Consider the following 115,343-nt stretch of genomic DNA (forward strand, 5'->3'; position numbering starts at 1 on the left):
TGGGACGTCCTGTTCGCGGCCCTGGACTGCATCCCGATGTTCAAGGGCCTCACCACCGCCGGCGGCCTGTTGAAGATGGCCCGCGAACTCCCCGCCCTCCTCAAATCCGGCAAGGCCCTGGAGAACATCGCCAACAGCGTCCGCAAGGGCGCGGGAGCGATACGGGACGCCGGCCGCACTATCAAGGGCCTGTTCACCTCGGGCGACCCCATCGACATGGCCACCGGTGAGATGGTCATGTCCGCCACCGACGTACATCTGCCCGGCATCCTCCCGCTGTTGCTGGAGCGCGCCCATCGCACCGGGTTCCGCGGCGGCCGGTGGTTCGGGCCGACCTGGGCGTCCACGCTGGACCAGCGGCTGGTCCTGGACGACCAGGGCGTGCGGTTCACCACCGCCGACGGCATGGTCCTGCACTACCCGGTACCTGAGCCCGGCCACCCACTGCTCCCCGTCGAGGGCCCGCGCTGGCCCCTGACCTGGGACGGCACCCCCGGCAGCACCATGACCGTCGCCCAGCCCGACACCGGTCGCACCCTGCGCTTCCGGGCGCAGCCGCGCGGGGGGCTGGCCCTGGCGGAGATCACCGACCGCAACGCCAACAGGATCGTGATCACGTACGACGACCTCGGCGCCCCCGTCGACGTCACCCACAGCGGCGGCTACCGCGTCGCCGTCAGCACCGCGGACGGCCGGATCACCGCCCTCCACCTGGCTTCCGCCGATGACCGGCCCGCCCTGTGCGCGTTCGGCTACACCGACGGCCACCTCACCGCCGTCACCGACTCCTCCGGCGTGCCCCTGACCTTCGGCTACGACGACCGGGGCCGCATCACCCGCTGGCAGGACCGCAACGACACCTGGTACACGTACGCCTACGACGACCAGGGCCGCTGCGTCCGCACCGGGGGAACTGACGGCGTCCTCGCCTACAGCTATGTCTACGACAGCGCGCCGGGGACGACGGTGGCCACCGATTCGGTCGGCGCCACGACGACCTACGAGTTCAACGTCGCTCGCCAACTGATCCGGCAGACCGATCACTTCGGGCACAGTACGACATCGGCGTGGGACCGCTACGACCGGCTGCTGAGCCGTACGGATCCGCTGGGACGCACGACGCGCTACACGTACGACGGCCTGGGCCACTGCACCGGCATCACTTATCCGGACGGCGCCGTCGCGCGGATCGAGTACGACGACCTCGGATTTCCCGTACGGGCCGTCGATCCGGACGGGGCGCGGGTCGGCCAGCGGTTCGACGCGCACGGGAATCTGCTGGACACCACGGACGCGGCCGGTGCGACGACCGCGTACACGTACGACGACCGCGGCGCGCTGACGTCGGTCACCGACGCTCTCGGTGCGACCCGGCGCATACGGACCGACGCGGCCGGGCTGCCCGTGGCGGTCGTGGACCCCGACGGCGGGGAATCCGCGTACGTCCGTGACGCCTTCGGCCGTGTCGCGGAGGTCACCGATCACACGGGACAGTCCGTCAGGACCGGGTGGTCGTCCGAGGGCCGGCCGCTGTGGCGGAGGCGGCCGGACGGTTCGGCGGAGGAGTGGGAGTACGACGCCGAGGGCGACCTTGTCGCCTACCGCGATCCGGCGGGCGGTGTGCACCGCTTCACGATGACGCACTTCGGTCTCCCGGCCGAGCGGACCGCACCCGACGGATCACGTCTGCGCTACACCTACGACACCGAGCTGCGACTGACCGAGGTGCGCGACGACGACGGTCTGACCTGGTCGTACACCTACGACGCCGTGGGCAACCTGGTCAGTGAGACCGACTTCAACGGGCGTACGCGCACGCACCGTTACGACGCCGCGCGCCAGCTCATCGGCAGTGTCGACGCCCACGGGGGGACGACCGGCTACGAGCGGGACTCGGGCGGACGAGTGACCAGGATGGTCACGCCCGACGGCGACGCGGTCTTCGCCTACTCGGCCACCGGTCGCATGCTGCGCGCCGAAAACGCCTCCGCCGTCGTGGAGTTCACCTACGACGAGGGCGGTCGGCTCGTCGCCGAGAGCTGCGACGGGCTGGTCATGACCAGCCGCTACGACGCGATGGGACGCCGGATCGGCCGCCGGACTCCCTCGGGCGTCGAGAGTGCGTGGACCTACGACGAGGGCAACCGACCGGTGGGCCTGCGGATGGGCGACCAGTCGCTCCAGTTCACCTACGACCGCGACGGCCGGGAGACCGAGCGGCGGTTGGGGCAGACGGCCCGGCTGCGGCAGAGCTGGGACCCGGTCGGCCGCCTGACGGTCCAGTCCCTCGTGGACGAGGCGAGCGGGCGCCCGGTCCAGGAGCGCAGGTACCGCTACCGGCCCGACGGATATCCGACGGAGATAGCCGAACTCGTCGGCGGCACCCACCGGTTCACGCTCGATGCCGCCGGGCGGATCACTGACGTCGACACCGGTGATCCCCGCGGTGCCGGGCCGGACGACCGGCGTCCGCCGCTTCCTGAGGTGTCGGGATCGCGGGTGCTGCGTTCCGGCCGCGTCCGCTACACGTACGACGAGCGGGGCCGCGTTGCCGTCAAGACCCGGATGCTGCTGTCCGGCGGTCGGCTGCGCTGGACCTTCGGGTGGGACGCGGAGGACCGGCTCCGGTCGGTCACCAACCCGGACGGCAGTGTCGCCGCGTACGCCTACGACGCGCTGGGACGCCGTACGTCCAAGAAGCTGGTGACGGCGGACGGCAGTGCGGCCGGGGAAGTCCGGTTCGCCTGGGACGGAGAGGTCCTCGCGGAGCAGGTGCGCGTCCCGGCCGCGGCGGCGGACACCGTGGTCACCGCGGCCCAGGAAGCGGTCACCACCTGGGAGTGCCTGCTGGGAGAGGGCCCGCGCGCGGTCGCGCAGGTGCAGAGCAGGCGTACGGCCGAGGCGGTGGCGGACCTGCCGCAGGAAGAGATCGACCGCCGGTTCCTCGCCGTCATCACGGACCTGGCCGGTGCTCCCACCGAACTCGTCGGTCCTGAAGGCGCCGTCGCCTGGCGGCGACGCGGTCATCCGTGGCTGCCGGAGACCACGCGGACGGCGGAAGAGGAAACCGCGGCTGCCGCGTCGGAGACGGCCGCCGGGGACCCGGTCGACTGCCCGCTGCGCAGTCCGGGCCGCTACCACGACCCCGAGACCGGCCTCGACTACAACTACCACCGCTACTTCGACCCCGAGACCGGACGCTACCTGAGCCCCGATCCGCTCGGTCTGGCTACGGGGCCCGACGACTACGCCGATGTCATCAACCCCACGGTGCTGGCCGATCCGCTCGGCCTCTCACCCTGTTCCTCATTGATCAACGTGTTCCGGGGCCCGTCGCAGGGCCTTCCCGGCGGCCAGCTCGGTGCGCCCATCAGCATCCGGCAGTTGCGCATGGCGCTGGGCAAGGCGGACATGTCCGTGAGCCACTACGACATCGTGCACGTTCCCGAGATCCACACGCCGACCGGACTCGGTTTCGGCAACAGCCCGCACCTGGTGTCCGGCACGCCCCAACTCGGGCCCCGGGGGCTGCCGTTGATCCAGATCTCCGACCTGGGTCTGCGCAGCATGGACGAGGGCGTCGCCACCGTCTTCCACGAGATCTACCACCATCAGCAGTTCCGGCTGTCGCTCAATTCGAAGCCGCTGTGGGGCGAGACCGTCGCGCCCAGTCATATCTGGGGCGGCACGGAGGACGCGGCGGAGGAATACGGCCAACGTATGCTGTCGCTGTTCAAGTCCAGGACAGGCTGACGAGGGGCGAGCGGTGCGGGAATTCGATGCGGAGCAGGTCCAGCAGCTACTGGCCGGCCCGAGATTCGTCGATGAACCCGGTGAGCGCGCCTGCCCGGCATGCGGAGCCGTCGCGGTGCGGACGTACGTCTACCGGCGGGTGGGACCCCACCGCACCGTACGCATCACCTACATGTGGTGCGCGTCCTGTCGGCGCCACAAAGGATGGACGGGCCCCGACGCCGGGCCGAGCTTCGATGACCCGCTCCTCCAACTCCCCGAAGCGGCGCGCGACATCCTCCTGAAGGACTTGGAATCGCTCTTCGCCAAGCTCGACGCGCTCTGGGATGCCGGAGACCTGCCCCAGCACTTCGGCGACTGACCGCTCGCGGAACACGGGGCCGGGCGTTGGAGAGGCCGATCCACGGGGGCGACCGGCGTCGGCCGGTGCCGGGCGGCGGCCCGGTCCCGCCGCGTTGGTCCGCGCTGACCGAGCGTGTCGCGCGGTCGGCCGGGTGGTATCCGGGACGCGCGGTGCCGGTCGGGCGGATGGCGGAGGCGCTGCGCCCGCCTGTCCCGTCCGGCGGACCGCGTGACCGCCGGGAAACGGCTCGGCAAACCTCCCGAATCGGTCGGCCGGGCACAGACCGGGGGCTTGCGGCAGTACGCACCGGCTTGTGCGGCGTGCGGGACCTCGTGTGCATCAAGCGGGGCGGCGCGCGCCGATGTGCGCAGGGGCGGGGGGCGGGGAGGGTGACCGCAGACGCGCAACGCGTCGGCACGGCGGGCCTGTTGACGAGCGATCGGACGGCGCACCGGCGTGCCCGTACGAAGGAGATTGTCGATGAGAGGCTTCGGCCTGGCAGATACCGGTATCGACGGAAGACGGCGCGGCGAAGGGAGCGGCGGGGCCAGTGGCCGGGCGGACCGGCGGTGGCGCAGGCGGGTGGCCACGGCGCTGTTAGGGGTGACCGTGCTGGCCACGGGATCGCTGGTCGCGGGCGGCCCGGCGCAGGCGAACACGCCCGGTCAGCCCGGTACGCCGAGCGCGCCGACGAGCGTGTTCACGGAGGACTTCGAGAACGGTCAGGGCCCGGCGGTGACGACGCTGCCGGACTACACGGGCGCGGCGCCGCTGGCGGAGACGTACACCGCCGATCCGGCGTGGCTGACCTCCTGCAACGGTCTGCTCGTCTCGCAGCAGGGCCCCGCGAGTCCCCCGCCGGGCGTCAACTGCGGCGGCTTCTGGAACGCGAACAAGCAGATGGCCGTCGCGCTGGGCACGTGGGCGGGCGGCAACGCGTCCACCAACCACTCGCTCACCGCCTACACCTCGGGCGATCCGGGCGCCGGGCGCACCGAGTTGGAGACCGTACGGCCGATCCCGCTGAGCGCGAACCACCGGTTCCTGACCTTCTCGGTGGACGCGGCGGCCCAGAACTGCTTCGCCAGCCACCCCCTGCTCGCCTTCTACCTGCTCGACGGCGGCACCGCGCGCGCCGCGTTCACCTCCCCCATCGACCCGTGCCAGAACCCCGGTTCGGTGATCGGCGGCACCTCGGTGGGTACGTACGCCAGCAACGGCTCGGTGCTGTTCAGCGGCGACTCGGCCGGTATCCGGCTGGTCAACGAGCAGGCCAGCGGCAACGGCAACGACGGCGCGATCGACAACGTCCGTCTGCTGGACGCCACTCCGCAGCTCGACCAGGGCTTCGCACCGGCGCACCTGCCCGTGGGCGCGCCCACCACCCTGACCTTCACCGTCACCAACACCAGTGAGCTGGCCGCCAAGAACGGCTGGTCCTTCGGCGCCCAACTCCCGGACGGGCTGCGGCTGGACGGCAGCAGCGCGACCACCGACTGCGGTACGGGAACGGCCACCGCGAACGCGGCGGACGGCACGGTGACCGTGAGCGGTGACCTCGCCGCCGGTCAGCAGTCCTGCACCGCGACCGTCAAGCTCACCTCCAACGACGGTGGCACGTACCAGATCTGCGGCTCGTCGATCACCGACCCGGTCGGCGTCGACCTGCCGGGCTGCGCCTCGGTGACCTTCACCGCGCCCGTCTTCGACGCCCGCGCGCACGGCGTACGGCTCACCTCGCCGCTGCTCGACATCGGCCCGCTGGCGCCGTCCGCCCACTCCTGCACGCCGCTGCCCGGCAGCGACAGCCACTCCGTGGTGAGCGCCGGGCTCGGCACCGTCGGCAACCTCGGTGTCCTGACCACCGACGCCTCGGGGACCGTCGACAGCGACGGGACCCGTACGGCCGCGGCCCACGCCCAGACCACCGGCGTCAATCTCCTCGGCGGCCTGATCACCGCCGACCTCGTCGGCACCTCGGCCCGGGCACGGCAGTCCCTCACCGACACCGGGCCAGGACCGGTCTCCTCGACCGGCTCGACCGTCCTGACCAACCTCCGCGTCGCCGGTGTCACCGTCGCCGCCAACGCCGCGCCCAACACCACCATCGCCCTGCCGCTCGTCGGCTCCCTCGTCATCAATCAGCAGACGACCGTCGCCGGAGGCAAGGGCATCACCGTCACCGCCCTCTCCCTGACCCTCCTCACCGGCGTCCACGTCACGATCGCCCAGAGCACCGCCGCCCTCCTCACCTCCACCGACCCCTGCCCCGCCACCTGACCCGACCCAACCCGACCCACCCGCCCTGCCCGGGGCCGCGCGGACACCCCCGGGCAGGGCGGCTCCGCGCCGAGAGAAGGCCCCGGACCGGACCCGGTCAGCCGACAGCGGCCCGACGCCGGGCGATGAGTTCGGGGGGTGGTGGGGGTCTACCTCTTGGACGGGGAAAAGACATCGATCGGGAGTACGTCATGGGTCTCATTCACATCGAGCTGTTCACGACGCTGGACCTGGTGGGGCAGGCGCCCGGGGGGCCGGAGGAGGATCCGGAGGGGTTCTCGTACGGGGGGTGGCAGGTGCCGATGCTGGACGAGGTCGCCGGGGCGCAGGTGGACGCGGCGTACGAGGGGACGGACGCGCTGCTGCTCGGGCGGCGGACGTACGACATCTTCGCCGGGTACTGGCCGCATCAGAAGGACGGGGACAACGGGGGGTTCGCCACGCTCTTCAACAGCGTGCCGAAGTACGTGGCCTCGCGGGGTACGCCCGATCTGTCGTGGGCGGGGTCGACGCACCTGGGGCCGGACCTGGTCGCGGCGGTGCGCGAGGTGCGGGAGCGGCACGAGCACATCAAGGTGGTCGGGAGCCTGAACCTGGTGCAGACGCTGCTGCGCGAGAAGCTGTTCGACCGGCTGGACCTCTGGGTGCACCCGATCATGCTGGGCGTCGGGAAGAAGGTGTTCGACGGCGGCGCGGTCCCCACGAACGTCACCCTGCTCGCACCGCCCGTGGCCAGCCCGAAGGGCACCGTGCACCTGCGGTACGCGCGCGCCGACGGCGTCCCCGGCACCGGCGACATGAGCGCGGTCGACCGCGACGCCGGGCAGGGCGCCTGAAGCACCGTTCGGCGGCTTTGCCAGCTCTTTACAATCCGTTCCGCCCGCGTCTCGTCTTTTCAGTCGATCCGCACCTCAGCCCGCGCGTGACCGCGCGGGCGGGCCGACGAAAGAGAGCGATTCATGCGCCGAACTGTTCTGAGCGCCGTGGCACTCGCGTGCACTGCCGTGCTGGCGAGCGGTGTGCCCGCGTTCGCCGACGGGGCGTCCCCGACCCCCACCCCGACCAGTGTGAAGACGCAGTCGGCCGCGCCGTCGACCGGGCCTTCGGACGCCACCTCGTCCGCGCGGCCCTCCGCGTCCCCCGCGCCGACCAAGGCGACGTCGGGCCAGGTCCCCGCGGTGCCGAAGGGAGCGCCGAACACCGGTGAGGCGCCGGTGGCCTCGCACGGCGGAAACGACGGCGGCCTGATCGGCGGAGGCGCGGCCGCGGTGCTCGCGCTCGGCGGCGGGGCGGTCCTCCTCGTACGCCGCCGGCGGGCGACCGGGGCGTGACCTCCGGCCGCGCGGGCGACCGGAGCGCGGGCGACCGGACCGCGGGCTTCCGACTCACCGGCCCCCGGCGCGCCTTCGTCACCGCGGTGACGGCCGCCCTCCTGCTCACCGGCTGCGGCGGCCATCACGCCGCGGGCCACGCAGCGGGCGACGCCTCGGGTGACACCTCGCGCCGCACCGCCGTGACCGAACGTCCCACCGGCGCACCGCCCTCTTCGCGGCCCGCCGCGAAGTCGGTACGCGCGCTGGCGCGTTCGGTCCCGGTGCGGCTGGAGGTCCCGGCCATCGGGGTCAACACCCCGGTCATGGAACTGGGGTTGGCCCCGGACGGCACCGTCGAGGTCCCGCCGATCACGGCGCACGACCGCGCGGGCTGGTACCGGGGCTCACCGACACCGGGTCAGACCGGCCCCTCGGTGATCCTCGCCCACGTCACGGTCGGCGCCTACGGGGACGGGGTCTTCCGTCACCTCGCGCGGCTGCGCCCGGGCGACCGGACCGTGGCACGCCTGAAGAACGGCGAGGCGGCGCGATTCGCCGTCACCGACGTCCGTACGGTCGCCAAGTCGGACTTCCCGACGGACGCGGTCTACGGCGACGTGAACCGTCCCGAGCTCCGGCTCATCACGTGCGGCGGCCCGCGCGAAGGCACCGGCTACCGCGACAACGTCATCGTCTTCGCCTCGCTGATCCCGTAGCGGGCGCGTCACGACGAACCATGGCCAAGGCGGTCTCCTGACGCCTTCCCCGAGTCCCGGGCCGCCGCCGATCCCCGTACGTCGGCGGCCCGGGACCCTCCCCGAGCGACCGCACAGGACCGCGAGGAACCGTAAGAAAACATAAGGAACCGTAAGAAACCAAAAAGAGCGCGAGAGTCGGCGACGACCCGCACGACCCGCACGAAGTCCGCGACAGCACCACCCTGCCCCCGACATGGAGAGCGTTGAAACGGTCCCGCGAGAAGGCAGCGTCCGAGCTGTTCGCCGCCTTCTATCCGCGCCTCGCCGGCTGGTGCCGCCGCCTGGTCGACGACGACGAGACGGCCCACGAGATCGCCTCGGAGGCGTTCACCCGGCTCTGGGCGCGCTGGACGGCGGTGGCCGAGCCGCGCGGCTTCCTGTACGTCACCGCGACCAATCTCGTACGGGATCATTGGCGCAAGCTGGAGCGCGAGCGCAGGGCCGTACGCCGGGCCACCGTGGAAGCCGCGGTACGGCAGCCGGCCGAGCAGACCGACCCGTCGCTGCGCATGCTGGTGCAGTCGCTGCCGGAACGCCTGCGCGTGCCGATCCTGCTGCACTACTACGCCGACCTCCCGATCCGGGAGATATCCCTGCTCACCGGCCGCAAGGAGGGGACGGTCATGTCCGACCTCCACACCGCCAGGGAACTGCTGCGCGCCCACTTGAGGAGAAGCCTTGATCACACAGTCTGACGACGGTCAGGACTTTGACCCCGAGGACCCGCTGACGGTCATCCTGCGGCCCGCCCCCGACCATCTCGGGCTGCCGCCCGGCCGGTACGAGAAGATCCGCCGGGGCGCGGCCCGCCGCCGCCTGCTCCGTATCGCCGTCGGGGTCGGCCTGTCCGGCGCCGTCGCCGTCCTCGTCGCGCTGCCGCTGCGCATGGCGGGACCGCAGTCGCCCGCCGCGCCCGCGATCCCGCTCGGCACGCCGCCCGCGAGCGGCCCCGCGGCCAGGCCCGCCGCCACCACCCCGACGCCGCGCCCCGCGCCGACCGACGCCCCCGCCACGGCGAAGACCCGGCCCACGGCCCAGGCCCCGTCACCGAGCGCCGCCACGCGGACCGGACCGCCCTCCAAATCCGCCTCCGCCTCGCCCACTCCGACCCCCACCACGGCCCGCCCGACGGACCGTTCCTCGGACGGTCCCGCCACCTCGAACCGGTAGGCCGCGCAGGGGTGTTGCGCCCGCGAGCCGCGCAACACACCGCGGGGCCCGGCCAGGATGCGGTCGGGCCCCGCGGGGCTACGCGGATCGGGGCGCGGTCAGTGCCCGTTGCCCCGCGCGGACCGGTGGAAGGCGACGGTGTAGGTACGGGTCACCGAGCCGTTGGGTGAGGTCAGGGTGACGGTGCGGGTGGTGGAGCGCGGCGCGGTCGAGGAGACGACCGCGCTTCCGTCGGTGACCTTGACCCGGGTGCCGGGCTGGGCCGGGACGGCGGTGACCGCCAGGACCTTGCCGTTGGCGGGGAGGTCGACGACATACGTGGAGACCTCGGGGTCGAAGCCGTCGACGGCGACTCCCCCGACCTTGAGGGCACTCGCGTCGGCGACGCTCGCCTTCGTGGCGTCGGCGTGGTTGGTGACGGTGACCGAGCCGTCGTGGTTGACCACGACGCGCGCGGCCATCGCGGCGGCCAGATTGATCCGCTCCCAGCTCGGTGCGCCGTCCGCCGTGAGGTCGAGCGGGTAGCCCGAGTCGGTGGCGGTCTGCTGGAGGATCTGGGTGCGCTGCCCGGCGGTGAGGTCGGGGAACGCGGTGATCAGCAGGGCCGCCGCGTCGGCCGGCGCCGTGAGGGGCTGACCGGCCTTGCCCGTACGGGAGAAGCCGTAGGTCAGGCGCTGCGTGTAGACGTCGATGTCCTGCGCCGTGGTGAGGCCGCCGTAGGAGTCGCCCGCGCAGGCGGCGAGCGTGTCGCCGTATCCCCGCTTCTCGCACTGCGCGAGCAGCACGTTCTCGATCTCGGTGTGGGCCTGTGTGAGCAGGTGCGCGAAGTCGGGGTCGGCCCATCGGTGGGCCACGGTGGCCTGTCCGGTGATGCGCCCGCCCATGACGTCGAGCGGGTAGTGGAAGCCGAGGATGACCCGGTTGTCGCCGTACTCCGAGGTGCGGGCGAGGATCGACGGCGCCAACTCCGGCAGGAGCGTGGCCAGTACGGTCCCGGCCTCGTATCCGCCGTACGTGTGACCGCTCGGGTACGAGCCGCTGGTGGCGAGGCCGCTGTAAGAGCCGTCCTGCGACTCGTAGACGTCCCCGCCGTCGCCGACGAAGCCGAGCCGGACGTACGGGCGCAGGTAGCCGTAGTGGTCCTTGGCCGCGTCGTGGGTGTCGAGACCCTGGGTGACCCGGCCGAACAGGGCGTTGGTCTTGGGCAGTTGGCCGCCGCTCAGCGCGTCGCTGTAGATCGCGCCGAGCCGGGACCCGAGGCCGTCCGCCAGGGTGACGGTGGCACTGTGCGTCGCGTCGACCTCGGCCCTGTCGACCTCCTTCTGGGTGGCCGCGTTGTTGACGCGCACCGCGATCTCGTCGTTCTCCGCGGTGAGCGGCGCGCCCTTAGCGACCTTGGAGTTGGCGCCGAGGACGCTGGAGGGGAGGTGGTCGAAACCGCTGAGGAGATCGGTGAAGTAGTCGGAACCGTCGCCGGTCGCGGGCCACTTGTCCGACGCGTAGCTCGCCTTCAGCGTCTCGTCGGGGAACGGGGACGGGGTGTACGCCGGGGCCGCCGCGTCCTGAGCGGCGGCCGGGTCGTCCGAGGTCCCGGCCAGCGTCACCGCGGTGACGGTCGCCGAGTGGGCCTTGGCCTTGGCCTTGGCCGCCGCCTTGCCCTCGGACTTGCCCGCCGAATTGCCCTCCGCCTTGCCCTCCGTGTTGCCCTCCGCCTTGCCCGAGACCGTGAGCAGCGCCGTGCCGATCGTGGCGGGAAGGTGCGCGGTGGAACCGTCGTCGAGGGTCACGGTGTAGCCGATGACCGGGAATCCGCCGTCTCCGGCCGCCCGCCAGGTCACCCGGACGTGGCTGCCGTCCGTGGTCACCCCCGTCACGTGGGGCTTCTGCGGCTTGCCGCCGCCGGTCACCACGGGCGCGGTGGCGGCGCTCTGCCGCGAGGCGCCGACGGCGTTCAGCGCCTGGACGCGCGCGTTGTACGAGCGGCCCGCGGGCAGCGAGGTGAACACCGTGCCGCGGCTGTTCGGGTCGCGGATCTCGACCTGGTGGCCGTCGCCGAGGCTGATCCGGTAGCCGGTGACGGGCGAGCCGCCGGTGTCCTGCGGCGCGGCCCAGGCGACGGTCACACTCACGCCGGACGAGGTCGCCGACACCGCGCCGGGCGCGGCCGGAACGGTCATGGGCTTCGTCCTGAGCGCGGACATCGCACGGTCGAGGGCCTGGTAGCGCGCGGTGAGCGTCGTGTCCGTCGCCTTGTCGTCCGCGACGGCCGCCTTGGCCGCGGCGAACGCGGTGGTGAACGCCTTCCACGACGCGTCCGTGTAGCGCGCGTTGTCGAGGGCCGACGCCGTGCCGACCAGGTTCTCAAGTCGCAGCCGGGGCAGCGGAATCAGCTGGTCGGCGGCGAGGGTGAGGCTGCGGGTCTGCGTGTCGACTTCGAGCTGGGCCGCGTCGGCGGCGGCCAACAGAGCTTGCGCGGAGCCGAGTTCACGCCGGAACACGCCGAAGTCGATCGTGTCGTAGCGCGCCGCGTCACCGGACAGTCCCGCGTACCGGTCGATCGCCTCGCGCAGCGCGGTCTTGTCCGTCGCGGTGGGCGTGTCGACATGGCTGAAGGTGATCCGGCCCAGATTCGCGACGTACGGGTGCGAGGAATCCGGAGTCGTCAGCAGCCGCAGGTGGACGGTGTGGGTGCCGGTGACCGGCGTGGGCAGCGTCAGGCTCGTCGTGCCTCCCGACGACCACGCGCTTCCGGTGACCGGCAGCGGGACGGTCGCGTACGGCGTCCCCGGATCGGCCGCGTCGAAGGAGTCCAGGTAGAGCTGGACGGCGGAACCGGTGCCGCAGCGCGCGGAGTTGTTGACGTAGGTGAAGGTGACGGTGTTCTTCGGGGCGGACCCGAAGTCGACGGCGCCGTAGCCGGCCCAGGCGCCGTTGTACGTACCGCCGAGGTCGGTGGTGGAGCCGGAGCCGGTCCAGCCGACCGGCTCGCTCTTGAGGCCGCCGCCGCTGTTGGAGTCGAACGCGGTGGCGTCGAAGCCCACCGGGGCGTCGGCGGTGCGCGTCAGGGTCAGCGAGTAGACGTTGGCCACGTACGGCTGCGAGGACGACTGGGTGCTGGAGACGAAGTCGGCGTACACGTCCTGGACGCCGGTGAAGACCGCCGGGTCGAGCTGGACGGTCGCGGTGGCGAGGGTTCCCCAGCCGGAGCCGGTGTAGTCGAGCGGGATGTCGACGGCCTTCTCGCCGTCCTTCGAGCCGAGGTGCAGTTCGAGGTGCGAGTCGGACGCGGCGCGCGACTGCGGCTTGTCGTAGCTGACGGTGACGGTGTCGGCGCCGTCCTTGAGGTCGGTGGCCTTCCACTGGGCCCACGCGCCGTTCGTGGTGTTCTCGAAGATGCCGTTGCCGAGACTGAGCGGCAGCGAACCGCCGCCGGTCGTGGTGCTGTTGGCCGCCGTCAGCGTGGCGAGCGTGGTCGAGGGTGACGAGGAGACCGCCTCGGGCGAGAACTGGTACCAGTCGAAGTTCGACACCCACTGCTGGCCGGACGGCGCGTGGAAGACGAACGTCGCACCGGACGCGGCCAGCAGCGCGTCCGGGTCGGTGACGGCCGCCCGCACGGTGGTGTAGGTCTGCCAACTGCCCGTGCCGGGCAGGGAGACGGTGGCGACGACGGGACCGTCCGCGGCGCCCGCGTGCACGTCCACGCTGCTCGGCTTCGCGCTCGTGGCCTGCGAGTTGGCGTAGCGGACCGCGACGCTGCGCGGGGCGACCCCGCCGAAGTCCAGCTTGTTGTACCGCTCCCAGGCGCCCTCGGTGACCCCGCCGAGGTCGCCGTCGGAGTAGTACGCCTCCTTCACGAGGCTGGGGCCCTCCATCTGGTCGGGGGCCTCGGCCTGGAGTACGGCGTAGCCGCCCTCGTCGATGGTGAGCGCGTCGGCGGCCGAACGCAGCGCGTCCTGCGCCGCCATGAGCGTGCCCGTCCTGGCGGCGGTGTCCGCGAGGACGGTCCGCGCGCGCTCCAGCGCCGAACGGAACAGCGTCCAGGAGCCGTCGGAGTAGTTGCCGCCGCGCACCAGGGACGCCTGGTCGACGAGCGCGCCGAGCGAGGCGCGGTACACCGCGGCGGCGGAGACGGTCAGCGGGTCGGTCGCCGAGATGCCCGTGCCGCTCACCGTGGAGGCGCGCACGCCGTGCGCGAAGGCCGCGTCGCGGAAGGTGATGCCGTAGCGCGCGTCGACCTTCGCGGTGCCGGTGAGCGACAGCGTCGCCGTACGCGAGCCGGTCACGCGGAGGTCGGCCGTCACGCCGCCGGGCAGGCCGGTCACGCTCGCCGCGCCGGACTTGGTGAGGCTGGTACCGCTGCGGGCGGCGAAGGACGCCGGTCCCGACAGGGTGAGCTTCACGCTGCCGTGGACGGAGCCGTCTGCGGCGGTGGCGACGGTGTCCGGGCGGGCGGACATGACGGTGCCGGTGCTGCCCGCTCCGGTGCCGCCGTGGCCGGTGTCGGTGTCCAGCGAATACGCCGGCTTGGTGTCGACGCCCCACCGGGAGGGCTTGGCGCCCATGGTGAAGTCGAGGGTCCCGCCGGCGATGATCTGCGAGTAATCCAGCCAAGTGTCGCCGAAACGCTTGCCGTTGAGGGTCGCGCTCTGCACGTAGTAGGTGGTCGGCGAGACCCCGCCGGCCTTCACCGTGAAGCGCGAGCCGTTGGCGTACGTGATCGTCGTGGAGTCGAAGAACGGGCTGCCGATCTGGAACTGGCTGGAGCCCGCGGTCACCGGGAACAGGCCGAGGGCCGCCGCGACGAACATGGTCGACATGGTGCCCGCGTCGTTGTCCATGGTCGGCAGGAAGCCGTTCGGGGCGAGCTTGTAGACCTGCGTCTTGACCGGCGGGGTGAACTCGCCGCCGCCGCTGGGGGCTTCGTTGGTGGAGCCCGTCGCGATGTACCGGTTCCAGGTCGAGCCGGTGTAGATGGCGCGCACCCACTTCTGCGTCAGGCCGGGCTCGCCGACGTAGTTGAAGAGGTACGGGGCCTGGAGGTCGATCTCGTTCGCGTTGGAGTGCAGCATGGTCGAGCCGTTGTCGAGGGCGGAGTCCTCGCCGAACATGTGGTAAACGGCGGCCTTTCCGGCCTTGGCGCCGCCCATGGCCTTGATGAGGCCGCCCATGTCGTAGGCGTCGTACCAGTGGTACTGCCAGAGCGTGCCCTGGTAGAGACCGGCCGCCTCGAACTTCTCGTAGTCGGCGCTCTGCCAGTCGCCGCCGGACGCGCGCGGCGTCAGCAGGCCGACCTTGGTGCCGTCACCGGCCGTCCAGGCACCGGACTTCACCAGGTTGTCGATCGCCATCGTCGACTGCGTGCGCAGCTTGGCGGCGTCCGCGTCCTTGCCGAGCGCGCCCGCGATGACGGACAACGCCCACTGGTCGTAACCGCGTTGGACCGTCGTACCGGGATCACCGGTGACGTATCCCTGGCGCAACTGCGCGCCCGTGTAGAACCCGGAGTACGACAGCAGCGCCGGATACGCCTCGTCCAGCCGGTCGAAGTTCTTGTAGCCCTTCGACAGCGCGTCGGCGATCACCACCGCCGAGCGCTCCCACCGCACGGTCGGCACCGAGTGGGTGAGGCTGCCGAGGCTCTTGCCCGAGGCGTGCGCGTCGGCGAAGAGCACGATGAGCGACTGCACCAGGTCCCGGTACGTGGCCGGGTCGATGTACGCCTCGACCGAGTACTTCCTGAAGTCGTCCCAGGTGGACCAGCCGTCGTAGTACGTGAAGCCGTTCGCGGTGTGCACCGCGCCGTCCGCGCCGCGGTAGGTCCCGCTGGTGCTGGTGGCGTTCACCGGCAGCCCGTACATCCGGTACAGGTGCGTGTAGAACTCCTTGGTGAGCGTCGACCCGGGGTCGGACGTCGCGGAGGCGCTGACGGCGACGGCGCCGAGCGTGCTGTTCCACTCCGCCTTCGTCCGTGCGCGCGCCTGGTCGAAGGTGAGGCCGCCGACCTCGTTGCGCTGGTCGGTCACGGCCTGTTCCGCGCTGATCGGCGAGAGCGTGACGCGCAGTTCGACGTCGCGCCCGTCCGCCGTGTCGAATCCGAGGACCGCTCCGGCGTCGGAGCCGTCCCGCGTGGTCGCGTCGCCCAGCGTGCCGTCGTTGCCCCAGCTCTTCAGCGAGGTCACCGGGACATTGGTCGTGGCGGCGTAATAGAGCTGGTACGAGGCGCCGTTGAACGAACCCGCGATGAGGCCGGTGATCGAGGTCGTCCCGTTCGGGAGCGTCGTCGCCTTCATCGTCGTGCGGGTGCGGCTGGTGAAGTTGTTCGCGAGGTCGAGGACGAGTTGGGGCTCGGCGCCGTCGGGGAAGCTGTAGCGCTCCAGGGCCGTACGCGTCGTCGCCGTCATCTCGGCCTTGACGGTCCCGGCGTCCCGCGTCACCGCCGAGGCGGTCCCGGAGACAGACCCGAGCCCCACCTGGTAGTAACCGGGCGTCGCCGTCTCGTCGTTGTGGCTGTACGGGTGCGCGTACGTGCTGGGCGCCGGGCGCTTGTCGTAGCGCACGGACGTCGGGACGACCAGCAGGTCACCGCCGCCGCCCGAGCCGCCGACGCCGTCGAGATTCGTCGCGGTGAACCCGGCGATGCGGCTCTCGTTGTAGTCGTACCCGGTGTGGTTGCGGCCCGGTGTGGTCAGCGGATTGACCTTGGCGAGGCTGTGCGGCGCCTCGGCGCCCGGCAGGTCGTTGCCGTCGTCACCCGCGGTGGAGACGAAGGGGTCGACGAGCTTGGTGTAGTCGGTGCCGCTCGACGCGCCGGACGTGCCGGACGTGTGGGACGTGTTGGACGCTTTGGCCGAGGGTGCCGCCGTGGCCGTACCGGCGCCCGCCAGCGCGGCGAAGGCGAGCGACCCGGTGAGCAGCGCCGCGACCGTGGCGCGCAGGCGGCCGTGGCGCCCGCGGGCGGCTCCCGGTGGCGTCACGCGCGGCGTCGGGGCGTGGGATCTGATGGGCATGTGGCCTCTCCGGAGTCGCGGAACGCACGCACGACCCCGGGACGACAACGTTGTCAACCCAACACTGGAGCGTGCAGAGTGAGATGGCGGTGGACACGCCGGAGTATTCCCGCAAGCGCCCACGGACGTCCACCATCAGACACGGGAAAGGCGTACGGGGGACAAACGGAATCCGCACAGAAGGTGCGCTCCGGGCGCACGGGCCGGGGCGTGGCCTCGCCTCATGCGGCCGGTGGCCCGTCGGCCGGAGCGGACCGGGCGCCACATCTCCGGTGGATAACGACTCGGTGAGAACCGGCCGGGCACCACATCCATCCGGCCGGGTGGCGCGTCTCACCTTCGAGCCGCACACTCTCGTGTGACCGCGCCGCAGGGGCATTTGGAGCAATCAACGTGATAACCGGCAGCAAGGCCATTCGTCGTACGTCCGTGGTGGCCGTCACCGCGGGCGCCGTACTGACCGTCGGAGCGCTCGGCTCCACGGCCCAGGCGGCGACGCCCGCGCCGCCCCCGATCGTGGCCAAGGGCGGCTACGTGATGAACAACTCGACGGGCACGACCTACTACACCAAGACCGCCGACACCAAGCGGTCCACCGGCTCCACCACGAAGATCATGACCTTCGAGGTGGTGCTGCGGCAGAAGAAGCTCAACCTGAACGCCAAGGTCACCGTCCAGAAGGCGTACAGCGACTACATCGTCAGCAAGAACGCCTCCTCGGCGCGCCTGATCGTCGGCGACAAGGTCACCGTGCGGCAGCTCCTGTACGGGATGATGCTGCCGTCCGGCTGCGACGCGGCGTACGCGCTGGCCGACAAGTACGGCGTGGGCTCCACGCGCGCCGCGCGGGTCAAGCAGTTCGTCGGCCAGATGAACTCCACCGCCAAGGCGCTGGGCCTGAAGAACACCCACTTCGACTCCTTCGACGGAATCGGCAACGGGAACAACTACTCGACGCCGCGCGACCTGACGAAGCTCGCGAGCACCGCCATGAAGAGCGCCGACTTCCGCTCGGTGGTGAAGACCCGCTCCATCAAGACCAAGGCCACCACCAAGAGCAACGGCTACCGCTACTACACCTGGACCAACACCAATACGCTGCTGGGCAGTTACAGCGGCGCGATCGGCCTCAAGACGGGCTCGGGCCCGCAGGCCGGCTACTGCCTCGTCTTCGCCGCCACCCGCGGCAACCGCACCGTGATCGGGACCGTCCTGTCGTCCAGCTCGGTGAACCAGCGGGCGACGGACGCCAAGAAGCTGATGGACTACGCCTTCAAGCGCTGACGCGCCAGTTCGGCGAGAGCCCTTGACGAGAGGGCCCGCTGATCAAGAGGCCCCCTGACGAAGGGGCGCTGACGAAAAGGCCCCGCTCGCCGTCTCCGGTGAGCGGGGCCTTCGTCCGTACGGCGCGGGCGGGCGCCGTCAGTTGGTGTAGTACAGGTACTTCCACCCCGTGGACGTCGTGGTGTTCAGGCGGTCGCCCGAGGAGCCCTTGACGTACACCGCGCGGACGCGGGCCCGGATGCCGGACTCGCCCGGTCCCGCGAGCCCCACCCGCGAGGTGCCGGTGATCGCCAGCCGGAAGTACTCGCTGCCCGATGAGTACCAGCGGCCCTTGTAGTAGACCTGGAGGTCCAGGCGCTGCGAGCGGCCGTTGGCGTACGTCATGTGCGTGGTGAACAGCGCGGACTTCTTCTTGTGGAACCAGTAGTACGAGGTCGAACCGACCTTGCCCTTGCGGTAGTTGCCGGACACGGCCAGCGAGACACTGACCTGCGTGCCGACCGAGCGGGCCACCGACTTCGGCGCGGAGACGGCGTCACCGGCGAACGAGGCCCAGAAGGTGGTGTTGCGGCTGAGCCGGTAGGTCACCTTCAGGTCGCCCGCCGCGTTGACCTTCGCGGACTTGACCAACTTCTTCTGCCCGCCCGCCGGTTGGGCCCAGATCGAGAGCACGCGGCTCTTGCCGGTCTTGCCCAGGTGCCCGGTGACGGTGGCGGTGGACCCGTAGGCGTACGTGGCGCGGTTGGTCTTCACGCTCGCCGCGGTGGCCAGGCGCGAGACCTGGACGACGCGCTTGCCGGAGCCGGCGGTGTGCGTGGCGTCGCCCGCGTACGTGGCGGTGTACGTGACGCCGCCGCCGGTGGTCGGGGTGTCGGTGAAGCTGAACGTGCCGTTGGCCGCGACCGACTTGGCGCCGAGGGACGTGCCCTTGGGGGAGGTGAGGTCGGTACGCGTCACCGTGACCTTGGCGCCCGCGGGGAACGCCGTGGTGGCGGTCAGCTTGCCGCTGACCGTGATCTTCGTGGCGCGCTTGGCGGTCGACGGGGCGCTGACCGTGACGGCGGTGACCGACTTGGTGGGGTCGGTCAGCACGCGCAGGGTCGGGTGCTGGCCGTAGACGTCGGCCGTGACCGCGAACAGGCGGCTGCTGTCGGGCGCCCACGCGAGGCCGCCCGCCACCAGGGCGGAGGCGGTGCCGGGGTTTCCGACGACGCCGAAGTCGTAGGTGCGGACGCGGTGGTCGGAGCGCGGGCGGAAGATGTAGACGTCCGGCTCGTAGGCGCCGTCGATTCCCGCCGCGATCGTCCCGTCGGGGGCGACCGCCACCGCGTTCGGGTACGCGTCGGTGGTGTAGCGGCCGTCGTCGGCCAAGTCGGACGTCCGGTACGCCTGTTGGAAGTACGGGGCGCCGCTGGCGACCAGCACCTGCTTGCCGTCCGCGGACAGTGCGATGTCCTGCATGTTCCCCGCGTTGTTGGCGTTCCACCGGTACGCCTGGGGCTCGGCGTGCCCCGACGACACGTCGTAGACCTGGAGCTCCATCGGGCTCTGGACGGGCGTCCCGGCCGCCACCACGTCCGGGTTACCGGGCGAGGAGGCGAGCATCGGGGCGGTGCTCCAGGTGTGGGGGCCGCCCTGGCCGAGGGTGACGACGGCGCCGTTGGTGGTCCGGGTGGGGGTGTCGGCGGCGAAGGGGGCGGGGGGTGCCGGGGTGGTGGCGTCCAGGGTCGGGGAGGTGGTGACCGGCGGGTCCGAGGGTGAGTCCGTTGGCGTGTCGGTCGGGGTGTCGGTCGGCGTGTCCGACGGGCTGGGGCTCGGGGCCGTGGTGTCCGTCTGGGTGGGGGTCGGCGTCGACTCGGGGTCCGTCGGGGTCGGAGTCGGGGCGTCCGTCGGAGGAGTCGTGGGCGGGGTCGTCGGCGGGGTCGTCGGGTCGGTCTCCGGGTCGAGGTCCAGGGAGCCGAGGTCGGCGGACCCGTCCGCCGCGTATCCGAACCAGATCGTGTGCCTGGTCATCGCCAGGTGGCGCGGGGCGACACCGAGCGGGTAGCGGGCCGTCTCGCGCAGGGTGGCCGTGTCGATCGCCGAGATCGCGTCGGCCTTCGGGAGCGCCACGTACACCGTCGAGGAGTCCGCGGACAGCACGAGCCCGGCGGCGCCCGGCTCGGAGGTGATCTGAGCGACCGTCTTGCCGTTGTAGTCGGCGACGACGACCTTGTTGTCGGTCGTGCTGATGAAGACGCGCCGGTGCGCGCCGTCGACCACCATGTCGGAGTACGAGGTGATCGGCAGGGTGGCCGCGCTGTCGGCGGCGGCCGGTTCGGCCGCGACCCCGAGCAGGGACGCGGTCGCGAGCAGGACGGACAGAGCCGTCCCGCCCGCCACATGACGGGTGAGCAAAGTGGGTTCCCCCCAGGAACACGTGCGGGGCCGGACGTCCTCCGGCACGATGCGGGCGCGCCGCCGAGCGCGGGTTCCGATGCGGACCCGGCCTGCTCGCGGCGCTGACCATGAGCACGATAGGGCACGGCTGTGACAGCGGGCCATCGTATTGGGGCGGGCCGCCGATCCGTCACGGCGCCTTGTCCCCGCGGTGGCCGTACCGTGCCCGATTCGGTCCCTGGGCTCCTACAACCTTCCGGCCGCGCGTGCCTTGGGGCCGGACGTGCCTTCCGGCCGCACGCGCCTTCCGACCCGACATGCCTCCCGGCCGGACATGCCGGACGCGCGGTACGGAGCCCGTGCCCGTACCGCGCGTCCGGTGGCGGGTCAGCGCCGAACTCCGGTAGCGCTGAGCGTCGGTCAGCGCTGAGCGGTGGACGCCGAGGGGGACCAGATGTCGATCACGATCTGCTGCCGCTCGGGGCGGACCGCCGCCGCGCGGCCCGCATAGTTGCGGTCGACCTGGGCCGCCTCCGCCGCGTTGGGCTTGGCGTTGAGGCACGCCGTGCCGGGGCCGTGACCCGACATCAACTCCGAGCACGGGCCGCTGTAGTGGTCGAGGAGCCCGAGGATGTGCCCCGTCTCGTGCGCGGCGATGCGGGTCACGTCGTACCCCTCGTTGACCGCCTCCTGCCCCAACTGCACCTGTCCCCTGCTGCCTCCCGGCACGATCGGCCCCAACGTCGTCTGCGGCCACCCGCTGGTCGCCTTGTACACGAAGTTCGCCGAGCCCGCCGAACTGGCCGCTTGCAGCCGCACGTTGTGCACCGCGCTGTTCCAGTTCTGCACCCCCTGCGTTATCGCCGCCGCCCACTGCCCCGCCTGGCTGGCGTCATAGGTCAAGGTGACGACCGCCGTCGCCGCCTTCGGTTCGGCCTGCGCCGAAGCGACCCCGGACGCGGTGCCCACCATGGCCGGAATCAGCGCCGCCACAGCGACTATTCGCGTGATCATGAGACTCACCCACCTCCTCAGAACCAGTTGCCCCGCAGTCCCCCAGGGCACCACGCCCCCATCCCCCACCACAAGTACCCGTTTCCCGCCCTTTCTCCGCCATCCCACCCCAAGCCCCGGACGTGCCCGCGTGGCTCCGCCCTCGGCCGCGGTGCGCGCCCGGGCTTCGGGGCGGGCTCATCCCCACCAATTACGACAAGGTCACAATGCCGGGACTTTTCCGGTCACTCCCGCCGAGGTGCGGGACGCCCTTCAACGCTACGCGGGACAGCACCTGGTGGAGTTCACCGAGGAGCCCGAGGCGCTGGAATGGCGGGCCAGCTCCTCCCGGTGACCACGGCCGGGGGCGGACGGGTGCCGCGGGTGCCGCGGGTGCCGCGGGGCGGGGGCGGCGTGGCAGCATCTGGGGGTATGGAATTCTCCGAGGTCGTCCGCCGTCGACGCATGATCCGGCACTACTCCGACAAGCCGTTGGCCCCCGAGGTGACCGAGCGGATTCTCGCGTCGGCGCTACGGGCGCCTTCGGCCGGTTTCTCGCAGGGGTGGGCGTTCCTCGCGCTGACCGACGCGGCCGACCGTGCGCGGTTCTGGCCCTTCGTGCCCACGCGGGTCGAGAACACGCCGACCATGCAGGACGCGCCCCTGGTCGTGGTGCCCCTCGCTCACAAGGCGACGTACCTCGAACGGTACGCGGAGCCGGACAAGGGCTGGGAGGACCGGGCCGAGGCGCGCTGGCCCGCGCCGTACTGGTACATCGACACGGGGATGGCCTCGCTGCTCATGCTGCTGAGCGCCGTGGACGAGGGCCTGGGCGCCTGCTTCTTCGGCATCATGCCCGAGCATCTCCAGCCGTTCCGGGACGAGTTCGGCGTCCCCGACGCGTACGCGCCGCTCGGCGGCATCACCATCGGCTACCGCGCCGACGACCTTCCCCCGCAGAGCCCCCGCACCCGCGACCGCCGCCGCGACCCCCGAGAGGTCGTCCACCGCGGCCAGTGGGGCCGCCACGCCTGAGGTCGCTCGCGGAAGCGGCCCGCCACCTGTGAAAGAGCCCTCGCGGGCGACCCGGGGTGCGGGCCGCCCGCGAGGGCTCGGGGAGGGAGCGGGGTCAGCCGGTGGTGCCTGCCGCGGCGCCGACGGCGATGAGCCTGCGGTTGATGTCGCGGACCGGGCCCGGTTGGACCTTGAGGACTTCGCGGTCGTACGTGATGAGGCCGTTCAACTCGCCCTCGACGTCGCTGATCTGGGTGTACACCGAGCCGGAGAGGTCGGTGGAGGCGTCGGGGACGAGAAGAGCGGTGTTGGCGACGTACGCCTTGGTGAGCTCCTCGATGGTGGGGACGTCGCCGTAGTTCTGGCCGCCGGAGACACCGAGGATGTGGCCGGGCACGGTGAGGGAGTAGCCGCCGTGCTCGCCGTCGACGGCGGCGCGGGTGGCGTCGGGGGCCGGGGAGGCGGGACCGTGGTAGAGGTGGTAGTCGATCAGGTCACCTCGGCCCGAATCACCCTTGGAGGCGCAGCAGTTGACGCCGGAGGCGGGGTCGACCAGGCGGCTCGGGTCCTGTTGCTTGACCGAGTCGGCGAGGGCGCCGGTGGCTTCCTTGGTCTTCTCGCCCCAACCCTCGTTCGTCATGGTCCAGATGACGATGGACGGGCTGCTGATGTGCTGGTCGACGATCTCGTGGACCTGGCTGGTGAAGGCCGCGTCGCTGGCCGGGGTGGAGTCCGGGCCGGTGTTGCGGCTCGGCATGTCCTGCCAGACCATCAGGCCGAGCTTGTCCGCCCAGTAGTACCAGCGGGCGGGTTCGACCTTGATGTGCTTGCGCACCGCGTTGAAGCCGAGCTGCTTGTGCAGTTCGAGGTCGGACTTGAGGGCCGCGTCGGTCGGCGCGGTGTAGATGCCGTCGGGCCAGAACCCCTGGTCGAGGGTGGCCAGGACGAACGTCGGCTTCCCGTTGAGCTCGATCTTGTTCACGCCGCCGACCTTGCCGACCGAGATCGACCGCATGCCGAAGTAGGAGCCGACGGTGTCGATCGAGCGGCCGTTGGTGAGCGTGACCTGGAGGTTGTACAGGTACGGGTGGTCGGGGCTCCACAGCTCCGGGTGCGGTATGCGCAGCCGCAGTTCGGCGCCCGCGCGGCCGACGGCCGCGCCGACGGGCTTGTGGCCCGCGTACGCGACGGCGGCCACCAGCGAGGAGGACGACGTACCGGCCGCGGGACGCACCGTGACGGACAGCGTGCCGTCCTTCACATTCGGCGTCAGGACCAGGGAGTCGATGCTCGCGGCGGCCACCGGCTCCAGCCACACCGTCTGCCAGATTCCGGAGGTCGGGGTGTACCAGATGCCGCTGGGGCTGCGCGACTGCTTGCCGACGGGCGTGCCGTCGTCGGTGGTGTCCTTCACCTTCAGCAGGACGGTCTGCGGCCCGCCGCGGGTGAGCGCGTCGGTGACGTCGGCGGTGAACGCCTCGTATCCGCCCACGTGGTGGGCGACCTGGCGGCCGTTGACGTACACCCACGTCTCGTAGTCGACCGCGCCGAAGTTCAGGTGCAGGCGCTGGCCCGAGCCGATCCGCCAGTTGGCGGGTACGGAGAAGGTGCGCTGGTACAGCGACCAGTCGTGGTGCTCGGCGACGCCGGACAGCGGCGCCTCCATCGGGTACGGCACCAGGATCTTGCCGCTCAGCTTCGACGTGGGCAGCGGCGCGCTTTCCGAGGTGCCCTGGAACTGCCACGTCCCGTTGAGGTTCTGCCACTTGTCCCGCGTCAACTGCGGCCGGGGGTAGTCCGGGAGCACGTGGGACGGGTCGACGTCCTTGGCGTACTTGCTGGCGAAGTACCAGGTGGAGTTGTTGGTCGCCAGACCCGAGAAGAGCGGTACGGGACCGGCGGACGTCGTCAGGCCGCCGAGGCCGTCGTAGCTGATCCGCACATCGGAGTGCAGGGAGACCGGCGTGTCCGACTCCCCCGCCGTGAGCAGGAGTTGGGAGCTGTTCGCCGGGTTCACGGAGACGCCCGGCGTCCACCGGCCCGCGCCCGCGATCACCGCGAGGTGCTTGGTGATGTCGGACGGCACCGCGGTGACCGGGCCCGCCAACTGCACGGTGGCGGTCTTCCCCGAGGGGGCGACCACGGCGTTCACGTCGGACGGCGTGTAGCCGACCGGCAGATGCAGCGCCGCGTCCGGGATCGCCTGGCGGGCGATGCCGGGACCCGACCACTCCGTCTTGATGTACGCGCCGCCGTTGCCCTGGTTGTAGTCGAACGCCAACTGATGGGCGCCGGCGGTCAAGGTGACCGGCTCGGACGTCGTCTGCACGTCCCAGTCGGTCGTCCAGTGGTCGATCACGCTCGACCCGTCGAGCGACATCCGGAAGCCGTTGTCACCCTTGATGTAGAAGGTGTACGTGCCGTCGGCCGGGACGTCGAGCTGGCCCGTCCAGTGCACGGCGACGTTCTCCGTCGAGCCCGCGTAGCCGCGCAGCGTGGGGATCAGGTCGGGCACGTTCAAGGACGGCTCGACCGCGGTGCTGCTGTACTGCGCGAAGTCGAGCGAGGTGGCGTCGGTACTCAGGTAGTAGTCGCCGCGCAGACCTTGAGCGGTGTCGGCCGGAGCGGCGGACGCCCCGGCGGTGGACGAGGCCGGTGCGGCGGCCGGGGCCGCGCCCGCCGCGGCCGGGGTCAGCAGCGCCGCGCCCAGTATCAGCGGCACCAGTGCGGTCAGCCGGGCCGTCCGGGACAGCCGGGACGACCCGGTCGTGCCCGCCGCTCGGCGGCTGTTCGTTGTGCGGGATATGCCTGATCTCACTGCGGATACACCTCTCCGTAAGAGAACTCGGCGTCCAGGAAGCGGGTGAGGACGTGCGGCTCCACGACAGCGCCTTGGGGGCCCTGCCGACTTTCCAACGTTAGAAACCTGGACCGGGAGCATGAAACCAGCAGGCTTCAGCGCCGTCCACCCTCCGCGCAAAGTTTGTGAAAAATCGAGCGGCCCGATCACACCAGGCATGGCTTACCACATGGGGCACAGGGGAGGCACGGGCGGTGCGGACTGCGAAGGCGCGCGGGCACACGAGGGCCGCACCGGAGTCCTCCGGCCCGGCACCTTCCCCGCCGGAGGCCGTCCCCGCGCACCTCGCGGCTCTTTGCATCGTTAGAAAAAATGAGAAAAAGGCGCCGTTAAAGGGGGAAGCGGAACGCCGCCCTCAGGTCAGGGGCGGGCCGCGCTCGGCAGGGCCGCGCTCAGACCCGGTGCGCGAGGGCGCGGCGGAGGTCGTCCAGGCCGTCGGCGAGCTGGCGGCGCATGGACGGGACCAGATCGGTACGGGCGAGACATTCCTCGGCCGCGCGTACGGTGTCGGCGTCGGCCGCACCGACCGGGAACAGCGCCCGGCTCAGCGCCTGGACCACCGCGCCGCCGCGCTCACCGGCCGCCGGAAGCCGCTCGAAATACTTCTGTACGTAGGCCCGTTGGACCTCCGGCGCGCCTGAGCGCCAGAAGCCCTCGGCGGTCGCGACGAGCTGATGAATGGTCAGCTCGCGCGGGGCGAAGAGCAGGTGCCAGGCGCGTTCCTTGGCGGCGTCGTCCGGGAGCGCGGCGCGGGCCCGGGCCGCGCCCACCTCGCTGACGTTGCCCGGGTCGGCCGCCAGCTCGGCCGCGATCCGCTCCTCGTCGGCCGCCCCGGCCGCCGCCAGCCGGGCCAGCGCCGACCAGCGCAGATCGGCGTCGAAGGCGATGCCGTCCGGCACGTCGTCACCCGCCAACCAGCCGTCAAGCTCGGCGAGTTGCGTGCCACCGGACGCGGTGGCGACGGCGGTGCGCAGGGCGGCCAGCCGCAGGCCCCTGCCCGTGGGCGCGGCCGGGCGGGCCAGGACGGCACGGGCGGAGTCGCCGAGCCGGGCGAGCGCGGCGGGCCGGTCGGCGGGGGCGAGATAGCGGCCGATGACGTGGTCGGCGGCGAAGGCCAGCACCGCCTCGACGACGCAGTCCGAGGTCTCGCCCGGCAGGTGCGCGGCGACCAGGTCCAGATACGCGGCGGCCGATGTCTCGGCGCCGCGCGTCAGGTCGCGGAGGTGTTCCCACAGGACCGCGCGGGCCAGTTCGTCCGTGACGGCCGACAGCGAGGCGGCGACGGTGGCCGCGGAGTGCGCGTCCAGGCGCAGCCGCGCCCAGGTGAAGTCGCCGTCGTTGGGCAGCAGCAGGGCGGGGCGCGGGGCGCCTGCCAGTTCGGACAGCGGCGTACGGCCGCCCGGCGCGACCTCGACGTCCAACTGTCGGCGCGGGACGACCGCCGCGCCGTCCCGGTCGTACACGCCGACGCGTACGCGGTGCGGCCGGGTGCCGTCGTTGACGAGGACGGCGGAGGTCAGGACGCCGGGCGCCGCGCCGGGCACCGTATCCACGTCGGCCTCGGCCTCAGGCTCGACGTCGACCTCGGCTTTGACATCGGCCTCGGCCTCGACCTCGGCCTCGACCTCGACCTCGACCTCGATGCGCAGCGTGTCCACGCCGGTCGTCCGCAGCCAGTCGTCGGCCCAGCCGGACACGTCCGGTCCCTGTGCGCCCGCCGGGCCGGCGGGGAGGGCGAGCGCGGCGAGGAAGTCCCGGAGGTTCGCGTTGCCCCAACGGTGCGCGGCGAAGTACCTGTTGAGCCCGGCGAAGAACGCCTCATCGCCCATCCAGTGCACGAGTTGGTGCAGTGCGGAGGCGCCCTTGGCGTACGAGATGCCGTCGAAGGCGGACAGCGCCTCGGCCGCGGACTCCGCTCCGGTGGCGGCGACCGGGTGGGTGGTGGGGCGCTCGTCGGCGTCGTAACCCCAGCTCTTGCGGCGGGAGAAGAGCGTCCAGGCGCTGTCGTAGCGGGTGGACTCCGCGGCGATGCGGTAGCCGAGCACCTCGGCGAAGGACTCATTGAGCCATACGTCCTCCCACCAGGCCAGGGTGACGAGGTTGCCGAACCACATGTGGGACATCTCGTGGCACACCACGACGGCCCGCAGCGCGCGCTGCGTGTCGGTCGGCGCGGACCGGAACAGCATCTCGTCCTGGAAGAGGACACAGGCCGGATTCTCCATCGCGGCCCAGTTGAGCTCGGGCATGAACACCTGGTCGTAGCCGCCGAAGGGGTAGCGCTCCTCGAAGAGCCCGTGCAGCCGGTCGAAGCTCGCTCGGGTCACCGCGAACAAGTCCGGTGCCTCGCGGTCGAGTTCGGCGGCGAGCGAGCGGCGCGCGTACAAGCCGAGCGGGATGCCGTCGTGTTCGGCGCGGACCGCGTACAGCGGCCCGGCGGCCACGGCGACCAGGTAGCAGGAGATCGGGCCGACCGGCGTGATCTCCCAGCGGCCGTCGTCGAGTGGGGACGACGCGCCGTTGCCGACCACCGTCCAGCCCTCGGGCGCGGTCACGGTGAAGGTGAACGGCGCCTTCAGGTCCGGCTGGTCGAAGCAGGCGAAGAGCTTCGAGGCCAGGTCGGGCGCGCACGCCGAGTACACGTAGACGGCACCGTCCGCCGGGTCGGTGAAGCGGTGCAGCCCTTCCGCCGTACGCGAGTACGCCATGTCGGCCTCGACCAGCAGCTCGTTGTCCGCCGCCAGGTCCGCCAACTCCAGCCTGTTGTCGACGTGTCGCGCGAGGTCGAGCGGCCTGCCGTTCAACTCGGCGCGCAGCAGCGTCTCCGGCTGGATCTCCACGAAGGTCGACGCGCCCGGCTCCGCGCAGCCGAACCGGATCGTGGTCGTACTGCGGAAGAGACGGTCGCCGCGCGTGACGTCCAGGGCCACGGCGTACGACCGTACGTCGAGCAGGGCGGCGCGGGCTGCGGCTTCGGTGCGGAGGAGGGATCCCATCTACGGCATGCTGTCCCAGGTCCGCACGGCGGACAACAGATGTGGGGGCGGTGCGGTTGCGCCGAGCGCGAAGCCGGGGCGGCCGGCCCCGAGGCAGACCCCCACGGCCCGAACCCCCGTACCGCGCGCGGCCCCGTACTCCCGTTGTCCGCGTACTGCCGTTGTCCCCGTTGTCCCCGTACTCCCGTTGTCCCCGTACCGCGTACGCCGCTCAGCTCATGGTCTTGGCGCCGTCCAACGACTCGCGGATGATGTCCGCGTGACCGGCGTGCTGGGCGGTCTCGGCGATGAGGTGCAGCAGCACCCGCCGCGCCGACCAGAGAGCGCCCGGCTCGAACCAGGGTGCCTTCGGGAGCGGTTGGGAGGCGTCCAAGTCGGGCAGTGCCGCGACCAGTTCGTCGGTCATGCGGGCCTGCTCCTCGTACTCCTCCAGCACCCCGGCCAGTGTCTCGCCGGGCAGCAGACGGAATTCGTCGGTCCGCCGCTGCCAGTCGGCCTCGGTCATGGCCGTCGCGTCCCCGATCGCCGACGGGCCCGCCACGATGAAGTCCGTCCAGGCCCGTTCGCCTCCGGTCAGGTGCTTGATCAGGCCGCCCAGACACAGCTCGCTGACGGTCGTCCGCTGCCGCGCCTGCTCGTCCGTGAGGCCCCGCGTGGTGACGCGCAGGAAGTACCGGTGCTGGGCGAGCATCGCCAGCAGGTCCGCCCGCTCATCGGTGACGGCCCCGGCGGCCTCCTCCGCAGCCTTCGCCGCCGTGCTCTCAGCCGCGTTCACCGTCATGGTCTCGCTCATGATCCACGCCCTTCGCAGTGCTGCCCGGTCCCCCGTTGATCACCACCCTAGGAGCCGTTGCGGTCAGCTTCTGTCCGCGATGACGCGTCTCCGTCCGTTCGGTGTTCGCGCTGGTCAGAGCCCGTTCAGCGCTAGATCATGCCGGGGCGGGGCCGGGCGCCGAGGGTGTGGGCGAGGCGGAGGAGGTCGCGGTGGCGGGGGTCGGCGGCGGTCGCGCGGGCGAGGACGTCGAGCTGCGGGGTGTCGAGGGCGGCGAGGGGGCGCTGGAGGAGCGCGCCGGGGTGCTGGAGGTCGTGGACCCTGCTGATCCAGTCGAAGGAGCGGCGGCGCGCCGGGGCCGTGACGTCGAGCTGGCCGTAGTAGACGACGTGGCGCCCGCCGGGTGAGGTGATCACGGCCTTGAGGTGGCCGGGGTCGCCGACGAAGGCGGCCGGGGCGGCGACCGGTGCGAGACCGTCGGCCGGGTCGAAGAAGTGCACGCGGTCCTCGGAGCCCGCCTGGCCGCCGGCCACGCCCCACTGCGGCACGGCGAAGAGTCCGGACAGCCGTACGGTGTCGCGGTGGGCGACCGGCGTCAGCTCGGTGCCGTCCAACTGCCAGAGCATCAGGCCGCCTTGGTGGCCCGCCGTCATGAGCAGGTCGTCGTCGGCGAAGACCAGCTCCGACACCGGCGCGTGGTACCGGGGTACGGCGCCCACGGCCAACACCCTGCTGAGCGTGGCGTCGGTGGCGATGATCCGGCCGCCGTCGGACAGGACGAGGCGGTCGCCGCGGGGCGTCACCGCCATCCGGTTGTCGTAACCGAGGCCCCAGGCCTCCAGGTTGACCTGTTCAAGCCGTCCGTTGGGGCCGAGCGTGAGCGCCGCGGGATGGAGCGCGAGGGTGGCCACGCAGCCGCGGGCGGTGGAAGCCAGCCGCGTTCCCAGGAGTTGGGTGCCCTGCGCGAGGACCGTCGTGCCGTCCGGGCCGTGGCGGACGAGCTCCGTGCCCGCGTCGCGTCCGGCCCGCCGCCGGACCGCGATCACCTCGGTGGCGCTCAGGCAGGCCAGGGTGCTGTGGCAGGCGGGGCCTTCGTACAGGACGGTCCGCCGGGCGGGGTCGAGTCCCGCCTCCGGGCCGGGCTTCGGCCCTGAGGCGAGGTGCTTCCGTCCTGAGCCGAGGTGCTTCCGTCCCGAGCCGAGGTGCTTCCGTCCCGAGCCGAGGTGCTTCGGGCCCGAGCCGAGGTGCTTCGGGCCCGAGCCGAGGTCGAGGGTCTCGATCCGCTCGGTCGCCTCCGCGTCCCCCCGCTCCGGCACGTAGTCGATCGGGACCAGGGCCAGCACGTCGCCGCCGTGGGAGAAGGCGGAGAACGAGGGCGAGAAGAAGGTCAGGTCGTCGGGCAGCGGGCGGGTGGCGGCCTTCGCGGCCTCGGCGATCAGCGCCTCGGCCTTGCGGGGCGAGGTCTCGCGCAGCCAGGCCAGCAGTTCCTGGTCCGAGCGGGACGCGGGCAGCCAGCCGCGCCGGGGAACGCGGCGCGCGAGCCGTACCGCCTCGGCCAGGGGCGCGGCGCAGATCCGTTCCCAGTACGCGGGCCAGTCCCGCGCGTCCGCGAGCCGCGCCGCCTCCGCGCCGAGCGCGGCGGCTGGCGGGGACGGCCGGGGCAGGAACTCCGGCTGCCAGCCGTGCACGGTGACGGTAACGCCCGGGACCGTGTACGTATCCCTCAGCTCGACGCGCCGGGAGCGGGCGTCGGCCTCCGGGTCCTGCGCCAGGCCCGCCGACCGCCGCGCGTCGTTCTGCGCGTGCAACGCGCCCACCAGCTCCATCTCGTACGTGGCGGGCGCCTTTTCGACGAGCCGCCGCAGGATCGCGATCGCCTCCTCGCCCACCTCCATGGCCTCGCGGGGGCGGCGCGCGTCGAGGAGGGCGGAGTGCAGCAGCCTCAGCGCGGTGACACAAGCCTCCTCGTAGTGCCGGGAGTTGGCCCGGGCGAGGCGGCGGTTGATCGCGGCCACCTCCTCCGCCACCTCGACGGCCTCGTCGTGCCGTCCCTCGGCGGTCAGTTGCCGTCCCAGCAGGGACAGCGACCTGCCGAGCGGCGTGTCCTCGACCTGCTCGCCCTCGGCCACCAACTCCCGGCTCAGGGCGACCCCTTCGCGCAGCGCGTCGGCGCCTGCCGGGGGACGGAAGGTCAGCGTCGCGCCGTTGACCAGGGCGATGGCCAGCCCCCTGCGGTACGACGGATCGCGCGCGGCGACGGTCCGATACGTGCGCGTGGCCCGCTCGTTGGCGCGGTACGCGTCCTCCCAGCGACCGGCCGCCTCGAGCCGCGTACTGAGATTGGCCAGCGCGGTGGCCAGGTGGGGGGTGTACGCGGACACGTAGTCCGTCACGGGGGCGGACACGTCATCGGGCCGGTCCTCGGCGACCAGCCGCTCGAAGAGGTCCACGACCCGCTGCTGGGTGCTCAGCGACTCCTCCAACCGGCCTAGCGAGACCAGGTGGTTGGCGACATTGGTCAGGGCGCGGCCGACGTGCTCCTCGTACCGCCGGGGGTCGGTCGCGGCCAGCTCGGCGAAGAGGTCCGCGCCGCGCCGCGTGGCCCGCAGCGCCTCCTCCGTACGGCCCAGGTCGTCCAGGTTGTTGCCGTGGTTGACGTGCAGCCCGGCTCGCGCGTCCACGTCGTCGGCCGCCGCCAGCCGGTGCTCGAACAGCCGTACCAGCAGCGCCGCCCGACCCACCGTCAGGTCCGCGGGCACCGGTTCCGGCAGCTCGGCGGCGACGTCTTCGAGGAGGTCGGGCCCGATGTCCGGCAGACCTGCCAGGGCGGTGAGCGCGGCGCCCCCGGCCGCGACGCCCAGCGCGGGCTCGGCGGCCAACAGCGGGTAGAGGCACGTGCGTCCGACGTGCGGCCAGCGGCCCGCGGCCGTGGCGAGCGCCGTGACCGGCCGGGCGGGACCGCCGCAGCGGCGCAGTACGGTCGCCGCCGTTTCCGGGGCCCAGGGCTGCGCGGGGTAGTCGGCCGGGTGGCCCGGCAGCGTGAGGGCGACGAAGTCCTCTGCCAGGCGGTCGGGATAGAGCGGTTCGAGTACGGTGTCGGCCGCTTCCTCGGGCGGCGGGTAGCACACCGCGTGATCGGCGAGGACGGTCGGCGGCGGGTGGCCGAGGCGTAACTCGTCCACCAGGAGCGTGCCGCGGGCGGTGGGCTGCGCGCCGCCCAGCGAGGCGGCGAAGACCACCTGGTTCATCACCGCGGGCGGGACGGTGACGCGGCCCGGTGTCCCGTGCAGCAGCGCCCAGCCCAACTGCTCCCGGTCGAGGAGGTAGACGGTCAGTCCGGCCAGGTCCTCCGGGGCGCGGCGGCCGGTGGCCTCGGCGTCCACCGCCACGAGCGCGGCCATGTGGACGGCGAGGGTGAGGCCGAAGTCGGCCGGCCGTAAGTCGGGTTGGCGGTCCGGCGGGGGGATGCCGTAGCGGGCGGCGAAGCCGTCGCGCGCCGCGCGGAACATCGGGCCGCGGTCGTCGCGGCGCGGGTCACCGGCCCGTCGCCGGAAGCCCTCCTCCATGTCCAGCGGGCCCAACGCCTGCGTGGAGACGTCGACTTGCTCATTGCTCAGGGCGGCGCGCAGTGCGGGCCAGGGGTCGGTGCTCCGCGCCAGGAGCAGGACGCGGGTCGGCACGTCCGGCCGGTGCAGCAGCGCGTTGCTGAACAGCCACGTCAGGCTGGTCAGCGCCCAGCGGTCGGCGTAGTCGACCAGGAGCAGCAGTCCCGCCGCGTCGTCCAGCCGCAGATCCTGGCTGCCCTGCGGCGGCAGTACGGTGCCCGGTCCCTCGACCGCGGTGACCACTTTCCAGCCCTGCTCGGCGAGTTGCCCCGCGAGCTGCTGGGCGAGGCGGGTCTTGCCCTGGCCGCCGGGCGCGTGCAGCCAGCGGGCCGCGCGCCGCGGGCCGTCCGCGCACCAGGCGTGCAGGGAGGCCAGTTCGGCGTCGCGGCCGGTGAAAGGGGCCACGGCGTAACGGGCGTTGAGCATCCGGCTGGGCTGCTGGGCCAGCCACTCCGCCGCGGGCTCCGGGGCCGGGGACCACTGCCTGAGGAGGTAGAGGGGGGTGCCGTCGCCGAAGACGTGGATGTCCGCGCCGATGGCGCCGTAGGCGAAGCCGCCGACCGCGGTGACATTCTGGCTGGTCACGTCATGGGTCCGCCGTCGCGGCGGCCACCGGGTGCCTGGCCGTCGGGCGATGGGGCGTCGGGCGCGTCGGCGTGGGGCGTCGGGGTGACGGGGTCGGTGTTCGGGGTGACGGGGCTCGGGGTTACGGGGCTCGGAGTCACGGGGCTGGCGCTCGGGGTGACGAAGCCGGTGCTCGGGGTGACAGGGCCCGCCGCCGGGGCCTCGTGGATGATCACGTTGCCGTTCTGGACGCCGAAGGCGCGGGCGTTGTCGTGTGCCTCGACGTTCTGGTGGTACCGCACCCACTGCTGCTCGGAACCCGGCAGCTCGGCCTCCAGCCGTACCGTCAACTCCCGGATGGCCTCGGCCGCCTCGGGGTTGTCCCGCAGGAACTGCTCCAGGCGCAGCCGCCAGCCCGGCTGCAAGCTCTCCCTGGCCGCCCCCGCGTCGTCCGCCGCCACCACCAGCGCGGCCTCGCTGTCCAACTGCGCTGCCAGCGCGGCCGGTTCGTGCTCGCTGCCGCGACGCAGCACCCGCAGGATTCCCGTACGCGCCGTCTGCCAGGCGTCCGTGGCCATCGCGGCGACCAGCGTCGTGGACGCGGCTGCGGCCAGCGTCGCCAGGGATTCGATCATCGGCTTCCTTCCGCGGCGTGGCCAGGTGCTTCCATCGTGCCACCGAACCGCCCGGCGGTTAGGCTTGTTGGTCACGCCCGCGCGGCGAGGGAGGGGGCAGCCATGGGGAACGGCTCGACCCGCAGGCGGCTGCACCGGCAGGTCCGTACGGCCCGCGCCCTGTTCGACGAGGGCGCCCTCGAAGAGGCCGAAGCCCTGCTCCGCAGCCTCATGCCCGACTGCGACGACGCCTTCGGCGGCGACCACCGCGAGTCGATCGGCCTCCGCAATCTGCTCGGCTCCGTCCTCTACCAGCAGGGCAAGCTCGGCGCCTCCGCCGCCCTGCACGGCGAGGCCATGGCCCGCGCCGCCCGCGTCCTCGGGTCCGACGACCCCGCCACGCTCGGTTACGCCCACAACTACGGTGCGGCCCTGGCCGTCCAGGGCCGCACCTCCGACGCCGTATCCGTCCTCGACGACACCCTCCAGCGCCGCGTCCGCCGCCTCGGCGACGCCCACGAGGACACCCTGACCACCGCCAACACCCTCGGCGCCACGCTCTTCACCGCCGGTGCCCGCTCCGACGGCCTCACCCTCCTCCGCCGAGCCCACGCCTCCGCCCAACGCCTCCCACCGAGCCATCCGCTCCGCGAGGACATCGCCCGCAATCTGGCGATCGCCCAACGCAACGCGGGCAGTTGGTAGCAGCCTCCCCGCGCGAACCGAGAGCAGCCGGGCGGGGGGCGGTGTGCCGTCCGTGGAGGCCGCGCGGGACGGCGGCGCCGGGGTCAGGGGTGGAGGGTGCGGGTGACGAGGGCGGCGAGGAGGCGGGTGCGGGGGATGAGTTCGGAGGTGAGGACGTGTTCGGTGGGGGCGTGGGCGCCGGTGCCGACGGCGCCCAGACCGTCGAGCGTGGGGCAGCCGACGGCGGCCGTGTAGTTGCCGTCTGAGGCGCCGCCGACGGGGAGGCCGCGCAATGGGGGGCGGCCCGAGGCGGCGGTGAGGGCGGCGGCGAGCGCGAAGAGGTCGGCGGAGGAGGCGGGTTCCATCGGGGGGCGGCGGGGGCCGCCGCGAAGGGAGAGCCGGGCGCCGGGGGTGCGGGCGGTGAGGCCGCGCATGAGGACGTCGATACGGTCCTGCGCGGCACGCGTCGGCGCGCGGACGTCGACGGAGACGACGGCCTGGGCCGGAACGGTGTTGCGGGTGCTGCCCGCCGACAGCAGGGTGGGGGTGATGGTCGATGTGCCCAACTCCGATTCCCGCGACGCCAATTCGGCCAGCTCCAGCACCTGGTGAGCGGCCTCGACCGCCGCGTTGACCCCCTTCTCCGGCTCCAGTCCCGCGTGCGCGGCGCGGCCGTGCACCACCACCTCGTAGCGTGACGTCCCTTTGCGCGCCGTCTTGAGCGCGCCGGTCCCGTCCGCCGACGCCTCGAGGACGAAGGCCGCCGCGCACCCCCGCGCGGTCTCCTCGATCAGCGCGCGGGAGGTCGGGGAGCCGACCTCCTCGTCACCGTTGACCAGCACGCAGACGCCGTCGAGGGACGGCAGCGAGGCGAGCGCGTGGAACATCTGCACCAGCCCGGCCTTCATGTCCAGGACGCCGGGGCCGCGCGCGATCCCGTCCGTCACCGACCAGGGGTGGGTGGCGAGCGTGCCGGCCGGCCAGACGGTGTCGTGGTGCCCGACGAGCAGGACGCGCGGAGTGCCGAAGGCCCACCGCAGGTGCGGTACGCCGTCGCTCACGATCGTCTCCGGCGCGGTGCCGAGCAGGCGGGCGCCCAACGCGCCGACCACGTCGGCGCTGCGCGCGAGTGCGACGTGGTCGGCGGAGAAGGACTCGCAGACGACCAGCTCCTCAAGGTCGGACAGCATCTCCCGCAAGGAGAAAGGGGGTTCGGAATTCGGCTGCGCCATGGCGACTCCCGCGTCAGAGGGAACGGGCTCAGGTCCGGTCGGACCAGGCCCCGTTCGGTCCCTTCGACGGTAGGAACCCCCGCCCCATTCCACCAGCGACTACATTTCATGTGACCCATGCAGAGAGGGAATGGCGTGCGCGACACCTTCGGTACGGACGCGCTGCGGCTGCTGCTCGCCGTCGCGGACACCGGCTCCTTCACCGCCGCCGCGCAGCGGCTCGCCTACACGCAGTCCGCCGTCTCCCGCCGCGTCGCCGCGCTCGAACGGCAGGCGGGCGGACCGCTGTTCGTCCGCCTGCCGCGAGGCGTACGGCTGACGCCCGCAGGAGCGGCCCTGCACCGGCACGCCACCGAGGTGCTGGACCGACTGGCCCGCGCGGAAGCCGAGTTGGCCGCCATCCACGCGGGCCGGGGCGGCACCCTGCGCGTCGGCGCCTTCGCCACCGCGAACATCGCCCTCGTACCGGCCGCGCTGCGTGCCTTCACCCGCGCGCGTCCCGACGTCGAGGTCGTCGCGGTCGAGGGCCGCAGCGACGCGCTGGTCCAGCGCCTCGCGGACGGCGCGCTCGACATCGCCGTGGTCAGCGACTACCCGTCGGGCCTGCCGTCGGCCGAGGGCGTCACGACGGACGCGCTGCTGGCGGACGAGCTGTACGTGGGTCTGCCGCGCGACCACCGGCTGGCCGCAAGCGCGAATGCGGTCCACCTCGGCGACCTGCGCGACGAGTCCTGGATTCAGGACGCGCCCGCAGGAGGGCACCCGGCCCTCCTGCTCGACGCCTGCGCGCAGGCGGGCTTCGCGCCGCGCAAGCTGATCCGCGTCGCCGAGTGGAGCGGGAAATTCGGCTACGTCGCCGCCGGGCTCGGCGTCGCCCTCGTGCCCTCCCTCGCGCTGTGGGCCGTCCCGCCCGACCTCGCCCTCCGCCCCCTGGCGCCCCCGTTCCCCCGCCGCACCGTCCACACCGCGCTTCCCCCGTCCCCCCTCCCCTCGGCCCGGCTCCTTGCGGACCTCCTCCGGGCGGCGGCCCGCCCCGCGACCCGGACGGGCGGACCGGGCCGAGTACGAACGCCCGCTCCCCGCAGCCCTGCTGACGGCGGCGTTGAGCGCGCCGAAGTCCAGGCCGTGCGCCATCCCGAAGTACGTTCCCTCGCTGAGCAGTTCAGCGGCGGCTCGCCGGGCGGCACCGTAGGCGGCCTGGGCCAGGGCGGTGCCGACGCTGATCCGACGGACGCCGACGGCGGAGAAGTCGGCCACTGACGGCGAGCCGGGACCGGCCATGACGTAGACGGGCAGCGGGCTGTCGCGGACGAGGGCCACCACGGCGGGCAGGTCGACGAGGCCGGGGACGAAGATGCTGTCGGTGCCGGGCTTCGGCGTACGCCGCCCGGCGCGAGGGAGTCCTCCAGGTGGACGCCGACGGCTCCGGCCACATCCGGACACGCTGCCACGCGCCCCGGAACGGGCCGCGTCCGGGCGGAACGGCTGACGTCCAGCCGGAACGGGCGGCGTCCAGCCGGAACGGGCGGCGTCCAGCCGGAGCGGGCGGCGGAAGCGGATCGGAAGCGGTCCGGTTCTGGCCGGGGAAGCGGCGGCACTGGTCGCATCTGAGGTGTCAACAGCGCTTCCGCGCAGGCGCGTACGCCAGCGTGCCGAGCGGGATCGGGCGCACACCGCACCGACCGTTGGAGTGGTCCATGAGCGACCCCGGCCTCCCGTCCCCCGACCCGAATCCGTACCCGTATCCCAGATCCGCCGACCTGCCGGTGCCGCCATCGGCGCCGCCGTCCACACCGCCGTCCACACCGCCGTCGGTACCCGTACCCGTACGGGCCTCCGAACCGGCCTCCGTACCGGCGCAGTTCCCCCCGTACGTGTCCGCGCCCGGTCCGACGCCGTACCGGCACGTGGGCCTGATACCGAGCGCCGGGCCCGCGCGCGGGTGGGGGCTGGTCGTCGCCGCCGCGCCCCTGCTGCTGATCGCGCTGATCGCCCTCGTCGCCGGCTCGGCGCTGCACCCGACGAGCGGCCTCACCTCCGGTGCGCGCACCGGCGTCAGCTCCGCCCACGGCGCGCCCGCGCACCGCCCCGCCGCCGACGACCTGTTGAGAGCGGAGCGCTGAGCCGCCATGACCGTCACCCGGACCGTGCTCCCGCACACCGCCGAGCCCCCGCAGGCGCCGCCGGTGTCCCGCGCGTACGCCCGTACGAAGGCGACCCGTCTGCTGTCGGCGGGCACGTACCTCGACCCCGTCTACCGCGGCACCGTCATCAGGGAGTTGTTGCGCAACCGCTTCCGCGTGGTCGCGCCGTCCTACGGCTACGACAACGTGTCCGTCCTCGCGCACGCCCTCGCCGCCCGCCGACTGCGGCGTCTGCAACGGTGGTTGGGCGCCGGATCGGTCGTCGCCGCGCTGATCCTGACCGCGAGCGGCGCGGTCAATCCCGTCATCGCCGTCCTGCTGGTGTTCTGGGCGCTGTGGGCGCTGGCGTACCTGCGACGGATCGTGACCCTGAACATCCTGATGACGCGTCTGAAGGAGACCGGCACCGACGGCGGTTTCGACGGGGCGTACCCGGCGAACGCGCGCCTGACCGAGACCCTGATCCGCAAGATCGACCGGGAGCAGTCCGCCAGCGACAGCCTGGTCTTCTACGGCGGCTTCCGGCCGTTCGTCGGCGCGGGCGAACCGCTGCGCGACTGGGCGAACGCCCAACTCCTCATCGGTGCGCGGAAGCTGCGCCTGAAGTCGAGGGACCACGAGGGGAAGCGGGACGTCGAGGGGACGACGCCGGGGCTCGACACCGACGAGCGCAAGCCGCTCCTGCCGTTCACCGTGGACAAGATCACCGCATACGTCGGCGAGCGGATGGCCGCCGAACTGCGCGACGGCGCCAAGCCGGGCGAGCGCATCGAGGGCCTGGCCGTCGAGCGGCGCCGCTTCACCACGGCGATCCGGACCAACGACCGCACCAGCGGCGAGGGTTGGTCCCGGCTGCCCGGCATCGGCGATCTGCCGGACCTGCACTGGCGCGAGGACTACGACTCGGCGCGCGAGTACCTGTGCTTGCGGATCGGCTCGTGGAACGAGGAGTTGGTGACCTCGATCTTCGTCGGCTTCGACCTCAAGGGGAACACCCTCCACACCGAGTTCTACCCGTACGTCCTCGGGCCGCTCGTGGAGGACTTCCACCTGGTCGACCGGCTGCCGGACGCCTTCGACGGGCGGCTGGCGGCGCGGGTGGCCTGGGACATGGTCAAGGCGACGCCGCGCTGGGGGTTCAGCCTGCTGCTCTCGCCGCTGCGGCTGCTGCCCGAGCGCTTCCTGCCGTCGCCGCTGCGCTCCCTGGTCCGGCCCGGCCGCCGCGGCCCCAGTTCCATCCGGATCGGCACGAGCGTGACCTCGGTCGACAGCAGCGAATTCCGCCTGGGGCGTTACGTGACCAAGTCGGTCAACTGCGGCGCGCTGACCAGCGTGCGCGAGTTGGCGACGAACGACTACTACCACGCCTTCTTCCAGAAGTCCGACGCCGTGAAGTACACGCAGATCGTCGAGCGCCGTCTGCTGGAAATCATCCGGACGTTCCTGAACGACCACAATGTGGATCTCACCGACCACGACAGGGCGCAGAACAACATCCTCAACTACGAGGACAAGAGCATGCACGTCTCCGGCGACAACAACAGGAATTTCGGCTACGAGTACGCGCCGGGCAACGGCGGAACCGCGAACGGCCAAGGGGATTGAGCGGCATGGGCGACGAAATGGATCACCAGGACAAGCGCATGACCGTTTCCGGTTCCGGAAATGAGCACTTCGGGTACGAATACCGTCCTGTTCTGGCCGCCGCGCAGGAGCCGGCCGCCACCGGGACCGCGCGGCCGGACTCCCCGGCGCCGACGCCGTACGACGGCCTCCGCAGCCGCAACGTCTTCGTCGTGCACGGCCGGGACGAACAGGCGCGGCTCGCGATGTTCGGGCTGCTGCGGCGGCTCGACCTGCGCCCGTTGGAGTGGGAGGAGTTGGTGCGGGCGACCGGCAAGACCTCGCCCTACATCGGTGAGGTGATCGCGAACGCGCCGTCGCTCGCGCAGGCCGCGCTCGTGCTGCTCACCCCGGACGACACCGCCAAGCTGCACCCCGAACTCCTCGGTGACTACGAGCGGGTGGACGAGGTGCAGTACACCGGGCAGCCCCGGCAGAACGTGCTGATCGAGTTGGGCATGGTGCTGATGGCGTACCGCGCGCGCACGGTCATCGTCGAGGTGGGCCGGCTGCGGCACGCCACCGACATCGAGGGCCTCAACGTGATCCGCTTCGACGGCTCGCAGTCGTCGCTGGAGAAGGTCGTCGCCCGGCTGAAGGTGGCCGAGTGCCCGGTGGACGACAGCCGCTCCGACTGGCGCGACACGTCGTACTTCGAGAATCTGTCGGCCTATCGGCGGCTCGCCTGACACGCGGGCCGCCGGACACGCACCGCATCACCTCGCAGGACGGAGCAGGGGGCGGCCGGAGACCGGCCGCCCCTTCTCGTACGGTCCGCACGCGCCATCCGGCATCCGCCTTACGCGCGGTCGACGCCCGACGCCAACGTCCGCAGAAAGGCCGCCACTTCCGGCATGTTGACGCGCTCCAGGTCCGCGGACCGGACCACCACCCGCAGCTCACGGCAGACCGCGCCCTCGCGGGACCTGGCGATGAACGACATCAGGATCAGCCGCAACAGGCTGTCCTGGTCGAGGTAGTCGAGACGGGACAGCCCCGAACCGACCAGCGGCATCGCCACCGCCTCCGGGCGCGCGTACCGACTCACGGTGTCCCAGAGCCGGTTGAGGCTGAACCAGAGGTCCTCCACGCTGGACGCGGCCACGTAGTCGTTGCCGATACGGCTGTACGCCGCCGCGAACGTCAGCCGCGGGCGGGTGCCGAGGACCGCCACCGTGCCGATCGGGTAGCGGTCCAGCTTGCCCAGCGGCTTGCGGGCCCGGTCCTCGCGCGCGGCGGGGGTCACCGCGCCGAGGGCCGCGTCCAACTCGGCGTCCAGGCGCGGGAGGTCGTTGTCGTAGCGGCGGGCGAGCAACTGCCCCTGGACGCTGGCCTCGTTGATGACGAGGCCGCCCTCGGGGGCGGTGTCGAAGGTGTCGGTGAAGCCGATCACGAGGTGCGCGGCCTGCTCGAACAGGTCGCCCTCCTCGACCACCACCGTCATGTCGGGGCGCCGGAACTCCTGCCGCACGCGCGTGACCGGCCGGGCCCTGCCGATGCCCCACAGCACACAGGCCGCCACCGATGCCGCGGTCACCGGGGCCGGATCGGGAAAGCTCTGGGGAAAGAGCTGCCCCACGAACTGGAGGACCGCGGATATTCCGCCGAATGCCGCAATGGCATTGCGCACGAAGATCTGCCGGGCGCGCCGCGCCACACGCAACCGTAAGCGAGCGCGGAGCCGAGTCCGTAACACGGAACGCGACGGAGAACGCGACGGAGAACGCGGCGGGGGAAGCGACGGGGAACGCGGCCCGGTAGGCGATCCGCGCCGTAACCGCACGCGTAACCGCGCGCGCACGCGCATCCTGCGCCGCACCCCTGTCGGCGGGAGGGCCGGAACCGGGCCTGTGGGATCAGCGGAACTCATGGTTTTTCCTAGGCGGCTTGATAATCTGGCATTCGCCTCCGGGGGTTTGCGTCGAGGGAGGCGGAAACGGGTGGGGAAAGCAATGACGCACGTTCGGATAAATGTGCTGGGGCCCGTACTGCTCGAAGTCGACGGTCTTCCGGTACGGCTGACACCGCTCACGACCCGGCTGCTGGTCCGGCTGGTGGCCGCCGAGGGCGAGGCCGTTCCCGTACGTCAACTGCGCCGCGACGTCTGGGGGCTGGCCGACGAGCCGCGGCATCAGGCCCAGCGCAATCGCAACGAGGTGCAAAAGCGTGTCCTGGAGTTGCGGCGCGCCCTCGACCCGGGTCAGGACGGCACGGCCGCCCGGCTGCTGCGGACCGAGCAGCAGGTCACCGTGGGCGGGGCGGAGACCGCGTACCGACTGGTGCCGCGCGCGGAGGAGTTGGACAGCGCGCGGTTCACGGCGGTCGTCGGCGAGGCGCTGCTCGCGCCGCCCGCGACCGCGGCACACCGGCTGGCCGAGGCGCTGGGCATGGTGCGCGGACGGCCGCTTGCCGAGGTCAACGGGGAGGCGTTCGCCGTCGACTTCGTCCGGCGGCTCACCGCGCTCCAGGACTCCGCCCGGCGCGGTCTGGTCCGCTCCCGCACCGAACTCGGCCGCCCCGATCTCGCCCTGCCGGTGGCCGAGTTGTTTGCCCGCGAGCATCCCGGCGACCCGGACGCTGCCCGCACGCTCGAAGCCCTGCGGTCCGCCCTGCGCGCGCGGCACGGCGCCGAACTGCTGCGCCACGCGGTGCCGTTGCCCGGCCGACAGGTGGATGTCGTGCTCGTGCAGGGCGACCTGTTCGACCAGACGGACGCCAATCTGGTGGTCGGCTTCACCGACACCTTCGACACCGCGACCGACGAGGACGTCGTCATCAGCCGCGGTAGCGTCCAGGGCCAGCTCGTGGACCGGCTGTTCGCCGGCCAGCGCCGCCTGCTGGACGAGAAGCTGCGGGCCGGGCTGCGCGCGGTGCCCGCCGTCGGGACGGAGAGCAGCCGCGCCAAACCGCGCGGCCGGCGCGTGCGCTACCCGGTGGGCACGACCGTCGCCGTACCGGTGGACGGACGGCGGGTCTTCGCGACGGCGTATTCGCGGATCGGCAACGACCTCGTCGCGCACTCCGGCCACGACGACCTGCGGGCCAGCCTGGACAGCCTCTGGGCGTCGGTGGCCGTGCACGGCCTGTTCAAGCCGCTGGCCGTCCCGCTCATCGGCTCCGGACTCGCGCGCGTCACCGACCTCGACCGCGGGCAGCTCGCGGCCCTGATCGTCGACTCGTTCATCGGCGCGTGCCGTCGATACGCGGCGTTGACACCGGAGTTGCGGATCGTCATCAGGCCCGAGGACCTGGGCAGGACTGATCTGTCGCCGGTGGAGCGGCGGTTCGAGGAGCGGTACGGGGAGGCGGTGGCGGAGCCGGGTGGGCGGCCGGTGGTGGAGAGGGTCGCGGAGGGGGCCGTCGCGGGGCGCGCGGAGAAGATCGCGGAGCCCTTCGCGGGGGCGGACCTGGCCGAGTGACGGCGGGTGCGTGGTCGTCGCCGCGACCGTAGCCGTAGCCGTAGCCGTAGCCGCGACCGTACGCGTCCCCGAGCCCGTACCGTACGACCGGCTGTACCCGCCCATCTGCCCGTCCCCGTCCCGCCCGAGGCGTCGGCCCGGCCGGCCGCGCACGCCTCAGTCGACCGCGGCGGGCGCTTCCGCGGGTACCCGCCGGGCGCTTCCGCCCCGCTTCCGATGCGGGGCGATGTCGGGGCCGCGTCCGTGTCGGTGTCGGGGCCGGTGTCCGGACCGTGTCGGGCGGTGTCGGGCCGGGATGTCGGCCGGGCCGAAGGCGTCAGGCGGCGCTGAGGAGGGAGACGAGGTGGTCGACCGTCGCCGGGGACTCGCGGTGGAGGCCCGGCAGGTCGAGTCCCTCGTCGGCGAGGATCACCAACAGGGCGTGCTCGCCTACGGACAGGACGACGATGTAGCCGCCGTTGCAGCGGACGACGACGTCGCGCAGCCCGCCGAGACCGACTTCCGCCGCCGTGCGGCGGCCGACGCCGAGGCTCGCGGCGGCGAGCGCCGCCACCGACTCGGGCTGCACGGTCGCGGTGTCGGCGGCCACGAGCAGCCCGTCCGAGGTGGAGATCACCGTTTCGTTGACGCCCATCACGCGTTCACGCAGGGACTTGAGCGAAGCGACGAGCGCTTCGTAAGGGGCGGCACTGGTCATGGTGCACTCTCCTCGGGCAGGCCGGTCGCTGTCCCGCTCACGGCAACAGGTTGTTCTGTGACGGGTGGTTCGGTGACGAGTGATGGGGGTGACCGGGCGGCTTGCGCTCCGACGGCGGTCGTGTGGACGGCAGTTGGCCGCCGGGCTGGCGGCGCGGAAGTGGCCTGTCGTCGGCGCCCGGCGGCGGCGGTGACTGCCGGTCGGCGGCCCGCGCGGTCAGCAGCGGCCGCGGCGCGAGCGGGTCGTCGTCGCGCGCGGCGGCCCTGCGGGTCGCGATCCTGGCCAGGTCGAGCATCACCGGGTACACCCCGCGCCCCAGCGCGAACGCGAGATCGCGCGGTGTGCGGCGGCCGTTGGCGGCGAGCAGCAGCGTACGGCCGCGCTCGCCGATACGGTCCGCGTCGGACCTGGCCTCCGCGCGGACCGCACCGCGCGCGAACTCCCCTACGGACGGCACCATTTCGCGCAGCGTCCGCAGTCGCAGCGCGGTCTCCTCGGTCAGGCGCGCGGGCTCCTGGCCGGGCCAGGCGGCCAGTTCGGGGCCGCGTCCGGGACCGTGTCCCGGGCCGCGTTCCGGGTCGGTGCGCCAGCCGGTCACCGGTTGCAGGGCCATCGCGAAGGCGCCGTCGAAGAGCGCGGCGGTGCAGACGACGAACAGCTCCGCCGCCGTCACCGATCCGCGCGCGGTCAACACCGCGCCCAGTTCGCCGTTTTCGGGGAGCGCGGCCAGCGCGGCCTCCCACTCCCGCTCGTCGATCCGCCCGGACTTCAACAGCAGCGAGCGGGCGGAGGGGGCGGCGGGTGTCTCGACGGCGCCGACCAGTCCTTCGCGGAGGAAGAGGGTGCCACCGGGGCCGCCTTCGACGGTGACGGCTCCGGTGAAGCGCTCCTGGCGGAGCTGGGCGAGGAGGGCGGGGACGTTCCGGGGCACGCGCAGCTCGGGGTCGGAGTCGGAGTCGGAGTCGGGCAAGGGATCGGGCGAGGGCTCGGGCTCGGCGTCGGGGTGGTCGAGGACCGGGGCGTCGGAGCGCGCGGGGGCGGGGGCGGGGGACGGAATCTCCCGCTCGGACCCTGCCCAGGGCTCGGACTTGGGCTCGGACACGTCGTCGGGCTCGGTCCCGCTGTCAGCCGTCATGCGAACAGGCCCTCGGCGGCCGTGGCGATGTGCCGGGCGGCCAGCGCCAGATTGGTGTCGGCGCGGTCGAGCACCGTGGAGATCAGCACCGGGTCGCCCTGCCGGGCCACGACCCGCACGACGTGGTACGTCCGCCGCCCGGTCACCACCACGCTCTCCAACTCGCCCTCCGCTCCCGCCTCGTGCAGCCCGTCCTCGATGAGGCTCAGCAGACGGCAGACCTCAGGTCCGTTTCCGGCCACCGCGCAGTCCCCGCTCTCGGCGTATGTGAGACCGGTCACCGCGTCGACCAGGGCCGCACCGGACGTCCCGGACGCACCCGAGGTCCCAGCAGTCCCTGACGTCCCGGCAGCGGAAAGGACTTCGCCGAGTACCGACTCCAGCGCGTCCACAGGCACCCCTTCACTTTCGAACACCTGGCAGAGTACTTTAACGCCGAACTCTTTCACCTGTGATCGCGCATAGCTGTTTTCCGCTCACGCCGATCCTCGCCCGTACGGTCCGCGACACCCATGGACCTGCACAACCAAGGGAATTCCCGTGAACATTGAGTCGGCACTCAAAGAAGCGATGTCCGTCGAAGGCGCCATCGGGGTCGCGCTCGTCGACTACGAGAGCGGCATGGCGCTCGGCACGCTCGGCGGCGGCCGGGGCCTGGACCTGGAGGTGGCGGCGGCGGGCAACACCGAGGTCGTACGCGCCAAGGTCCGCACGCTGTCGATGCTCGCCATCGACGACACGATCGAGGACATCCTCATCACGCTGGGCACCCAGTACCACCTGATCCGCCTGCTCGGCAGCAGCACCGGCTCGCTCTTCCTCTACCTCGCGCTCGACCGGAGCCGGGCCAACCTCGCCCTGGCGCGGCACGTGCTCAAGCAGGTCGAGAACGGCCTGGAGGTCTGAGCCCCACCGGCTCCACCCGCCCCATCCGTTCCACCTGCTCCATCTGCTCCATCTGCTCCATCCGCCGCGTCGGGTCCACCGGCTCCCCGGGGTCCACCGGCACCCCCGGCACCCCCGGCCCTGCCGGACGGAATATGCGGACGGAATTTGCCCGTCGGTGAATTTCCGCCCGCCGAATTCCCTTTTCCCTCAGCCCGGCCCCAACGGGCCCCAACCGGCCTCAGCCAAAACATCCACCCCGCCCGTCACACGGTCGACAGATTCCGCGGGACGGTGTTTTGGCATGCGCCATGCCGCATACACATGTAGGGCGGCGCCCCGCCACGCACGGGAAATCCATTTCTCCCGCCCCCGGCCCTGGCCCCACTTTCCCCACGGGAACCACCTCGCGCGGCCCCCTCACCGGCCCCTGCCGCCGTGGCCGGATATCGCCGCCTCGGCGGCAAGCCGGTGCCGCCGGGCCGCTCCGCCGTCGCGCCGCCCCGCCGTCGCGCCGCCCCGCAGTCGCGCCGCCCCGCAGTCGCGCCGCCCCGCCGCTCCGCCGTCAGCCGGCGACGCGGAAGACGTAGTCCCCGGGTCCGACCTCGTAGGCGGCGTAGCCGTCCTTCAGGCCGGTGAATCGGGCGTCGGAGGGGGCGTGGACCGCGGCGCGGGTGCGGGCCGGGACCAGGATCTGGGCCGTGGCGCCCACGGGGACGGTGGCGCGGAGCGTGAAGCGGCCGTGGTCGAGGGTCCAGGAGGAGGCCACGCGGCCGAGCGGGGACTCGACGTGGGCGGAGGCTTCGGTGAGGTCGCCGACCGGGTGGGGCCGGATCGTGATCCGGGTGTAGCCGGGCGCGGCGGGCTCGATGCCCGCGACGCGCTGGTAGAGCCAGTCGTCGACCGTGCCGAGGAAGGCGTGGTCGTGGGAGCGTGACGTGTCCTGCCACTCCTCCCACATGGTCGTGGCGCCGAGGCCCTGGAACCAGTAACCCCAGCCGGGGTAGGTGGGGTTGGTGGCGACGTCGTAGGCGAGGTCGCCGTTGCCGGTGTCGGTGAGGACGGGGAGGATCAACTTGGTTCCGAGCGCACCGGTGTTGAGGTGGCGGCCACGGGTCCTGATGTCGTTCGTGAGGTTGGCGACGACGGCCGCGCGCTCGGACGCGGGGACGATGCCGAGGCTGAGTGGCAGCAGGTTGGACGTCTGCCGGTAGCCCGCGTCCTTGTTGTCGTAGTACGCCTTCGCCTTGGCGTCGTAGAAGTTCGCGTTGATGGCGTTCGCCGTCGTCGTCGCGAAGGCGTCGAAGTGCGCGGCGTCGGCGCCGTGTCCGAGGGCGCGTGCGATCCTGGCCATCATGGTGGCCGTCTGGTGGATGTACGCGGTGCCCGAGAGCCGGGTGCCCTCCGGCGGGAACGCGGCGCCGGGCGCAACCCAGTCGCCGTAGCTGAAGCCGGTGTAGACGTTGCCCGTCTTCGCGATGGTCTGCTCGTAGTGGTCGAGCCACAGCTTCATCGCGGCGTAGTTGTCCGCCAGCGGCCGGATGTCGCCGTAGTACCAGTACAGATCCCAGTTGATCAGCACGAAACTCGCCGACCAGACCGGGTCGTTCACGCCCTTGGCGCCGACGGTGCCGGGCACGGTGTGGCCGAGCGTGCCGTCCGCGTTCTGGTCGTCGCGGTGGGCGCGCATCCAGTTCTCGTAGAAGTTCTCCATGTCGAAGTTGGCGATGGCGGAGTCGGCGGTGAGGTGCGCGTCCGCGTCGTACGGCCGCTTCTCGTACATCGGGGTGTCGGTCGGGATCGAGTGCAGGTTGTTCAGCGTCGTGTTCGCCTGGGCGTCCTGGAAGCGGTTGAGCAGGTCGTTCGAACTGCTGAAGTCGCCGGTGGCGGTGACCGCCGTGTGCACCCGCTCGCCCTTGACGGAGGTGACGGTGACGCCCGCGGGCGCGGCGACCTGTACGTAGCGGAATCCGTCGTAGCTGTAGCTGGGGCGGTAACTCTCGCCGCTCGCCGCGCCCTTGAGCGTGTACGTGTACGTCTCGAGCCCGGCGTTGTCGACCGTGCCGTCGGCGAGCAGCTTCTCGCCGTACGTGATCGTGACGACGGAGCCGGCGGGGCCGCGGAGCGCGGTATCCGCCCAACCCGCCGTGGGCGAGGCGAAGTCGTACACCTTGACGGTGCTCGTCGCGTCGCTCCTGGGCGTGGTGACCTGCTTGACCGGGAGGGTGCCGGTCACCTTGATCGGCGGGAACGCCTGCGCGCGGAGGGTGCCGCCCGGGGCGGTGACGGGGAGCGCGGGCTTCCAGGCGGTGGCGTCGAACCCCGGTTTGTTCCAGCCGGGTTGTTCGAGCCGCGCGTCGTACGTCTCGCCGTACAGGACGGATTCGGTGCGCGTCGGGCCGTCGGCGGCCTGCCAACTGCCGTCGCTGGTCACCTGTTGGGTGCTGCCGTCGGTGTAGGTGATGTCGAGTTCGAGCTTCAGCTTCGGCTCGCTGTGCCAGGGCGAGGCGTTCCACTCGTCGGGGTTCGTCATCGCGTAGTACCCGCGGCCGAGGCTCACGCCGAGCGTGTTGCCGCCGCTGCGGAGGGACTTGGTGACGTCGTACGTCGCGTACAGCACCGTCTTGTCGTAGACGGTGAAGGCCGGGTCGAGTTCGTGGTCGCCGACGCGCTGTCCGTTGAGGTAGAGCTTGTAGTAGCCGAGCCCGGCGACGTAGGCGCGGGCGGACGCGACCTTCTTGGGGCGCTGGGCCTTGCCCTTCGCGCCGCCGGTGGTGAAGTCCTTGCGCAGCAGCGGCTCGGGCGGGCTCGGGACGCTGACCGAGCTGTACCAGGGCGCGTCGCCGTAATGCGCGGCCTCCAGGGCCGCGGGCCAGGCCGCGTCGTCGAAGTCCGGCTGCTGCCAGCCGGTCGGCGCGGTGTCGCTCGCCTTCCAGGCGGCGTCGGTGACGAGGTCGGGCGGGACGCCCGCCGAGCCGTCGATGTGCAGCGTGCCGATCACCCCGGCCGGGCCGGGGAAGGTGTTGACGGCCTGGACCGCGATGACGTTACGGCCGGGCCGCAGGTCGGCCGCGATGTCCGTGACGGTGGCCGTGCTCCAGGAGTTGCTGACCTGCGGCGAGCGCGCGATCTCCTTGCCGTTGACGTAGAGGACGAAGCTGTCGTCGGCCGTCAGCTCGAACGGGGCCGCCGTGACGGCGGCGTTGGCGGGGAGGTCGACGGTGCGGCGGAAGTACCGCGTGGCCGCGGGCGCCGAGTCGGCCGGTTTGCCCTCCGGGTACCAGATCCAGTCCGCGCCGGTGAGCGTCGTGGTCGCCGGTTTCGTCGGCGAGCCGATCCAACCGCCCTTGAACTGGCCCGGATTGAGGAACGCCGTCTCGAACGAGGCCGGTTGGCTCCACCGCGACACCTTGTGCGCGCCGTCCCAGACCCGCACGCGCCAGAAGTACCGCGTCTGCGACCGCAGTTGCCGTCCCGCGTACTCGACATCGAAGGACTGCGCCGAGCGCACGTCGCCGCTGTCCCACACATCCGCGCGGCCGTCGCGCGTGCTCGACACCGCGATCTCGTACGCCGTCTGCCTGGCGCCGTGCGCGTCGCCGCTCGCGCTCAGCGTCCACCCGAGCCGCGGCTTGGCCTCGTCCACCCCGAGCGGCTCGGTCTGATGCTCCACCGTCAACTTCCCGGCCCGCACCCCGCCGCCCGCGCCGCCGTGCCCGGCCCCACCGGCCTGCGCGGGCGCCACCCCCACGACCACCAAGCTCAGCACCGCCGTCACCACACGCACGATCACCGGGGTCTCCTCTGCATCTCTGCTTCGGCACGATCTCCCCATGCGTCGACCCCACGCGTCGCCCACGAAAAAATCGTTTCAAGTCCGTGGCCGCGAACCTAAGCGGCCACCCACCGAAGGTCAAGAGCCCCACCACAAAGCATCAACCCCACTCAATTGAAACGTATTTGAAACCCTGACACCCCCACCCATCCCCCCACTCCGCCCCGGGTCCACCGCATCGACCCCGGCTGACCGGGGGGCGGTCAGGCCGACGGCTCGTGGGCGTCCATGAGGTGTTGGATCGCGTTGATGATCGCCTCTGTCGAGGCGGGGTCGGCGGCGAGGGCAGTGAGGGGGACGGTCGGCCAGCCGGTGTAGCCCTTGGTGCGCAACGCACGCAGCTTCTCGGTGAGCGCGGGGACGGCCGAGAGCGAGTCGGCGAAGGCGGCGGACGCTTCCAGGCCCAGGTGATGGGTGACCGAGGTGAAGTTGAAGGCGAGTTCGGCCTTGCCGGTGTCGTCGAAGAGCGACACAGTCCAGATCGGTACCTGCTTACCGCCGATCGGGTAGTAGCCGGACATGCTGAGGTACCTGGCCGTGCCGCTCACCAATCGGCCGAGAGTGGCAGCGTGGTCGAGCACGGCGGTCGCGATGAGACCCGGCTCCGGGGACAGGCGGGTCCGTATCGCCGCGTCCATGTCGGCGCGGGTGGTGCGCTGCGCGGTACGGCGACCGGAGGGGGATTTGGCCGCGGTGGCGACCTCGCCGTGGATGCGCGGCACGAGGACGCGGACGTCGCCGCTGCCCCGGTACTGGGTCAACTCGACCGCGTACACGTCGGTCTGCCGCATCTGACGGTTGAGGAATTCCACGATCGCCCTCAACTCCAGGGGGATCCGGTCCGCGACGAACAGCAGACGCATCTGCCCGGCGGCCAGCCGTTCCTCGACCGTCGCCCAGAAGTCCTCCGGCGCGCGGGCACCGAGCAGTTCCCCGTACGCCTCCTCCAGCGACCGGCCGTCGGCGGCGCAGGTCTCCTCGAAGGAACGCTGAAGCAGTGCCGCGGGCCAGTAACGCGCGCCGTTGGCGGCGTAGTCCAGCATCTGGCCCACCACCTCACGCCGGATGCGCGTATCGCTCGCGCGCTTGACCTCCACCAGCGTCGGCACACCGTCCGCGTCGACGAAGAGGTGGTCCAGCCAGTACGCCGAACCACCGTCCGGGCTCGTCGGCACGGCCATCTCCCGGGCGACCAGCACCAGCCGCAGCGGCTGACCGTCCGCCAGCGAACCGAAGTCGAGCACCCTGGGATGCCGCGCGAGAAGCTCCTGGAACTCGGCTTCGCTCTCGAACCCGGCCGGTTCAAGAGCCTGGAGATCCGCACCCAGCACGAACACCGACTGATCGGTCATCCGCTCCCCCGCCCCTCTGAGGTCGACCGGCCACGAATACCACAGTCCATGAGCCCCGGGGCCGGAACGGGGTCAGGCGTCGGCGAGGAGGGGGTCGTAGGGGGTGGAGCGGTGGCGGGCGGACATGAAGGTGAGGAAGTCGGTGATGAAGGCGGAACGGGTGTAGGTGGAGGCGGTGGCCGGGACGGTGCGGGTGAAGGCGGTGCGGAAGAGGGCGCGGTATTCGGTGGCGTCGATGGTCTGGTTGCCGTCCTTGTCGGTGACGTCGAAGAGGACTTCGGCGACGCGGATGAGGGCGGGGCCCGCGAGGGTGGGGGCGGCGGCGGTGTATTCGGCTCTGCTGACGCGGCCGTCGCCGTCGGTGTCGAGGGCGGACTGGAGTTCGCGCCACCAGTCGGCGTAGGCGTTGTAGAGCTTGGTCTCCTGGGGCTCGTCGAGGTCGAGGCGGGAGGACAACTCACGCGCCATGGCGGCGAGATCGGGCCAGTCGAGGAAGCCGTCGCCGGTCTGGTCGAGGACTTCGGTGAAGAACTCGTCGGCGCTGCGCAGCGATCCGCCCGGTGTGGAGGTGCCGGGGGAGGTGGGGCCTTCGTCGGCGGACTCGCGCTGGGCGGGGAAGGGCGTGACGAGGCGGATGAAGGCGCCCGCCTGCTTCATGCGGTCGCGCACGGCGGTGACCGTGGCGTAGGCGGGGTCGTCGCTGTCGGAGGTGAGGGCCATCAGGTTGGTGAGGGTCTCGGTCCTGATCCAGCCCTCGGGGAGGAAACGGGCCAGGCCGGCGGCCATGTAGGCGCCCTGCATCAGCGTCTGGGCGCCGGGGATCTCGGGCAGACCGGCGCGGCGGCGGAAGGGCTCGGGGAGGGACGCGACGGTGATCTGCCCGATGACGGGCCCGGCGAGCGCGCGGCCCGCCGCCCAGACGGTGGGCAGGCCGTCCAGCAGGGGGGGCGCGGGGAGGTGGTCGAAGAGCTTGTAGAGGATGATGCGCAGCGCCTCGGTGTTCTCCAGCTCCTCCTCGACCATGCGGTCGAAGTACTGCCAGAACTCCGGCAGTGTGGGGGGCAGTTGACCTGCCGGGTCCCCCAAGGCGCCGAGGAACGCCTGGAATTCGGCGTAGAGCTGCTCCATCGTCGTCTGGTCGAGCGGCTGCCCGCTCAACCGGCACATCGTGACCGAACTCTCGAAGAGCGTCGCGACCACCCACGCGCGGACCTCGGGGTCCATCGCGTCGTACGGACGGTGCCGGGCGTCGGCGCCGTTGAGCCGCGCGTGCAGGCGGTTGAGGCGCGCCGCCTCCCGCTGCCGTACCGCGTCGTCCGCGCCGAACATCCGCTGGAGGCTCACGAGGGTGTTGCGCAGCCGCCGCCACGGGTGCGCGACGAAGGTGGAGTTGTCGGCCAGGGCCGCGCCGATCTGCGGGTGCGCCGCCTCCAGGACCGTCGCCCTGATCACCGCCAGGCCCCAGCGGGGGTCGTTGAAGAAGCGGTGGAACTGGGAGTCGGGGCCGAAGAGGGATTCGATCCGCGGGGCGGGCGCCGCCGGAGGTGGCCCTGCGGGCGGCTTGGCCGGGTCCGGTGCTACGGGGTCCGGTGCTACGGCGGCGGGCGCTACGGGGTCGGGTCCTACGGCGTCCGGTGCTACGGCGTCCGGCTTCGACGCTCTCGGCTTCGCCTGCTTCACCGGTTGCACCGGCTTCGGCTTCACGGCCCGCGGTTTGACGGCCCGCGGTTTGACGGCCAGCGGTTCGACGACGTCCGGCTTCACGGCCCGCGGCTTCACCGCCTTCCGCTTCGCCGCGTCCGGCTTCACGGTGCCGACCGCCTCGGCCGCCCCGGTCGCCCCGGTCCCCCCGGCCGCCCGCGAACGCACGCGCTTGGAAGGCCGGTTGATGCTGCTGCTACTGCCTGTCTCCGTCACGTGCGGGACTCTCCGTTCGCGTGCGGCGGCACGCCGCCGAAGCGGCGCTTGCGTTGCTGGTACGTGTGCAGGCACTCCAGGAAGTGCGGCGCGCGGAAGTCGGGCCAGAGCACCGAGGGGAAGGTCCATTCCGCGTAAGCGACTTGCCAGAGCATGAAGTTGGAGATGCGCTGTTCACCGGAGGTCCGGATCACGAGGTCGACGTCGGGTGTGTCGGGGAAGGGCAGGTGTGCGGCGAAGTGGCTCTCGTCCACGGCGTCGGCGGACACCCCGCTGCGGATCAGGGAGCGGGCTGCCTCGACGATGTCGCCGCGTCCGCCGTGGTCGAACGCGACGGTCAGGGTCATGCCGCGGTTCGTGCGGGTGAGTGTCATCAGGTCGGCGAAGTCGCGGGCCAGCGGGGCCGGGATTCTCGGGTCGGCGACGCCGAGGAAGCGGCAGCGGATGCCGCGCGCGTGCAGGAGTGCCGCGTGTTTGCGTACGACGCGGCGCACCAGGCGCATCAGGTAGTCGACCTCGTTGCTCGGGCGGCTCCAGTTCTCGGTGGAGAACGCGTACAGGCTCAGCCACTCCACCCCGGCTCCGCGCGCCGCCTCGATGACGTCGATCACCGTCGTCTCCGCCGCGCGGTGGCCCGCCGTCCGCGGCAGCGAACGGCTCTCCGCCCAGCGGCCGTTCCCGTCCATCACACACGCGACGTGCCGCGGGGCCGGGGTCAGTGACGTGGCCCGTCGCGGCTGTCTGCCCACGCGGACTCCGGTGTCCCATACGACCGAAGTGCCGCTGTCTCGCTCCACCGTCACAGGTGCCCCCGGCCGTCACCGTCACCGCAATTGGATCAACACCTCACAGCGTCCTGGCACTTGGCCTCCGGCACATCCCGATCCGCGCATATTCACCCATGGCACGCCAGTCCGATTCCCTGCCTCCGCGACACGCGGGCGGAGGCACACCGGGGCGCGCGGAGACAGCGCCGCCTGGCTCCCTGACCCCCTGGTCCCTGCTCCCTGCTCCCTGCTCCCTGCTCCCTGACCAGGACATACGTGGCACGTAAGGCGAGGCCGCGCCAAGAAGCCGCGCCAAGAGGCCGCAAAAGGACGGCCCCGCGTCCAGACCGGGACGCGCGTCAAGATGGCGACCCGCCAGGGGGCTACGCGCTGCCCACCGCGTCCGGCTCTCCGGCAGGAGATTTGGCGGCGCGCATCGGAACGCCGCGGAAGGCCTGGACGAGGACGAAGAGGGCGCCGGCCGTGACGCACTGGTCGGCGAGGTTGAAGATGCCGCCGTTGCCGACCTGGATGAAGTCGAGGACGGCGCCGCGGCCGAAGGCGGGGGTGCGGAAGAGGCGGTCGGCGAGGTTGCCGCCGGCGCCTGCGAAGAGGAAGCCGAGGCCGAGGGCCCAGCCGGTGGAGCGGACGGCGGGGGCGACGCGGGCGATGAAGACGAGGACGCAGAGGGCGAGGAAGGTGAAGACGAGGGTGGCGCGGGGTGCGAAGGAACCGGCCGCGCCGGAGTTGCGGATGGCGGTGAAGGTCACAGCGCCGCCGAACGCGTGGCTGGCCTCGTGCCCCTCGACCACGACCGCCGCGACGGCCTTCGTGGTCTGGTCCACCACGAGCCCGACGGCCGCGGTCGCCCACAGCAGGTACGTACGCCGCACCGCACACCTCCCGATCCCAGCCCCGTCCCCCATCGAGCGTACGTGGCCGCCCGCCGAAACCCCGGCCCGCACCCACGCCGACCTGCCGCCCGTACGCCCCCGGGACCGGCCCGGCCCTGCCCGCGCCGACCTGCCGCCCGTACGCCCCCGCAACCGGCCCGGCCCCGCGCCCACGCCGACCTGCCGCCCGCACGCCCCCGAGACCGGTCCGGCCCCGCGCCGACCTGCCGCCCGTACGCCCCCGGGACCGGCCCGGCCCCGCCCGTGCCACCCTGGCCCGGCGGACAAGCGACGGCGAAACCCCTACGCCTCCGCCTGCTCCGGCATCTCCCCCACCGTCCGCGCGGTGTCGATGACCGAGAAGTTCGCGCCCTGCGGATCGGTGACGGCGGCGAACCGGCCGTAGGGGCTGTCCATCGGGCCGAAGCGGAGGGTGGCGCCGAGGTCGACGGCCTTCTGTACGGCGGCGTCGCAGTCGCCGACCGCGAAGTAGACGTTCACGTACGCCGGTACCTCCGGCGGGAATTCGTCACCCATGGTCATGCGGCCGAGCACCGGATTCGGGCTGCCGCCGACCTTGAAGACCTTGAAGTCCACCCCGGCGTCGGTCATTTGCTGCGCGGAGTACGTGAACGCCTTCGTCAGGAAGGCGTCCGTGACGTCGGGCTCGCGCGTGAAGAACTCGGCCCAGCAGAAGGCGCCCGGCTCGCCCACCTTCGCGAAGCCCTTGTGCTGATCCGGCTGCCAGAGCCCGAAGGCCGCGCCGGTCGGCTCCTTGGCCAGCGCCATCGTGCCGAGCCGGCCCACCTGCATGGGCTCCATGAGCAGTTCGCCGCCCGCCGCCTTCACCTTCTCCGCGGTCGCCGCCGCGTCCGGGGTGGCGAAGTACAGGTTCCAGGCCGACTTCCCCTCTTCTCCCGGCATCGGCGGGACCACGCCCGCGACGGCCTCCCCGTCCGAGAACGCCTGCGCGTAATCGCCGAATTCGCTCGCGCTCTCCCCGAACGTCCAGCCCAGCACGTCGGCGTAGAAACGCTTGGCCCCTTCCAGGTCCACGAACATGGCGTCCACCCAGCACGGTGCGCCTTCCGGGAAATCAGTCATGACCCGCGACTCCGTCCCCACGAATGTGACGTACGTCACTTACGTACGTCTCCACGCTAGTCAGTCCTCGCGCTCCCCGCACGGCGAGGCAACGGTGACGGGCGACGGAAAGCGGAAACGCACGAAGTGGCCATGGTCACCACCGTTCCGGGAATGCGCGCCCGGCGGCCGGAGGCTGAGGGAGTACGGAGGCCGCACCTCCCGTGAGACCCCTTCGGACAAGGAAGTTGACCCCATGTACAAGAAGATCCTCGCCGCTGTCGACGGTTCGGCCCACGGCAGTGCCGTCCTCGACGCGGTGTCGGCGCTCGCCAAGCTGACCGGCGGGACGGTGCAGGTCATCCACATCCGGCCGTCGCAGGTGATCTCCGGAGGGATCACCAGCACAGTGGTGCCGGTGGAGGAGAGCGCCGAGAGCCGCAAGGTCGTGGACGACGCGCTCGCACGGCTGCGCGCGGACGGCATCACCGCCGACGGCGAGGTGGACGAGGGCCTGACCGAGGACCTGGCCGCGATACTCGTCGAACGCGCCGAAGCCCTCGGCAGCGACCTCATCGCCGTCGGCCCCGGCCACTACAGCGGCATCTCCGCGCTTCTGCACCCGAGCGTCAGCCGCGCCGTCGCGAAGTCGTCTCCCGTGTCGGTCCTGCTGGTCCACAGCGAGGCCGGAGCCACCGCCTGACCTGCCCCTTCCCCTTTCCGGATCGCCCCACTGCCCGCCACCCCCGGTTCCGCACCCGGCCGGGGACGGCGGGCAGCGTCGTACCGGGAGCCTTACGCGGAGCCGCGCCCGAAGCCGTACGCGGACGGGGGCGGAGCCACCGGAGGACAAGCGGCACCACCGGAGGGCAGGCGGCAGCACCGGAGGACAGGCGGCGCCACCGGAGGACAACAAGCGGCGGCACCGGAAGACAAGCGAAGGCACCGGCAGAAACGGTCAAGCGGGGCAATTCACCGACCGCCGGACACGGAGAGTACGGCCGCGTAACCTGACCGTCAGCCGGGCGCCTGGACGCTGGTGCCCTCTCCGTACATCGCATTCGGCGGTGTACGGAGAGAGGAGCAGTGCAGTGGCGCGTCACCGCAGGCCGAAGAGGCTGCGGACTACCGATCGATTACGCATGGGCTGGTGGCTCGTCCAGATTGCCGTCTGGATCCATCAGCACGTCAACGACCGGTAATCCGGCTGGGCGGGGGCCGTCTTCGTGGGATGCGGCGGCGGCCTCCGCGTACTCATCTCATGATGTGCCGCCCCGGCCCCGCGGGCCGCGAGTCGCACGACTTTGGCATATGCCAATCCACGCGTCGAGCGTTCCTTCGCGTCCGCCCCCCGGCCTCATTCGGCCGCGACGTGCGCGCCCCGGCCTCATCCGGCCGCGGCGTGCGCCCCCCGGCCTCATTCGGCCGCGCCCTCAGGAGCGGCGGTACGGACCGCGCCCGCGTGGCGCTTGCGCTCCAGGACGACGAGCGGGCAGTTCAGCGCATCGGCGATCTTGATGAGATTGGCGGGGGTGGCACTGCGCCAGCCCGACTCGATCTCACCCATGAGCTGCTCCGAGATGCCGACCTGGTCGGCGAGCGCCCGCTTGGTCAGCCCGGACTTCTCCCGCGCCCAGGTGACGGCCTCGGGCTCCTGATGGAGCCTGCTCGGCCGGGTGCGGTGCGACATGGGCAAAAACTAGCGCGTAGTAGCGCGTAGCACAAGTATTTATCGGGAACTACGCACACCTGCGCACGTTGCCGCCGCGCATATGCGCAGGCCAGACCGGCCGATACCCGCCCCTCTTCGCCGTATCGCTGGACGCATAATGCGTAGTTGTGCGAAGCTCGCCGCATGACTGAGCGCCCGGACGCGCCGCCCGAGGGGGAGCTGATCAAGGTCGCGCTCGCGGCGTCCGGCCTTTCCCAGCGGGAGGCCTCGCGGCGAGCCGGCATGAGCGACACGCGGTGGCGGCAGATCGTCAGCGGTTACCAGTCGGTCGACGGGACACCGGTCCCCGTCCGCGGCCGTGACGAGACGCTGGCCCGGATGGCGCATGTCGTCGGCGTACGCCCGGAGCAGTTCGAGGACGTCGGCCGCCCCGACGCCGCCGAGGAGCTGCGCGACCTCACGGCCCGCAAGCGGGACATCGACGCCGCCTCGGCCATCCCCTCCGGCGCGTACGACCGCCTGGAGGAGCGCTGGCACCTGGTGGAAGCCGTGCTCCGCACCGCGCGCGAGGGGCTGAGCCCGTCCGAGGACAGCAGCCTCGTCGGCCGGGTGCACGGGCTGCTGGCGCAGGACCCGGACGGTTTCACGCCCAAGGCCCCTGGCTAGCAGCCGACTTCACCCGTCGGCGCTCAGGCCGCGCCGGAGGACGGCGCGCTCGCCCGTACCAACTCCCGTGCCAGAGCGACGCTTTCCGCGAGCGTGTCGAGCGGCAGCGGCTGGGTGGCGAGCGCGCCCTCGTGCAGCAGGAGGAGCCGGGTGGCCAGGGCGGCGGGGGACGCGCAGGCCGCCGCGGTGGCGAGGCGCTCGAAGAGCCCGAGCAGCCAGAGCTTCTGGTCCGCGGCGACGCGGTGTGCGGGGTGCGCGGGGTCGGGGAGTTCGGCCAGGGCGTTGATGAACGCGCATCCGCGGGTGTTGGTCGCGCTCCAGGTCCGCAGCGCCTCGAAGGGCGCGGTGACGGCCTCGACGGGGTCGTCGCAGGCGTCGACGGCGGCGCGGACGAGGGCCCGCCAGCGCCGGTCGCGCTCGCCGAGGTAGACCGCCACGAGCTGGTCCTTCGAGCCGAACTGGTTGTACAGCGTCCGCTTGGTCACGCCCGAGTGCTCGGCGATCAGGTCCACGCCCACCGCCGTGATCCCGCGCCCGTAGAACAGCTCCTCGGCAGCCGCCGCGATACGGCGGCCCGCGGCGGTCATGGGCCGTACGTCGCCCGCTTCCGTCTCCTGGACCTCCGGCATCGGACCCCCCTTCACTGATCGGTGTACCGTGGGTCAATGTTCACAGATCAGTGTACTCAGGAGGACGGTGGAGCGATGAGCGTGCCCGGGACCATGCGTGCGGTACGGATCGCCGGTCACGGCGGGCCGGAGGTGCTGGAGGCGGTGGAGGTGGCCGTGCCCGCCCCGGGGGCGGGCGAGGTGCTGGTCGAGGTCTCCGCCGTCGCGCTCAACAACACCGACCTGTGGACGCGCGAGGGCGCGTACGGAAGCCCGCAGGACGCGACGGCGCTGTCGGGCTGGCGCGGGCCGATCGACTTTCCGCGGATCCAGGGGGCCGACGTGGCCGGGCGGGTCGTGGCGGTCGGGCCACGGGAGGACGTCTCCGCCGACGGGGGCGCTGGCTTCGAAGGGGGCACTGGCCTCGACGGGGGCGCTGTGGTTGACCGGGATACGGCGCGGGCGGTCGCCGGGGACACGGCGCGGGCGGTCGCCGGGAACGCCGCCGAGGCGGCGGCCCGGGGCACGGCCGCGGAGCCGAACCCGTACGCGGGCCTCCTCGGCCGCCGCGTCGTCATCGACCCGGCCGTCTACGACTCCGACCGCCAGGACGCGAATCCCATCGGCCTCATGGGCAGCGAACGCGACGGCGGCTACGCCGAATACGTGACCGCGCCGGTCGGCCGCGTGCACGACATGACCGAATCCCCGCTCACGGACGACCAGTTGGCGTCGCTGCCGACCGCGTACGGCACGGCGCTCGGCATGATCGAGCGCGGCGGGCTGCGGGACGGCGAAACCGCCCTGGTCTCCGGCGCGTCCGGCGGCGTCGGCCTCGCCCTGACCCAACTCGCCCGCGCGCGCGGCGCGAAGGTGCTCGCCGTCAGCAGCGGTTCCAAGGCCGACGCGGTCCGCGCGGCGGGCGCGCACGTCGTCATCGACCGCGCGCGGGACGTCGCCGGGCAGATCCGCGCCGCCGCCCCCGACGGCATCGACATCGGACTCGACGTCGTCGCAGGGGAGTTGGTGAGCGCGTGCCTGCCGCTGCTGCGCGAGGGCGGCCGGTGGGTGGTCGCGGGGGCGCTCGGCGGGTACGGCGTCACCTTGGACGTACGCCGTCTGTATCTGCACAACGCGCGGGTGATCGGCTCCTCGATGCACACGCCCGCGCACTTCGGGCTCCTCATGGACCTGGCGCGCGAGGGCGCTGTCCGGCCGGTCGTCGCGGCGACGTTCCCGCTCGCGCGGGCCGCGCGGGCGCAGGAGGAACTGGCCCGCAGGGGGCACGTGGGGAAGATCGTGCTGCACCCGTAGGGCCGCCCGCGGTGCCGGGCGGCGGCCTCCCCCGCACGCGCGCCCCGCCGTGGTGGAATTGGGTGCGTTCGAGCGAGGCGGGCGCGCGGGCACGCGGACGGAGCCGGGATGGGGAGAGTCGTGGGGCGGCGGGCAGTGCTGGGGAGCGGGGATGTGCGGCGCGTGGCGCTCGGGCTGCCCGGGACCGTCGAGAAGGAGTTGTGGGGACATCCCACGTTCCATGTCGGCCGCCGGATGTATGTGACGGTGCCCGACGACGGGACGTCGTTCGCGGTGCGCTGTCCGCGGCACGAGCGCGCGGAGCTGATCGCCTCGGAGCCGGAGAAGTTCTGGGTGCCCGCGCACGAGGCCCACTCGTCGTGGGTACGGGCGCGGCTGGCGGCGCTCGAGGACGAGGGCGAGCTGTACGACATCCTGCTCGACTCGTGGCAGCAGGCCGCGCCGCAAGAGCTGGTCGAGACGTTCCCGGCGAACGGCCGCCGCCCCGAACGGAATTGATTCACCCGGCGGGCGGGGGCTGCCCATCAATGCGCGCTGCCGTGGAATCAATCTCGCGGGCGTCGCATACGGGGTCCGCGGGAATCGTCGCGGAAGGGCAGCACCGCCGATGGACGAAGCACGTCCGTACGCATGGGAGTTGGGGCAGGTCTGGCTGACGGTGGTGCGCCCGCCGGGACCGCTGACCGTACGGCCGGGGGCGGGGCCGGGGCGGGGATCGGGGCCGGGGCTTGGGCTTGGGCTTGGGCAGGGGCCTGGACGTGGACCGGGGCATGGGCCTGGGCCGGGGGTCGACCACTGGCGGCTGGCGCTGGTGTCGGAGGGGCCGCTGACGCTGCGCAGGGCGGACGGGGTGGACCGGGGGGACCTGAGCGTTGCCGGGAACGGTGCCGCGAACGTCGGCCGGACCGGTGGCGGAGACCTCGGCGGGGACGCGGAACGCGACCGGGCCGGTACGCGGCTGGAGGCCGGCGAGCTGGGGCTGTGGGAGCCCTCACGGCCGCTGCTCGTCAGGGCGGTTGAGTCCGCCGCGCCGCGAGGGCGGGCGATCGTGCTGCACCTGCCGCGCGAGGCGGTGCCGGTGCCCGCCAGGTCGCTGAGGCACCTGGTCGCGCGCCCGCTCCCCTCCGACACCGGACCCGCCGCGCTGCTGGCGCACTACGTCGAAGGGCTCGCCGACCAGGCGGCCGGTTCGGTGCTCGCCCCGCAAGGCGCGCGCCTCGGCTCGGCGGCGCTGAGCCTGGCCACGGCCTTCCTGGCCCAGCTCGCCGAACCGGCGGCCGTACCCGCGTCCCGCACCCTCGAACTCCGCTGCGCCATAGGCGAGTACATCGACCGCCACCTCGCCGCGCCCTGGCTGTCGCCCGCCGCCATCGCCTCCGCGCACCACATCTCGGTGCGCTACCTGCACCACCTCTTCCGCCAGGACGGCGGCCGTACGGTCGGCGGACACGTCCGCGCCGAACGGCTCGACCGCTGCCGGGCCGATCTGGCCGACCCTCGGATGGCGCACCGCAGCGTCAACCGGATCTGCGCGCGGTGGGGCTTCCCGGACGCGGCGGTCTTCGGCCGTGCCTTCAAGAAGGAGTACGGCGTCGCGCCCGGCGCCTACCGCAGGCGGCTGTTGAGCGCGTGAGCGTCCACACCGCCCCCGCACACGCCCGCCGAGCGGGCGACCGTACGCCCGAACTCCCCGCCCCCACCTGACCGGTCGGCCGAGGCGCGACCCCTGCCCCCATCGCGGCTCACTGCGGTCGTCCTCCCCGATCGTCGTCGCCACTGACGACCCGCACCGCGCGCCGCGCTCTCGGCCCACCGGCCCCGGGCACCCTCCCCCGTGCGCCGGGCCACCGAGTCTGCCGGGGACCGAGCCGCCCGTCATCGGCCCTGTGCGCACGGGAGTTGACCGAGAGCGCAATGCCGGGCCCGCGCGGCGCGGCCCTCAGCGGGCGGTGGTGCGGCAGACCGGGCGGGCCTCAGCGGGCGGTGGTGCGGCAGACCGGGCGGGCCTCAGCGGGCCGTGGTGGTGCCGCAGACCGGGCGGGCCGGTTCGTCGGGGAGATACGTGCCGCGCTCCTGCCGGGTGAGGTCGCGGCCGACCGCGCGGCAGACGGCGGTGACGGCAGCCGCGGGGTCCGGCAGGTCAACGGCCCACAGCCGCACGGTCTGTTGCGGGTCGAGAACGAGGAGCGTGTGCGCGTCGGGGCCGAAGGCGAGGTCGGTTGCGGAGCGGGGCGCCGCCGTGAGGGTGGCCCGCACGTGTCCGGTGGCCACGTCCAGGAGGTGCACGGGCCCGTCCCAGTCGCCCGCCGCGACGGTCCGGCGGTCGGGGGTGAAGGCCACCGACGTCACGGGCGCGGTACGGCCGGTGGCCAGCGCGCGGGTGCGGCCGGTCGTCAGGTCGGCGAGCAGGACGTGGCCGTCCCAGGTGCCGACGGCGGCCGTGCGCCCGTCCGAGCTGAGAGCGACGCCCGAGTCCACCATGGGCATGCTGCCCGAACTGCCGTGCACAGGAGCGCCGTTCAGGATGGACCGGGTCTCCCCCGTGCCCAGGTCGACGAGCGCGACCGCGCCGTCCACGGTCTGCGCGGCCACGATCCGGCCGTCCGGGCCGAAGACGGGTCCCGTGCCGGGTGCGATCCACACCCGGAAGGTCGTACGGAAGCGGTGCGCGCGCACATCCCACGGCCGCAACCGGCCGTCGTAGTCGGCGATGACGAGCGTACGGCCGTCGGGGCTGAACGCCAGGCCGCCCGCGTTCCCGGCCGCCGCAAGGGTGGCGGTGACCTGCCCCGACACGGTGTCCCACAGCCGCACCGAGCCGTCGCCGTCCCAACTGGCCACCGCGCGACCGTCCTTGGTGACGGCGACCGCGACCGGCGGCGGTCCCGGGGACGGACCGGCCAGGACGCGCACATGTCCGGTGGCCGTGTCGCGCAGCCGGAGTCCGCCGTCCGTTCCGGCCAGTACGACGCCACCGCCGCCGAAGGCCGCCGCCGCGACGCCGGGCAGGACGGCGGGGCCGTTCGTCACGTCCCACAGCCGTACGGTGCGGTCCGCGCCCGCCGTCGCGAGGGTGCGGCCGTCGGGGCTGAAGGTGAGCGCGCGGACGGTGCCCGTGTGACCGGACAGCACCGCACGGGCCCTGCCCGTGGCCACGTCCCAGATCCGTACCGTCCGGTCGTCGCCGCCGGTCGCGAGGGTGCGGCCGTCCGGGCTGAACGCCAGCGCGCCGACCTGGCCCGCGTGCCCGGACAGCACCGCGCGTACGCGGCCGGTCGCCGCGTCCCGGATCCGCACCTTGCCGTCGGCGAAGTCCCCCGTGGCCACGCTGCGGCCGTCCGGGCCGCACGCGAGGTCAAGGAAGTCCCCTCCGTCGTCCGGGACTTCGTGGGCCTGCGACCTGGCGGCGAAGTCGGCCAGCGGGCGGCCGGTCCGGGTGTCCCACTCGCGGATCCGCCCGGCGTCGGACATCGCCACGACGCGCCCGCCCGCGCAGAACGCCACCGGTCCCGGGATCTTCTCGCGGCTGGTGACGATCCGCCGGTCGCGGCCGGTCGCCACGTCCCACAGCCTGATCGCGCCGCCGCGGTCCGCGGTGACGGCGGTGCGGGCGTCGGGGCCGAGTTCCCAGTCCAGCGGCGGCTCAGTGCCGAGGGCCACGGTCCTGGCCCCCCGGCCGCCCTCGGCGGACACCGGGCGCAGGTCCAACTCCCCCTTCCAGCCGGTGATCGCGAGGGTGCGGCCGTCCGCGCCGTACGCCAGCGCGGTCGCGCCCGCGCTCGGGTGGCCTACCGTCGAGCGGACCCGGCCGCCCGCCGCGTCCCACTGGATCACCGTGCCCGCGCTGTCGCCGGTCGCGAGGGTGCGGCCGTCCGGGCTGAACGCCAGTGACTCCACGTCGTGTTCGCGGTCCGGCGGGCGCAGGACGGCTTTGAGGGGCAGCGCGGCGGCGGCTTCGAGGCTGACCACCGCCTCGGTGGTGGGGCTCTCGCGATACGCCTGGACGGCCAGCAGCGAGGCGAGTTCGGGGTCGGAGCCGACGAGCGCGTCCGACGTGGTGGCGAGCTGCCGCGACAGCGCGACCTGCCGGGCGGCGTCGGCGGCCCTGCGCTGCCGCTCGTTGCTGCGGCTCTGCGTCCACGCCGTCGCCCCGGCCGCCACGGCCAGCACGAGGAGTACGGACAGGGTCGCCGTCAACGCCCGCAGTCTGCGGGTGGTTCGGGCGGCGGCCTGCTCCTCGCGGCGGCGGGCAGCGGTGCTGGCGTCGAGGAACGCCCTTTCGGTGGGCGTCAGTTCGTCGGGTCCGCCGTCCGCCTGCGCCGCCGGGAACGCCTCCCCGGCCGGGAACGCCTCCTCGGCCGCCGCGAGCCGCGAGCCCCGGTACAACGCGCCGGGCTCGCGGTCGAGTTCGTGCCACATCACCGCCGCGTCGGTGAGCCGACGGTGCACGCGCAGCCGGGTCCGCTCGGCGTCGATCCAGGACCGCAGCCGTGGCCACGCCTGGATGAGGGCTTCATGGGCGAGGTCGACGGTCCCGTCGTCCACGGTGATCAGCCGGGCCCTGGCCAGCTCGTCCAGGACGACGGCGGTGTCGTCCGCGCCCAGGGCGAGTTCGGCGCGGGCCACCGGTCTGCGGGTGTCGGGGGTGCCGTCGCCCGGCATGACGAGGCGGAGCAGCACGCGGCGCGCGAGGGCCGCCTGCTCGGCGGTGAGCCGGTGGTAAAGGTCCTCCGCCGTACGGGAGATGGCGCCGTGCAGACCACCGGCCTCGTCATACGCCCGCTCGGTCAGCGCCCGGCCGGCGCGCCGCCGCCACGTCTCCAGCAGCGCGTGCGACATCAACGGCAGCCCGCCCGGCTCCCCCACGACCTCCGCGACCACCCGTGCGGACAGCGCCCGCTCCACGATCAGCCCCGCGGCCTGCGCCGGCCGCACCACCGCCTCCCGCAACTCGTCCCGGTCCATCGGCCCCGCCAGCAGCGTCGCGTCCTGCAACGCCCCGATCAGCCGCGGATGCTCCGCACACCGCCCCAGAAAGTCCGCCCGCACCGCGATCACCACCCGCGTCCGCCCCGCCGGATGCGCCGCGGCCAACAGCCGCTCGATAAACCCCTCCCGCTCCGCCGCGTCGGCACACAGCGTGAACAGCTCCTCGAACTGATCCACAATCAGCCACGTATCCCCCCCGCCACCCTCCGCACCGGACCCCGCACCAACCCCCCGACCGCCCACCGGCCCAAGTCCCGGACCAGCCCCCCGACCGCCGGTCGCGCCGATCGCCGTACCAGCCGTGAAGCCAGCCGCGCCAGCGCCCTCCGGGCCGGACTCGGAGCCGGTCACATGCCCAGCCGCCGTACCGCCGGACGAGCCGGACCCCGCGTCAGCCGCGTACCCAGCCGCCGAACCAGCGGTGCCCGTCGCACGACCGCCCGCCGGGCCGGGGGCCGGACCGGCCCCGTAGCCAGCCGCAGGACCGCCCACCGGGCCGGACCCCGAACCAGGCGCAAGCCCAGCCACGCGACCATCGGACGAATCCGGCGCCGCGGTCGCGGCCGAGGCGGTCACCGGACCAGAAGCATGCCCGTCCGCCAGACCGGCCTCCGGGCCTCGCTCCGGATCGGCCGTCGTACCCGTCGCACGACCGCCCTCCAAGCCGGACGCCGGACCGGATGCGTGCCCGGCAGGGCGACCGCCCTCCGGGCTGGGCTCGGAGCCGATCACGTGCCCAGTCGCCGGGCCGCCCACCGGGCCAGGCCCCGATCCAGCCGCAAGCCCAGCCGCCCGACCGCCGGGCGAATCCGTCGCCGCACTCGCGGCCGAGGCGGTCGCGGGACCACCCTCCGGATCGGCCGTCGTACCCGTCGCACGACCGCCCGCCGGGCCGGGGGCCGGACCGCCCGCGGTGCTGGCCGCAGGGTCGTACGTGGAGCTCGCCGCAGGCGTCAGGTGGGGGGCGTGGTCGCGGAGCGGATGGGCGCCGGGGGTGAGGATGCGGAGGGCGGCGGGGCGGGTGGCGGGGTCGGCGACTTGCTGGAGGCGGGGGATGAGGCCGGCGCGCAGGAGGGAGGACTTGCCGCTGCCGGAGGGGCCGAAGACGGCGGTGAAGCGGCGGCGGGCGGTGAGTTCCAGCAGGCGGTCGGTGAGGCGGTCGCGGCCGAAGAAGATGTCGGCGTCGCCCGCTTCGAACCGGGCCAGGCCCCGGTAGGGCGCCGGATCGTCGCCGTCCTCGGCGTCCCGCGGCCCCGCGGCCCGCGTGGCCGCCGCACGCCAGCGCCGCTCCCAGTCGGCCGGATCGCCGCCGCACGCGCGGACGTACGCCAGGACCACCGGCAGCGTCGCCAGCGTCTCGCCGGAGGCGGCCCGCGACAGCGTGCTCGCGCCGAAACCCGCGCCCCTGGCCATCGTCCGGTACGTCGGCTTGCCCGCCGCCTCCCGCAAGTCGCGCAGCTCGCGCGCCAGTTGGCGTACCGGGTCGTCGCCCGGCGCCATCTCCTTCTCCGGACGTCCCGACACCGCGCACTCCCCTCGACGGACAGAGCTGCCACGCTACGCAGAGCCGCGCCCCGCGGGGACGGCCACGGCCCGGAATTGCACTGGGTGCACACCGCTGCCGCATACCTCCCTGGCCGGGCACCGTCCTCCTCCCGTACGGCGCGCGGACGGCTCCGTAAACGTTGCCGGAAGCCTTGACAGGGGCTGGGGCAAGGCCGACTCTCGCGTGGAGAGAGCGCTCTCACGCAACCCCCCACACAAGGAGCAGGCATGTCGATGAGAGACAAGCGCTTGCGGAAACGGCTGGGCGTCGGATTAGTCGCCGTCAGCGCGATGGCCGCGGTGGCGCTGGCCGGTTCGCCGCAGGCGTCGGCGTCCGCCGTAGGAAAGGGCACCGTCTCCCCACAGACGGCGACCCGGACCACGGCGGCACAACAGGCCACGCGACAGGCCGCACAACCGGCCGCCGTACAGCCGAACGCCGTCCCCGCCGCCCCGAGCGGCTTCACCACCACCTGGAGCGACGACTTCAACGGCGCCGCCAACACCGGCTTGGACACCGGGACATGGCGCTACGACGCCGGTGAGGGCTGGACCTTCGGGACCGGCGAGATCGAGACGATGACGAACAGCACGGCCAACGTCTACCAGGACGGCAACGGCCATCTGGTGCTCAAGGCACTGCACTCGGGCACGGACCCGAACACCGGCTGGACGTCGGGACGGGTCGAGACCCAGGCGGACGGCTTCGGCGCGCAGCCGGGCGGCGTGGTCCGGATGCAGGCGTCGATCCAGCAGCCGAACGTGACCACGGCCAACGGCGCGGGCTACTGGCCCGCGTTCTGGATGCTGGGGTCGCCGCTGCGCGTGGGCGTGCCGTGGCCGGGTTCCGGCGAGGTCGACATCCTGGAGGACATCAACGGCCGCAGCTCGGTGTTCGGCACCCTGCACTGCGGGACGAATCCGGGCGGCGCGTGCAACGAGTCCAGCGGCGTCGGCAGCGGTGAACGGGCCTGCTCCGGCTGCCAGACGGGCTATCACACGTACGCGGTGGAGATCGACCGCTCGACGTCACCCGAGCAGATCCGCTGGTACCTGGACGGCGCGAACTACTTCACGCTCAGCTCCAACCAGGTGGACGCCACGGCGTGGGCCAACGCCGTCGACCACAGCTTCTACATCATCTTCGACCTGGCGATCGGCGGCGGCTTCCCCGCCGCCTTCGGTGGCGGCCCCAACGCGGCCACGGTCAGCGGCGGTTCGCTGAACGTCGACTACGTGGCGGTCTACAACAAGGCCGCGCCCGGCAGCACCGGCACCAACATCGCCAAGGGCAAGCCGACCACGGCCTCCTCGACCGAGAGCGCGCAGTTCCCCGCGTCGAACGCGACCGACGGCGATGTCACCACCCGCTGGTCGAGCGGTTTCAGCGACCCGCAGTGGGTCCAGGTCGACCTCGGCCAGTCCTACAACCTCACGCACGCGAGTCTGGTCTGGGAGGCGGCGGCCGCATCCGCCTACCAGCTACAGACGTCGGCCAACGGCACGACCTGGACGACGGTCTACTCCAACAACAACAGTCCGGCCGACATCCAGGACACCGCGCTGTCGGCCACGGCCCGCTACGTGCGGGTCTACGCGACCGCCAGAACATCCCAATACGGCGATTCGCTGTACGAGTTGGCGCTGTACGGCACACCGACGTCCGGCGGCGGCGACCCCGGCGGACCCGGCACACCCACCCTGCTGTCGCAGGGGAAGACGGCCACGGCCTCGTCCAGTGAGAACGGCAGCTTCACGGCGGCGAGCGCGGTGGACGGCGACCCCGGCACCCGCTGGTCCAGCACCTTCAGCGACCCGCAGTGGCTCCAGGTCGACCTCGGCGCCAGCCACACCGTCAGCCAGGTCAAGCTCAACTGGGAGGCCGCGTACGCGACGGCGTACCGGATCCAGACCTCCGCGAACGGCACCACCTGGACGGACGTCTACTCCACGACCACCGGCACCGGCGGCAATCAGACGCTGAACGTCACCGGCACCGGGCGGTACGTGCGGATGTACGGGACGGCGCGCGCCACGCAGTACGGCTACTCGCTCTGGGAGTTCCAGGTGCTCGGCACCTGACCCTCAGGACCGCGTGCGCACGTGAGCACGTAAGCACGTAAACGTCCAAGGCCGCCCCCGGTGCACGCGCCGGGGGCGGCCCGCGTACCAACAGCCCTACGCGTTACGGCACTTGCGCCAGCCGCAACGTCCTCGCTCCCGCCGTGAAGGACTCCTGCGCCGCAGTGCTGGACATGAACGTCCAGTCGGAGCCGCCGCCTTCGGCGTGGGTGTACTGGAACCAGATGAAGCCGATGACGTCATGGCGGCTCGCCAGCCACGGGAAGAGGCTGGCGATCCAGGGGGCCTTGCGCCCGCCCGGCTGGGCGCCGGTCTCGGTGATGAGCAGCGGCTTCGCGGTGAACGCGCGCAGGGCGTTCACCGACGGGTTGAGGAGTTCGCCCGCCGAGCTCTCGGCGACCCCGTAGGCGTCGAGGCCGATCCAGTCGACGTAACCGTCGCCCGGATAAAGGGACTTCAGGCTGATGTCGTCCGCGCCGCGCAGCGTGTTCGGGGCCCAGACCCAGATCACATTGGTGGCACCGGCCTGCTGGAAGATGTCGTGGACGTGCTTCCACGCGGCGACGTACTCACCGGGTCTGTTGCCGCCGTTGGGCTCGGCCCACGGGTACCAGTGGCCGTTCATCTCGTGGGCGAAGCGCAGCGCGATCGGGAAGCGGTTGGCTTTGACGGCCTCGGCGAAGGACCTGATGTACGGGTCGTGCGCACCGTCGATGATGGTGCGCAGCGCGTACGAGGGCTGCTCGGTGCCCTTCGCGGAGCCCGCCCACGGTTCCCAGGAGACGACGGGCACGGCGTGCTGGGCGTAGGCGGCGCGGACCGGGTCCGGGTCGAAGCCGCGGGTCCAATTGACGTAGTACTCCACCATGTTGGGCGTGACGCCGCCCGCGTCGCGGCCGACTCCGGCCAGGACGGCCGAATTCCAGGGCGCGTCGGGCTTGGCGACGCCGAAGTACGTGGTCCCGGCGGGCGGTCGGCGGATGGCGTCCTTGTCGGGCACGGCGGTCCGCGGCGGCCCCGGCGCGATGGTCGACACCCCGTCGTCGTCGCCCACGCCGCTGTCGGCCGCCCGGTCGGCTCCCGCGCTGCGGTCGCCGCCCCCGTCCCCGCCGTCACCCCAGGCGAGCGCGGCGACCCCGATCAGCAGCGCGAGGACCGCGGCGGGCACGACGTACTTCGCCCGGCTCCAGACCTGGCCGTAGAAGGGGCTGGACAGCCGCCCCGGCCAGTTGACGAGCGGACCTCCGCGCGTCCACCGGTCGCGTCTTCCCCCGAGCATGCTCCCCCGCCTCCGTCACCCGTACCCCCGACGATTCCCTGAACGCCCCGCGCGCCCCGCCCCCGGCGCCCCGCCCCCTTCGGGCCCGGCCACGTCCGCGACCGGCCACGCCCGCGACCGGCCACGTCGGCGACCGGTCCGGTCGGCGCGCCCAACGCGCCCGCTACCGCGCCGACTTCCGCGGCAGCCGGTCGAACAGCGTAATCCGCAGGCCGCCCGCGAAGTCCTTCGCGGTGCCCGCCTTGTACTCGGTCTGGAGGAATCTCCCCTCGTCGGCCGTCATCCCCGCGTACGGCGTGCGCGGCGCGGTGGCCACCAGCCAGATCCGCTGGACGTCCTTGGTGCACACCACGGGCGCGGAGCACGGCTGTCCGGTGTACGTACCGTCCCGCTGCGGCGACACCGTCACGTACACCGCGTCCGGCGGGTCGGCCACGGCGCGCAGTTGGTACGCGGTGCCCCGCATCGCCTTGTCCAGCTCACCGCTGTAGACGACCCCGTCGCCGCCGCGCGTCTGCGTCCGCAGCCAGGCCGACGCCGCCTGGTAGTCGGGGAGTCCGGGCCGCGGGTCGGTGCGCAGGCCGTTGAAGGCCGGCAGCGAGACCGCGGCCACGGCGACGGCGGCGACCGCGCCGAGCACGATCTGCCGGGTCGCCGCCCCGCGCTCCCTGCCCGGCAGCAGCTTGGCCAGACCGCACACCCCGGCGCCCGCGAGCAGCGCGACGGCGGGCACGGTGAAGACGAAGTACGACGGCGTGAACAGGTTGCCGTACGAGCGCAGTCCGAACAGCGCGACCGGCGGCAGCACCGCCCACACCAGCAGCGGTACGCCGTTCCTGCGGCCGAGCAGCACCCCGAGCAGCGCGAGGCCGCCCACCGCGAGGGCGGCGTGCTGCGAGCCGATCAGCTCCTGCGGCAGCCGCAGCAGCGCGTGCACGTCGGTGCCGCCCTGCGGGTCCTGGTGGTTCTGGCCGCGCGCCAGCATCAGCACCGCGAAGAGCGGCGCGACCGGCACCAGCGTCACCGCCAACCACGCCCCGGTGCGCTGGCGTTCGGTGGCCAGCGTGATCAGCAGATACGCCACCACGACCGTGGCCGCCACCGGGTGGAACAGCCCCGTGCACAGCATCCCGAACGCGTATCCGCCCCACCGGTCCGCGCCCACGTGGTCCAGCGCCCGGTACAGCAGCAGCGCCCCCGCCACCACCGACAGCGCCGCCAGCGCGAACGGCCGTGCCTCCTGCGCGAATCGCGTCGTCACCGGCAGCACCGCGAACACCAGCCCCGCGACCAGCCCGGTCGGCGCGTCGAACATCCGGCGGCCGAGCAGCGCCAGCAGTCCCGCCGTCACCGCCATCGCCACCACCGACGGCACCCGCAGCATCGCGGGCGAACTCCCGGCGGCCGAGACCCAGATGTGCATCAGCACGTAGTACGGCGCCAGCACCACATCGGTGTTGTCCAGCAGCCGCCCCAGGTCCGACCACGACAGATGCGCCGCCCACCACGTCGCCGCCTCGTCCTCCCTGACCTGCGCCGCACCCACCCGGTACCCGCTCGCGCCGAGCGTCACCAGCATCGGCGGCAGCATGATCGCGGCGCGGCCCATCCCGCGCCGCTTCTCCTCCTGGCGCTTCTCCTCCCGCCGGCGCGCCGCCCGCCCGCCCGGGGCCGGGCGGTCCCCGGTGCTGTCGTCCTGGATCTCCCACTCGCCCTGGCCGTGATGGGAGTTCCGCGGCTGCGGAATGATCGAGATGGGAATGGTGTCGGGGTGATCGGGGTGGGGATTCAGCACTTCCCGCTCGTTCATGGGGTGCTCCCGGAAGACGGGGAGGTGCCGGGTGAACCGCTCGGCGGCGCGCCCGGTGAAGGACCGGACGACGTCTTCGTCTGCCCGGTCGCCAGCCGCAGTGTTGCCAGACCGGCCTGGAACGCCTGCTGTTCGGCCTTGCTTGAGGTGAAGCGCCAGTTGGCGCGGGCGCCGGTGTCCCGGTCCTTCTGCATCCAGATGAAGCCGACGATGTCCGGATGGGCCTGGAGCCAGGGGAAGAAGGCCCGGACCCAGTTCAGTTGCTGCTTGTCGATCTGCGCGCCGGTCTCCATGATGATCAGCGGCTTGTCGGCGAAGGTCCGCACCTGCTTGACCGTCGCACCGAAGGTGATCGCGGGGGTCTTCTCGCGCACGCCGTAGCCGGTCATGCCGATCCAGTCGACGTAGTCGTCGCCCGGGTAGTACGGCTGGAGTTTCACCTTCGGCTTCGGACGGATGATGTTCGGCGACCAGGTCCAGATCACATTGGTGGCCCCGGCCTTGTCGAACAGGTCGTGCACGTGCCGCCACGCCTGCACGTACTCGCCGGGCTTGTTGCCGTTCACCGCCTCCGACCAGGGGTACCAGCCGCCGTTCATCTCGTGCGCGAGGCGCAGCACCAGGGGCCACTTGGCGTCGGCGATGGCCGTGGCCGTACGGGTGATGTAGGCGTCGAACTTGCCGCTGATGATGTTGCCGAGCCGGAACTTGGGCTGATCGGTGTTCGTGTCGAGGATGACGCCGCCCGCCGGATTCTGCACCCCGCCCGCCCAGGGCTCCCAGGTCAGCACGGGGAGCGTGCCGTGCTCGTAGGCCGCCGTCATCGAGTACGGGTTGAACTCGTGCTCCCAGTCGAGGAAGAACGAGGCCATGGTCGGCCGGATGCCGCCGTCGTCGGTGGTGAACTCGTCCAGTTCCTTGGCGTCGTAGGGGGCCTTGACGGTGGCCGCGCCGAAGTAGATGCCGTCCGGCTTCATGAACTGCTGCTTGGTCGGCACGTTCGGGTCGCTCTTGCCCTTGAGCCGGTCCAGCAGTCCCGGGTTGCTCTTGCTGCCACCGCCGAGTCCGGAGTAGCCGGTGCCCTCCGCGTTGGAGACGACTGCCATGTAGACGCCGTAGGACAGCGCGGAGAGCAGGACCGCGTTGACGGCCATCCAGATCCGCAGCCGGATGCCCGTGCCGCGGCTCCACCAGTGCGACGGCTTCTTGCGCCGTCGCTTGGCCTCCGCCCGGCTCCCGGACCGGTTGGCGGCCGGCCCGTTGTGGCTAGACACTCATCATCACCGACCCCCCGAGCATGAGGCCGCCGATCAGGTACGGCACCAGGACCAGGGCGCTGTGCGACTTCTCGCCCGCGAAGCTGTCGGCGCGGGTGCCCCAACTCGCGTTGTGCGCGCAGCGGAAGAAGCCGAGCAGGCGCACGGGGAGCAGCAGCAGGGTGTTGATCACCATGAAGGTGGGCAGGAAGAGCAGGTCCTGCGGCCGGTAGGCGAAGTGCCGCCCGAAGCGGAACATCAGCGAGAACAGCGACATCACGGCGGCCAGCGCGAGGAGCAGCACCAGGGCCTTGGTGGGGTCGCCGGGCAGCGGCAGGTCCTGGTAGATGGTGGGCCGGCCCCGGTGGAAGGCGGCGATCAGCCAGGAGGCGAAGGTGCCGAGCAGCACGAAGGGGACCGCGACGTCGGCGAAGTAGAACAGCGCGAGCATCTTCGCGTTGCGCAGCATCCACGGCATCATCCGCAGCGTGTTGTACTGCGAGCCGCGTGCCCAGCGGTACTGCTGCTTGGCCAGCTTCTTCAACTGGAGCGGGGCGTCGGTGTAGACGAGCGACGTGGACTGGTAGACGGTCTTGTACCCGGCCTTGAGCGTGTAGTTGGTGAGCGTGCGGTCGTCGCTCACCTCCAGGAAGACGCCGAGGAACTTCTCGCCGAGGAAGGCGTCCATGCAGTCGAAGAGGATGTGGCTGCGGAAGGCGATGGTGCGGCCGGGCAGGCAGCCGACGGTGCCGAGCACGCTCATCGCGGGCATCGCGTACTGGCAGCGCACGCTCTCCAGCCAGTCCGCCCAGCGGGTGAGCACGGTGCGGCTCGGCTGGAGGATGCGCTGACGGGTCGTCACCCCGCCGACCTGGGGGTCGCGGAAGGGCTTGACCAGTTCGCTGAGGGTGTTGGCGGTCCAGATGGTGTCGGAGTCGACGAGTACGGCGATCTCGCCGCTGGACTCGGCCAGGCCGACCTTGAGCGCGTTGCGCTTGCCGGGGACGGGGGTCCACCGCCAGAACACGCCGAGGTCGTCGCAGATGTGCTCAAGTGCCTCGTTGCGGCGGCCGTTGATGACCACGATGATCTCGGTCGGCCGCTGGTCGATGATCCGGCCGACGACCTCGCGGAAGAGGTCCTCGGGCTCGTCCACCACCGGAATGATCACGGAGGTGGTGGTCTGGAACGGGCGCTTCCACGGCTTGTAGCGACGCGCGAGGACGACCTTGATCAGCCACAGCAACCAGATCAGCGCCATGAAGGCGGCGAAGGGGTACACCACCCCCTGGAGCCGCAACTCACGGATCTCCAGCAAGAACGCCAGCATGTCTTCCTTATCGCGCCGATTCCCCCGAGCCACATACAAGGCGGCGTGCCGCAGAGAGCGTAAGTGGTGACACGATTTTTATCATATGAACCTTAGCGTCCCTCACAGGATCACCTTGAGTAACGCCTCTGCCACGTACACAACGGCCCTGTCGCGTGAGCTGTGTTACACCCCGATGACAAGTCCGTTCCGCCCGGCGGCGAATTACCTGGACAAACGACCGGAGCGGTGAAATCCCGGTCACAGTCGTGTAGGTCCTGTGTCCATCGGACTGCTGTCACTGCCGTCCCGCCCGTGACTCACCCCGTCCCAACGCCGTTTCGCGCCTCCCCGTTTCGCGCCTCCCCGTTTCGCGCCTCCCCGCCTCCGCGCCCGTGCGGTCGTGCGGTCGTGCAGCCGTCGCACCGGTTCGGTGCGCGAAGGCCCGGCCGACCCGGAGGCCCGGCTCGTGGAACCGGCCACGGCCGCACCGCCCGGACCGCCCGGACCGCCCGGACACCTAGAGACGACCATAGGTTCGTCTGATGAGATGCTTCCCGTGACGGTTCGCCGAGCAGAATGGCCGGGAATGAATGTGCTCACACGAGGGACGCGGCGGCGGCCCTTCCTGGTGAACGCCCTGGCAGGCGCGCTCGTGGGCGCCCTGCTGCTGCCGCTGGCCGCGTGCTCCTCCGGAGGCCAGGAGCGCATCGACGACTCCGGCAATCCCTCACAGTCCACGCCTTCCGGAACATCCGCCGCAGACGCCGTGACGCGCACCAAAACCCTGAGCAAGGCGGAGTATCTGCATCCGAAAGGCGTCTATTTCGGCGTCGCGACATTCCACGCACCGGCATGGGCGACCACCGCGGCCGTGACCGTGGCGTCGGGGCGTCACCCGCGAATGCTGGAGTACTACCAGGGCTGGAACGAGGATTTCTCCGCCGCCGACGCCGAACTCAGTTACAAACAGGGCGCGGTGCCCTTGCTCACCTGGGAGCCGTTCGCCAAGTCACGGGCCGCCGACCAGCCGGAGTACTCACTGAAGAAGATCGCGTCGGGGTCGTTCGACCCCTATGTGATCCGATTCGCACGCCAGGTCAAAGCGGCGGGACAGCCGATCGCCCTGCGCTTCGCGCACGAGATGAACGGCGACTGGTACCCCTGGTCCGAGAAGAACAGCGGCAACTCGCGGGGCGACTACGTGAAGGCGTGGCGGCACATCCACGACCTCTTCCAGGCCGTGGGCGCGACCGAGGTGATCTGGGTCTGGAGCCCGAACGCGCTCCGCGGCGCCCGCGGCGTCCCGCTCAAGCCGCTCTACCCCGGCGACAGTTACGTCGACTGGATCGGTGTCGACGGCTACGGCTTCGGCGAGAAGACGGCCACCGAGGTGATCCAGCCCACGGTGGACGAGATCACGAAGTTCTCGCACAAGCCGATCCTGCTGAGCGAGACCGGCAGTTCACCGGGACCGCAGCAACCCGGCTGGACCGCCGACCTCTTCCGCTGGATCAAGCGGACGCCCAATGTGATCGGCTTCGTGTGGTTCCAGCACAGCGTGGACGAAGGCGGCCAGTACGACTACCGCTTCGACGTCAATCCGCAGACCAAGGCCGCATTCCGGAAGGGACTTGATTCCCTCACCCTGAGCCCGTGGCCGGTCACTCCCGATGCGCCCCAATAAGGGGAGAAGACACCCCGCGTACATGTCTGACGCTATGATTCACCGAAATGAGTGACGGGAAAGGCGAACTCCTCCGGCCATGAGTACTCCCACGGGGCCCCCGGAAGATCCTCGCATACCGCACCAGAACGGTGCCGTACCGCAGGTCGACCAGCAGCAGACGCCACCTGCGCGGCAGACACCGCCCGTACAACCGGCGCAGCGGACGCAACCGGCGCGACCGGCACAACCGGCACAACCGGGCTACGGCTTCCCCCCGACCCAGTTCTCGCAGCCGGTCCATCAGGGCTCTCCGTACGAGATCAGGCCCGGGGTTCCGCAGATCCCGCATCCGCAGCCGTATGTGCCCAACCCCAACGAGCCCGACTGGTCGGCGCTCGCGGACCAGCACGTCGCCGAGCAGCGGGCGCGCAAGAAGCGGATGCTGATCATCGCTGTCTCCGCCGTCGTGGTCCTCGCGCTGGCGGGCGGCGCCGCGCTGTTCCTGATGGGCGGGTCCAAGAAGGACGGCGACACCGTCGCCAAGGACGACAAGGACAAGCAGACGACCGCGCCGGCCGTCCAGCCGAGCGATGTCGCCAGCGATTCGCCGAGCACGGAACCGACCGGATCGCCGAGTGGATCACCGAGCGGATCACCGAGCGCCACCTCGACGCCCACGATGCAGGGCAAGGACCTCTTCTCCGACACGTCCACGCGGGTCAACGGCCAGACCTTCACGCGCAAGACCACCAGCCACGAAGCGCCGTGCTGGAAGGCCACCCGCAGCGGTCTCGGGCCGACGCTCGGGCCGAACAAGTGCGCCCAGGTCGTGCTCGCCACCTACACCTCGGCGAAGTCGTCGGTGACCGTCGGCGTGATGGTCTTCCCCAGCGCCAAGGAGGCGAACGCGGTGAACAGCGCCTTCAAGGGCGAACTGATCCCGCTCACCAACAAGTCGGGTATCCCGAACTTCTGCGAGAAGGTCGCGTGCGCGGTGACCCACGCCGTCCACGACCGCTACCTCTACACGACGATCGCCGGTCCCAACAACGGCACCGCGGGCGTCAAGGACGACGACGCGATCGCCGCCGGCCAGGGCATCGCCGGCTACACCCTGACCCGGCTGACCGAACTGGACTGACCGAACTGGACTGACCCGCAGGGGTCGTTGACGCCACGCGACCGCGCCTTGTGAGCCCGTGACCCGTAACAGGGTCACGGGCTCACGTCGGTTCTTCGCCGATGCGGCGCAACAGGGCGAGGAGGGTGGCGCGTTCGGTGTCGTCGAGGGCGGAGAAGGCGGAGGAGAGGACGTCGTCGGCGATGCGGTGGCCGGCGGAGAGGAGGGCTTCGCCGGCGGGGGTGAGGTGGTGTTCGATGCGGCGACCACGGCCGGGGCGGCGGTCGATGAGGTGGCGGTCGGCGAGGCGGGTGGCGAGAGTGCCGAAGGACTGCTCGGTCTGGAAGGTCGCGGCGGCGAGGTCGCGGGCCGAGGCGCCGGGCGTGCGGGCGACGGCGCGCAGGGCGTCCCACTGGGCGAGGGTGGTGCCGACGGTGGCCAGGCGACTGTCGAGGGCGCGGTGCTGGCGGTACTGCGCCTGCTTGACGGCTCGTCCGAGGAGCTGGAGTTCAACGGGCATGGGCACAGCCTAACACTCCGACTAAGCTTGCTTATATAAATATCCTTAGTTACAGTCGACGGTATGACGACCCCATCGCAGCTCACCGTTGCCGAGACCGGCCCCGCCGACGCGGAGACCGATGCCGCCACCGCCCGCCCCGTACTGCTGCTGCACGGCGGCGGAGGCCCCTTCACCGTCGCGGGCCTCGGCGCCCACCTCGCCCGTACCGCGCGTGTCCTCACCCCGACCCTCCCCGGCTGGGACGGCACGCCCCGGCCCGAGGCGTACGACGGTGTGGACGACCTCGCCGTGGCGTACCTGGAGCTGCTTCGGGAGCGCGGGCTGCGTGACGTCCTGGTGATCGGCTCCTCGCTCGGCGGCTGGATCGCGGCCGAGATGGCGGTACGGGACGGCGCGGGCCTGATCACCGGGCTCGTCCTGATCGACGCGGCCGGAGTGCTGGTCGAGGGCGAGCCGATGACGGACTTCTTCGCGCTCGACGCGCGGGGCGTGGCCGAGCGCTCCTTCCACGACCCCGACCGCTTCTTCGTGGACCCCGCCACCCTCCCGGCCGGTCAACTGGCCGCGCGCCAGGCGAACATGGCCACCATGCGGATCATCGCGGGCGACCCGTACATGCACACGCCCGGCCTGCGCGAACGGCTCGCCGACGTCCGCGTCCCGACCCTCGTCCTCTGGGGCGAGAGCGACCGCGTCTTCACACCGGGGTACGGGGCCGCGTACGCCGCCGCCTTCGCCGACGCGCGCTTCGAGGTCGTCCCGAAGGCGGGCCACCTCCCGCAGATCGAGCAGCCGGAGGCGACCTTCGCGGCGATCGACGCCTACCGCGCCCGCTAGGACCCGGCACCCGGCAGAAGAACCGCCCGGGGCCGCGCCCCAAAACCATCGGCGAACCCCCACGGCAGAGGAACCGTCCTCGCGGCGCGGGGGAGGGTCACTCGTCCACGACGACGACCCGCAGGAGCGAGAGGCGGGCCTCGTCCGCGAGGACGTGAATTTCGGCGACGCGCCCGGATGGGCTGACGGTGAGGGCGAAGACGGCGCGGGCCCGGCCGTCGTGGATCCAGGCGAGCTGGGGGACCCCGTCGACGAGGACGCGGCGAGCCCCCTTGGCCCGGGTGAGGAAGGTGGTGGCGACGGCGGCGGCGCCGCGGACGGAGGTGGCGCCGGAGAGGGCGGCGGCGGGATCGGCCCGGAGCACGACATCGGGGTCGAGGAGTTCGAGGAGCGCCTCGAAGTCCCCGCCGCGGGAGGCCGCGAGGAAGGCGTCGACCACGGCGCGGCGCCGTACCGCGGAGCGCTCCTCGTCGACGACGGCGACCCCCTGCACCCGGCGCCGGGCGCGACTGGCGAGCTGACGGGTGGCCGCGGGCGAGCGCTCCACGATCGGCGCGATCTCGTCGAAGGGAACGGCGAACATGTCGTGCAGGACGAAGGCGAGCCGTTCCGCGGGACCGAGCGTGTCGAGGACGACGAGCAGGGCGAGCCCGACCGAATCGGCGAGCAGCGCCTGCTGCTCCGGGTCGGTGTCCTCGGCCGCGGCGGCGCGCGTGACCGGGCCTCCCGAGGGCGTCTCCAGCGGCTCCTCGCGGCGGCTGCCGCGCGAGCGCAGCATGCTCAGCGACACCCGGGCCACCACCGTGGTCAGCCACCCGGCGAGATTGTCGACCTCGTCGGCGTCGATCCTGCTCAGCCGCAGCCAGGTCTCCTGCACCGCGTCGTCCGCCTCGCCGGTGGAGCCGAGCACCCGGTACGCCACCGCGCGCAACCGGCCGCGCTGCTCCTCGAAACGCGCCGCCAGGAACTCGTGCTCGTCCATCGGGCCACCCACCTCCGTCACCTCGTCGTCGTGGCAGTGACCCGCCGGACGGGCCCGATGTGACACCTGGCGGTACCGCCACGCACCGTACAGACGCTTTTACTGGGCGGAACGGCCCCCTGCCGTCACCCGGAAGAGTGGTCTCGGTGCCCGTACGGAGGACGGGACCAATCCGGATGAGCCGCCGCCACGAACCTGTCGCAGGAGTGCCCTCACAAGAGCGGGCACCGTGAGAGATGGGGCGTGATGGGCGTAGAGCGCATCGACACCCGGCTGCTCGAAGAACTGACGGAGCAGTCACAAGACCTGAACAGTGACGCCTTGCGGATCACCGCGAGCGCGCTGGACGACTTCCGCGCGGCGGCACAGCCCGCGCCGGCGTCCTCGCGCCGCTGGTGGCACCGCGGCGGAGCGGTCGCCGGAGTGGCGGGCGCCGCCGCTCTGCTGCACACCTCGCGGGTCGCCGCGGCCTCCTCCAGCGACGACATCATGGCGCTGCAGACGGCGGCGTCGATCGAGAACCTGGCGATCAGCGTCTACCAGACGGCCGCGGGACTGCCGTTCATCAAGGACGGCAACAAGACGATCGCGGCGTTCATCGCCAAGACGACCACGCAGCACCAGGCGCACGCGAAGGCGTTCAACTCCGCCGCCACCCAGGCGGGCGGCAAGGCGCAGGACCAGCCGGACCCGAAGTACGCGGCCGTGGTCAAGCAGGCGCTGCCGTCGATCAAGACCCCCGCGGACGTCGTGAAGCTGGCGATCACGCTGGAGGACGTCGCGGCCCAGACGTACACGAAGAACGTCAGCCAGGTCAGCAACGGCGACCTGCGCAAGCTCTTCGCCTCCGTCGCGCCCGTCGAGGCCCAGCACCGCGCGACGCTGCTGGCCGTACAGGCGCTGCTCGCCGGGAACATGGGCGACCTGATCGCCATCCCGACGGACGTCGCCAAGCTGCCCGCCGCGGCAGGCAGCGTCGGCTTCCCCAACGCCTTCTACCCGACCAAGAACGCTTCACCGATCTCTGAGGGGGCCGTGAAGTGACCACCGCACGCGACGGCTGGGAGCTGCAGATCAGCGAGCGCGAGCTCGCCCGTCTCACCCAGGACATGGAAGAGGCCCACCGCGACACGCTGCCCGCGATGCGTGCGGCGGCCGCGGACCTCGCAGCGGAACAGCGCGACAAGGCACAAAGCGACCGGCGCGGCGGGGTGGCCGACGCCTCCCGGCGGCGTTTCCTGCTCGGCGCCGGCGGGGTGGCGGCGGCGTTCGCGCTCGCGGCGTGCTCCAGCAGCGACAAGAAGACCTCCGCGGACTCCGCGACCGGTGCGCCCGGCGGCTCGCCGACCGCCTCGGCGTCGGCGTCCGGGAGCAGCCAGTACACCGGTGACCTGAAGGTCGTCGCGCTGGCGACGGCGCTGGAGAACCAGGCCGTCGGCGCCTACAAGGCGACGCTGGAGGCGGCCAAGGCGGGCAAGCTCGGTACGGTGCCGCCGGCCGTCGCCACCTTCGTGACGACCGCGATGGCTCAGCACGCGGACCACGCGAAGGCGTGGAACGCGGTACTCACGGGTGCGGGCAAGCCCGCCATCACCAATGTGCCGCTGTCCAACCAGGCCGCCACCCTCAAGGCGCTCGGCGAGGCGAAGACCTACGGCGCCGTCGCCAAGCTGGCCCTGCAACTGGAGGACCAGGCCGCGCAGACGTATCTCTTCGCGACCTACAACGTCACCAGCCCCGCCGGGATCGCGACCGCCGCCACCATCGCGCCGGTCGAGGCGCAGCACGCCGCGATCCTCAACTTCGTCCTGGGCCAGTACCCGGTCCCCGACGACTTCCTGCCCGTGGACAAGGCGGCCAGCCCGACCCTGCTCACCGTCTGACCCCACCTGTACGGGACGGCCCGCACCCCCACACGGGCCGTCCCGTGCCTCGCCCGAATTCCGAAGGGAAAAGCCCGAGTTGATCGCCACCCGGCTCCACGCACGCACCGCTCCCGTCCCCGTACGCGTGCCTTCGCGCGTCCCCGTACGCGTACGCCGTGCGCCGTTGCTGGCCGCCGCCTGCGCCGCGCTGGCCCTGACCGGTTGCTCCAGCTCGGGTTCGAGCGGCGGTAGCGGTACGAGTACGTCGGCGGCTGCCACGTCGGCGTCCTCGTCCGCGTCGAGTTCCGCGTCGAGTTCCGCGTCGGCCTCCAGCGGCGGTGGCGCGGACACCATCGTCATCCAGAACTTCGCCTTCACGCCCGCGTCGCTGACGGTCGCGGCCGGCGCCACCGTGACGGTCACCAACAAGGACTCGACGGCGCACACGGTCACCTCGGTCAAGAGCGGCCAGTTCAACACCAACGACATCGCGCCGGGCAAGACGGTGACCTTCAAGGCCCCCTCGGCCAAGGGCACGTACGACTACATCTGCACGATCCACCAGTTCATGAAGGGCACGCTCACCGTGAACTGACGCGCCGTCGGATCACCGCGCGTTCCGCTCCCCCCACCGTGGCCGTACGACCGGTACGCGCCGTACGAGGAAACGAGGATCCGTCATGCCGTCAGCCGGGGTCAGCTCCACCGGCCGAGCGCTCGACCTGGCGGCACGCCTCGTCGCCGCCGCCGGGCTCGCCGTGGACGCCTATGTGCACGCCAAGCTCGCCGACCAGTACGACGCGGTGTCCGCCGACATCAGCCAGGGCACGCTCTTCCGGATCGAGGCGGGCATGGCGTCGTTCGCGGCCCTGCTCATCCTGGTCTGGCGCCGCCCGCTCAGCGCCGCCCTGGCCTGGCTGGTCGCCGCGGGCGGCCTCTTCGCCCTGATGCTCTACCGCTATGTGGACGTCGGCGCGCACGGCCCGTTCCCCAACATGTACGAGCCGGTCTGGTTCTACGACAAGAAGCTCGCCGTGTGGTCCCAGATCGTCACGATCGTCATGGCGACCGGCCTGCTCATCCACTGGTACGTCACCCGCGTCACCCGCCGCCGCGACGCGTCCACGCTGCGCTAGGAACACCTCCCAACGACGAACTGCCCGATCCGGCCGGTGCGGCCGGGTCGGGCAGTTCGCTGTGCGGTGCGGTGGAGCAGATCAGCCGTGGGGGGCGGATCAGCCGTTGTGCACGCCGTTGCCGGACAGGACCGGGATCTGGTCCAGGATGTGCGAGGCGGGCTCGTCACCCTTGATCTGGCTGCTGTTCTCGGCGCACTGCTGGTTCTGCGGGGAGGCCAGGACGTTGATGTCCTGGACCGTGACCGGCACGAGGCCCACGAGGGAGCCGACGTTGGCCTTGACCGGGACGCCGAGGCAGGGCTTGTTCAGGGTGCCCTGGACGAGGCCGATCTGCGGGCTCTGGGTGCCGCCGGTGTGGGTGTTGCCGTAGCTCTGCTCGGCGCCGTTGCCGTTCACCGTGGTCGTGCCCTGGTCGTCGCCGAGGGCCATGGCCTGCGGGGCGGCGGTGACGCCGACAGCAACAACCGAGGCGGCGAGCGCAGCGCCGGCCAGCATCTTCTTGATCATCTGAAATCCCTTTTTGGTGCTCGATTGCACGGTTCTGGAGCGATCTGATCAACCGCTCACGTGGGGTTTGGTTCCGGCGATTCACTCCGATGGCGGAGTGCTGCCGCGAGGATGGCCGAAGCCGACGCGCGGCAGGTGGGGGAGGCGGGGCCGGGTCAGCGGCCGAGCGGGAGTCCGCCCAGCAGCGAGGCACCGGGCACCGCACCGGTCACGGTGGAGGTGGCGGCATCCTTGGTGGCGGAGGTGGCCTGGCCGAGGAGCGCGTCGGTCGAGGTCTCACCGCGCAGGCGGTCGGCGGCGGCGCTGACCGTCCGGAGCGCGGAGTCGACCTTGAGGCCGTCACTGAGCTGCTGCAGCGGCTGCTCGTTCAGGGCCTGCTCGACACCGCCGTTGATGCTGGTGGGCATCGTGGCCGCGGTGGGCATCTCGGGCGCCGTCATACCGTCGGCGAAGGCAGGCGCGGCGACGCCGACCGCCATCATCGATCCGGCCACGACTGCTGCGACCTTCGAGTACTTCATTGCCACCCTTTCAGTGCCGGTGTCTGTCGGCATGGTCAACGACCGCGGATAGCAACGGAAACGAGGAGTAAACCGGCCTCTCGACAATCACCCGAACGTGAGAGCCGCCTCGCCCAATTCTCGTATTAATTCCGTTGCCCAGGGTTACGAATACGTGCGGCGAATACGGGCCATGGAGGCCGCGTGGGCGCCCGACGCGGCGTGCGCGCCGTGGGCGGCGGCGTGCGCGACCCGCGGTCCGCGCCCGCGGCGGTAGAGCATGGCGCCGCCGAGCAGCAGCGCGGCGCTGGTCGCCCCGGCCGCCCCGAACTCGCCGCCGGCGACGCCGGTCTCGGCGAGCGACTGCTGGTCAACCCCGTCCAGGACGGCGGGGACCGCGTGGTTCGGCTCGGGAGCCGGCGGAAGCCTCCGGACGTCGACCGTCGGATCGGTGTGCACCGAACTGGTGTCGGTGCCGGTGACCGCGTGCGCGCCCGTGCCGTCGTTGTCGCAGGAATTCCCGGACACCGCATTCAGCAGCGCCAGGGGGTCCACGGTGTTTCCGCACACATTGAGCGGAACGTCGACCGGAATTTGCACCGAGTTCCCTGAGGCCACGCCCGCGGAGCCCTGGGTGCCCGACGAATGGGCGGAGGAGGGGGCGCCGGGAGCGGTGTGGTGGTGGGAATGCGATTCGTTGGAGCAGTGGTTGCCCAGCGCGGCGTTGTCGGCTCCCACGACGTTCACGCTGTTCCCGCACGCGTTCAGCGGGACGTCGACCGGTGCCTCGACGCTGTTGCCCGACAGCAGGCCGGGTGAGTTGGACGCACCGCCCTGCGCGTCGGAATCCGCGTTCGCGTACCCCCCGGTGGCCGCGAGGATGCTGCTGGCGGCGGCGACGGTGAGCAGGCTCCGGCTCAAGATGTGTCGCATCGACTTCTTTTCTCCGCTCGGTTCTTCGGCTGCGCCGAATACGTCCCGCGGCCGTCCCGTGCCCATCCCGTAAGACGGACCGCCCCGGAGCGCGACGCACACGCTCCGGGGCGGTCCGGGATCAGAACCTGACGGCCTGACAGGACGACGTCACTTCACTTCGTCACTTGTTGACGCAGGTGTTGCCGAACGCGGGGTTCAGCAGACCGATGACGTTGACGGTGTTGCCGCACACGTTCACGGGGATGTGAATCGGCACCTGGATGCTGTTGCCGGACAGGACGCCCGGGGAGTGCGAGGTGATGCCACTGGCGTCGGAGTCGGCGAACGCGGGGGCCGCGACACCCACAGCCATGAGCGTTCCGGCAGCGACCGCCGCGACCTTCGAGTACTTCACGTTGAGCTCCCTTTCCGGAGCGGTGTCTGGCACCAGCACGTCCTTCGTACGGGCCGGACACAGGAAATCCGCGTCCGTGAACACCACTACCGACCGGGCTAACGACGGGTGCCGACCGTAAGCAACTCCCCAGCGTGCGGCGCCTTCCATCATCCACTCGAATGGCTCGGCTTTTTCCGCCCGGAGCGGAAACCCCGAGGCGGAAGGCGCGGGACGGAAGGCGCGGGACGGAAACCCGGAGCAGAATCCCGGCGCGGAAAACGCGTACGGCCCCGGCCGTCGACGGAAAGTCGACGGCCGGGGCCGTACGGAGCCAGGGGAATGGCTCAGTGGTTGGCGGCACCGTTGCCGGACAGCACCGGGATGTTGTCCAGGATGTGCGACAGCGGCTCGTCGCCCTTGGCCTGGGTGGAGTTCTCGGTGCACTGCTGGTTCTGCGGCGACGACAGGACGTTGATGTCCTGGACGGTGACCGGCACGACGCCGACCAGCGAGCCGACGTTGCCCTTGAGCGGCAGCGCGAGGCAGGGCTTGTTGAGCGAGCCCTGGACCAGCGCGAACGACGGGCTCATGTAACCGCTGGTGTACGTGTTGCCGTAGCTCTGCTCGGAACCGTTGCCGTTGGCGGTGGTGGTTCCGTGGTCGTCACCGATGGCCATCGCGGAGGGGGCCACCGACGCCGAGACGCCCGCGATGGAGACGGCGACGGCGGCCGTGGCGAGGAACTTCTTGATCACGGTTGGTCCTTCTTGGGTGAGATTGCCCTGTACATGGGTCTACATGGGTCGCACTGACCAACCGGCTCCCAGGCGATTAGTAATGATGTTTCACCCGAATGGATAGAACCCCCGGAGGCCGGGCGCCAGGGCGTATCGGAAGGGTGACGGCGGTGACGTGGGTTGACGTCTCGTCAATACCGGTCATGTGATCGTCATAAGACATTCGTCCTGCTCGGCGGGCCGCGCGCCTTACGTGAATCGTGCGCCGAGGTCTGCGACCGTGCATTCCTGTTTCACGAGGATTACCTGACAGGCACGGGATTCGTTGACTCCACGCAGCCCGCTCGAACGCGCGGGCGCGCACATGACACGCAGCAAACCCATCGGCTTCTCCTCGGCCCCGGTCGGTCCACCGGAGACGGTCACGGAGATGGTCACGGACAGAGAGACGGCGCGCGATGCCGCAACACCAGTACGAACTCGCCGGGCTGACGGTGCTCCATGTGACCCAGCCCGTCGAGGGCGGAGTCGCCCGCGTCGTCACGGACCTGGTCCGGGCCCAGCTCGACGGCGGTACGCGCGCGGTGGTGGCCTGTCCGCCGCACGGCGCGCTCCCCGAAGCCGTCACGGCGGCCGGCGGCCACGTCGTACGGTGGCCGGCCGGCCGCTCGCCGGGGCCCGGCCTGCCGCGCGAGATCCGTACCGTCGCCCGGCTGATCCGCGCCGTCCGCCCCGACCTGCTGCACGTCCACAGCGCCAAGGCCGGGCTCGCGGTACGACTGGCCGTACGCGGCGGCCTGCCGACCGTCTTCCAGCCGCACGCCTGGTCGTTCGACGCCGTCACGGGACCGACCGCGCGGGCCGCGCTGCGCTGGGAGCGGTACGCCGCCCGCTGGGCCGACCGGGTGCTGTGCGTCAGCGACGCGGAGCGGCGCGCGGGACAGGACGCGGGGGTACGGGGTACGTGGGCGGTCGTGCCGAACGGCGTGGATCTCACGCACTTCACGCCCACGGCGGACGTCGGTTCGGCGCGGGCCGCGCTGCCCGCGCTGTCGGACCTCGGGCCCGACACCCCGCTGGTCGTGTGCGTCGGCAGGCTCTGCACGCAGAAGGGCCAGGACGTGCTGCTCAGGGCGTGGCCCCGGGTCAGCGAGCGGCTGCCGGACGCCCGTCTCGTGCTCGTCGGCGAAGGCCCCGCGCTGCGGCCGCTGCTGCGGGACGCGCCGCCCGGTGTGCTGTTCGCCGGGAGCACTGTGGACACCGCGCCCTGGTACCGCGCGGCCGACGTCGTCGTCCTGCCGTCCCGCTGGGAGGGGATGGCGCTCGCGCCCCTGGAGGCGATGGCCTGCGGACGGCCGGTCGTCCAGACCGACGTCAGCGGCGCCCGCGAGAGCGTGCCGCCCGCCGACGCCGCCGGTTCCGTCGTCCCGGTCGAGGACGAACGCGCCCTCGCCGACGCCTTGCTGAGGCTCCTCACCGATCCGGTACGGCGCGGCGACGCCGGTCGCCGCGCGCTCGCGCACGTCCGCGAACGGCACGACGTACGAAGAACCGCTGCCGCCGTCGCCGACCTCTACCGCGACGTCCTCGCGCTGCCCCAGCCGGGCCGCCCCACCGAGAGGGTCACCCGATGACGTGGGAGAGCGCGCGCGTGCCGCCGCCCACCCCCACCGGCCGCCCCCTCCCCTCAGGAGGCCGCCCCGCCGACCGCGCACCCGCGCCGGGGGGCCGTACGCCCGACCGCGGAGGCAGTACGCCCGACCGCGCGCCCACGTCCGGAGGCCGTGCAGCCACACCGGGGGCCCGTACGGCCGACCGCGAACCCACGTCCGGAGGCCGTACGCCCGACCGCGAACCCACGTCCGGAGGCGGTACGCCCGACCGCGCGCCCGCGTCGGGAAGCCGCCCCGCCGACCGCGCACCCGCACCCGGGGCCCGTACGGCCGACCGTGCAGCCGCACCCGGGGCCCGTACGGCCGACCGCGCGCCCGCGAGCGGGGGCCGTGGCGAGCGCGTGCTAGGCGTCGTCGGCCAGGCTGCGGAGAACACCACGGCGACGCCCGGCCAGGGCGGTGACCGCGCCCAAGGGGGCGGGCCCGAACCGGCGCCCGCGCGCGCCGCCGGCCGCAGGCTCAGCTTCGCGCTCGCCCCGGCCTCCGACACCGCGTCCAGCACGCCCCCGAGGTGGGGCGGCGACCGCAGCCTCCGCTTCACCCTCGGCCCACGCCCCGAGTCCACGACCCCCGCGACTGCCACCCGCGCCCCGGAACGCCCCCGCGCCGTCACGCGCGGCCAGGAGCCGGAAGCCGCTGCGGGCCCGGCGCCCGGGCGGGCCGTCGACCGGGGGGTCGGTGTCGCGCTGGATACGGGGCCCGGGACCGGCTCAGCCGGGCGGGGCAACGGGCAGGCGGCTGAGGCGTCCTCGGCCGGGCGGGTGCTCGGGGTGGTCGTGGGGCAGGGCGGTGACGGCGGAGGGCGGGCTCCCGTGTTGGCGTCGCGGCAGACGCCCGCGTCGGCACCGCGGCAGACGCCCGCGACGGTGTCCCGACCGCGACATCGGGCGTTTCGGCAGCGGGTGGCGGGGCCGCTGGTGGCGGCGGACTGCGCGGCGGCGCTGATGGGCGCGTTCGCGGTGCGGGCGGATGTGGGGCCGCTGCTGCTGGCGCCGCTGCTCGGGTGCCTGGTCCCGGCGCTGCGCAGGGCGCGGCTGTACCGGCCGGGGTTCGCGCCGACGGCGTCGGACGAGGTCCCGGCGCTGGCGCTGTGCGCGACGCTGGCGTGGGGCCTGGTGGCCGTGACGGCCGCGGCGACCGCGCCCGAAAGCGCCCTCGGATGGGGCGAGTTGCTGACGGCGCTCGTGCTGACCGTGCTCGGCCAGTGGGTGCTGCGCGGGGTCGTGCACGGCGCGCGGCGCCGGTACGCGCGGCTGCACCCCGGATCGACGCTGATCGTGGGCGGCGACGGGTCCGTACGCGAGGTCGCCGCCGTGCTGCACGCGCATCCCGAGTACGGGATGCACCCGGTGGGCATCGCGGCCACCGGCCAGGTGCCGGGGCAAGAGCAGGGCCCGGGGCCCGGACACGGCACCGCGCCCGACGACTTCCCGCTGCCGGTGCTGACCGGCCACGGCGACATCACGCGCGCGGTGATCCAGAACTCGGTGCGGTACGCGGTCGTCGCGGGACCGCAGCCGCTCGACGCGCGTACGACCGCGACGGTACGGCTGCTGGCCGCGCAGGGCGCCTGCGTGTGGCAGGTCACCGCGGGTCCCGGCCCCGGCGGCGGCCAGGCGGCCCCCGGCCACCTGTGGGGCTTCGCGTGCCGCCGCCTCGACCCGTATCCGCCCGCGCCGCCCGGCCGTTGGGGCAAGCGCGCCCTCGACATCGTGCTCGCCTCGGCCGCCCTGCTGGCGCTCGCGCCGGTCCTCGCGGGCTGCGGCCTCGCGGTACGGCTGACCGACGGCCCCGGTGTGCTGTTCCGGCAGGAGCGCATCGGCCTGGGCGGACGCCCGTTCACGCTCCTGAAGTTCCGTACGCTGCGGCCGGCCGACCCCGGCGAGTCCGCGACGCGCTGGAGCATCGCGCACGACCGCAGGGTGAGCCCGGTCGGCCGACTGCTGCGGCGCACCTCGCTCGACGAGCTGCCGCAGTTCTGGAACGTGCTGCGCGGCGACATGAGCCTGGTCGGTCCGCGCCCCGAACGCCCGTATTTCGTCGAGCAGTTCAGCCAGACCCACCCCGGCTACCAGGACCGGCACCGGATGCCGGTCGGCATCACCGGGCTCGCCCAGGTGCACGGGCTGCGCGGCGACACCTCGATCGCCGACCGCGCGCGGTTCGACAACCACTACATCGACAGCTGGTCGCTCTGGCAGGACGTCAGAATCCTCGCCCGCACGGCGACTTCGCTCTTCCGGTTCGGTGGGAGCTGAATCATGGCCACGATCGCCACGCCCGCGCCCGCGCGAAACACGGCGCCCGCGCACCGAGCCGAACCCGCCCCTCGTATCCCCCCGGGCCTCGCCCGATACCGCTGGCTGGCACCGCTGTTGCCCGCCCTGGCGACCGTGCTGCTGCTCGCGGCGCCGGTCAGCACGGGCGACGTCAGCACCTCGGGCAAGGTCACCCCGGCCGACGCCGCCTCCGCCGTACTCATCCTGACCGTCGCCGTACGGCTGCTGCGCGACCGGGCACGGCCGCTGACCGCGACCGCCGCGGTGGTGCTGGGCGCGCCCGTCGTCGGCTTCGCGCTGTCCGCGATGACCTCGGTCGACCCGGCGGCCGGACTCGCCGGATTCCTGCGCTACGCCCAGGTGTTCGTCCTGGTGCCCGCCTCGCTGGTGCTGCTGCTGCGCGACCGGCGGGACTTCGCGGTGGTGGCGGGAGCCGTCGTCGCGGTCGCCCTCGTCCAGGGCGCGATCGGCGTGTGGCAGTACGCGACCGCGACCGGCGCCTCCTACATGGGCGAGGACATCAGGGCGGTCGGCACCTTCGGCCCCTCGGACATCATGGGGATGGCGACGGTCGTCGCGTACGGCCTGGTCATCGCCACCGGCTGCGCGCTCGTACCGGCCGCGGCGGGAGCGCCCCGCTGGCTGCGCCCCGCCGCGCTGGCCTGCGCGGCGGCGCTGCTCGTACCGCTGGCGGTGTCCTTCAGCCGCGGTACGTGGATCGCCACGGCCGTCACGTGCGCGGCGATGATCGTGCTGTCGGGGCGGCGTCAGGCGCTGCGCGTCTTCGGCGTACTGACCGCCTCCGCCGTGCTGTTGGTCGGCGGGCTCGGCGTGGGCTCGCAGATGATCGGGCAGCGGGTCAGCAGCATCACGCAGGTCACCGCGGACCCGGACCCCTCGGTCACCGACCGGTACACGCTGTGGGCCGCCGCCGTCAGCATGTGGCGCCAGCACCCGGCGACCGGCGTCGGCCTCAAGCGCTTCCCCGACGAGCGCGACGGGCACGCCTCGCTCGCGCTGTCGTCGGGCAGCGACACGGCGGGGGCCGGGCAGCGCTTCACCCGTGAACCGCTGCTGTCGCCGCACAACATGTATCTGCTCGCGCTCAGCGAGCAGGGTCTGATCGGCTTCGCTCTCCTCGTCGGCGGCTGGGCCGCCTTCCTCACCCGCGGCACCGACCGTCTGCTGCGCGCCCGCCGCGCGGGCAACCGCGCACCGGGCGCCGCCGCGAGCGGACTGGCCGCCGTCGGGCTGCTGATCTGGCAGTGCGTCGACTTCCTCTACGCGGACATCGGCGGGCCCTCCACCGTGCTGACCGCGGTGCTGCTCGGCCTGACGGCCTGGTGGGCGCTGTCGCCCGCGGCGGACGCCGCTGCCGACGCGGACCTCGGCGCCGATGCCACGGACGGCCGCCGCCGATGACCGCGAGTGCGGCGACCGCCGCCCACGAGGACGACGCGCCGACCGGCCGTACGCTCCGGGTCCCGGACCCGGCTCCTGGCGACGGCAACGGCAACGGAAGCGGCACCGGCACCGGAAGCGGCGCCAGAAGCGGTGTCGACACCAGCGTCGAATCCGGCCCGAGCTCCGGTTCCGGTCCCGGCTCCGGCTCCGGTTCCGGCTCCGGTTCCGGTTCCGGTTCCGGGGGCGACCGGGGGTCGAAGGGGCTCGCGCGGGCCGCCCTGGTCACCGCCGTGCTGTCGGTGGCCGGTTCCGTGCTGGGGCTGGTGCGCGACCAGGCCATCGCCCACCTCTTCGGAGCCGGGGCGGCCAGCGACGCGTTCCTCGTGTCGTGGACGGTCCCGGAGCTGGCGGCGACCGTCCTGATCGAGGACGCGATGGCGCTGCTGCTCGTACCGGCCTTCGCCGCCGCCCTCAGCAGGCGGGCGGACGGAAGGGCGGCCGACGGCCGGGCGGCGCGGACGGGCGATCCCGTACGGGCCCTGCTGGCCGCCACTTTGCCGCGGCTGACGCTGCTGCTGGCCGCCGTCGGAGCCGCCATCGCGGTGGCCGCGCCGCTCGTGGTCGACGTGCTCGCGCCCGGACTGACCGACCACCGCCTCGCGGTGGACTGCACGCGGCTGACCGCCGTGACGGTCTTCACCTTCGGCCTCGCCGGGTACCTGAGCGCCGCGCTGCGCGCCCACCGCCGCTTCCTGCCGCCCGCCGCGATCTACGTGGCGTACAACGTCGGCATCATCGGCACGCTGTTCGCGCTGCACGCCCGCTTGGGCGCGCGGGCCGCAGCGGCCGGTGTCGCGGTCGGCGGCCTGCTGATGGTGCTCATCCAACTGCCCGCGTTTCTGGCCGAGTTGCGCGCCGGGCGGCGGACCGTACCGGCGAAGACCGCGGCCATTCCCGAACAGCCGCAGCGAGAAGGGCAGTTGAGGAACGCGGGCCGGTCCGGGCCCGAAGCGCCGTCCCTGACACGCGAATCCGCCCCGGCAGGCGGCCGAGCGAGCGCCGGAGCCCGCTCCCACCGGGCCCCGCGCGTCCGGACCGGCCCCCAACTCCCCACGCGGCCCAAGGCGTCCCGCCTCGGCCTCGCCCTGGTCGCGCCCGTCATCTTCTTCACCGTCAGCCGCCAGGCCCAGGTGCTGATCGAGCGGTTCTTCGCCGCGCCCCTGCCGTCGGGCGCGATCTCGCACCTCAACTACGCGCAGAAAGTGGCGCAGATGCCGATGGTGCTGTCGGTGATGATCTGCACGGTCACCTTCCCCGTCGTCTCGCAGGCGCTCGCCCGCGGCGACCGGGAGCGGGCCAGACGGCAGGTGCAGCGCGACCTGACGGTGGTGTGCGTCGTGGTGCTGCTCGGCACCGCCTTCATCATCGGCTGCGCCCCGCAGATCATCCAGGTGCTCTTCCAGCGCGGCGCGTTCGACGCCTCCGACACCGCGGCGACGGCCGCCGTGATGCGGGTGTACGCGCTCGGGCTGCTCGGCCAGAGCCTGGTGGGCGCGCTCATCAGGCCGTACTTCTCGGCCGCCCGGCCGACCTGGTACCCGGCCGCCGCCATGTCCGCGGGCCTGCTCGTCACGATCGGCGCCGACGCGGCGACGGTCGGCGCGTGGGGCGCGTACGGCATCGCGGCGGGCAACGCCGCCGGGATCATCGTGACCGCCGGACTGCTGGTCCGCGGCCTCGCGGCGCACACCATCGCGATCGGCGCACGCCAACTCCTCACCGGCGTAGGCCGGATCACGCTTGCCGCGGCGGTGGCCACCGTCGCCGGCTGGGGCCTCGGATCCCTGATCCCCGATCCGCTGGCCGCGACGGCGGTGTGCTGCATCGCCGTGCCCGTCACCTTCGCCGCGGCGGCCGCCGCGGTGCGGGTGCCGGAGGTTCCGCACCTGCTCGCCACAGCGAAACGAAGGCTGTCCCATGCCTAGTTCGAACGCCATGCCCGGCTCCGTGCCGGAATCCGTCCTCCGATCCGTACGCAGGCCGTCCCCCGGCCCGGCCCCCGAATCCGCGCCCGTGTCCCCCAGCGGACCGGCCTCGGTACGCACCACCGCGCGGACGACCGCGTTCCGCCCGTCGCCCGTGCGCGTCTCCGGCGCCCGCTCCGGCTCAGGACCCGTCCCAGGTCCCCGGCCCGACAGCGCCGCCGACCGGGCCCGCGCGCACAGCGCCGCGCGCAGCCGCAGGCGGCAGGCCGCGCTGCCGTGGACGCTGATGTACCACTCGGTGGGCGACTGCCGGGACGACCCGTATCTGGTGACCGTCTCGCCCGAACGGCTCGGCCGCCAACTGGAGTGGCTGCGCCGCAGGGGCCTGACCGGCGTCGGCGTCGGCGAGTTGATGCGCGCCCACGCGGCCGGACGCGCGAGCCGCATGGTCGGGCTGACCTTCGACGACGGCTACGCCGACTTCCTGGAGTACGCCGTCCCGCTGCTGCTCCGGTACGGCCACACCGCGACGGTCTTCGTGCTGCCCGGCAGGCTCGGCGGCGTCAACGCCTGGGACGAACAGGGCCCGCGCAAGCCGCTGTTGACCGCCGACGGCATCCGCGCGGCGGCGGCGGCCGGGATGGAGGTCGGCTCGCACGGCCTGCTGCACCTGGACCTCACCGCGGTCGACGAGGACGAGCTGACCGTCGAACTCACTGAGAGCCGCGAGCTGTTGCGGGAGATCACCGGCCACGAGCCCGACGGCTTCTGCTACCCGTACGGCGCGACCGACGCCCGCACGGTGGCCGCCGCCCGCAGCGCCGGTTACCGCTACGCGTGCTCGGTCGACCCCGGCCCGCTCGCCGGGACGTTCGCGCTGCCGCGCGCGTACGTCGGCCAACGGGACGCGGCGGGGCGGCTGAACGCCAAGCGGCTGCTGCACAAGCTGCGGACGGCGACGGCCGCCGGAGGGCCGCCCGCCGCGCCCGCGCCGACGCCCGTGCCGGGAGACGGGATCAGCGTCCTGCCCGGCGTGCGGGACGGCGGGCAGACCAGCGCGCGGTCCGGCCCGGGGTCCGGCCGGGGGACGGCCGCTCCGGAGGAGCCCAGGTGAGGGTCCTGCACGTCATCACCGGTCTGGGCATCGGCGGCGCGGAGCAGCAACTGCGGCTGCTCGTACGCCACTTGCCCGCCTCCTGCGAGAGCGAGGTGATCACCCTCACCAACCCCGGCCCGGTCGCGGACGCGCTGCGCGCCGACGGCGTACGCGTCACGCACCTGGGCATGACCGGCAACCGCGACCTGTCCGCGCTGCCCCGGCTCACCCGGCAGATCAGGGCAGGCCGGTACGACGTCGTGCACACCCACCTCTACCGCGCCTGCGTCTACGGCCGCCTCGCCGCGCGACTGGCCGGGGTGCGTACGGTCGTGGCCACCGAGCACTCGCTCGGCGACTCCCAGATCGAGGGCCGCCCGCTCACCCGTGGCACCCGCGCGCTGTACCGGGCCACCGAACGGCTGGGCGTGGCCACCGTCGCCGTCTCCTCGACGGTCGCGCGCAGGCTGCGCGAGTGGGGCGTGCCCGACCCGCGTATCCACCTGGTGCCCAACGGCATCGACCCGGCCCGCTTCCGTTTCGACCCGGCGGTGCGCGCCGCCGCACGGGCCCAACTCGGTCTGCCCGAGCGGGCGTTCGTCATCGGCGGGGTCGGCAGGCTCGTACCGGGCAAGAACTTCGACACCGTCATCCGCGCGCTGGCCGGTGTCCCGGACGCCCATCTCCTCGTCGCGGGCACCGGGCCCGAGCACGACGCCCTGCTGCGGCTGGCCCGTTCGACCGGCGTCGCGCCGCGCGTGCATCTGGTGGGCGCGGCGGGCGGGGAGGACGGCAGCGGTGTCATGCCCGACATGCCCGCGCTGCTGGCCGCGATGGACGTCTTCGTGTCCGCGTCGCGCGAGGAGTCCTTCGGGCTCGCCATGGTCGAGGCGCTGGCGGCCGGGCTGCCGGTGCTGCACACCGCGTGCCCCGCGATCGAGGACCTGCCGCCGGACAGCGCGCCCGGCGCCCGCCGGATCGGCACCGGCCCGCGGGACCTCGTCTCTGCGCTCCAAGCCCAACAGGGCGCGGGCGTACGGCGGTTGCCGGTGCCCGCCGCCGTCGACAGCTACCACATCGCCCACACCGCCGACCGCGTGATGCGGCTGTACGCAACGGCAACCACATCCGCATCCGCATCCGCCACCGGCGTGGGGCCGGGACAGAAGAAATGAGACCGCTCATGCAGGACACCGCAGTGCAGGAGAAGGCCGCGATCCGCGACGAGGGCCGCGCCCCCGCGGGCAGGCAGGGGCGCGGGCGCCGCGCTTCGTGGCGGACGCCGCCGCGCTGGCTGCCGCTGCCCCTGTGCCTGGGCATCGGCCTCGCGGGCGGCCTCGGTTACGGCCTGACGGCGGCCCCGCAGTACGCCGCCACCAGCTACGTCATCGTGGTGCCGCAGCACGGCGACGCGACGACCACCACCGGTTTCGCGCAGGCGTACGGGCGGGTCGTCACCGGTTCCGCGGTGCTCGCGGGAGCGCAGGCCGCGTCCGGGATGGCGGTGGACGACCTCAAGGGCAGCGTGCAGGCCGCGACCTCGCCCGACGCGCCGATGATCTCGATCACGGGGACGGCCCGGCGCGGGGCGACCGCCGCGAAGGTCGCCAACGCCGTGGCCGATTCGCTGGCCGCGACCGGCAACCGCAACGCCGGCAGCACCGGCGTCCGCCTGCTGGTCTTCTCCCCCGCCACCGCCCCGACCTCTCCCTCCTCGCCCTCCACCGCCCTGTCCGCGGCGGTCGGCGCGAGCGCGGGCGGCCTCCTCGGCGCCCTCTTCCTCCTGGTCCGCCCCCGCTCCCGCCGCGAGCCCGCCTACGGCGCCTCCCTCCCGGCCCCCACCCCGGGCCACGCCCCGACAGCGATCCCCAGGGAATCCGTATGACCACCCCCGCCTCCGCCCACCCCCGGCCCACGCCCGAGACACCCCCGAAGCCCCCGCCCGCCCCCGGGCCTGCCACAACCCCGATGGCTGCGCCCGCGCCAGCGCAGGCACCGCGAGCGACCACCGGCAGCACGGGCGGCACCGCGGCCGGACGCGTATCCGAGCCGCGAAACGCCCCCGGCGCCGACATCGGCGCACCGGACGGGCACGGGGGCGGGCTCAGGGTGGAGGTGTGCCGGGACGGCGAGGCGTTCGGGGGGATGGCCGCGCAGTGGGGGCGGTTGTACGGGCGGTGCGGGGCGGCGACGCCGTTCCAGAGTCACGCGTGGCTGTATTCGTGGTGGCTGTCGTACGGCAGGCGCGGGCGGCTGCGGGTCGTGGTGGTGCGGCGGGGCGAGGAGCTGGTCGCGGCGGCGCCGTTGATGGTGACGTACCGGCCGGTGCCGGTGCTGGTGGCGCTCGGCGGGGCGATCACGGACTACGCGGACGTGCTGGTGGACGACGCGGATCCGGCGTACGCGGCGGCGTTGACCGGGGCGCTGCGGCGGTTGGCGCGGACGGCGGTGATCGACCTGCGCGAGGTACGGCCGGGCGCGGCGGCCGAGCGGGTGTACGGCGCGTGGCGCGGCCCGCGCAAGGACCTGGAGGACTCGGTCTGCCTGGAGCTGCCTGGCCTGCCGATGGACGGCCTGATCGCGAGGGTCGGCAGCTCGCGCGGCCAGCGCATCCGCTCGCAGTTGCGCAAGCTGGACGCGGCGGGCGTCGAGGAACGCGCGGTGCCCGCGCACGAGGTGGCGCCCGCCGTCGAGACGATGCTGCGGCTGCACCTGCTCCAGTGGCAGGGCCGAGGGGTCACCCCCGAGCACGTACGCCCGCGCTTCGCCGAGCACCTGACCCGCGCCGCGCGGCTGATGGTGGCGAACGGCGACGCGGCGGTCACCGAGTTCAGCCTCGGAGGCGAGGTGGTGGCCGCGAATCTCACCGTGCTCTGCCCGAGTCTGGCGGGCGGCTACCTCTACGGCGCCCACCCGGACCTGCGCACCACCAAGGTCGACGTCACGACGCTGCTGATGCAGCACGGCGTCCGGCAGGCCCAGGACGGCGGCCGGGCCGCCCTCAGCCTGCTGCGCGGCGCGGAGCCGCACAAATTCCACTGGCGCCCCGACCACCTCGCCAACCGCCGCCTGCTGCTGACCACCCGCCCGCTGGCCGTCGTCCTCCACAGCCGCGTCGCCCTGGCCGCCGCCCGCACCCGCCTGGCCGCGACCGCCAAGCGCCGCCTGCCGGTGCTGCGCGCCTGGCGGGCCGGGCTGAACGACCGGCTCGCCAGGCGCGGCGGCAACGCTCAGGGCGCGTAAGCCGCCCTGCGTCAGGGCGCGTAAGCCGCCCTGCGGCTAGCCGGCCGGCGGCGTCGGGCTCGTCGCGGGCGCGGCCTCCTGCACCGACTCCGGCTTCACGGCGGACGTGGCCGTCGGCGGCAACGTGGGTGTCGGTGTCGTCGGCACGGCCGGAGTCGGCGCCTCAGGCGTCGGCGACTCGGACGTCGGCGCGGTCGGCGTCGGCGTCGGCGAACCAGGCGTCGGCGAACCGAGTGTCGACGCGCTCGGCGTCGGCGTCTGCTCCCCCGGCGCCTTCGGTTGCAGCTTGATGCAGACCTGACCGCTGGCGTACTGCTTCTGCATCTCCTCGCTGAGCTGGAGCGGCAGGCACGCCTCCACCACGGGCGGCAGCGGCGAGGGCCCGGCCTGCGGCACCGGCGTCGGGCCCGGCGTGACGGCCGGAAGCAGAGTCGGTACGGCCACGGGTGTGAGCGCCGGGGTCGGCGTCACGGGCGGCAGCACGCTGGGCGTCGGGCTCGCGCTCGGGCTGACCGCCGGGCTCGGCGACAGGTCGGGGGACGGCGACACCGAGGGCGTCGTCGGCACGGTCGGAGTCGGGCTCGGCGACAGCGACGGCTCCGGGGTGAGCGTGCCGCTCGGCGTCGGCGTCACCGTGGGCGTGTCCGAAGGCGTCGGGGTCTCGGTCGGCGTCGCGGACGGGCTGACCGAGGGGGTCGGCGTATCCGTAGGCGTGCCCGAAGGCGTATCCGTGGGCGTCGGCGTCACCGTAGGCGTATCCGTGGGCGTCACCGTGGGCGTCGGCGTGACGGTCGGCGTGTCCGTGGGAGTCGGAGTGCCGGTCGGCGTCGGAGTCTCCGTCGGCGTGGGCGTACCCGTGGGCGTCGGCGTCTCCGAAGGCGCGGGCGTCTCCGTAGGCGTCGGCGTCTCCGACGGAGCAGGCGCCGGCTTCAGGTCGAACAGCGCGTTGCGATACACCTTCGAGGACTTCGGGTTCTCCGTGCACTGCCACACGCCGTGCGGGCAGTAGTCGGTGATGGTCTGGTACACCGGCTGGTGGTCGTTGATCCACTGGAGCATCTGCCGCATGTAGTCGGGGTTGTCGCCGTTCCTGAACAGGCCCCACTCCGGGTACGAGATCTCCTTGCCGTGCAGGTCGGCGAAGTCGACCTGCGCCTGGAGCCCGTACGCCTCGTTGACCTGGTCGTAGAAGGTCTCGCCGGGCGGCTGGTCGTAGGAGTCCATGCCGACGATGTCGACGGTCGCGTCACCGGGGTAGCACTCGGTCCAGCCGATGGCGTCCTGGCCGCGGTTGGGCGTGAAGTCGAAGCGGAAGCGCTGGCCGGGGACGGCGCGCATGGCCTTGACGATCCGGTTCCAGTACGTCTTCCAGCCGGACGGGTCGGGCCCGCAGCGGTGGGTGTACGTGGTGCCGTTCATCTCCCAGCCGAGGACGATCACGGTGTCGGGCACGCCGAGGTCGACCAGCCGGTGGGCGAGCCGGGTGAAGTGGCCGTCGAAGTCGCCGCGCGCGCCCTCCTGGATCAGTTCGCGTACGTCGCGGTCGGGGACGCGGTCCTCGTTGTGCTCCTGCATCGGCACGTTGAGGACGAAGAGCCGGTCGGGCTTCGCGCGTTTCCAGGCGGCCCACGGCTGGAGCAGCCCGCCGCTGCCCTCGATGCCGGACCAGTCGTCACCGGGCAGATACGTATGGCCGACCGTCGCCTCCGTACCGCCGAGCCAGGATTCCAGGGCGCCGATCCGTGCTACGCCCTCGGCGCCGGAGTCGGTGAAGGCACCCATGGGGGCGTACGAGGCGCGCGGCGGGGGCGTGGGCGTGGACCCGGAAGCACCGGCGGGACCGTTCGAGCCGTCAGGGCCGTCAGGGCCGTCAGGGCCGTCAGGGCCGTCAGGGCCGTCAGGGCCGTTCGATCCGCTGGCGCCGCTCGACCCGTTGACGCCGTCCGGGCCGCCCGGTCCCGTGGCGCCCTCCGCGCCGACGGCACCGGCGAGCGCGGTGACCAGGCGGCGGCCCGCGCCCGGCGGGTCACCCGCGATGCCGGACAGTCCTGACACGATCAAGGCGGCCGACACGAATCCGACGCCCGCACCCGTCAGCCACTGGCGTCGGTTGGCCATGGTCACTCCTCGTTCGCTGTCCGCTGTGCGTGGTGCGTGGTGCGGTGACCGCCGTGCGACCGCACGGAAATCGGACTCCTAACGATCAGTCATAACGTATGAGTAATAAGCGCGCCCCCTGACGTAGACCAAAAGCGGTTCCCACGACAGTTCCTACCCGGCCTCAAACAACCTGGCGGTCCGTCAATACCGGCACCGGGCCGATCGCGATATCACTCGGGCGGATGAAATTCCTTGCATCGCCCACCGATTATCCGGGTGACTCACCCCTACGGCGGCATGATGAGCCGCGGAAACGGCCGGAGGAGAGGAGTGTGTCGGACATGAGCGAAGCCATCGAGAACGGCAGCGGAAAACACTCACGACCCCGGGTGGCGACGCGACGGCGGTTGATCAGGCGCGGCATCACGACCGTGGCCGCCGTATCGGGGACCACCGCGGCGCTGCGTCCGATGCTGGCCGCGAGGCAGTCGGACACCGCGGTCGCCGAGCCCGCCGCTGGGTACGACAGCGCCGCCGCCGGGTACGAGCCCGCTCCCGTGCCGGGCGCGGGGGCCGCCCTCTTCGACGAGGTCTACCGCGGGCGCCGCATCCAGGGATTCAGCTCCGCGCGGGACAGCGGCGTCGACATCCGGATCGACGGGCGCCCGCTGCACGTGATGCGGCGCGTGGACGGCAGCTTCATCAGCATGGCCAACCACTACCAGCCCTTCCCCACCGCCCTCGGCACCGCCCGCGGCGCGGTCGACGTGCTCGGCCGCGCCCAGCTGTCCACGACCGCGGAGCACCACCACTGAGCGCCGTCCACGGGCGCCCGCACTGAGCGCCACCACTGAGCGCGGCACCACGCGCCACCACTGACGGCTGAGCGCCGTACGACCGCCGAGGGGTCAGTTCCTGTGTACACGCGAATGAATCAGCGGCATCTGACCAGCAGCCAACGCTCCCGGTTCGTCGAGGCCGTGCTGGAGCTCAAGCGCGTGGGCGGCTACGACAAGTACGTCATCACGCACGGCAAGTACTTCGCCGCCGACGGCGAGAGCGGGCTGCGGGTCGCCCACATGGCACCGACCTTCTTCCCCTGGCACCGCCGGTTCCTGCTCCAGTTCGAGGCGGATCTCCAGATGTTCGACCCGGGCGTCACCATCCCGTACTGGGACTGGACGTACGACAACGCGCAGAGCTCTTCTCTGTGGGGCCCGGACTTCATGGGCGGCAACGGCCGCGACAGCGACGGCCAGGTGATGACGGGCCCGTTCGCGTACCAGACCGGCGACTGGCCGATCAATTACGGGGTCACGCAGGAGAAGTACCTGACCCGCAACATGGGGCGGCCCGACCGGCCGATCGTGCTGCCGACGAAGGCGGAGCTGGACAACGCGCTCGCGATGCCGGTCTACGACGTCGCGCCGTGGAACTCCGCCCCGTCCACCAAGGGCTTCAGGAACAAGATCGAGGGCTGGACGGTCAGCGACACCAAGGGCGGCTACCTGCACAACCGGGTCCACCAGTGGGTCGGCGGCCACATGATCGGCGGCACCTCGCCGAACGACCCGGTGTTCTGGATGCACCACGCCTTCCTCGACCTGGTGTGGATCCGCTGGCAGCGGCTGCACCCGAAGTCGGCGTACCTGCCGTCCATGCCGCTGTCGGCCAAGGACCCCGAGCACGGCCGCGTGATCAGCAGCAACGAGCTGATGCCGCCGTGGAACGAGAAGCCGTCGGACTACTTCGACCACCGCTCGTTCTACCGCTACGAGGAGAGCTGACGCGCTCGCGCCGCGGGTGACGGGCCGCGGGTGACAGGCGGAGGGAAACGCGCCGAGGATGACGGGCCGAGGGTGACGGGCCGAGGGTGACGGGCCGAGGGAAAAGAAAACGGCCTCCCGCACACAAGGTGACGGGAGGCCGCGGTGGCGCGGAATTACCACTCGCCGCCGTCGTGCCCGGAGACGTTGGCGCACTGGTTGCCGAACGCCGGGTTCAGCAGGCCGATGACGTCGACGGTGTTACCGCAGACGTTGACCGGGACGTGCACGGGCACCTGGATGAGGTTGCCGGACAGCACACCCGGCGAACCGACAGCGGCACCCTGCGCGCCGGAGTCGGCAACAGCCATACCGGCGCCGGCGGCCAGAACGGCACCCGCCGCGGCGGTGACGGCCGCCGCCTTTGCGATACGCGACATCAAGATCTCCCTGAGACGAAACCCAACCGCAAATACCTGCGGCGTTGACGCTGTGCGCAACGGGGGGAGATCACGAATAGTCACGCATGTTGGGCTGAATCGGTGACGGCGTATCAAAATAGGCCGAAGGGGTGAGCGCGGTTCGCGCTCACCCCTTCGGGTGTCACATCCGGCCGGAGCACGGCTCGAAGCGCAGCTCAGGAACCCTGTGAACCACGGCTCCGGCTACGCCCGGCGCTCGGTCAGAGCGGCAGGCCGGGGGCCGAAGGGAGGCCGCCGGGCAGCGACGGGAGGGCGGGCAGACCGGGCAGGTTCGGCGCCGGCAGGCCACCGCCGAGGACGGTGGCGACGACGACGTTGACCAGGCCGGTGACGACGGCCGTGGCGGCGGTCAGCAGCCCCGCCGGGTCACCGGCCGTGGACGCCTTGACCAGGTTGTCGACGGCCGTCTGGAGCGCGGTGAGGGCGTCGGCCTTCAGGTCCCGCGTGGCGGACGGCTTGGCCGACGGCTGCGTGGCGACCTTGCCCGAGGGGCTGCCGAGGCTCGGCACCGCGGGGGCGGCGGGAGCGGCGGGAAGAGCCGGCGCGGCGGGAGCCGCGGGAGCCGCCGGGGCAGCGGGAGCCGCAGGGGCGGCAGGAGCGGCGGGGACGGCAGGAGCGGCGGCCTTCGCCGCGTCGATCGCCGACTTGGCCCCGGCGGCGTCGGCGGTGATGGTCTCGGGCTTGACGGTGCCGGGCTTGGCGAGCACGTCCTGGACCAGTTTCGTGACCGGGGTGAGCACGCCTGCCACGTCTCCCAGTGACTTGGCCTGCGCGAGCAGCGCGGTCGCGTCCGGCGCGGCCGGTGCCGTCACGGTGCCCGCGGGCTTGGTGTCTGCGGGAGTGGCGGCAGCGGCGGTCGTCGTGAGCGCGCCGCCGGCGATGGTGGCGACGAGCGCGGAGGCGACGACCACGCCGGTGATCCGGTGGGTACGCATGGAAAACAGTTCCCTTCGGTGGTGAACAGCTACGCCACCACCGTGAAAAGCAGACGGTATTACCGCAACTGCTGAGAATGGCCGCCGCCCACGAGGGTGGCGGCGCGAACTGTGTGAACTGCGGATTTCCTGTTTTCAACCGCTGCCGATCCACATCACCCTGATGGGCCGTTAGGGTGCGTACGCGCGGCCGACTTCTCCCCTAACGGAGGAATCCGGGAGCCTCGGGTCGCCCGCGGAGGTGATATCCGCCCCGGCCGGGCTCTCCCGGCGGTTAGGGTCCGGCGCATGAGCCAGACCAATACCGCCCTGAATTCCGCCCTCCAGCGCCGACTCGGCACCCTCGTGGTGATTCCGTGGGCCGGTGAACACCACGAGGACGGCCGCGACATGCCGTTCCTGATGGCCTATTCGCTCGGTGACGGGCCGGACGGCCCGGAGTCGGGGCAGGAGGCGGCGCTGGCCGTCGCGGAGGAGGTCGGGCTGCCGGTCGGCGGCGCGATCCTCGACGTCAAGCAGGCGCCGAACGTCCCGGTGAAGGTGCTGGTCGAGGGCGGCAAGGCCGTGCTGACGATGCCGTACCTGCACGCCGCGTGCCCGGTGCCCGAGCAGTGGGTCGCCGCGGCGCAGGACCGGGGCGCGGTGTACTTCATCCTCGCCACCCGCCCGTGGCCCGAGGCCAAGCCGGGCACCCCGGTGACCGAGGAGACCCTCCAGGGCTTCGCCGGGGACACCGACGTCCTGGGCACCGCCGCGCACTGCCTGGTGCCGGTGGGCACCCTCAAGGGTTAGAGCCCGACACTCGCGCGCAGGGGCGCCCCGCCGGACCGGAGAAGTCCCGCGGGGCGCCCCTGCGTGTGGTGGGTCTGTGCCTACGCGCCCGCACGCGTCCCGTGCGTACGGCGTTTGGCTCGGGTCAGTGGACCAGGTCGTTGGCGGCGGTGACCGCGTCGGTGCCCGCCTGGGCGACGTTCTTCACGTCCTGGACCTTCTGGTCGACCTTGTAGTCGCCGAGCACGCTGGCGGTGGCGCCCTTGGCCTGCTCGCCCGCGGCGCTCGCGGTGATCGCGGTGCTGCTCAGGGTGGAGCCCAGATCGGCGGACTGCTCGGCGGCCATGGCGGCGGGGGCGCCCGCCGCGATCAGGAAGGAACCGGCGGCGGCGGTGGTGAGGATTCGGCTTACGTTCATGATCGATACAACGCGCGAACCGCCCGCAGGGCACGCGGACCGTACCGGTCCTGGTCGGCGCGGGACCGCGGGCCCTCCCGCCGCGCGCGCCCCCGCTGTTGCACTGGCGTGACAACGGCAGCACAGGAGACGGACGTTGCGGGAGCACTCTTTGTGTCACCGGCACGAGCAGCCGGAGCCGGCCGGAACAGCGGGACACCGCCGCGAGCGGCCGGAGAACGCCGCACCGCATCCGTTCCTGGGGGGAACCCGATATGTCCGTTCGTGCCCGTGGCCGTCGCAGCACCGCCGCCGCCATCGCGCTCACCGCCGGGATCACGGCGGGTGCCGCCCTGCTCCTGTCGGCCTGCGGCCCCACGGACGGCACCGCCTCCGACCCGGCGCCCTCGGCGACGAGCGGCGCGAGCGGTCAGCCCACCCCCAGCGGGAAGGGCGGCAGCGGCGGCAGCGGGGGGAACGCGGGGGACGACGGCGCCAACGGCTCGGGGGCCAGCCCGGTGGGCAGCAGCACCAAGCTCAACGGCACCGCGCACTCCGGTCTGACCATCAGCGACGGCACCCGCTACGTCGTCATGAACGGCACCCGGGTGGACTTCGGCACCGAGGTCCGCGACCTGGCCTGGTCGCCGAACGGCGCGAAGGCCGCCTTCATCGACGGCGACGGCGACCTCGCGGTCAGCGACCCCGACGGCAGCGGACGCGTGATCGTGGCCAGGAACCCGGGCGACCAGAACTGGTCGCACCCGACCTGGCAGGTGCGCGCGAAGGACCCGCAGAACGGCCTTCCCGCCCTCGACAACATCCTCTTCGCCGGCCGCCGGGGCGGCACCGCCCGGCTGTACGGCGTCCCGGCCACCGCGCACGGCGGCACGCCCAAGGTGCTGAGCCTGAACCACGAGTCGGACGAGAACGTGAAGCCGCTGCCCCAGACCGGCAACGTATGGCCCAGCTCCGCGGGGAAGTACGGCACCGCCGTCTACGCCAACACCGGCGACGGCAACGTCTACATCCGCGACGACTACCTGCGGCAGCAGGGCTACGCGCTCACCCCGGGGTCCGAGCCCGCCATCGGGCCGACCGAGGACGACGGCATCGTCTTCGTCCGGTCCGTCGGGGGCCACGACCACCTGTTCCTGGAGACGCCCCACGACGGCGCGCCCGTGTACAAGGACCTGACCCCGCAGGCGACCACCGACTACACCGAGCCCGCCTTCGAGCCGAACGGCAGGACGGTCGTGGCCCGTACGCCCAACGGCATCGTGCGGCTGCCCGTGGACGGCTCGCAGGCGCCGGTCAAGGTCTCCGACTACGTCGGGCTCCCGGCCTACCGCGCCTGAGCCAACTCGGCCCGCAGCGCCTCCAGATGGGCGTCGGCGGTGTCGTGCGGCAGGAACTCCACCACGTCGACGAAGCGGAACAGCACCTGTGACGAGGTGACCGCGAACTCGTAGTCGGCGAAACCGACGACGGCGCCCAGCGTGCCGCGCACCGCGCCCCGGACGACATGAGCGGTCATGTCGTCCGGGTTCCGCGCGTCCAGGCCGCGCCGCGCGTTGGGCCGCGCCAGATACGGGCAGACCATCGAGGCGTAGAGCATGCAGGCGCGGTGGCCGGGCCCTTCGAGGGTCGGCGCGAGATTGCGGTACGGGCGCCCGGCCGCCAGCGCCTCGCCGATCGCGGCGCTCTCGGAACCGCCCACCACCCGCCACACCGGGCCGCGCGGCATCAGCGTGTCGCACACCGAACACAGCCGCTGCCGGGCGCAGTTGGCGCTGCGGTCGTAGTCGGTCAGCGCGAACTGCGGCTGGTCGTCCTGCCACGGGGTGATCGCGGGCACCGGGTAGCCGCGCGGATCGCGGGGCCTGACCTCGACGGTCGGCGGCATCGGCACGGAGTCAAAGCGCACGGCCCATCCCTATCAGGCGGAACGGTCCCTGCGGAACAGCCGTCCGAACCCCGTCCGCCGCCCGCCCCTGCCGGAATCGGTATCGGTTTCGGTATCGCTATCGCTATCGGCGGCCGTAGCCCTACCCGTATCCGTATCCGCGCTGTCGTCCGTGCCCGTACCGACGGCCCGCGCCGCGTGCCAGTCCGCCACGACCTTCTCGACGTCGAACAGGCCGAGGTTGAGGGGCGGTCCCTCCGGGGGACGGCGCAGGGCCTCGCGGAGACGGTCGTTGATCTCGGTGAGGATCTGCCGCACCTGCCGCTCGGAGCGCGCCCGCGCTATCGCGGCCGTCGCGTCCTCCGCCGCCTTGCGCAGCACGAGCGTCGGCGGCAGCGCGGACAGGCCCTCGCGGTGCATCTTGCCCTTGATCCACCACAAGTCGTCGTACGGGGTGTCCAGCGAGGCCAACGGCTTTCCCGCGCCCGGCAGTTCGGCGAAGTCGCCGCGCTGCTCCGCCTCGCGGATCTGCTTGTCCACCCACGTCTCGAAGGAGACACCGGCGGGTTTGCGGTCGGTCATACCTCGCTCCTCACGTGGGCGCACGCAGCGGGTGGCGTACGTACCAGGTTACGGCCGCGCCCGCGCGGCCAGCAGGGCGACGTCGTCCTCGGCGGCGGAGGGCGCCAGGCGGTGCACGATCCGGGCCAGGAGCGCGTCCAGCGGTTCACCGTCGGGCGGGAGGACGAGCGAGGCCAGCCGGGCGAGCGAGGCGTCGATGTCCTCGGTACGGCGTTCCACCAGCCCGTCGGTGTAGAGCAGCAGCGTCTCCCCCGCGCGCCACGGCACGTACACCGTCTCGTACGTGCCCCGCAGGTCCGCGCCGAGCGGCGGTCCCGGCGGTACGGCGAGCAGCCGGACACGGCCGTCGGGGGTGACGACGGCGGGCGGGAGGTGGCCCGCGCTGGCGAAGAAGCAGCCGCCGCGCGCCGGGTCGGCGAGGCCCAGCAGACAGGTGCCCGGCCGCTGGGCGCCCGCGGCGGCCAGCAGCGCGTCCATCCGGCGCAGGACGCGGTCCGGCGCGTCGCCCTCTCCCGCGACCACGCGCAGCATCGAGCGGTAGTGGCTCATCTCGACGGCCGCCTCGACGCCGTGCCCCATCACGTCGCCCATGGCCAGCAGCGTCACGCCGCCGGGCAGCGCCAGGGTGTCGAACCAGTCGCCGCCGACCAGGTCGGTTGCGCCCGCCGGGAGATAGCGGGTGGCCACCTCGACCCCGGGGTGCGGGGCGCCGGGCGTGGCCAGCAGGGCGCGCTGCAACTCCACCGCGATGCCGTGCTCGCGGGTGTAGCGGCGGGCGTTGTCGAGGCTGATCGCGGCCCGGTCGGCCAGCGCGCGGGCGATGGCGGTGTCCTCGTCGTCGAAGCCGGGCGAGGTCCCGGCCCTGATCAGCGTGACCGTGCCGATCCGGTCGCCGCGGGCGCTCAGCGGCACGACCAGCACGGAGTGGATGCCCGCCGCGCGGTAGGCGGCGACCCGCTCGGCGTTCGGCGCGGAGTGGGCGATCTCCTCGTCGCGCGGCAGATTCTGCACCACGGGACGCCCGGTCTCCAGGCAGGTCGGGATCGCCGAGCCGCGCTGGTAGACCACGTACTCCCCCGGCGTCCCGAAGATCCGCACCCGCTCGCGCAGCGCGGGCCGCGCGGCCATCGCGGCCCTGCGCAGCCGCAGCGCGCCGTCCGGCGGGGGGCGGCGGCGGGCGCGCGGGCCGCTGTCCAGCACCTCGACGGTGGCGGTGTCCGCGATCACCTCGACCAGCAGGTCGGCCAGTTCCTGGCAGGTCGGGTCCATCTCCAGCGTGGAGCCGATCCGGACGGCCGCCGCGTCGAGCAGCAGCAGCCGCTCCTTGGCCCGTTCCAGTTCGCGCTGCGCCTCGTGGTCCTCGCTGACCTCGATGATCACCGCGCCGATCCCGCCCACCCCGCCGTCCCGGCCCTGGAGCCGGTGGTACGTGCACTGCCAGTAGCGCGTGGTGTGCGGCGAATCGGCCCGGGTCTGGCCGCTGGAGAGCAGCTCGCGCGGTGTGCCGTCGGCGAGCACCATCCGCAGGACGCCCTCGCCCACGTCCACGCCCGGCACCGTCTCGGCGATGGTCCTGCCGATGTGCGCGGCCGCTTCGACGCCGTTCATCCGGGCGAGCGCCGGATTGACGTACCGGTAGCGCAGGTCGGGGCCGAGTACGGCGACACCCGCCGCCGTCCCCTCCAGCAGCGCGCGCCACAGCGACTCATCCGCGTTCACCTGTTCCACAGTGCACGCAGGGTCGCGGGGCCGCGAATCGGGACGGCGGAGGGGCCGCGCGGCGGCCGTACCCACGGGGTCGGGGGTCCGGGGATTCGGGGTCCGGAGAGGCTCGGCGGGGCCGGGGGCGCGGGGCGTGGGCTGATATAACAGCGCTGTTAGATTAGCCGCCCGGCGCTTCGACGGTTGAGGCGTCGCGCCCGTCGAGAGGAACGGACCGCCATGACCGAGGCGCAGCGGAGCCACCCGCCGATCGAGCCGTACGACCGGGGCATGCTCGATGTCGGCGACGGGAACCTCGTGTACTGGGAGACCTGCGGCAACCCCGAGGGCAAGCCGGCGCTCGTCGTGCACGGCGGCCCCGGCTCGGGGTGCAGGCCGTCGCACCGGCAGGACTTCGACCCGGAGCGGTACCGGGCGGTGCTGTTCGACCAGCGCGGCTGCGGGCGCAGTACGCCGCACGCGAGCGACCCGGCGACCGACCTCACCCACAACACCACCGACCACCTGATCGCCGACATGGAACGCCTGCGCGTCCACCTCGGCATCGACCGCTGGCTGCTGACGGGCGGCTCCTGGGGCTCGACGCTGATCCTGGCGTACGCGCAGCGGCACCCCGAGCGGGTCTCGGAGATCGTCATCAACGGCGTCACGACCACCCGCAGAGCGGAGATCGACTGGCTCTACCGGGGCGTCGGCCGCTTCTTCCCCGAACAGTGGGCGGCCTTCCGCGCGGCGGCCGGCCCGGCGTACGACGGCACGGGGTCACGTACGGCGCCCGGCACGGCGTCCGGCACGGCGTCCGGCTCAGCGACCGGCTCAGCGACCGGCATGGCGTCCGATACGGCGGGCGGCATCGCGGGCGGGCTCGTCGCCGCGTACGCGCGCCTCACCGAGGACCCCGATCCGGCCGTACGGGCCAGGGCCACCGCCGACTGGTGCGCGTGGGAGGACGCGGTGCTCTCCCTCGAACCCAGCGGCTCCGCCCGCCCGTACAGCGACCGCCCCTCCGCCGCCCGGCTCGCCATGGTCCGGATCTGCGCCCGCTACTTCTCGCACGGCGCCTGGCTCGAAGAGGGCGCCCTCCTGCGCGACGCGCCCCTGCTGCGGGGCATCCCCGCCACCCTGCTCCACGGCCGCCTCGACCTCAGCTCGCCGCTCGACACCGCCTGGCACCTCGCCGCCGCCTGGCCGCAGGCCACCCTCACCGTCGTGGACGACGCGGGCCACAAGGGCAGCGCCACGATGTCCCGCCACGTACGGGACGCGCTGGACGGGTACGCGCGAGCGGTCTAGGGGCGGGCCCGGTCAGCCGCGTACGGGGACCGTCGAGGTGGTGAGGAGCTGACGGGCCTGGCGCTCCGGGGTCTCGGGCGGGACGACGAGCAGGTCGCAGCGGCCGACGCCCCGGCAGAGCAGGCACACCGAGTCGCGGTGGCCGGTGGTGGTGGAGCGGTGGATACGGAGGGTGTGGCCGCCGAGCAGCAGGGCGGAGGGCCCGTCGAGCCAGTTCGCCGCGTCGAGGGTGATGTCGGTGATCCGGCCCCAGCGGCCGTTCAACGCGGCGAGCAGCGGCGGCAGTTCCTTGGTCACGTCACGGGTCCGCGGCCACCAGGCGCCGTCGATCCGTACGGGGCTGCCGCCCGGGTGGATCAGGGACAGCCGGGCGGGCGGCCCGTCCCAGACCGGCAGGGCGCAGGCGGGCAGCGGCGGCGGTGTCTCGGTCGCGGTGGTGATCGTCATGGTGTCGGCCTGTCTCCGGACGGTTCGTCCGGGGTGGTGGGTGGTGCCAAGCGCGTGTTCGGGGCGGGCCGCGGCGGGCGGGGCGGCGACGGCGGACGTACGGGCGGCGGTACGTCGTCGGCGGCGGCCCCCTCGGTGACGTCCGTGCCTCGGCTGACGTCCGGGTCCTGGGCGGCGTCCGCGTCCTGGGCGGCCTCGGTGACGCCGGTCACGCCGGTGACCTCGGCCGTCCCGGTGCCGTCCCGTACGCGCTCCTCGCCGCCGACCAGGCGGAGCTGGAAGGGGCCCGCGTCGGGGAAGTGGACGGTGTCCACGGTCAGCCGCAGCCGGGTGCCGCCGTCCTCGTCCACCACCGGGCGGCCGGGGGGCGGCTGCTCGGTCGCGGCGAAGCGGAAGCGCAGCACCTGCGCGATCCTGCGGGCCGCCTCCGGGGTCGCGGCCACGATGCTGACCTCGGCGAAGCCGGGCGCGGGCAGCGCCCGCTCCGCGCCGCCGGAGCCGGAGCCGGAGCCGGAGCCCGAGCCCGAGCCGGTGGCCGCCGCCGCGTTCCGCGCCGCGTCGTCGCGCCCGGCCCCGGTACGGCCCCGCGGCGGCCCGGCCGTACCCGCCATGCGCGGATCGGCCCCCGTCCCCGCACCGGCCGCGCGCGGCTCACCCGACTCGTTCTCGCGCGGGGGCATCAGGCCGCCCGCTCCGGCCGGGCCAGCCCCGCGGGACCGCCCTCGGCCTCCCAGGCGGCGTCCGCGCCGCGGTCGGGGTCGGCCTGGGCCATCAGTTCGCTCGCGGTACGGACATTGGCCGGGTCCGCCGCCGCGGCCATCAGCCGGGCCGCCGTCGCCGCCGGAGTCTGCGGCGGGACGATCAGCAGATCCCAGCGGCCCGTACGGTACGAGAGCACCAGCAGCTTGTGCGGGTCCTGCTCCTCGACGAACCAGCCGACATGCACCACGTGCCCGGCGACCGGCACCTTCTTCGGCACGGTCGGCCAGTACAGGGGGTTGACGGTGACCCGGGTGATCCGTCCCCACAGCAGGTCCAACGCGCCGACCAGGGACGGCAGTTCGAGGGAGAGGTCACGGGACTTGGGCCACCAGGCGCCGTCCAGCGGCCCCGGTCCGTGGCCGAGCTCGGCCGAACCGATCCGCAGGGCGCTGACGCCGGGCGACAGCGAGAGCCGCGGCGCGGGGGGCGCGGGAGGGGGCCGCGGGACCGTACGGACCGCCGAGGGGTGTGCGGAATCCTGAGAGGAGAGCATGGAACAAATCCGTCCACGGGCCCGCTGGAACGGGTCCGGCACCGTCGCTCACCGCGAACGACGCCGACTTGAGTGCCGGTGTACGGAATGCCCTCGGTCCGTTCACCCTACTCCGTCCGGGGTGTCTGGGACGATGATGGAAGGTCACCGTTCCGGACCGCCGGGACACGGGGCCGATGGGGGAGGGAACACGTGGCCGAGGTCTTCACGCGCCGCATGTCCAGATGGCAGGCGGAGCAGCAGCGCGAGGCCGTCGCGGATGTCTACGTCGAGGCGTACCGAGGTGTGCCGGGCCAGGAATTCCACGACCGGGAGGATTTCCTGGGGCGCTTCGCCGAGGCCACGCAGCGGCCCGGCTTCGACATGATCGTGGCCAGCGAGCGGCGGCTGACCGGGGTCGCGTACGGCTACGTCCTCGACCGCGCCGACGGCTGGTGGCGGGACTTCACGGTCGCGGGCACCGACGGCGCGGGGCCCGACGGCACGGACATCGAGGAGCTCACCGCCTCGGGACAGGTCTTCGCGCTCGCCGAGCTGATGGTCGTGCCCGCCTACCGCAGGCAGGGCATCGCGACCGGTCTGCTCGACCAGCTCCTGCTGCGCAGCGACGCGGCCCTCGTCACCGTCCTCACCGCGCCCGACGCCGACGCCGTCCACGCCCTGCGCGCCTGGGAGTGGACCTACCTCGGCGACACCCACGGCCCCCGCCAGGCATGGAGCCGCCCGCTGCGCCCGTGAGCGTCGCCGCCGCCATGTCCCCTGGCGTCGCTACCGCTTGCGGACGCCGAACAGCGAGCGGCTGATCTCGCGGCCGAGCTGCGTGCCCATGGAGCGGGCGAGGGACTTGAACGCGCCGCTGTGGACGACCTGTTCGACGATTCCGGCGTCGGCGGCGGCGCCCTTGGCGGAGGAACGGCCGCTCTTCGGGGCGGTCTTGGGCGCGCTCTCGGCGGCTTCGGCCCGCGCGGCGGAAGCCGCTTCGGCGGCGGCCAGCTTCTCGTAGGCGGACTCGCGGTCGACCGCCTCGGCGTACCGCCCGTACAGCGGCGAGGACTTGACGGCGGAGTCGAGCACGGCCGCGTCCACGGGACCCATCAGCGACTCGGGGGCGCGCAGCCGGGTGGCGGCCACCGGCGTCGGCGCGCCGTTCTCGCTGAGGACGGTGACGACGGCCTCGCCGGTGCCGAGCGAGGTGAGCAACTCGCCCAGGTCGTAAGCGGAGTTGGGGAAGGTGGAGACGGTGGCGCGCAGCGCCTTGGCGTCGTCGGGCGTGAAGGCGCGCAGGGCGTGCTGGACACGGTTGCCGAGCTGGGCGAGCACGTCGCCGGGGACGTCCTTGGGCGTCTGCGTGACGAAGAAGACGCCGACGCCCTTGGAGCGGATCAGCCGTACGGTCTGGGTGATCGCGTCGAGGAACGCCTTCGAGGCGCCGTTGAAGAGCAGGTGCGCCTCGTCGAAGAAGAAGACCAGTTTCGGCCGGTCGAGGTCGCCGACCTCGGGCAGGTCCTGGAAGAGGTCGGCGAGCAGCCACATCAGGAAGGTCGAGAAGAGCTGCGGCTTGTCCTGCACGGCGGGCAGCTCCAGCACGGAGACCAGCCCGCGCCCGTCGGACGCCGTACGCAGCAGCTCGCTCGTGTCGAATTCCGGCTCGCCGAAGAACGCGGCGGCGCCCTGCGCCTCGAAGGCCGTCAGCGTCCGCATCAGCACCCCGGCCGTCGCCGACGAGATCCCGCCGATCTCCTTCAGCTCCGGCTTGCCCGCGTCGGAGGTCAGGAAGGCGATGACGGCCCGCAGGTCCTTGAGGTCGTACAGCTCGAGGCCCTTGGTGTCGGCGTAGTGGAAGATCAGGCCGAGCGACTGCTCCTGCGTGGTGTTCAGGCCGAGCACCTTGGACATCAGGACGGGGCCGAAGGCGGTGACGGTCGCCCGTACCGGGATGCCGGGGCCGAGGCCGCCCAGCGCGTAGAACTCGGCCGGAAAACCGGTGGCCGTCCAGTTCTGGCCGACTTCCGCCGCCCGCCGCTGGACCTTCTCACCCGGTTGGCCCGGCGCCGACACGCCGGAGATGTCGCCTTTCACGTCCGCGAGGAAGACCGGGACGCCCTGCGCGGAGAGCTGTTCCGCGATGAGCTGGAGCGTCTTGGTCTTGCCGGTGCCGGTGGCGCCCGCCACCAGGCCGTGCCGGTTGAGCATGCCGAGCGGGATGCGGACCGGCGCGTCGGGGTGGCACTCGCCCTCCCAGAGCAGCGCGCCGAGGTCCAGCGCGGGGCCGGTGAAGGCGTAGCCGCGGGCGATGTCGGCGGCGGGGGACGGCGGTGTCGGCCCGGACGGCGCCGCTGATGGCCCGGACGGTGCGGGAGTCGACCCGGACGGTGGGGCTGTCGGCCCGGACGGTGCGGGAGTCGGCCCGGACGGTGGGGCTGTCGGCCCGGACGGTGCGGGAGTCGACCCCGGTGTCACGGCCGCCTCACCCGTGACGGCCTCACCGGCGGAACTATTCGGCTGGGGATCGGTCATCACATGCTCCCGATTCATACGACGATGAGGCTTTTGCCACCATCGCACCCCGGCAGCGGTGCTGCGCCCGGACAAGCCGGGCCGGTAGGCTTTCCGTGTGATCTTCAAGCGCATCGGAAACGGGCGGCCGTACCCGGACCACGGCCGGGTGAGTACGCGCGAGTGGGCCGACGTCGCCCCACGTCCCGTGCGGCTGGACCAGTTGGTGACCACCAAGGGACAGCTCGACCTGGAGACACTTCTCGCCGAGGATTCCACCTTTTACGGCGACCTCTTCGCCCATGTCGTGAAATGGCGGGGCGACCTCTATCTCGAGGACGGACTCCACCGGGCGGTACGCGCCGCGCTCCAGCAGCGCCAGGTGCTCCACGCCCGGGTCCTGGAGATGGACTGACAATCCGCTTACGCTGCGCTCATGAGCATGCTGACCCCCTCCGGTATGGGCGGGAAGTACCGGGTCACCGGCAAGCAGTACCCGAGGATGCGCCGCCCGCGCCGCCGCGGCCGTGTCGTCACCGCCGTGCTCGCCTCGGTCGTCGTGCTCGGCCTCTTCGGTTACGGGGCGCTGCAACTCGTCCATGTCTTCCGCGGGGACGACAACGGCGACACGAAGGCGAACGCGGCACCGCAGAACCGCCCCTGCGTCACCGTGGCCCCCACCGCCCCCACGGGTAAACCGGCCCCGCTGCCCCAGCCCGCGGGCGTCACGCTGAACGTCTTCAACGCCACCGCCAAGGGCGGTCTGGCCAAGACCACGGCCGACGAGCTGGCCAAGCGCGGCTTCAAGGTCAACAAATTCGGCAACGCGCCCGACCCGTACGACAAGAAGGTCGGCGAGTCCGCGCTGATCGTCGCCGGGCCCGCGGGCGAGGCGGCGGCCCGCACGGCGGGCACCCAGGTGGCGGGCTCGACCGTGAAGATCGACCCCAAGCGGACCGACAAGACCGTCGATGTGATGATCGGCACGGCCTTCACGGCGCTTTCCGGTCCGACCGACGTGGCGAAGGCCCGGATCGTGGCGGCGAACCCGCCGCCGCCGAAGCCGGTGTGCGTGACGGCGAGCCCGAGCGCGTCGGGGGCCGCCCCCGGCAAGACGGGGGCCACGACGAAGGCGGGCGCGCCGGCGAAGCACTAGCCGCCGTGGCGGGCGCCGCCTTGGCGGGTGGCGCTTGCGCGGGTGGCTTGGCGCGGGTGGCTTGGCGCGGGTGACTGCCCTTCGTGGCGGCCGACAGCGTACGTGCGAGAGGGGCGGGACCTGAGCCAGGTCCCGCCCCTCCGCTTGTCGGATCAGCGGCCGGACAGCGTTCAGGGTGTCCGGACCGTTCAGCCCGTCTCGGTCATTCAGCCCGTCCGGACCGTTCAGCCCTTCCGGGGCGTCCGCGACACGCCGGGTCGGGCCGGGCCGATTGTCAGCTCACCGTGCCGTACATCCGGTCGCCCGCGTCGCCGAGGCCGGGCACGATGTAGCCGCGCTCGTTCAGCCGCTCGTCGACCGCGGCCGTGACCACGGTGACCGGCTTGCCCGCCAGGGCGCGCTCCATCGACTCGACGCCCTCGGGCGCGGCCAGCAGGCACAGCGCGGTGACGTCGTCGGCGCCGCGGTCGATCAGCAGGTCGATCGCCGCCACCAGGGTGCCGCCGGTCGCCAGCATCGGGTCGACCACGTACACCTGCCGTCCCGACAGGTCCTCCGGCATACGGGTGGCGTACGTCGCCGCCTCCAGCGTCTCCTCGTCGCGGACCATGCCGAGGAAGCCGACCTCGGCGGTGGGCAGCAGCCGCACCATGCCGTCGAGCATGCCGAGCCCGGCGCGCAGGATCGGCACCACGAGGGGGCGCGGGTAGGAGAGCCTGACCCCGGTGGTCGGGCCGACCGGGGTGCGGATGTCGACCTGCTCGGTCCGCACGTCGCGGGTGGCCTCGTAGGCGAGCAGGGTGACCAGCTCGTCGGCGAGCCGCCGGAACGTCGGCGAGTCGGTGCGCTCGTCGCGCAGGGTGGTGAGCTTGTGCGCGACCAGCGGGTGGTCGACAACATGGAGACGCATGAATATGACTGTATCCGCCGGGTGGGGGGCGCGTCGCCAGTGCGATGAGCAGCCCGGCTCCGCGCACCTTCTGCGCCTGGCGTGGGGTAAACGGCGCGAACGAGGGAAACTGGCCAGATACGCCCGGTGTGCCTTCCGGGTGAAGCGAGCCCCAGGGATGGTGCCCGAGATGCCGGAGCCCGAGCGAGCAACCGACCGAGCCATCGACCGTGACGCGGATCGCACCGACCGCACTCCGGATCGCGCCACCGACGGCGCCCCCGCCGACGCTGCGGACCGATCTGAGGGCCGATCCGCGGACCGTACTGCCGACCGATCCGCTGACCGGTCTCCCGGCCGTTCCCCCGCCC

The 115,343-nt window shown here is 72.6% G+C and carries 88 protein-coding genes and 5 pseudogenes (1 of these 93 running past the window's edge); 47 read left to right on the forward strand and 46 right to left on the reverse strand.

Translation table 11 applies throughout. The features are described 5' to 3' along the window. The 8 genes from ABZX65_RS09080 to ABZX65_RS09115 all read left to right on the forward strand — a co-directional run. On the forward strand, positions 1-3,753 hold a 3,753-nt coding region (locus tag ABZX65_RS09080; RefSeq protein WP_355336447.1), incomplete at its 5' end, for a DUF6531 domain-containing protein. A 13-nt stretch (positions 3,754-3,766) separates the two neighbouring features. Then, the gene (locus tag ABZX65_RS09085; RefSeq protein WP_355336448.1) at positions 3,767-4,114 is read left to right on the forward strand and encodes a hypothetical protein; all 348 of its coding nucleotides are present in this window, start codon (positions 3,767-3,769) and stop codon (positions 4,112-4,114) included. Positions 4,115-4,576: 462 nt separating this feature from the next. Continuing rightward, a complete protein-coding gene (locus ABZX65_RS09090; RefSeq protein ID WP_355336449.1) occupies positions 4,577-6,376 on the forward strand; it encodes a choice-of-anchor P family protein in 1,800 nt (599 codons plus the stop codon). A gap of 191 nt (positions 6,377-6,567) precedes the next feature. Next, on the forward strand, positions 6,568-7,212 hold the full coding sequence (locus tag ABZX65_RS09095; RefSeq protein ID WP_355336450.1) for a dihydrofolate reductase family protein: 645 nt from the start codon (positions 6,568-6,570) through the stop codon (positions 7,210-7,212). A 123-nt stretch (positions 7,213-7,335) separates the two neighbouring features. Further along, a complete protein-coding gene (locus ABZX65_RS09100; protein ID WP_355336451.1) occupies positions 7,336-7,707 on the forward strand; it encodes a sortase-dependent protein in 372 nt (123 codons plus the stop codon). An 86-nt stretch (positions 7,708-7,793) separates the two neighbouring features. After that, positions 7,794-8,405 carry a class F sortase gene (locus tag ABZX65_RS09105; RefSeq protein WP_355336744.1) on the forward strand — a complete coding sequence of 204 codons (612 nt, stop codon included), beginning with the start codon at positions 7,794-7,796 and terminating at the stop codon, positions 8,403-8,405. Between the two features lie 245 nt (positions 8,406-8,650). Continuing rightward, a complete protein-coding gene (locus ABZX65_RS09110) occupies positions 8,651-9,142 on the forward strand; it encodes an RNA polymerase sigma factor (RefSeq protein WP_355336452.1) in 492 nt (163 codons plus the stop codon). Then, positions 9,126-9,617 carry a hypothetical protein gene (locus ABZX65_RS09115; protein WP_355336453.1) on the forward strand — a complete coding sequence of 164 codons (492 nt, stop codon included), beginning with the start codon at positions 9,126-9,128 and terminating at the stop codon, positions 9,615-9,617. The genes ABZX65_RS09110 and ABZX65_RS09115 overlap by 17 nt, the downstream gene beginning before the upstream one ends. Positions 9,618-9,715: 98 nt before the next feature. Here the strand turns inward: ABZX65_RS09115 and ABZX65_RS09120 are convergent, their stop codons facing one another. After that, complete coding sequence (locus ABZX65_RS09120; RefSeq protein ID WP_355336454.1) at positions 9,716-16,627, reverse strand: glycoside hydrolase domain-containing protein; 6,912 nt, start codon at positions 16,625-16,627, stop codon at positions 9,716-9,718. A gap of 393 nt (positions 16,628-17,020) precedes the next feature. On the opposite strand from ABZX65_RS09120, the gene ABZX65_RS09125 reads away from it, so the two are divergent. Next, positions 17,021-17,911, forward strand: a complete 891-nt coding sequence (locus ABZX65_RS09125; RefSeq protein WP_355336455.1) for a serine hydrolase — start codon at positions 17,021-17,023, stop codon at positions 17,909-17,911. A 138-nt stretch (positions 17,912-18,049) separates the two neighbouring features. On the opposite strand, the gene ABZX65_RS09130 is transcribed toward ABZX65_RS09125, so the two are convergent. Next, a complete protein-coding gene (locus ABZX65_RS09130) occupies positions 18,050-20,308 on the reverse strand; it encodes an Ig-like domain repeat protein (protein ID WP_355336456.1) in 2,259 nt (752 codons plus the stop codon). Between the two features lie 402 nt (positions 20,309-20,710). Then, positions 20,711-21,304 (reverse strand): snapalysin family zinc-dependent metalloprotease, encoded by a 594-nt coding sequence (locus ABZX65_RS09135; protein ID WP_355336457.1) that lies wholly within the window; start codon positions 21,302-21,304, stop codon positions 20,711-20,713. Positions 21,305-21,715: 411 nt separating this feature from the next. Between ABZX65_RS09135 and ABZX65_RS09140 the strand changes: the two genes are divergently transcribed. Beyond that, a complete protein-coding gene (locus tag ABZX65_RS09140) occupies positions 21,716-22,318 on the forward strand; it encodes a nitroreductase family protein (RefSeq protein ID WP_355336458.1) in 603 nt (200 codons plus the stop codon). Positions 22,319-22,412: 94 nt separating this feature from the next. Here ABZX65_RS09140 and ABZX65_RS09145 read toward each other — a convergent pair whose 3' ends face one another. From ABZX65_RS09145 to ABZX65_RS09165, 5 genes are all read right to left on the reverse strand, one after another. Continuing rightward, positions 22,413-25,115, reverse strand: coding sequence for a PA14 domain-containing protein (locus ABZX65_RS09145; protein ID WP_355336459.1), 2,703 nt, complete (start codon positions 25,113-25,115; stop codon positions 22,413-22,415). Between the two features lie 434 nt (positions 25,116-25,549). Continuing rightward, positions 25,550-28,153, reverse strand: a complete 2,604-nt coding sequence (gene pepN, locus ABZX65_RS09150; RefSeq protein ID WP_355336460.1) for an aminopeptidase N — start codon at positions 28,151-28,153, stop codon at positions 25,550-25,552. 211 nt (positions 28,154-28,364) lie between these two features. After that, on the reverse strand, positions 28,365-28,934 hold the full coding sequence (locus tag ABZX65_RS09155; protein ID WP_355336745.1) for a DinB family protein: 570 nt from the start codon (positions 28,932-28,934) through the stop codon (positions 28,365-28,367). Positions 28,935-29,077: 143 nt separating this feature from the next. Next, on the reverse strand, positions 29,078-33,115 hold the full coding sequence (locus tag ABZX65_RS09160) for a tetratricopeptide repeat protein (RefSeq protein ID WP_355336461.1): 4,038 nt from the start codon (positions 33,113-33,115) through the stop codon (positions 29,078-29,080). Next, the gene (locus tag ABZX65_RS09165; protein ID WP_355336462.1) at positions 33,112-33,729 is read right to left on the reverse strand and encodes a hypothetical protein; all 618 of its coding nucleotides are present in this window, start codon (positions 33,727-33,729) and stop codon (positions 33,112-33,114) included. The genes ABZX65_RS09160 and ABZX65_RS09165 overlap by 4 nt, the downstream gene beginning before the upstream one ends. Before the next feature lie 102 nt (positions 33,730-33,831). Between ABZX65_RS09165 and ABZX65_RS09170 the strand changes: the two genes are divergently transcribed. Continuing rightward, on the forward strand, positions 33,832-34,413 hold the full coding sequence (locus ABZX65_RS09170; protein WP_355336463.1) for a tetratricopeptide repeat protein: 582 nt from the start codon (positions 33,832-33,834) through the stop codon (positions 34,411-34,413). 83 nt (positions 34,414-34,496) lie between these two features. Here ABZX65_RS09170 and ABZX65_RS09175 read toward each other — a convergent pair whose 3' ends face one another. Further along, positions 34,497-35,582 (reverse strand): M20 family metallopeptidase, encoded by a 1,086-nt coding sequence (locus ABZX65_RS09175; RefSeq protein WP_355336746.1) that lies wholly within the window; start codon positions 35,580-35,582, stop codon positions 34,497-34,499. 159 nt (positions 35,583-35,741) lie between these two features. Here ABZX65_RS09175 and ABZX65_RS09180 point away from each other — a divergent pair. Beyond that, positions 35,742-36,644, forward strand: a pseudogene (locus ABZX65_RS09180) (LysR family transcriptional regulator); the annotation flags it as partial. A gap of 195 nt (positions 36,645-36,839) precedes the next feature. On the opposite strand, the pseudogene ABZX65_RS09185 reads toward ABZX65_RS09180, so the two are convergent. Beyond that, positions 36,840-37,400, reverse strand: a pseudogene (locus ABZX65_RS09185) (isocitrate lyase/phosphoenolpyruvate mutase family protein); the annotation flags it as partial. Between ABZX65_RS09185 and ABZX65_RS09190 the strand changes: the two are divergent. From ABZX65_RS09190 to ABZX65_RS09200, 3 genes are read left to right on the forward strand one after another with little or no spacing between them, the layout of a single operon-like run. After that, the gene (locus ABZX65_RS09190; protein ID WP_355336464.1) at positions 37,322-37,747 is read left to right on the forward strand and encodes a hypothetical protein; all 426 of its coding nucleotides are present in this window, start codon (positions 37,322-37,324) and stop codon (positions 37,745-37,747) included. The pseudogene ABZX65_RS09185 and the gene ABZX65_RS09190 overlap by 79 nt on opposite strands. 6 nt (positions 37,748-37,753) lie before the next feature. Continuing rightward, entirely contained in the window at positions 37,754-39,373 is a 1,620-nt protein-coding gene (locus tag ABZX65_RS09195; protein WP_355336465.1) for a hypothetical protein, read from the forward strand. 5 nt (positions 39,374-39,378) lie between these two features. Beyond that, complete coding sequence (locus ABZX65_RS09200) at positions 39,379-40,080, forward strand: nucleotide-binding protein (RefSeq protein ID WP_355336466.1); 702 nt, start codon at positions 39,379-39,381, stop codon at positions 40,078-40,080. 110 nt (positions 40,081-40,190) lie between these two features. Here the strand turns inward: ABZX65_RS09200 and ABZX65_RS09205 are convergent, their stop codons facing one another. Beyond that, positions 40,191-41,021, reverse strand: coding sequence for a macro domain-containing protein (locus ABZX65_RS09205; RefSeq protein WP_355336467.1), 831 nt, complete (start codon positions 41,019-41,021; stop codon positions 40,191-40,193). Positions 41,022-41,343: 322 nt separating this feature from the next. On the opposite strand from ABZX65_RS09205, the gene ABZX65_RS09210 reads away from it, so the two are divergent. After that, entirely contained in the window at positions 41,344-42,810 is a 1,467-nt protein-coding gene (locus tag ABZX65_RS09210; protein ID WP_355336468.1) for a macro domain-containing protein, read from the forward strand. 316 nt (positions 42,811-43,126) lie between these two features. On the opposite strand, the gene ABZX65_RS09215 is transcribed toward ABZX65_RS09210, so the two are convergent. From ABZX65_RS09215 to ABZX65_RS09225, 3 genes are read right to left on the reverse strand one after another with little or no spacing between them, the layout of a single operon-like run. After that, a complete protein-coding gene (locus ABZX65_RS09215) occupies positions 43,127-43,507 on the reverse strand; it encodes a roadblock/LC7 domain-containing protein (protein WP_355336469.1) in 381 nt (126 codons plus the stop codon). 37 nt (positions 43,508-43,544) lie between these two features. Further along, the gene (locus ABZX65_RS09220) at positions 43,545-44,642 is read right to left on the reverse strand and encodes a hypothetical protein (protein ID WP_355336470.1); all 1,098 of its coding nucleotides are present in this window, start codon (positions 44,640-44,642) and stop codon (positions 43,545-43,547) included. Continuing rightward, positions 44,639-45,040 carry a hypothetical protein gene (locus ABZX65_RS09225; protein WP_355336471.1) on the reverse strand — a complete coding sequence of 134 codons (402 nt, stop codon included), beginning with the start codon at positions 45,038-45,040 and terminating at the stop codon, positions 44,639-44,641. Before ABZX65_RS09225 ends, ABZX65_RS09220 begins: the two co-directional genes overlap by 4 nt. A 142-nt stretch (positions 45,041-45,182) precedes the next feature. On the opposite strand from ABZX65_RS09225, the gene ABZX65_RS09230 reads away from it, so the two are divergent. Then, entirely contained in the window at positions 45,183-45,548 is a 366-nt protein-coding gene (locus tag ABZX65_RS09230; RefSeq protein ID WP_355336472.1) for a hypothetical protein, read from the forward strand. A gap of 544 nt (positions 45,549-46,092) precedes the next feature. On the opposite strand, the gene ABZX65_RS09235 is transcribed toward ABZX65_RS09230, so the two are convergent. From ABZX65_RS09235 to ABZX65_RS09260, 6 genes are all read right to left on the reverse strand, one after another. Next, complete coding sequence (locus tag ABZX65_RS09235) at positions 46,093-49,320, reverse strand: family 78 glycoside hydrolase catalytic domain (protein WP_355336473.1); 3,228 nt, start codon at positions 49,318-49,320, stop codon at positions 46,093-46,095. A 245-nt stretch (positions 49,321-49,565) separates the two neighbouring features. After that, positions 49,566-50,714: a hypothetical protein gene (locus ABZX65_RS09240; RefSeq protein WP_355336474.1), complete on the reverse strand. Its 1,149-nt coding sequence runs from the start codon at positions 50,712-50,714 to the stop codon at positions 49,566-49,568. Between the two features lie 72 nt (positions 50,715-50,786). After that, entirely contained in the window at positions 50,787-52,235 is a 1,449-nt protein-coding gene (locus ABZX65_RS09245) for an oxygenase MpaB family protein (protein ID WP_355336747.1), read from the reverse strand. 392 nt (positions 52,236-52,627) lie between these two features. Beyond that, a complete protein-coding gene (gene uppS, locus ABZX65_RS09250) occupies positions 52,628-53,350 on the reverse strand; it encodes a polyprenyl diphosphate synthase (RefSeq protein ID WP_355336748.1) in 723 nt (240 codons plus the stop codon). A gap of 431 nt (positions 53,351-53,781) precedes the next feature. Then, positions 53,782-54,291, reverse strand: a complete 510-nt coding sequence (locus ABZX65_RS09255; protein ID WP_355336475.1) for a signal peptidase II — start codon at positions 54,289-54,291, stop codon at positions 53,782-53,784. A gap of 303 nt (positions 54,292-54,594) precedes the next feature. Then, positions 54,595-55,395 (reverse strand): VOC family protein, encoded by an 801-nt coding sequence (locus tag ABZX65_RS09260; RefSeq protein WP_355336476.1) that lies wholly within the window; start codon positions 55,393-55,395, stop codon positions 54,595-54,597. Positions 55,396-55,630: 235 nt separating this feature from the next. On the opposite strand from ABZX65_RS09260, the gene ABZX65_RS09265 reads away from it, so the two are divergent. Continuing rightward, positions 55,631-56,077 (forward strand): universal stress protein, encoded by a 447-nt coding sequence (locus tag ABZX65_RS09265; RefSeq protein WP_355336477.1) that lies wholly within the window; start codon positions 55,631-55,633, stop codon positions 56,075-56,077. Positions 56,078-56,791: 714 nt separating this feature from the next. Here ABZX65_RS09265 and ABZX65_RS09270 read toward each other — a convergent pair. Next, positions 56,792-57,064, reverse strand: coding sequence for a helix-turn-helix transcriptional regulator (locus ABZX65_RS09270; protein WP_355336478.1), 273 nt, complete (start codon positions 57,062-57,064; stop codon positions 56,792-56,794). Between the two features lie 165 nt (positions 57,065-57,229). Between ABZX65_RS09270 and ABZX65_RS09275 the strand changes: the two genes are divergently transcribed. After that, the gene (locus tag ABZX65_RS09275) at positions 57,230-57,712 is read left to right on the forward strand and encodes a helix-turn-helix transcriptional regulator (RefSeq protein ID WP_355336479.1); all 483 of its coding nucleotides are present in this window, start codon (positions 57,230-57,232) and stop codon (positions 57,710-57,712) included. A 23-nt stretch (positions 57,713-57,735) separates the two neighbouring features. Here ABZX65_RS09275 and ABZX65_RS09280 read toward each other — a convergent pair whose 3' ends face one another. Beyond that, complete coding sequence (locus tag ABZX65_RS09280) at positions 57,736-58,299, reverse strand: TetR family transcriptional regulator (protein WP_355336749.1); 564 nt, start codon at positions 58,297-58,299, stop codon at positions 57,736-57,738. Positions 58,300-58,416: 117 nt separating this feature from the next. Here ABZX65_RS09280 and ABZX65_RS09285 point away from each other — a divergent pair, with 117 nt between their 5' ends. From ABZX65_RS09285 to ABZX65_RS09295, 3 genes are all read left to right on the forward strand, one after another. Next, the gene (locus ABZX65_RS09285; protein WP_355336480.1) at positions 58,417-59,634 is read left to right on the forward strand and encodes a zinc-binding dehydrogenase; all 1,218 of its coding nucleotides are present in this window, start codon (positions 58,417-58,419) and stop codon (positions 59,632-59,634) included. A 108-nt stretch (positions 59,635-59,742) separates the two neighbouring features. After that, positions 59,743-60,132: an MmcQ/YjbR family DNA-binding protein gene (locus ABZX65_RS09290; RefSeq protein WP_355336481.1), complete on the forward strand. Its 390-nt coding sequence runs from the start codon at positions 59,743-59,745 to the stop codon at positions 60,130-60,132. Positions 60,133-60,445: 313 nt separating this feature from the next. Next, complete coding sequence (locus tag ABZX65_RS09295; RefSeq protein WP_355336482.1) at positions 60,446-61,267, forward strand: helix-turn-helix domain-containing protein; 822 nt, start codon at positions 60,446-60,448, stop codon at positions 61,265-61,267. A 374-nt stretch (positions 61,268-61,641) separates the two neighbouring features. Here the strand turns inward: ABZX65_RS09295 and ABZX65_RS09300 are convergent, their stop codons facing one another. After that, positions 61,642-66,123, reverse strand: a complete 4,482-nt coding sequence (locus tag ABZX65_RS09300; RefSeq protein WP_355336750.1) for a hypothetical protein — start codon at positions 66,121-66,123, stop codon at positions 61,642-61,644. 273 nt (positions 66,124-66,396) lie between these two features. Here ABZX65_RS09300 and ABZX65_RS09305 point away from each other — a divergent pair, with 273 nt between their 5' ends. Beyond that, the gene (locus ABZX65_RS09305; protein ID WP_355336483.1) at positions 66,397-68,250 is read left to right on the forward strand and encodes a discoidin domain-containing protein; all 1,854 of its coding nucleotides are present in this window, start codon (positions 66,397-66,399) and stop codon (positions 68,248-68,250) included. A 103-nt stretch (positions 68,251-68,353) separates the two neighbouring features. On the opposite strand, the gene ABZX65_RS09310 is transcribed toward ABZX65_RS09305, so the two are convergent. The 4 genes from ABZX65_RS09310 to ABZX65_RS09325 form a co-directional block, all read right to left on the reverse strand. Next, positions 68,354-69,529 (reverse strand): glycosyl hydrolase, encoded by a 1,176-nt coding sequence (locus ABZX65_RS09310; RefSeq protein ID WP_355336484.1) that lies wholly within the window; start codon positions 69,527-69,529, stop codon positions 68,354-68,356. 163 nt (positions 69,530-69,692) lie between these two features. Continuing rightward, positions 69,693-71,339, reverse strand: coding sequence for a glycosyltransferase family 39 protein (locus ABZX65_RS09315; protein WP_355336485.1), 1,647 nt, complete (start codon positions 71,337-71,339; stop codon positions 69,693-69,695). Next, on the reverse strand, positions 71,336-72,613 hold the full coding sequence (locus ABZX65_RS09320) for a glycosyl hydrolase (protein WP_355336486.1): 1,278 nt from the start codon (positions 72,611-72,613) through the stop codon (positions 71,336-71,338). Before ABZX65_RS09320 ends, ABZX65_RS09315 begins: the two co-directional genes overlap by 4 nt. Next, positions 72,606-73,925 (reverse strand): glycosyltransferase family 2 protein, encoded by a 1,320-nt coding sequence (locus ABZX65_RS09325; RefSeq protein ID WP_355336487.1) that lies wholly within the window; start codon positions 73,923-73,925, stop codon positions 72,606-72,608. Before ABZX65_RS09325 ends, ABZX65_RS09320 begins: the two co-directional genes overlap by 8 nt. 568 nt (positions 73,926-74,493) lie before the next feature. On the opposite strand from ABZX65_RS09325, the gene ABZX65_RS09330 reads away from it, so the two are divergent. Together ABZX65_RS09330 and ABZX65_RS09335 are read left to right on the forward strand one after the other, a co-directional pair. Next, positions 74,494-75,591 (forward strand): glycosyl hydrolase, encoded by a 1,098-nt coding sequence (locus ABZX65_RS09330; RefSeq protein WP_355336488.1) that lies wholly within the window; start codon positions 74,494-74,496, stop codon positions 75,589-75,591. 343 nt (positions 75,592-75,934) lie between these two features. Continuing rightward, on the forward strand, positions 75,935-76,714 hold the full coding sequence (locus ABZX65_RS09335; RefSeq protein ID WP_355336489.1) for a hypothetical protein: 780 nt from the start codon (positions 75,935-75,937) through the stop codon (positions 76,712-76,714). 82 nt (positions 76,715-76,796) lie between these two features. On the opposite strand, the gene ABZX65_RS09340 is transcribed toward ABZX65_RS09335, so the two are convergent. After that, positions 76,797-77,213, reverse strand: coding sequence for a MarR family winged helix-turn-helix transcriptional regulator (locus ABZX65_RS09340; protein WP_355336490.1), 417 nt, complete (start codon positions 77,211-77,213; stop codon positions 76,797-76,799). Between the two features lie 63 nt (positions 77,214-77,276). On the opposite strand from ABZX65_RS09340, the gene ABZX65_RS09345 reads away from it, so the two are divergent. Then, positions 77,277-78,053, forward strand: a complete 777-nt coding sequence (locus ABZX65_RS09345; protein WP_355336491.1) for an alpha/beta fold hydrolase — start codon at positions 77,277-77,279, stop codon at positions 78,051-78,053. 97 nt (positions 78,054-78,150) lie between these two features. On the opposite strand, the gene ABZX65_RS09350 is transcribed toward ABZX65_RS09345, so the two are convergent. Beyond that, positions 78,151-79,035, reverse strand: coding sequence for a sigma-70 family RNA polymerase sigma factor (locus ABZX65_RS09350; RefSeq protein ID WP_355336492.1), 885 nt, complete (start codon positions 79,033-79,035; stop codon positions 78,151-78,153). Positions 79,036-79,281: 246 nt separating this feature from the next. On the opposite strand from ABZX65_RS09350, the gene ABZX65_RS09355 reads away from it, so the two are divergent. The 4 genes from ABZX65_RS09355 (at position 79,282) to ABZX65_RS09370 (ending at position 82,036) form a co-directional block, all read left to right on the forward strand. Then, complete coding sequence (locus ABZX65_RS09355) at positions 79,282-80,079, forward strand: ferritin-like domain-containing protein (RefSeq protein WP_355336493.1); 798 nt, start codon at positions 79,282-79,284, stop codon at positions 80,077-80,079. Further along, the gene (locus ABZX65_RS09360) at positions 80,076-80,918 is read left to right on the forward strand and encodes a ferritin-like domain-containing protein (protein WP_355336494.1); all 843 of its coding nucleotides are present in this window, start codon (positions 80,076-80,078) and stop codon (positions 80,916-80,918) included. Before ABZX65_RS09355 ends, ABZX65_RS09360 begins: the two co-directional genes overlap by 4 nt. A gap of 127 nt (positions 80,919-81,045) precedes the next feature. After that, complete coding sequence (locus tag ABZX65_RS09365) at positions 81,046-81,495, forward strand: cupredoxin domain-containing protein (protein ID WP_355336495.1); 450 nt, start codon at positions 81,046-81,048, stop codon at positions 81,493-81,495. Between the two features lie 85 nt (positions 81,496-81,580). Continuing rightward, positions 81,581-82,036 (forward strand): hypothetical protein, encoded by a 456-nt coding sequence (locus ABZX65_RS09370; RefSeq protein WP_355336496.1) that lies wholly within the window; start codon positions 81,581-81,583, stop codon positions 82,034-82,036. 99 nt (positions 82,037-82,135) lie between these two features. Here ABZX65_RS09370 and ABZX65_RS09375 read toward each other — a convergent pair whose 3' ends face one another. The 5 genes from ABZX65_RS09375 to ABZX65_RS09395 all read right to left on the reverse strand — a co-directional run bounded on the left by ABZX65_RS09375 (position 82,136) and on the right by ABZX65_RS09395 (position 85,113). Then, positions 82,136-82,546 (reverse strand): rodlin, encoded by a 411-nt coding sequence (locus ABZX65_RS09375; protein ID WP_355336497.1) that lies wholly within the window; start codon positions 82,544-82,546, stop codon positions 82,136-82,138. A 155-nt stretch (positions 82,547-82,701) separates the two neighbouring features. Next, positions 82,702-83,067, reverse strand: coding sequence for a hypothetical protein (locus ABZX65_RS09380; protein ID WP_355336498.1), 366 nt, complete (start codon positions 83,065-83,067; stop codon positions 82,702-82,704). A gap of 144 nt (positions 83,068-83,211) precedes the next feature. After that, positions 83,212-83,979 carry a chaplin gene (locus tag ABZX65_RS09385; RefSeq protein WP_355336499.1) on the reverse strand — a complete coding sequence of 256 codons (768 nt, stop codon included), beginning with the start codon at positions 83,977-83,979 and terminating at the stop codon, positions 83,212-83,214. Positions 83,980-84,142: 163 nt separating this feature from the next. Then, positions 84,143-84,376, reverse strand: a complete 234-nt coding sequence (locus tag ABZX65_RS09390) for a chaplin (RefSeq protein ID WP_355336751.1) — start codon at positions 84,374-84,376, stop codon at positions 84,143-84,145. A gap of 326 nt (positions 84,377-84,702) precedes the next feature. Then, complete coding sequence (locus tag ABZX65_RS09395) at positions 84,703-85,113, reverse strand: rodlin (RefSeq protein ID WP_355336500.1); 411 nt, start codon at positions 85,111-85,113, stop codon at positions 84,703-84,705. Positions 85,114-85,553: 440 nt separating this feature from the next. On the opposite strand from ABZX65_RS09395, the gene ABZX65_RS09400 reads away from it, so the two are divergent. The 8 genes and pseudogenes from ABZX65_RS09400 (at position 85,554) to ABZX65_RS09435 (ending at position 96,775) form a co-directional block, all read left to right on the forward strand. Continuing rightward, the gene (locus ABZX65_RS09400) at positions 85,554-86,729 is read left to right on the forward strand and encodes a glycosyltransferase (RefSeq protein WP_355336501.1); all 1,176 of its coding nucleotides are present in this window, start codon (positions 85,554-85,556) and stop codon (positions 86,727-86,729) included. A gap of 956 nt (positions 86,730-87,685) precedes the next feature. Beyond that, positions 87,686-89,026 (forward strand): exopolysaccharide biosynthesis polyprenyl glycosylphosphotransferase, encoded by a 1,341-nt coding sequence (locus ABZX65_RS09405; protein WP_355336502.1) that lies wholly within the window; start codon positions 87,686-87,688, stop codon positions 89,024-89,026. A 3-nt stretch (positions 89,027-89,029) separates the two neighbouring features. Continuing rightward, positions 89,030-90,469 (forward strand): O-antigen ligase family protein, encoded by a 1,440-nt coding sequence (locus ABZX65_RS09410; RefSeq protein WP_355336503.1) that lies wholly within the window; start codon positions 89,030-89,032, stop codon positions 90,467-90,469. Next, complete coding sequence (locus tag ABZX65_RS09415) at positions 90,466-92,436, forward strand: lipid II flippase MurJ (protein WP_355336504.1); 1,971 nt, start codon at positions 90,466-90,468, stop codon at positions 92,434-92,436. Before ABZX65_RS09410 ends, ABZX65_RS09415 begins: the two co-directional genes overlap by 4 nt. Positions 92,437-92,722: 286 nt before the next feature. Continuing rightward, positions 92,723-93,388: pseudogene (locus ABZX65_RS09420) on the forward strand (polysaccharide deacetylase family protein); the annotation flags it as partial. A 158-nt stretch (positions 93,389-93,546) separates the two neighbouring features. Then, entirely contained in the window at positions 93,547-94,707 is a 1,161-nt protein-coding gene (locus tag ABZX65_RS09425; RefSeq protein ID WP_355336505.1) for a glycosyltransferase, read from the forward strand. Between the two features lie 8 nt (positions 94,708-94,715). Then, complete coding sequence (locus ABZX65_RS09430) at positions 94,716-95,417, forward strand: lipopolysaccharide biosynthesis protein (protein WP_355336506.1); 702 nt, start codon at positions 94,716-94,718, stop codon at positions 95,415-95,417. A gap of 260 nt (positions 95,418-95,677) precedes the next feature. Beyond that, positions 95,678-96,775, forward strand: a complete 1,098-nt coding sequence (locus ABZX65_RS09435) for a GNAT family N-acetyltransferase (protein WP_355336507.1) — start codon at positions 95,678-95,680, stop codon at positions 96,773-96,775. 804 nt (positions 96,776-97,579) lie between these two features. Here the strand turns inward: ABZX65_RS09435 and ABZX65_RS09440 are convergent. Further along, a pseudogene (locus ABZX65_RS09440) lies at positions 97,580-98,812 on the reverse strand (glycosyl hydrolase); the annotation flags it as partial. 404 nt (positions 98,813-99,216) lie between these two features. Between ABZX65_RS09440 and ABZX65_RS09445 the strand changes: the two are divergent. Both ABZX65_RS09445 and ABZX65_RS09450 read left to right on the forward strand, forming a co-directional pair. Beyond that, positions 99,217-99,690: a tyrosinase family oxidase copper chaperone gene (locus tag ABZX65_RS09445; protein WP_355336508.1), complete on the forward strand. Its 474-nt coding sequence runs from the start codon at positions 99,217-99,219 to the stop codon at positions 99,688-99,690. A gap of 102 nt (positions 99,691-99,792) precedes the next feature. Further along, positions 99,793-100,662, forward strand: a complete 870-nt coding sequence (locus ABZX65_RS09450; RefSeq protein ID WP_355336509.1) for a tyrosinase family protein — start codon at positions 99,793-99,795, stop codon at positions 100,660-100,662. Positions 100,663-100,817: 155 nt separating this feature from the next. Here ABZX65_RS09450 and ABZX65_RS09455 read toward each other — a convergent pair whose 3' ends face one another. Together ABZX65_RS09455 and ABZX65_RS09460 are read right to left on the reverse strand one after the other, a co-directional pair. After that, positions 100,818-101,081, reverse strand: a complete 264-nt coding sequence (locus tag ABZX65_RS09455) for a chaplin (protein ID WP_188284466.1) — start codon at positions 101,079-101,081, stop codon at positions 100,818-100,820. 242 nt (positions 101,082-101,323) lie between these two features. Continuing rightward, positions 101,324-102,058, reverse strand: coding sequence for a hypothetical protein (locus ABZX65_RS09460; protein ID WP_355336510.1), 735 nt, complete (start codon positions 102,056-102,058; stop codon positions 101,324-101,326). A gap of 288 nt (positions 102,059-102,346) precedes the next feature. Here ABZX65_RS09460 and ABZX65_RS09465 point away from each other — a divergent pair, with 288 nt between their 5' ends. Next, positions 102,347-102,850 (forward strand): DUF5949 family protein, encoded by a 504-nt coding sequence (locus ABZX65_RS09465; RefSeq protein WP_355336511.1) that lies wholly within the window; start codon positions 102,347-102,349, stop codon positions 102,848-102,850. Between the two features lie 124 nt (positions 102,851-102,974). Here ABZX65_RS09465 and ABZX65_RS09470 read toward each other — a convergent pair whose 3' ends face one another. Then, complete coding sequence (locus tag ABZX65_RS09470; protein WP_188284469.1) at positions 102,975-103,247, reverse strand: hypothetical protein; 273 nt, start codon at positions 103,245-103,247, stop codon at positions 102,975-102,977. 254 nt (positions 103,248-103,501) lie between these two features. On the opposite strand from ABZX65_RS09470, the gene ABZX65_RS09475 reads away from it, so the two are divergent. Further along, positions 103,502-104,584, forward strand: a complete 1,083-nt coding sequence (locus tag ABZX65_RS09475; RefSeq protein ID WP_355336512.1) for a hypothetical protein — start codon at positions 103,502-103,504, stop codon at positions 104,582-104,584. On the opposite strand, the gene ABZX65_RS09480 is transcribed toward ABZX65_RS09475, so the two are convergent. The 3 genes and pseudogenes from ABZX65_RS09480 to ABZX65_RS09490 all read right to left on the reverse strand — a co-directional run bounded on the left by ABZX65_RS09480 (position 104,572) and on the right by ABZX65_RS09490 (position 107,433). Further along, positions 104,572-105,153: a hypothetical protein gene (locus ABZX65_RS09480; protein WP_355336513.1), complete on the reverse strand. Its 582-nt coding sequence runs from the start codon at positions 105,151-105,153 to the stop codon at positions 104,572-104,574. The two genes, ABZX65_RS09475 and ABZX65_RS09480, sit on opposite strands and share 13 nt — an antisense overlap. Before the next feature lie 180 nt (positions 105,154-105,333). Next, a pseudogene (locus tag ABZX65_RS09485) lies at positions 105,334-105,714 on the reverse strand (DUF1992 domain-containing protein); the annotation flags it as partial. 48 nt (positions 105,715-105,762) lie between these two features. Beyond that, entirely contained in the window at positions 105,763-107,433 is a 1,671-nt protein-coding gene (locus ABZX65_RS09490) for a SpoIIE family protein phosphatase (RefSeq protein WP_355336514.1), read from the reverse strand. 222 nt (positions 107,434-107,655) lie between these two features. Here ABZX65_RS09490 and ABZX65_RS09495 point away from each other — a divergent pair, with 222 nt between their 5' ends. Next, complete coding sequence (locus ABZX65_RS09495) at positions 107,656-108,729, forward strand: alpha/beta fold hydrolase (protein ID WP_355336515.1); 1,074 nt, start codon at positions 107,656-107,658, stop codon at positions 108,727-108,729. Positions 108,730-108,741: 12 nt separating this feature from the next. Here ABZX65_RS09495 and ABZX65_RS09500 read toward each other — a convergent pair whose 3' ends face one another. Genes ABZX65_RS09500 through ABZX65_RS09510 form a run of 3 tightly spaced genes read right to left on the reverse strand, consistent with a single transcriptional unit; the run spans position 108,742 to position 110,431 of the window. Continuing rightward, entirely contained in the window at positions 108,742-109,176 is a 435-nt protein-coding gene (locus ABZX65_RS09500) for a DUF5994 family protein (protein ID WP_355336516.1), read from the reverse strand. Next, a complete protein-coding gene (locus ABZX65_RS09505; protein WP_355336517.1) occupies positions 109,173-109,856 on the reverse strand; it encodes a hypothetical protein in 684 nt (227 codons plus the stop codon). The genes ABZX65_RS09500 and ABZX65_RS09505 overlap by 4 nt, the downstream gene beginning before the upstream one ends. After that, the gene (locus tag ABZX65_RS09510) at positions 109,856-110,431 is read right to left on the reverse strand and encodes a DUF5994 family protein (RefSeq protein WP_355336518.1); all 576 of its coding nucleotides are present in this window, start codon (positions 110,429-110,431) and stop codon (positions 109,856-109,858) included. Before ABZX65_RS09510 ends, ABZX65_RS09505 begins: the two co-directional genes overlap by 1 nt. Positions 110,432-110,647: 216 nt before the next feature. On the opposite strand from ABZX65_RS09510, the gene ABZX65_RS09515 reads away from it, so the two are divergent. Next, positions 110,648-111,169 carry a GNAT family N-acetyltransferase gene (locus ABZX65_RS09515; RefSeq protein WP_355336519.1) on the forward strand — a complete coding sequence of 174 codons (522 nt, stop codon included), beginning with the start codon at positions 110,648-110,650 and terminating at the stop codon, positions 111,167-111,169. Positions 111,170-111,199: 30 nt separating this feature from the next. On the opposite strand, the gene ABZX65_RS09520 is transcribed toward ABZX65_RS09515, so the two are convergent. Beyond that, on the reverse strand, positions 111,200-112,948 hold the full coding sequence (locus ABZX65_RS09520; protein WP_355336520.1) for a helicase HerA-like domain-containing protein: 1,749 nt from the start codon (positions 112,946-112,948) through the stop codon (positions 111,200-111,202). Positions 112,949-113,045: 97 nt separating this feature from the next. On the opposite strand from ABZX65_RS09520, the gene ABZX65_RS09525 reads away from it, so the two are divergent. Together ABZX65_RS09525 and ABZX65_RS09530 are read left to right on the forward strand one after the other, a co-directional pair. After that, positions 113,046-113,342, forward strand: a complete 297-nt coding sequence (locus ABZX65_RS09525; protein ID WP_188284476.1) for a type II toxin-antitoxin system VapB family antitoxin — start codon at positions 113,046-113,048, stop codon at positions 113,340-113,342. A 21-nt stretch (positions 113,343-113,363) separates the two neighbouring features. Further along, positions 113,364-114,083 (forward strand): LytR C-terminal domain-containing protein, encoded by a 720-nt coding sequence (locus ABZX65_RS09530; protein WP_355336521.1) that lies wholly within the window; start codon positions 113,364-113,366, stop codon positions 114,081-114,083. A 274-nt stretch (positions 114,084-114,357) separates the two neighbouring features. Here ABZX65_RS09530 and upp read toward each other — a convergent pair whose 3' ends face one another. Next, positions 114,358-114,993, reverse strand: a complete 636-nt coding sequence (gene upp, locus ABZX65_RS09535) for a uracil phosphoribosyltransferase (RefSeq protein WP_355336522.1) — start codon at positions 114,991-114,993, stop codon at positions 114,358-114,360. Between the two features lie 169 nt (positions 114,994-115,162). On the opposite strand from upp, the gene ABZX65_RS09540 reads away from it, so the two are divergent. Beyond that, positions 115,163-115,343, forward strand: the 5' portion of a protein-coding gene (locus tag ABZX65_RS09540) for a hypothetical protein (protein ID WP_355336523.1). 149 nt of this gene lie beyond the right edge of the window; only the first 181 of its 330 coding nucleotides appear in the window; its start codon is at positions 115,163-115,165; its stop codon lies off the right edge, out of view.

It is taken from the genome of Streptomyces sp. NPDC003300 (assembly GCF_040610915.1).
In the GTDB taxonomy this organism is placed as follows: Bacteria; Actinomycetota; Actinomycetes; order Streptomycetales; family Streptomycetaceae; genus Actinacidiphila.

Excerpts from the sequence above, each read along its gene's own strand:
- ABZX65_RS09310 (WP_355336484.1), bottom strand. The coding sequence starts at position 69,529 with ATGCTCGGGGGAAGACGCGACCGGTGGACGCGCGGAGGTCCGCTCGTC.
- ABZX65_RS09240 (WP_355336474.1), bottom strand. The coding sequence starts at position 50,714 with ATGACCGATCAGTCGGTGTTCGTGCTGGGTGCGGATCTCCAGGCTCTT.
- ABZX65_RS09325 (WP_355336487.1), bottom strand. The coding sequence starts at position 73,925 with ATGCTGGCGTTCTTGCTGGAGATCCGTGAGTTGCGGCTCCAGGGGGTG.
- ABZX65_RS09290 (WP_355336481.1), top strand. The coding sequence starts at position 59,743 with ATGGGGAGAGTCGTGGGGCGGCGGGCAGTGCTGGGGAGCGGGGATGTG.
- ABZX65_RS09430 (WP_355336506.1), top strand. The coding sequence starts at position 94,716 with ATGCAGGACACCGCAGTGCAGGAGAAGGCCGCGATCCGCGACGAGGGC.
- ABZX65_RS09280 (WP_355336749.1), bottom strand. The coding sequence starts at position 58,299 with ATGACCGCCGCGGGCCGCCGTATCGCGGCGGCTGCCGAGGAGCTGTTC.
- ABZX65_RS09260 (WP_355336476.1), bottom strand. The coding sequence starts at position 55,395 with ATGACTGATTTCCCGGAAGGCGCACCGTGCTGGGTGGACGCCATGTTC.
- ABZX65_RS09120 (WP_355336454.1), bottom strand. The coding sequence starts at position 16,627 with ATGCCCATCAGATCCCACGCCCCGACGCCGCGCGTGACGCCACCGGGA.
- ABZX65_RS09380 (WP_355336498.1), bottom strand. The coding sequence starts at position 83,067 with ATGAAGTACTCGAAGGTCGCAGCAGTCGTGGCCGGATCGATGATGGCG.
- ABZX65_RS09270 (WP_355336478.1), bottom strand. The coding sequence starts at position 57,064 with ATGTCGCACCGCACCCGGCCGAGCAGGCTCCATCAGGAGCCCGAGGCC.
- ABZX65_RS09195 (WP_355336465.1), top strand. The coding sequence starts at position 37,754 with ATGACCGTCACCCGGACCGTGCTCCCGCACACCGCCGAGCCCCCGCAG.
- ABZX65_RS09210 (WP_355336468.1), top strand. The coding sequence starts at position 41,344 with ATGACGCACGTTCGGATAAATGTGCTGGGGCCCGTACTGCTCGAAGTC.
- upp (WP_355336522.1), bottom strand. The coding sequence starts at position 114,993 with ATGCGTCTCCATGTTGTCGACCACCCGCTGGTCGCGCACAAGCTCACC.
- ABZX65_RS09315 (WP_355336485.1), bottom strand. The coding sequence starts at position 71,339 with ATGAACGAGCGGGAAGTGCTGAATCCCCACCCCGATCACCCCGACACC.
- ABZX65_RS09385 (WP_355336499.1), bottom strand. The coding sequence starts at position 83,979 with ATGCGACACATCTTGAGCCGGAGCCTGCTCACCGTCGCCGCCGCCAGC.
- ABZX65_RS09400 (WP_355336501.1), top strand. The coding sequence starts at position 85,554 with ATGCCGCAACACCAGTACGAACTCGCCGGGCTGACGGTGCTCCATGTG.
- ABZX65_RS09275 (WP_355336479.1), top strand. The coding sequence starts at position 57,230 with ATGACTGAGCGCCCGGACGCGCCGCCCGAGGGGGAGCTGATCAAGGTC.
- ABZX65_RS09300 (WP_355336750.1), bottom strand. The coding sequence starts at position 66,123 with ATGGCGCCGGGCGACGACCCGGTACGCCAACTGGCGCGCGAGCTGCGC.
- ABZX65_RS09470 (WP_188284469.1), bottom strand. The coding sequence starts at position 103,247 with ATGAACGTAAGCCGAATCCTCACCACCGCCGCCGCCGGTTCCTTCCTG.
- ABZX65_RS09445 (WP_355336508.1), top strand. The coding sequence starts at position 99,217 with ATGAGCGAAGCCATCGAGAACGGCAGCGGAAAACACTCACGACCCCGG.
- ABZX65_RS09465 (WP_355336511.1), top strand. The coding sequence starts at position 102,347 with ATGAGCCAGACCAATACCGCCCTGAATTCCGCCCTCCAGCGCCGACTC.
- ABZX65_RS09175 (WP_355336746.1), bottom strand. The coding sequence starts at position 35,582 with ATGCTGTCCGACCTTGAGGAGCTGGTCGTCTGCGAGTCCTTCTCCGCC.
- ABZX65_RS09520 (WP_355336520.1), bottom strand. The coding sequence starts at position 112,948 with ATGACCGATCCCCAGCCGAATAGTTCCGCCGGTGAGGCCGTCACGGGT.
- ABZX65_RS09500 (WP_355336516.1), bottom strand. The coding sequence starts at position 109,176 with ATGACGATCACCACCGCGACCGAGACACCGCCGCCGCTGCCCGCCTGC.
- ABZX65_RS09410 (WP_355336503.1), top strand. The coding sequence starts at position 89,030 with ATGGCCACGATCGCCACGCCCGCGCCCGCGCGAAACACGGCGCCCGCG.
- ABZX65_RS09495 (WP_355336515.1), top strand. The coding sequence starts at position 107,656 with ATGACCGAGGCGCAGCGGAGCCACCCGCCGATCGAGCCGTACGACCGG.
- ABZX65_RS09435 (WP_355336507.1), top strand. The coding sequence starts at position 95,678 with ATGGCCGCGCAGTGGGGGCGGTTGTACGGGCGGTGCGGGGCGGCGACG.
- ABZX65_RS09155 (WP_355336745.1), bottom strand. The coding sequence starts at position 28,934 with ATGACGGTGAACGCGGCTGAGAGCACGGCGGCGAAGGCTGCGGAGGAG.
- ABZX65_RS09460 (WP_355336510.1), bottom strand. The coding sequence starts at position 102,058 with ATGCGTACCCACCGGATCACCGGCGTGGTCGTCGCCTCCGCGCTCGTC.
- ABZX65_RS09340 (WP_355336490.1), bottom strand. The coding sequence starts at position 77,213 with ATGCCCGTTGAACTCCAGCTCCTCGGACGAGCCGTCAAGCAGGCGCAG.
- ABZX65_RS09305 (WP_355336483.1), top strand. The coding sequence starts at position 66,397 with ATGTCGATGAGAGACAAGCGCTTGCGGAAACGGCTGGGCGTCGGATTA.
- ABZX65_RS09350 (WP_355336492.1), bottom strand. The coding sequence starts at position 79,035 with ATGGACGAGCACGAGTTCCTGGCGGCGCGTTTCGAGGAGCAGCGCGGC.
- ABZX65_RS09510 (WP_355336518.1), bottom strand. The coding sequence starts at position 110,431 with ATGCTCTCCTCTCAGGATTCCGCACACCCCTCGGCGGTCCGTACGGTC.
- pepN (WP_355336460.1), bottom strand. The coding sequence starts at position 28,153 with ATGGGATCCCTCCTCCGCACCGAAGCCGCAGCCCGCGCCGCCCTGCTC.
- ABZX65_RS09190 (WP_355336464.1), top strand. The coding sequence starts at position 37,322 with ATGAGCGACCCCGGCCTCCCGTCCCCCGACCCGAATCCGTACCCGTAT.
- ABZX65_RS09200 (WP_355336466.1), top strand. The coding sequence starts at position 39,379 with ATGGGCGACGAAATGGATCACCAGGACAAGCGCATGACCGTTTCCGGT.
- ABZX65_RS09530 (WP_355336521.1), top strand. The coding sequence starts at position 113,364 with ATGAGCATGCTGACCCCCTCCGGTATGGGCGGGAAGTACCGGGTCACC.
- ABZX65_RS09100 (WP_355336451.1), top strand. The coding sequence starts at position 7,336 with ATGCGCCGAACTGTTCTGAGCGCCGTGGCACTCGCGTGCACTGCCGTG.
- ABZX65_RS09165 (WP_355336462.1), bottom strand. The coding sequence starts at position 33,729 with ATGATCGAATCCCTGGCGACGCTGGCCGCAGCCGCGTCCACGACGCTG.
- ABZX65_RS09475 (WP_355336512.1), top strand. The coding sequence starts at position 103,502 with ATGTCCGTTCGTGCCCGTGGCCGTCGCAGCACCGCCGCCGCCATCGCG.
- ABZX65_RS09415 (WP_355336504.1), top strand. The coding sequence starts at position 90,466 with ATGACCGCGAGTGCGGCGACCGCCGCCCACGAGGACGACGCGCCGACC.
- ABZX65_RS09330 (WP_355336488.1), top strand. The coding sequence starts at position 74,494 with ATGAATGTGCTCACACGAGGGACGCGGCGGCGGCCCTTCCTGGTGAAC.
- ABZX65_RS09285 (WP_355336480.1), top strand. The coding sequence starts at position 58,417 with ATGAGCGTGCCCGGGACCATGCGTGCGGTACGGATCGCCGGTCACGGC.
- ABZX65_RS09215 (WP_355336469.1), bottom strand. The coding sequence starts at position 43,507 with ATGACCAGTGCCGCCCCTTACGAAGCGCTCGTCGCTTCGCTCAAGTCC.
- ABZX65_RS09455 (WP_188284466.1), bottom strand. The coding sequence starts at position 101,081 with ATGTCGCGTATCGCAAAGGCGGCGGCCGTCACCGCCGCGGCGGGTGCC.
- ABZX65_RS09170 (WP_355336463.1), top strand. The coding sequence starts at position 33,832 with ATGGGGAACGGCTCGACCCGCAGGCGGCTGCACCGGCAGGTCCGTACG.
- ABZX65_RS09375 (WP_355336497.1), bottom strand. The coding sequence starts at position 82,546 with ATGATCAAGAAGATGCTGGCCGGCGCTGCGCTCGCCGCCTCGGTTGTT.
- ABZX65_RS09515 (WP_355336519.1), top strand. The coding sequence starts at position 110,648 with ATGTCCAGATGGCAGGCGGAGCAGCAGCGCGAGGCCGTCGCGGATGTC.
- ABZX65_RS09355 (WP_355336493.1), top strand. The coding sequence starts at position 79,282 with ATGGGCGTAGAGCGCATCGACACCCGGCTGCTCGAAGAACTGACGGAG.
- ABZX65_RS09095 (WP_355336450.1), top strand. The coding sequence starts at position 6,568 with ATGGGTCTCATTCACATCGAGCTGTTCACGACGCTGGACCTGGTGGGG.
- ABZX65_RS09265 (WP_355336477.1), top strand. The coding sequence starts at position 55,631 with ATGTACAAGAAGATCCTCGCCGCTGTCGACGGTTCGGCCCACGGCAGT.
- ABZX65_RS09505 (WP_355336517.1), bottom strand. The coding sequence starts at position 109,856 with ATGCCCCCGCGCGAGAACGAGTCGGGTGAGCCGCGCGCGGCCGGTGCG.
- ABZX65_RS09090 (WP_355336449.1), top strand. The coding sequence starts at position 4,577 with ATGAGAGGCTTCGGCCTGGCAGATACCGGTATCGACGGAAGACGGCGC.
- ABZX65_RS09220 (WP_355336470.1), bottom strand. The coding sequence starts at position 44,642 with ATGACGGCTGACAGCGGGACCGAGCCCGACGACGTGTCCGAGCCCAAG.
- ABZX65_RS09135 (WP_355336457.1), bottom strand. The coding sequence starts at position 21,304 with ATGATCACGCGAATAGTCGCTGTGGCGGCGCTGATTCCGGCCATGGTG.
- ABZX65_RS09370 (WP_355336496.1), top strand. The coding sequence starts at position 81,581 with ATGCCGTCAGCCGGGGTCAGCTCCACCGGCCGAGCGCTCGACCTGGCG.
- ABZX65_RS09140 (WP_355336458.1), top strand. The coding sequence starts at position 21,716 with ATGGAATTCTCCGAGGTCGTCCGCCGTCGACGCATGATCCGGCACTAC.
- ABZX65_RS09345 (WP_355336491.1), top strand. The coding sequence starts at position 77,277 with ATGACGACCCCATCGCAGCTCACCGTTGCCGAGACCGGCCCCGCCGAC.